Annotated in this window: 106 protein-coding genes, 1 tRNA gene and 3 pseudogenes (1 of these 110 only partly in view); 63 read left to right on the top strand and 47 right to left on the bottom strand. The window is 71.0% G+C overall.

The features are described from left to right. Nucleotides 1–502 precede the first annotated feature (502 nt). Nucleotides 503–979, bottom strand: coding sequence for a hypothetical protein (locus OG276_RS39995; protein ID WP_266914647.1), 477 nt, complete (start codon nucleotides 977–979; stop codon nucleotides 503–505). Between the two features lie 275 nt (nucleotides 980–1,254). Then, on the bottom strand, nucleotides 1,255–1,713 hold the full coding sequence (locus OG276_RS40000; protein WP_266914649.1) for a hypothetical protein: 459 nt from the start codon (nucleotides 1,711–1,713) through the stop codon (nucleotides 1,255–1,257). Nucleotides 1,714–2,287: 574 nt separating this feature from the next. Between OG276_RS40000 and OG276_RS40005 the strand changes: the two genes are divergently transcribed. The 3 genes from OG276_RS40005 (at nucleotide 2,288) to OG276_RS40015 (ending at nucleotide 4,325) form a co-directional block, all read left to right on the top strand. Continuing rightward, entirely contained in the window at nucleotides 2,288–2,983 is a 696-nt protein-coding gene (locus OG276_RS40005; RefSeq protein ID WP_266914651.1) for a hypothetical protein, read from the top strand. Nucleotides 2,984–3,112: 129 nt separating this feature from the next. Beyond that, nucleotides 3,113–3,745, top strand: a complete 633-nt coding sequence (locus OG276_RS40010; protein ID WP_266914653.1) for a hypothetical protein — start codon at nucleotides 3,113–3,115, stop codon at nucleotides 3,743–3,745. Nucleotides 3,746–4,034: 289 nt separating this feature from the next. Beyond that, nucleotides 4,035–4,325 carry a hypothetical protein gene (locus OG276_RS40015; RefSeq protein WP_266914655.1) on the top strand — a complete coding sequence of 97 codons (291 nt, stop codon included), beginning with the start codon at nucleotides 4,035–4,037 and terminating at the stop codon, nucleotides 4,323–4,325. A gap of 37 nt (nucleotides 4,326–4,362) precedes the next feature. On the opposite strand, the gene OG276_RS40020 is transcribed toward OG276_RS40015, so the two are convergent. Next, on the bottom strand, nucleotides 4,363–4,569 hold the full coding sequence (locus OG276_RS40020; RefSeq protein ID WP_266914924.1) for a hypothetical protein: 207 nt from the start codon (nucleotides 4,567–4,569) through the stop codon (nucleotides 4,363–4,365). Here OG276_RS40020 and OG276_RS40025 point away from each other — a divergent pair. Next, nucleotides 4,488–4,898: a C40 family peptidase gene (locus OG276_RS40025; protein WP_266914912.1), complete on the top strand. Its 411-nt coding sequence runs from the start codon at nucleotides 4,488–4,490 to the stop codon at nucleotides 4,896–4,898. The genes OG276_RS40020 and OG276_RS40025 overlap by 82 nt on opposite strands. A gap of 15 nt (nucleotides 4,899–4,913) precedes the next feature. Here OG276_RS40025 and OG276_RS40030 read toward each other — a convergent pair whose 3' ends face one another. The 6 genes from OG276_RS40030 to OG276_RS40050 form a co-directional block, all read right to left on the bottom strand. Next, nucleotides 4,914–6,125 (bottom strand): hypothetical protein, encoded by a 1,212-nt coding sequence (locus OG276_RS40030; RefSeq protein ID WP_266914657.1) that lies wholly within the window; start codon nucleotides 6,123–6,125, stop codon nucleotides 4,914–4,916. Between the two features lie 416 nt (nucleotides 6,126–6,541). Continuing rightward, on the bottom strand, nucleotides 6,542–7,282 hold the full coding sequence (locus tag OG276_RS40035) for a CPBP family intramembrane glutamic endopeptidase (RefSeq protein WP_266914659.1): 741 nt from the start codon (nucleotides 7,280–7,282) through the stop codon (nucleotides 6,542–6,544). A gap of 797 nt (nucleotides 7,283–8,079) precedes the next feature. After that, nucleotides 8,080–8,391 carry a hypothetical protein gene (locus tag OG276_RS40925; RefSeq protein WP_323182430.1) on the bottom strand — a complete coding sequence of 104 codons (312 nt, stop codon included), beginning with the start codon at nucleotides 8,389–8,391 and terminating at the stop codon, nucleotides 8,080–8,082. After that, nucleotides 8,388–8,666: a hypothetical protein gene (locus OG276_RS40930; protein ID WP_323182431.1), complete on the bottom strand. Its 279-nt coding sequence runs from the start codon at nucleotides 8,664–8,666 to the stop codon at nucleotides 8,388–8,390. Before OG276_RS40930 ends, OG276_RS40925 begins: the two co-directional genes overlap by 4 nt. Nucleotides 8,667–8,857: 191 nt before the next feature. Then, entirely contained in the window at nucleotides 8,858–9,274 is a 417-nt protein-coding gene (locus tag OG276_RS40045; protein ID WP_266914661.1) for a hypothetical protein, read from the bottom strand. Between the two features lie 283 nt (nucleotides 9,275–9,557). Then, complete coding sequence (locus OG276_RS40050) at nucleotides 9,558–10,277, bottom strand: hypothetical protein (RefSeq protein ID WP_266914663.1); 720 nt, start codon at nucleotides 10,275–10,277, stop codon at nucleotides 9,558–9,560. Nucleotides 10,278–10,737: 460 nt separating this feature from the next. Between OG276_RS40050 and OG276_RS40055 the strand changes: the two are divergent. Further along, nucleotides 10,738–11,055: pseudogene (locus OG276_RS40055) on the top strand (DUF4360 domain-containing protein); the annotation flags it as partial. A gap of 231 nt (nucleotides 11,056–11,286) precedes the next feature. On the opposite strand, the gene OG276_RS40060 reads toward OG276_RS40055, so the two are convergent. Together OG276_RS40060 and OG276_RS40935 are read right to left on the bottom strand one after the other, a co-directional pair. Continuing rightward, complete coding sequence (locus OG276_RS40060; protein ID WP_266914665.1) at nucleotides 11,287–11,613, bottom strand: hypothetical protein; 327 nt, start codon at nucleotides 11,611–11,613, stop codon at nucleotides 11,287–11,289. Then, nucleotides 11,610–11,990 (bottom strand): HNH endonuclease family protein, encoded by a 381-nt coding sequence (locus OG276_RS40935; RefSeq protein ID WP_323182432.1) that lies wholly within the window; start codon nucleotides 11,988–11,990, stop codon nucleotides 11,610–11,612. The genes OG276_RS40060 and OG276_RS40935 overlap by 4 nt, the downstream gene beginning before the upstream one ends. Before the next feature lie 767 nt (nucleotides 11,991–12,757). On the opposite strand from OG276_RS40935, the gene OG276_RS40070 reads away from it, so the two are divergent. Further along, the gene (locus OG276_RS40070) at nucleotides 12,758–12,970 is read left to right on the top strand and encodes a hypothetical protein (RefSeq protein ID WP_266914667.1); all 213 of its coding nucleotides are present in this window, start codon (nucleotides 12,758–12,760) and stop codon (nucleotides 12,968–12,970) included. 632 nt (nucleotides 12,971–13,602) lie between these two features. On the opposite strand, the gene OG276_RS40990 is transcribed toward OG276_RS40070, so the two are convergent. Continuing rightward, on the bottom strand, nucleotides 13,603–14,154 hold the full coding sequence (locus tag OG276_RS40990; RefSeq protein ID WP_353963468.1) for a GNAT family N-acetyltransferase: 552 nt from the start codon (nucleotides 14,152–14,154) through the stop codon (nucleotides 13,603–13,605). Nucleotides 14,155–14,296: 142 nt separating this feature from the next. Here OG276_RS40990 and OG276_RS40080 point away from each other — a divergent pair, with 142 nt between their 5' ends. The 8 genes and pseudogenes from OG276_RS40080 to OG276_RS40115 all read left to right on the top strand — a co-directional run bounded on the left by OG276_RS40080 (nucleotide 14,297) and on the right by OG276_RS40115 (nucleotide 18,700). Continuing rightward, nucleotides 14,297–14,545, top strand: a complete 249-nt coding sequence (locus OG276_RS40080) for a hypothetical protein (RefSeq protein WP_266914671.1) — start codon at nucleotides 14,297–14,299, stop codon at nucleotides 14,543–14,545. Next, nucleotides 14,526–14,801, top strand: a pseudogene (locus tag OG276_RS40085) (WhiB family transcriptional regulator); the annotation flags it as partial. The gene OG276_RS40080 and the pseudogene OG276_RS40085, both read left to right, overlap by 20 nt. Nucleotides 14,802–15,059: 258 nt before the next feature. Beyond that, nucleotides 15,060–15,359, top strand: coding sequence for a sigma-70 family RNA polymerase sigma factor (locus tag OG276_RS40090; protein WP_266914914.1), 300 nt, complete (start codon nucleotides 15,060–15,062; stop codon nucleotides 15,357–15,359). Beyond that, nucleotides 15,356–15,658, top strand: coding sequence for a hypothetical protein (locus OG276_RS40095; RefSeq protein ID WP_266914673.1), 303 nt, complete (start codon nucleotides 15,356–15,358; stop codon nucleotides 15,656–15,658). The genes OG276_RS40090 and OG276_RS40095 overlap by 4 nt, the downstream gene beginning before the upstream one ends. 795 nt (nucleotides 15,659–16,453) lie before the next feature. Further along, nucleotides 16,454–17,290 carry a beta-propeller fold lactonase family protein gene (locus tag OG276_RS40100; RefSeq protein WP_266914675.1) on the top strand — a complete coding sequence of 279 codons (837 nt, stop codon included), beginning with the start codon at nucleotides 16,454–16,456 and terminating at the stop codon, nucleotides 17,288–17,290. A 34-nt stretch (nucleotides 17,291–17,324) separates the two neighbouring features. After that, a complete protein-coding gene (locus tag OG276_RS40105; protein WP_266914916.1) occupies nucleotides 17,325–17,531 on the top strand; it encodes a hypothetical protein in 207 nt (68 codons plus the stop codon). Nucleotides 17,532–17,684: 153 nt separating this feature from the next. Further along, nucleotides 17,685–18,254 (top strand): hypothetical protein, encoded by a 570-nt coding sequence (locus tag OG276_RS40110; protein WP_266914677.1) that lies wholly within the window; start codon nucleotides 17,685–17,687, stop codon nucleotides 18,252–18,254. Between the two features lie 170 nt (nucleotides 18,255–18,424). Next, entirely contained in the window at nucleotides 18,425–18,700 is a 276-nt protein-coding gene (locus tag OG276_RS40115; protein ID WP_266914679.1) for a hypothetical protein, read from the top strand. Between the two features lie 567 nt (nucleotides 18,701–19,267). Here OG276_RS40115 and OG276_RS40120 read toward each other — a convergent pair. The 4 genes from OG276_RS40120 to OG276_RS40135 all read right to left on the bottom strand — a co-directional run bounded on the left by OG276_RS40120 (nucleotide 19,268) and on the right by OG276_RS40135 (nucleotide 24,294). Then, on the bottom strand, nucleotides 19,268–19,930 hold the full coding sequence (locus OG276_RS40120; RefSeq protein ID WP_266914681.1) for a hypothetical protein: 663 nt from the start codon (nucleotides 19,928–19,930) through the stop codon (nucleotides 19,268–19,270). Between the two features lie 373 nt (nucleotides 19,931–20,303). Continuing rightward, a complete protein-coding gene (locus OG276_RS40125; RefSeq protein ID WP_266914683.1) occupies nucleotides 20,304–20,885 on the bottom strand; it encodes a YdeI family protein in 582 nt (193 codons plus the stop codon). A gap of 260 nt (nucleotides 20,886–21,145) precedes the next feature. Further along, nucleotides 21,146–23,527 carry an FtsX-like permease family protein gene (locus OG276_RS40130; protein ID WP_266914685.1) on the bottom strand — a complete coding sequence of 794 codons (2,382 nt, stop codon included), beginning with the start codon at nucleotides 23,525–23,527 and terminating at the stop codon, nucleotides 21,146–21,148. After that, nucleotides 23,527–24,294 carry an ABC transporter ATP-binding protein gene (locus OG276_RS40135; RefSeq protein ID WP_266914687.1) on the bottom strand — a complete coding sequence of 256 codons (768 nt, stop codon included), beginning with the start codon at nucleotides 24,292–24,294 and terminating at the stop codon, nucleotides 23,527–23,529. Before OG276_RS40135 ends, OG276_RS40130 begins: the two co-directional genes overlap by 1 nt. Before the next feature lie 109 nt (nucleotides 24,295–24,403). Here OG276_RS40135 and OG276_RS40140 point away from each other — a divergent pair, with 109 nt between their 5' ends. Both OG276_RS40140 and OG276_RS40145 read left to right on the top strand, forming a co-directional pair. After that, nucleotides 24,404–25,624 (top strand): sensor histidine kinase, encoded by a 1,221-nt coding sequence (locus OG276_RS40140; RefSeq protein ID WP_266914689.1) that lies wholly within the window; start codon nucleotides 24,404–24,406, stop codon nucleotides 25,622–25,624. After that, the gene (locus OG276_RS40145) at nucleotides 25,609–26,256 is read left to right on the top strand and encodes a response regulator transcription factor (RefSeq protein WP_266914691.1); all 648 of its coding nucleotides are present in this window, start codon (nucleotides 25,609–25,611) and stop codon (nucleotides 26,254–26,256) included. Before OG276_RS40140 ends, OG276_RS40145 begins: the two co-directional genes overlap by 16 nt. A 78-nt stretch (nucleotides 26,257–26,334) precedes the next feature. On the opposite strand, the gene OG276_RS40150 is transcribed toward OG276_RS40145, so the two are convergent. Next, nucleotides 26,335–26,640 (bottom strand): DUF1330 domain-containing protein, encoded by a 306-nt coding sequence (locus OG276_RS40150; RefSeq protein WP_266914693.1) that lies wholly within the window; start codon nucleotides 26,638–26,640, stop codon nucleotides 26,335–26,337. Between the two features lie 188 nt (nucleotides 26,641–26,828). Here OG276_RS40150 and OG276_RS40155 point away from each other — a divergent pair, with 188 nt between their 5' ends. Then, a complete protein-coding gene (locus tag OG276_RS40155) occupies nucleotides 26,829–27,731 on the top strand; it encodes a LysR family transcriptional regulator (RefSeq protein ID WP_266914695.1) in 903 nt (300 codons plus the stop codon). A gap of 159 nt (nucleotides 27,732–27,890) precedes the next feature. Here the strand turns inward: OG276_RS40155 and OG276_RS40160 are convergent, their stop codons facing one another. Both OG276_RS40160 and OG276_RS40165 read right to left on the bottom strand, forming a co-directional pair. Next, nucleotides 27,891–29,771: a serine/threonine-protein kinase gene (locus OG276_RS40160; protein WP_266914697.1), complete on the bottom strand. Its 1,881-nt coding sequence runs from the start codon at nucleotides 29,769–29,771 to the stop codon at nucleotides 27,891–27,893. A 17-nt stretch (nucleotides 29,772–29,788) separates the two neighbouring features. Next, nucleotides 29,789–30,028 (bottom strand): hypothetical protein, encoded by a 240-nt coding sequence (locus OG276_RS40165; protein WP_266914699.1) that lies wholly within the window; start codon nucleotides 30,026–30,028, stop codon nucleotides 29,789–29,791. Nucleotides 30,029–30,230: 202 nt separating this feature from the next. Between OG276_RS40165 and OG276_RS40170 the strand changes: the two genes are divergently transcribed. Next, entirely contained in the window at nucleotides 30,231–32,801 is a 2,571-nt protein-coding gene (locus OG276_RS40170) for a helix-turn-helix domain-containing protein (protein ID WP_266914701.1), read from the top strand. A 35-nt stretch (nucleotides 32,802–32,836) separates the two neighbouring features. On the opposite strand, the gene OG276_RS40175 is transcribed toward OG276_RS40170, so the two are convergent. Both OG276_RS40175 and OG276_RS40180 read right to left on the bottom strand, forming a co-directional pair. Beyond that, nucleotides 32,837–34,360 carry an aminotransferase class V-fold PLP-dependent enzyme gene (locus tag OG276_RS40175; protein WP_266914703.1) on the bottom strand — a complete coding sequence of 508 codons (1,524 nt, stop codon included), beginning with the start codon at nucleotides 34,358–34,360 and terminating at the stop codon, nucleotides 32,837–32,839. Next, nucleotides 34,350–35,762, bottom strand: coding sequence for an MFS transporter (locus OG276_RS40180; protein WP_266914705.1), 1,413 nt, complete (start codon nucleotides 35,760–35,762; stop codon nucleotides 34,350–34,352). The genes OG276_RS40175 and OG276_RS40180 overlap by 11 nt, the downstream gene beginning before the upstream one ends. A gap of 289 nt (nucleotides 35,763–36,051) precedes the next feature. Between OG276_RS40180 and OG276_RS40185 the strand changes: the two genes are divergently transcribed. After that, nucleotides 36,052–36,125: transfer RNA gene (locus OG276_RS40185), tRNA-Met, on the top strand. Between the two features lie 250 nt (nucleotides 36,126–36,375). Next, on the top strand, nucleotides 36,376–36,762 hold the full coding sequence (locus OG276_RS40190) for a DUF6415 family natural product biosynthesis protein (protein WP_266914707.1): 387 nt from the start codon (nucleotides 36,376–36,378) through the stop codon (nucleotides 36,760–36,762). 52 nt (nucleotides 36,763–36,814) lie between these two features. On the opposite strand, the gene OG276_RS40195 is transcribed toward OG276_RS40190, so the two are convergent. Then, complete coding sequence (locus tag OG276_RS40195) at nucleotides 36,815–37,708, bottom strand: DUF4437 domain-containing protein (protein WP_266914709.1); 894 nt, start codon at nucleotides 37,706–37,708, stop codon at nucleotides 36,815–36,817. Nucleotides 37,709–37,787: 79 nt separating this feature from the next. Between OG276_RS40195 and OG276_RS40200 the strand changes: the two genes are divergently transcribed. The 5 genes from OG276_RS40200 to OG276_RS40220 all read left to right on the top strand — a co-directional run bounded on the left by OG276_RS40200 (nucleotide 37,788) and on the right by OG276_RS40220 (nucleotide 41,814). Beyond that, nucleotides 37,788–38,345 carry a TetR/AcrR family transcriptional regulator C-terminal ligand-binding domain-containing protein gene (locus OG276_RS40200; protein WP_266914711.1) on the top strand — a complete coding sequence of 186 codons (558 nt, stop codon included), beginning with the start codon at nucleotides 37,788–37,790 and terminating at the stop codon, nucleotides 38,343–38,345. Between the two features lie 171 nt (nucleotides 38,346–38,516). After that, nucleotides 38,517–38,906 carry a hypothetical protein gene (locus tag OG276_RS40205; protein ID WP_266914713.1) on the top strand — a complete coding sequence of 130 codons (390 nt, stop codon included), beginning with the start codon at nucleotides 38,517–38,519 and terminating at the stop codon, nucleotides 38,904–38,906. A 96-nt stretch (nucleotides 38,907–39,002) separates the two neighbouring features. After that, nucleotides 39,003–39,209 carry a hypothetical protein gene (locus tag OG276_RS40210; protein WP_266914715.1) on the top strand — a complete coding sequence of 69 codons (207 nt, stop codon included), beginning with the start codon at nucleotides 39,003–39,005 and terminating at the stop codon, nucleotides 39,207–39,209. Nucleotides 39,210–39,553: 344 nt separating this feature from the next. Next, nucleotides 39,554–40,240 (top strand): SMI1/KNR4 family protein, encoded by a 687-nt coding sequence (locus OG276_RS40215; RefSeq protein WP_266914717.1) that lies wholly within the window; start codon nucleotides 39,554–39,556, stop codon nucleotides 40,238–40,240. A 173-nt stretch (nucleotides 40,241–40,413) separates the two neighbouring features. Continuing rightward, on the top strand, nucleotides 40,414–41,814 hold the full coding sequence (locus OG276_RS40220; protein ID WP_266914719.1) for an SMI1/KNR4 family protein: 1,401 nt from the start codon (nucleotides 40,414–40,416) through the stop codon (nucleotides 41,812–41,814). 254 nt (nucleotides 41,815–42,068) lie between these two features. On the opposite strand, the gene OG276_RS40225 is transcribed toward OG276_RS40220, so the two are convergent. From OG276_RS40225 to OG276_RS40235, 3 genes are all read right to left on the bottom strand, one after another. Then, a complete protein-coding gene (locus OG276_RS40225; protein WP_266914721.1) occupies nucleotides 42,069–43,088 on the bottom strand; it encodes an alpha/beta hydrolase in 1,020 nt (339 codons plus the stop codon). A gap of 243 nt (nucleotides 43,089–43,331) precedes the next feature. Continuing rightward, nucleotides 43,332–44,003 (bottom strand): TetR/AcrR family transcriptional regulator, encoded by a 672-nt coding sequence (locus OG276_RS40230; RefSeq protein WP_266914723.1) that lies wholly within the window; start codon nucleotides 44,001–44,003, stop codon nucleotides 43,332–43,334. 102 nt (nucleotides 44,004–44,105) lie between these two features. Then, nucleotides 44,106–45,551 (bottom strand): dihydroorotase family protein, encoded by a 1,446-nt coding sequence (locus OG276_RS40235; RefSeq protein ID WP_266914725.1) that lies wholly within the window; start codon nucleotides 45,549–45,551, stop codon nucleotides 44,106–44,108. A gap of 162 nt (nucleotides 45,552–45,713) precedes the next feature. On the opposite strand from OG276_RS40235, the gene OG276_RS40240 reads away from it, so the two are divergent. From OG276_RS40240 to OG276_RS40250, 3 genes are read left to right on the top strand one after another with little or no spacing between them, the layout of a single operon-like run. Then, the gene (locus tag OG276_RS40240; protein WP_266914727.1) at nucleotides 45,714–46,943 is read left to right on the top strand and encodes a CaiB/BaiF CoA-transferase family protein; all 1,230 of its coding nucleotides are present in this window, start codon (nucleotides 45,714–45,716) and stop codon (nucleotides 46,941–46,943) included. 18 nt (nucleotides 46,944–46,961) lie between these two features. Further along, nucleotides 46,962–47,807 (top strand): cyclase family protein, encoded by an 846-nt coding sequence (locus OG276_RS40245; RefSeq protein ID WP_266914729.1) that lies wholly within the window; start codon nucleotides 46,962–46,964, stop codon nucleotides 47,805–47,807. Then, a complete protein-coding gene (locus OG276_RS40250) occupies nucleotides 47,804–49,267 on the top strand; it encodes an MmgE/PrpD family protein (RefSeq protein WP_266914731.1) in 1,464 nt (487 codons plus the stop codon). Before OG276_RS40245 ends, OG276_RS40250 begins: the two co-directional genes overlap by 4 nt. 21 nt (nucleotides 49,268–49,288) lie before the next feature. Here OG276_RS40250 and OG276_RS40255 read toward each other — a convergent pair whose 3' ends face one another. Continuing rightward, nucleotides 49,289–50,224, bottom strand: coding sequence for a CoA ester lyase (locus tag OG276_RS40255; RefSeq protein WP_266914733.1), 936 nt, complete (start codon nucleotides 50,222–50,224; stop codon nucleotides 49,289–49,291). A gap of 280 nt (nucleotides 50,225–50,504) precedes the next feature. Between OG276_RS40255 and OG276_RS40260 the strand changes: the two genes are divergently transcribed. From OG276_RS40260 to OG276_RS40285, 6 genes are all read left to right on the top strand, one after another. Continuing rightward, on the top strand, nucleotides 50,505–52,121 hold the full coding sequence (locus tag OG276_RS40260; RefSeq protein WP_266914735.1) for a hypothetical protein: 1,617 nt from the start codon (nucleotides 50,505–50,507) through the stop codon (nucleotides 52,119–52,121). A gap of 124 nt (nucleotides 52,122–52,245) precedes the next feature. Next, nucleotides 52,246–53,289, top strand: a complete 1,044-nt coding sequence (locus OG276_RS40265; RefSeq protein WP_266914737.1) for a DUF916 domain-containing protein — start codon at nucleotides 52,246–52,248, stop codon at nucleotides 53,287–53,289. Further along, nucleotides 53,286–54,371, top strand: coding sequence for a hypothetical protein (locus OG276_RS40270; RefSeq protein ID WP_266914739.1), 1,086 nt, complete (start codon nucleotides 53,286–53,288; stop codon nucleotides 54,369–54,371). Before OG276_RS40265 ends, OG276_RS40270 begins: the two co-directional genes overlap by 4 nt. Then, nucleotides 54,368–56,155 (top strand): hypothetical protein, encoded by a 1,788-nt coding sequence (locus tag OG276_RS40275; protein WP_266914741.1) that lies wholly within the window; start codon nucleotides 54,368–54,370, stop codon nucleotides 56,153–56,155. Before OG276_RS40270 ends, OG276_RS40275 begins: the two co-directional genes overlap by 4 nt. Further along, entirely contained in the window at nucleotides 56,152–56,850 is a 699-nt protein-coding gene (locus OG276_RS40280) for a neocarzinostatin apoprotein domain-containing protein (protein WP_266914743.1), read from the top strand. The genes OG276_RS40275 and OG276_RS40280 overlap by 4 nt, the downstream gene beginning before the upstream one ends. Further along, nucleotides 56,847–57,509, top strand: coding sequence for a neocarzinostatin apoprotein domain-containing protein (locus OG276_RS40285; protein ID WP_266914745.1), 663 nt, complete (start codon nucleotides 56,847–56,849; stop codon nucleotides 57,507–57,509). The genes OG276_RS40280 and OG276_RS40285 overlap by 4 nt, the downstream gene beginning before the upstream one ends. Before the next feature lie 71 nt (nucleotides 57,510–57,580). On the opposite strand, the gene OG276_RS40290 is transcribed toward OG276_RS40285, so the two are convergent. After that, nucleotides 57,581–58,240 (bottom strand): isochorismatase family protein, encoded by a 660-nt coding sequence (locus OG276_RS40290; protein ID WP_266914747.1) that lies wholly within the window; start codon nucleotides 58,238–58,240, stop codon nucleotides 57,581–57,583. 1 nt (nucleotide 58,241) lies between these two features. Beyond that, nucleotides 58,242–59,435, bottom strand: a complete 1,194-nt coding sequence (locus tag OG276_RS40295; protein WP_266914749.1) for a CaiB/BaiF CoA-transferase family protein — start codon at nucleotides 59,433–59,435, stop codon at nucleotides 58,242–58,244. A gap of 64 nt (nucleotides 59,436–59,499) precedes the next feature. On the opposite strand from OG276_RS40295, the gene OG276_RS40300 reads away from it, so the two are divergent. Both OG276_RS40300 and OG276_RS40305 read left to right on the top strand, forming a co-directional pair. Then, nucleotides 59,500–60,450: a hydroxymethylglutaryl-CoA lyase gene (locus OG276_RS40300; RefSeq protein ID WP_266914751.1), complete on the top strand. Its 951-nt coding sequence runs from the start codon at nucleotides 59,500–59,502 to the stop codon at nucleotides 60,448–60,450. A gap of 2 nt (nucleotides 60,451–60,452) precedes the next feature. Continuing rightward, nucleotides 60,453–61,148: a hypothetical protein gene (locus OG276_RS40305; protein WP_266914752.1), complete on the top strand. Its 696-nt coding sequence runs from the start codon at nucleotides 60,453–60,455 to the stop codon at nucleotides 61,146–61,148. Nucleotides 61,149–61,154: 6 nt separating this feature from the next. On the opposite strand, the gene OG276_RS40310 is transcribed toward OG276_RS40305, so the two are convergent. Then, nucleotides 61,155–61,943 carry an IclR family transcriptional regulator gene (locus tag OG276_RS40310; RefSeq protein ID WP_266914754.1) on the bottom strand — a complete coding sequence of 263 codons (789 nt, stop codon included), beginning with the start codon at nucleotides 61,941–61,943 and terminating at the stop codon, nucleotides 61,155–61,157. A gap of 251 nt (nucleotides 61,944–62,194) precedes the next feature. On the opposite strand from OG276_RS40310, the gene OG276_RS40315 reads away from it, so the two are divergent. The 5 genes from OG276_RS40315 to OG276_RS40335 are packed head-to-tail and all read left to right on the top strand — an operon-like array spanning nucleotide 62,195 to nucleotide 68,975. Continuing rightward, nucleotides 62,195–63,478 carry a flavin reductase gene (locus tag OG276_RS40315; RefSeq protein ID WP_266914756.1) on the top strand — a complete coding sequence of 428 codons (1,284 nt, stop codon included), beginning with the start codon at nucleotides 62,195–62,197 and terminating at the stop codon, nucleotides 63,476–63,478. Between the two features lie 13 nt (nucleotides 63,479–63,491). Beyond that, the gene (locus tag OG276_RS40320) at nucleotides 63,492–64,775 is read left to right on the top strand and encodes an acyl-CoA dehydrogenase family protein (protein WP_266914758.1); all 1,284 of its coding nucleotides are present in this window, start codon (nucleotides 63,492–63,494) and stop codon (nucleotides 64,773–64,775) included. Beyond that, the gene (locus tag OG276_RS40325) at nucleotides 64,772–66,301 is read left to right on the top strand and encodes an aldehyde dehydrogenase (RefSeq protein WP_266914760.1); all 1,530 of its coding nucleotides are present in this window, start codon (nucleotides 64,772–64,774) and stop codon (nucleotides 66,299–66,301) included. Before OG276_RS40320 ends, OG276_RS40325 begins: the two co-directional genes overlap by 4 nt. Beyond that, nucleotides 66,298–67,494, top strand: a complete 1,197-nt coding sequence (locus tag OG276_RS40330) for an NAD(P)/FAD-dependent oxidoreductase (protein WP_266914762.1) — start codon at nucleotides 66,298–66,300, stop codon at nucleotides 67,492–67,494. The genes OG276_RS40325 and OG276_RS40330 overlap by 4 nt, the downstream gene beginning before the upstream one ends. Nucleotides 67,495–67,532: 38 nt before the next feature. Then, nucleotides 67,533–68,975: an aldehyde dehydrogenase family protein gene (locus OG276_RS40335; protein ID WP_266914764.1), complete on the top strand. Its 1,443-nt coding sequence runs from the start codon at nucleotides 67,533–67,535 to the stop codon at nucleotides 68,973–68,975. Nucleotides 68,976–68,979: 4 nt separating this feature from the next. On the opposite strand, the gene OG276_RS40340 is transcribed toward OG276_RS40335, so the two are convergent. Continuing rightward, a complete protein-coding gene (locus OG276_RS40340) occupies nucleotides 68,980–69,264 on the bottom strand; it encodes a Dabb family protein (protein ID WP_266914766.1) in 285 nt (94 codons plus the stop codon). A gap of 106 nt (nucleotides 69,265–69,370) precedes the next feature. Between OG276_RS40340 and OG276_RS40345 the strand changes: the two genes are divergently transcribed. Genes OG276_RS40345 through OG276_RS40390 form a run of 10 tightly spaced genes read left to right on the top strand, consistent with a single transcriptional unit; the run spans nucleotide 69,371 to nucleotide 79,605 of the window. Then, nucleotides 69,371–71,116: a carbon-nitrogen hydrolase family protein gene (locus OG276_RS40345; protein ID WP_266914768.1), complete on the top strand. Its 1,746-nt coding sequence runs from the start codon at nucleotides 69,371–69,373 to the stop codon at nucleotides 71,114–71,116. 9 nt (nucleotides 71,117–71,125) lie between these two features. Next, complete coding sequence (locus OG276_RS40350) at nucleotides 71,126–71,929, top strand: hypothetical protein (protein WP_266914770.1); 804 nt, start codon at nucleotides 71,126–71,128, stop codon at nucleotides 71,927–71,929. Next, entirely contained in the window at nucleotides 71,926–72,936 is a 1,011-nt protein-coding gene (locus OG276_RS40355) for a hypothetical protein (protein WP_266914772.1), read from the top strand. The genes OG276_RS40350 and OG276_RS40355 overlap by 4 nt, the downstream gene beginning before the upstream one ends. Before the next feature lie 49 nt (nucleotides 72,937–72,985). Next, nucleotides 72,986–74,170 carry an aromatic ring-hydroxylating dioxygenase subunit alpha gene (locus OG276_RS40360; protein ID WP_266914774.1) on the top strand — a complete coding sequence of 395 codons (1,185 nt, stop codon included), beginning with the start codon at nucleotides 72,986–72,988 and terminating at the stop codon, nucleotides 74,168–74,170. 4 nt (nucleotides 74,171–74,174) lie between these two features. After that, nucleotides 74,175–74,966 (top strand): hypothetical protein, encoded by a 792-nt coding sequence (locus OG276_RS40365; protein ID WP_266914776.1) that lies wholly within the window; start codon nucleotides 74,175–74,177, stop codon nucleotides 74,964–74,966. Further along, nucleotides 74,963–75,937 (top strand): hypothetical protein, encoded by a 975-nt coding sequence (locus tag OG276_RS40370; protein WP_266914778.1) that lies wholly within the window; start codon nucleotides 74,963–74,965, stop codon nucleotides 75,935–75,937. The genes OG276_RS40365 and OG276_RS40370 overlap by 4 nt, the downstream gene beginning before the upstream one ends. Continuing rightward, nucleotides 75,934–76,770, top strand: coding sequence for an SDR family oxidoreductase (locus OG276_RS40375; protein ID WP_266914780.1), 837 nt, complete (start codon nucleotides 75,934–75,936; stop codon nucleotides 76,768–76,770). Before OG276_RS40370 ends, OG276_RS40375 begins: the two co-directional genes overlap by 4 nt. After that, nucleotides 76,767–77,468, top strand: coding sequence for a hypothetical protein (locus OG276_RS40380; RefSeq protein ID WP_266914782.1), 702 nt, complete (start codon nucleotides 76,767–76,769; stop codon nucleotides 77,466–77,468). Before OG276_RS40375 ends, OG276_RS40380 begins: the two co-directional genes overlap by 4 nt. After that, a complete protein-coding gene (locus OG276_RS40385) occupies nucleotides 77,469–78,215 on the top strand; it encodes an arylmalonate decarboxylase (protein ID WP_266914784.1) in 747 nt (248 codons plus the stop codon). Between the two features lie 43 nt (nucleotides 78,216–78,258). Next, nucleotides 78,259–79,605, top strand: coding sequence for a VCBS repeat-containing protein (locus OG276_RS40390; protein WP_266914786.1), 1,347 nt, complete (start codon nucleotides 78,259–78,261; stop codon nucleotides 79,603–79,605). Nucleotides 79,606–79,696: 91 nt separating this feature from the next. On the opposite strand, the gene OG276_RS40395 is transcribed toward OG276_RS40390, so the two are convergent. From OG276_RS40395 to OG276_RS40425, 7 genes are all read right to left on the bottom strand, one after another. Next, entirely contained in the window at nucleotides 79,697–80,674 is a 978-nt protein-coding gene (locus OG276_RS40395) for a hypothetical protein (protein WP_266914788.1), read from the bottom strand. Nucleotides 80,675–80,791: 117 nt separating this feature from the next. Next, a complete protein-coding gene (locus OG276_RS40400; protein ID WP_266914790.1) occupies nucleotides 80,792–82,216 on the bottom strand; it encodes an MFS transporter in 1,425 nt (474 codons plus the stop codon). 70 nt (nucleotides 82,217–82,286) lie between these two features. Then, a complete protein-coding gene (locus OG276_RS40405) occupies nucleotides 82,287–83,222 on the bottom strand; it encodes an alpha/beta hydrolase (protein ID WP_266914792.1) in 936 nt (311 codons plus the stop codon). A gap of 126 nt (nucleotides 83,223–83,348) precedes the next feature. Then, on the bottom strand, nucleotides 83,349–83,969 hold the full coding sequence (locus OG276_RS40410) for a hypothetical protein (protein WP_266914794.1): 621 nt from the start codon (nucleotides 83,967–83,969) through the stop codon (nucleotides 83,349–83,351). Beyond that, nucleotides 83,966–85,768, bottom strand: a complete 1,803-nt coding sequence (locus OG276_RS40415; RefSeq protein ID WP_266914796.1) for a long-chain fatty acid--CoA ligase — start codon at nucleotides 85,766–85,768, stop codon at nucleotides 83,966–83,968. The genes OG276_RS40410 and OG276_RS40415 overlap by 4 nt, the downstream gene beginning before the upstream one ends. A 50-nt stretch (nucleotides 85,769–85,818) precedes the next feature. Next, entirely contained in the window at nucleotides 85,819–86,469 is a 651-nt protein-coding gene (locus OG276_RS40420; protein WP_266914798.1) for an acetoacetate decarboxylase family protein, read from the bottom strand. Continuing rightward, the gene (locus OG276_RS40425) at nucleotides 86,450–88,324 is read right to left on the bottom strand and encodes a GMC family oxidoreductase (RefSeq protein ID WP_323182433.1); all 1,875 of its coding nucleotides are present in this window, start codon (nucleotides 88,322–88,324) and stop codon (nucleotides 86,450–86,452) included. The genes OG276_RS40420 and OG276_RS40425 overlap by 20 nt, the downstream gene beginning before the upstream one ends. A 269-nt stretch (nucleotides 88,325–88,593) precedes the next feature. On the opposite strand from OG276_RS40425, the gene OG276_RS40430 reads away from it, so the two are divergent. After that, nucleotides 88,594–89,961: an NAD(P)-binding domain-containing protein gene (locus OG276_RS40430; protein ID WP_266914800.1), complete on the top strand. Its 1,368-nt coding sequence runs from the start codon at nucleotides 88,594–88,596 to the stop codon at nucleotides 89,959–89,961. Between the two features lie 55 nt (nucleotides 89,962–90,016). Continuing rightward, entirely contained in the window at nucleotides 90,017–90,760 is a 744-nt protein-coding gene (locus OG276_RS40435; protein ID WP_266914802.1) for a hypothetical protein, read from the top strand. Nucleotides 90,761–91,603: 843 nt separating this feature from the next. On the opposite strand, the gene OG276_RS40440 is transcribed toward OG276_RS40435, so the two are convergent. After that, nucleotides 91,604–92,038, bottom strand: coding sequence for a hypothetical protein (locus OG276_RS40440; RefSeq protein WP_266914804.1), 435 nt, complete (start codon nucleotides 92,036–92,038; stop codon nucleotides 91,604–91,606). A 377-nt stretch (nucleotides 92,039–92,415) separates the two neighbouring features. Between OG276_RS40440 and OG276_RS40445 the strand changes: the two genes are divergently transcribed. Continuing rightward, a complete protein-coding gene (locus OG276_RS40445; protein ID WP_266914806.1) occupies nucleotides 92,416–93,570 on the top strand; it encodes a HEAT repeat domain-containing protein in 1,155 nt (384 codons plus the stop codon). 446 nt (nucleotides 93,571–94,016) lie between these two features. Here the strand turns inward: OG276_RS40445 and OG276_RS40450 are convergent, their stop codons facing one another. Continuing rightward, nucleotides 94,017–95,975, bottom strand: a complete 1,959-nt coding sequence (locus OG276_RS40450; protein WP_266914808.1) for a SpoIIE family protein phosphatase — start codon at nucleotides 95,973–95,975, stop codon at nucleotides 94,017–94,019. Nucleotides 95,976–97,321: 1,346 nt separating this feature from the next. Between OG276_RS40450 and OG276_RS40455 the strand changes: the two genes are divergently transcribed. The 4 genes from OG276_RS40455 to OG276_RS40470 all read left to right on the top strand — a co-directional run bounded on the left by OG276_RS40455 (nucleotide 97,322) and on the right by OG276_RS40470 (nucleotide 101,001). Continuing rightward, entirely contained in the window at nucleotides 97,322–98,359 is a 1,038-nt protein-coding gene (locus OG276_RS40455) for a helix-turn-helix transcriptional regulator (protein ID WP_266914810.1), read from the top strand. A gap of 379 nt (nucleotides 98,360–98,738) precedes the next feature. Beyond that, entirely contained in the window at nucleotides 98,739–98,945 is a 207-nt protein-coding gene (locus OG276_RS40460; protein ID WP_266914812.1) for a cold shock domain-containing protein, read from the top strand. A 466-nt stretch (nucleotides 98,946–99,411) separates the two neighbouring features. Next, a complete protein-coding gene (locus tag OG276_RS40465) occupies nucleotides 99,412–100,044 on the top strand; it encodes a sortase (protein ID WP_266914814.1) in 633 nt (210 codons plus the stop codon). A gap of 222 nt (nucleotides 100,045–100,266) precedes the next feature. Beyond that, the gene (locus OG276_RS40470; protein ID WP_266914816.1) at nucleotides 100,267–101,001 is read left to right on the top strand and encodes a class E sortase; all 735 of its coding nucleotides are present in this window, start codon (nucleotides 100,267–100,269) and stop codon (nucleotides 100,999–101,001) included. 67 nt (nucleotides 101,002–101,068) lie between these two features. On the opposite strand, the gene OG276_RS40475 is transcribed toward OG276_RS40470, so the two are convergent. From OG276_RS40475 to OG276_RS40485, 3 genes are all read right to left on the bottom strand, one after another. Next, nucleotides 101,069–101,317, bottom strand: a complete 249-nt coding sequence (locus tag OG276_RS40475) for a hypothetical protein (RefSeq protein ID WP_266914818.1) — start codon at nucleotides 101,315–101,317, stop codon at nucleotides 101,069–101,071. A 332-nt stretch (nucleotides 101,318–101,649) separates the two neighbouring features. After that, complete coding sequence (locus tag OG276_RS40480) at nucleotides 101,650–101,964, bottom strand: hypothetical protein (RefSeq protein ID WP_266914820.1); 315 nt, start codon at nucleotides 101,962–101,964, stop codon at nucleotides 101,650–101,652. Between the two features lie 437 nt (nucleotides 101,965–102,401). Continuing rightward, nucleotides 102,402–102,833, bottom strand: coding sequence for a GNAT family N-acetyltransferase (locus OG276_RS40485; RefSeq protein ID WP_266914822.1), 432 nt, complete (start codon nucleotides 102,831–102,833; stop codon nucleotides 102,402–102,404). Nucleotides 102,834–103,020: 187 nt separating this feature from the next. Here OG276_RS40485 and OG276_RS40490 point away from each other — a divergent pair, with 187 nt between their 5' ends. Continuing rightward, entirely contained in the window at nucleotides 103,021–104,358 is a 1,338-nt protein-coding gene (locus OG276_RS40490; RefSeq protein ID WP_266914824.1) for a lipase family protein, read from the top strand. A 142-nt stretch (nucleotides 104,359–104,500) separates the two neighbouring features. Here the strand turns inward: OG276_RS40490 and OG276_RS40495 are convergent, their stop codons facing one another. Together OG276_RS40495 and OG276_RS40500 are read right to left on the bottom strand one after the other, a co-directional pair. After that, entirely contained in the window at nucleotides 104,501–104,824 is a 324-nt protein-coding gene (locus OG276_RS40495; protein WP_266914826.1) for a hypothetical protein, read from the bottom strand. 122 nt (nucleotides 104,825–104,946) lie between these two features. Further along, nucleotides 104,947–105,621: a hypothetical protein gene (locus OG276_RS40500; RefSeq protein WP_266914828.1), complete on the bottom strand. Its 675-nt coding sequence runs from the start codon at nucleotides 105,619–105,621 to the stop codon at nucleotides 104,947–104,949. A gap of 224 nt (nucleotides 105,622–105,845) precedes the next feature. Between OG276_RS40500 and OG276_RS40505 the strand changes: the two are divergent. The 3 genes and pseudogenes from OG276_RS40505 to OG276_RS40515 form a co-directional block, all read left to right on the top strand. Beyond that, nucleotides 105,846–106,208: pseudogene (locus tag OG276_RS40505) on the top strand (transposase); the annotation flags it as partial. Nucleotides 106,209–106,405: 197 nt separating this feature from the next. Then, on the top strand, nucleotides 106,406–107,272 hold the full coding sequence (locus OG276_RS40510) for a hypothetical protein (RefSeq protein ID WP_266914830.1): 867 nt from the start codon (nucleotides 106,406–106,408) through the stop codon (nucleotides 107,270–107,272). A 427-nt stretch (nucleotides 107,273–107,699) separates the two neighbouring features. Further along, on the top strand, nucleotides 107,700–107,936 hold the full coding sequence (locus OG276_RS40515; protein ID WP_266914832.1) for a hypothetical protein: 237 nt from the start codon (nucleotides 107,700–107,702) through the stop codon (nucleotides 107,934–107,936). 60 nt (nucleotides 107,937–107,996) lie between these two features. Here the strand turns inward: OG276_RS40515 and OG276_RS40520 are convergent, their stop codons facing one another. The 3 genes from OG276_RS40520 to OG276_RS40530 form a co-directional block, all read right to left on the bottom strand. Next, nucleotides 107,997–108,176: a hypothetical protein gene (locus OG276_RS40520; RefSeq protein ID WP_266914834.1), complete on the bottom strand. Its 180-nt coding sequence runs from the start codon at nucleotides 108,174–108,176 to the stop codon at nucleotides 107,997–107,999. After that, nucleotides 108,173–108,670, bottom strand: a complete 498-nt coding sequence (locus OG276_RS40525; protein WP_266914836.1) for a hypothetical protein — start codon at nucleotides 108,668–108,670, stop codon at nucleotides 108,173–108,175. The genes OG276_RS40520 and OG276_RS40525 overlap by 4 nt, the downstream gene beginning before the upstream one ends. Before the next feature lie 259 nt (nucleotides 108,671–108,929). Next, on the bottom strand, nucleotides 108,930–110,063 hold the full coding sequence (locus tag OG276_RS40530; protein ID WP_266914838.1) for an alpha/beta hydrolase: 1,134 nt from the start codon (nucleotides 110,061–110,063) through the stop codon (nucleotides 108,930–108,932). A gap of 470 nt (nucleotides 110,064–110,533) precedes the next feature. Here OG276_RS40530 and OG276_RS40535 point away from each other — a divergent pair, with 470 nt between their 5' ends. Next, nucleotides 110,534–112,758, top strand: partial view of an MFS transporter gene (locus OG276_RS40535; RefSeq protein ID WP_266914840.1) — the 5' portion only. The gene runs 253 nt beyond the window's last position; 2,225 of the gene's 2,478 nt are visible here — the first part of the coding sequence; it begins with the start codon at nucleotides 110,534–110,536; its stop codon lies off the right edge, out of view.

Here is a 112,758-nt window from a genome sequence, read left to right on the forward strand (position 1 = left end):
CCTGAGCGCTGCGCGCTCAGGACCGAACGGCCTCGCTGCGCTCGGCCGAGGCGCCTTCGGCGCCTGGCTCTGCGCTTCGCTCCGAGCTGTGGCCGGCCCTTCGGGCCGGGGCCCTGCGCTTCGCTTCGGACTAGCTCTGGTTGCGCTGCGCTCCACCAGAGCCGGGCTCGCTGCGCAGACCCCCCTAGGCTCCCGCGCTGCGCGCGGGAGGTGATCCCGTTTCATGGGGTACGGGCCTTCGGCCCGTTGGGCGGGTCCGCTTCGCTCCCCCACCCTGGGTCCTTCCGGCTCCGCCTTCAGGACCAGCCCGCTCCGCGGACCGAGCCGGCAGCAGTACGGACTGTCCTCCGGCTCTGTGCTCCTCCCGCCCGCCTGCAAAGGGCCTCGGGCGTTGCATTCGCTGATCGATCGGCTACCGTCCCGGGCGATGTGACTCGTCGGGGTGCCTGCTTCGCTCCCACCCACGTCACACCACCGTTGACGAGGTACGCATGGCGCCCCATCAGAAACGGGAACAGAACCGTCCCGCCTCACCCACAAAAGATTCCAGTGCCTCTCGGGCCACTTCAGCAATCCGGTTCAACTCGTCCACATCAGCAGCCTCCTCAATGGTGATACTGACTTCGAACACAGCCTTCCCCTGCTGCACCAAGCCCTCAGGAAGACCGGCAAGCTGTAAACGGAGCAGACATCCCCGACTGGCCGCACGAGCCTGGAAACAGGCATCCTTCGACTCACGGTAATCATCACTGTCACGACCCCGGTCGCGCCTCGTGCTCCACCTCCAGATCTGCCGGCGCCTTAGTTCAGCAATCGACTCCACGAAGCTGCAGACGACATCCAGCTGCCTCTGCTGTCTGTGATGCTCCCTATCCCTCGCCAAAGCCCGTTCAGCGTGGAAACGCTGCATCACACCAGTCGCAATAGAGCCCGCCAAAGTGCCCAGAACAGCAATGAGTGCTACCCATACGGCCTGCATGCCCCCAGTCCACCACCCACACGAATACCGCGGTAGAGGGCCTCACCCAGAGAAAGAGGCGAGCCCAACAACGTGCTGGGGCGCAGGGGATCCAGCCCGAAACCCCCGCCGCAGGAACAGCTGGAGCGACCTCATGACCGAAACTCCAACATCCCACTTCTGTGATTCATTCTTAGACCCTGGCTAGACACTGGAAAGCCCTGCTGCTCCCCCACCCAAAATCTCACCGGCTGTCGGTGTCGTGGATCAGTGAAACTGCGCAGGTTCACGGCCACTCACAGGAAGTCCCCAGGGGGGCCGACGACCACGAAGGACGCGAGCATCAGCACGCCGGTGGCCACCAGACCGGCGCGCCGCCAAGCAGGGACCGTGCAGACGGCGACAAGCACCGCAACAAGCGCCAGCACGGTCAAAGTTGCGGCGGAGGGCTGTGGCACGTCATCCCCGAGGAAGGGAAGGAGGAGAAGCGCGTACATCTGCAGCGCCACACAGGCTGGCACCGTCACCTTCAGAGGTCGCACGCCCAACAGGCCCAACGCGACCGCGAACATGAGCACAGCCAGGAACGCCCACAGCCCGATGCCAATGAACGGGAAGGCGGTGAAGCAGATCGACGTGCTTTCCTCACAGGCTCGCGCATCGGCGGCATCGGCCCACTGCCACAGAGCCAGCCCCATCCACCCGGTCACCGCACCCGTTAACGCGCTGCCAAGAACGCTATAACCCTTAGACATGGACAGCAGCCTTTCAAGGGAACCGGGCAAGGTCCTGAGTACGGATACTCAGACCCCGCCACACTGGCTACTTCCCCTCTACCTCTGGGCGGGATACAGCGACGTCGCGGCGCTCGCGCACTCGCAGCCCCTCACCGCACAGCCGCGCCGATGGGCGGAGCCGCGGCCTCAGCCGGAGCCGGCTGCCCCAAGGCATAGCCTTCGCGGACCGTGGCGTCGTCAGGGCATGTACCAATCTCCACCAAACTGACCAGGCAAAACGGCAAAGACGTCACCGCGAAATCGGCACCAACCGTCAGTACCAAAACCCAGCCCACGCACCCACCGACCAGCAGCAATCCCCCGAAGACCCACTGACACATCAACGCCGAAAAATCACTGACAAATCAATGCACATCATCACTCACCGAACACGCCACCACCGTCCACATCCGCCTACCCCACTGACCCCCCACCGGCGAATCAGCCCGGCGTACCCCTCCGAACACCCGCCGCACGCCCCGACGACCGGGGCGTGCGGCGCACCCAGAAGCAGGGCGTAGCTCGTGCTCGGCGAGGCGGCATGATGATGGGCATGATGGAGATACCCGGGTACGAAGGCCGCCCCCTCGTCCACCGGCCAGGGCTGCTGGACGAACCCCTCTTCTGGCCCGGCCACCTGTACTCGTGCGCCCATGACGAGGACACCGAAGAGCTCCTCTTCGGCGCGGACTACGACGCGGCCGAGGAGTTCCACCGGGAGCTCATCGAGCAGGCGCAGTGGCCCGTCTTCACGATCCCGCTGACTGGCGGGCATCTCCTGCACGTGGTCTACCGCGCGTGGAAAGACGATCCAGGAGTCGACTACGTCCTGCACCACTCCAGCTGGGAGCGGGCGCTGTTGCTGGCCACAGACGACGGACACTTCATGGGTCCCGCCCTGTCTTGGACCGAGTTGCTCTACGCCGCCGACAACCAGTTGCCGGGAGGCAGCAGCGCCGATCCGGACAGCCGACTCCTGCTACTGCTGCCGGCACTTGGAGACGACCGCACTCCAGAGAGCGCGGCACCCCGCCTCGCGGCAGCCCTCACCGCCCTGACGGTCGTTGAGGACCCAGAGGCACTCGCTACCGCTCTAGCCGACGGCCAGGGCGCAGCAGGACCCTCCCGCTGGAAAAGTAAGAACGGCGTCCGCGGGGACAACGGCGCGCACTCCTACCGCAACCCATCCAACGCGTTCGCCCTGCCACCAGAAGACCTGGCGCGTATCTCCAGCGCCTTCCACACCTGAGTGTCACCTAGCCCGGCATGTGCGCAGGGACGTATTGCCGAAGGAGTTCAGCTCTGATGACGCGGGCGCCTGGGAAAATGGGGAGGCGGTAGGGGTGGAGGATGCCGGAGACTTCGCAAGGTGATCGTGATGCAGCCTGTCGTGGAAATAGTCGCCCCCGATGCCTTTGGCCTCTGGTCTGTCGCCGAGGTCGAGCGCTTCAGCTTCCAGCCCCTCAGCGGTGACCTTTCACCTACCGAGGTCGGGACGGCGATGATGGGCATCGCCGCCTGCAATGATGCTGACATCGACTCGGACAGCCCGCCAAGGCCGGCCGACCCGCTGGGCTCCTTCCTCCACGGACTACTGACGCTCGACCCGCTCATCGTGTCCGGCGGCCTTCGGGTCACAGACACCTCGACAGGCATCACCTTCCTGCCCGGCTGCTGCGACGGGCTGGAGGACTGGCGGGACTGGGACCGGTTCATCGACGACGGCAGCCCGCTCTGGTTCGGCCACGACCCCGTCTCACCGGTCGCCGAGCGCTTCGGTGACACCGTCCGCCTCACCGTCGATGCAAACCAGAGCGACAGTCCGGTGATCGAACTGCCCCTCACCGAGCTCCGCGCCCTGCTCGTCGCCGCCGAACGCGACCTGGCCGACTTCCTCGCGCTGGCGACCGACTGGGCTTCCAGGCACCTGGCCCACTACGCCCACCCCGTCACCGTGGCACTTACGCGACTCTTCGGCCTTCACGGAACGGGCGTGCCCCCGAAAGGGTAGGACGACAGCTCGTCATTTCGGCCATACACGACACCCCCCCTGCCCCATCGAGAGCATGCAACTGGCTGGGCACTTTGACGTGTACGCCGACGATCTGAGCCGCAGACCGAACCCCACGACGGCGCACGGCACCCCATGTCAGTCACGAACACCCGCTCCCACCTGGGAAAACAACACCCAGGGCACTGCCAAGAACCTGCCGAAACCCACCGACAAAACCACGCAGATCATCAAAAACCCCCGGCAGACGCCGGGGGCCTTCGTCGTGCTGCCCGAAGGAGATCCCGCGGTGCCCACCTACGAGACCCTCACCCCCTTCACCGCCGACCTGGAGCGCCTCACCACCGCCCAGCGCCGGCGGTTCCTGCGCGTCGTGAAGGAGGCCTTCGTCCCGGACCTGCGCACCGGGTGCTTCCGCCCCGGATTACAGGTGAAGGGCGTACGGGTGGCTCCCGGCGTCTACGAACTGACCTGGGCGCCCGACGGCCGCGCGACCTGGACGTACGGCCGCCAGCGCCACCACGGCCGCCACATCATCTGGCACCGCGTCGGCACCCACGACATCCTGCACCGGCCCTGAACCCGTACCGCTACGGCCCCGGCCCGGTGGTCCGCCGTCACTTGGACCGGCCTGAGGCCTTGGCCGGGGCGGCCTGCTGCCGGTGTGCGGGCACGGCAAGGCTCTGCGGGCGCGGTTGGCCGGGCGCGGCGCCGGTCGGGGTGGTGGTGGAGCGGGAGCGGGCTGCGGTGGCGGAGGCGCGGGGGCCGTCGGGGACCGGGGCGCCAGCCGGGGCGGTCAGGGCGCGCAGGGTCGCGCCGACCATGGGGGCGCGACGTCGACGGCAAGAACGGCGCCAGCGAGGGCTTCGACTGCTCGTCCCTGGTGCAGTACGCGTACTGGCCCAGCACCCGGCTCCCCCGCACCGCCGCCGCACAGTACGCGGCCACCTCCCACCGGCCCATCGCCCGCGACCAGCTGCGCCCCGGCGATCTGCTGTTCTGGTCCCGCCGCGGCGGCGACATCTACCACGTCGGCCTCTACGCCGGCGACGGCCAGGTCCTCCACGCACCCCGAACCGGCCGCAACGTCGAAGTACAGTCCCTCACCGAGGCGATGCCCGCCCGGGACTTCCTCGGGGCTACGCGCGCGTGAGCCAGCAGGAGCCGTTCACAGCCCCCTGTTGTTCGGCCCCAATTTCCTAATGATCTCTTCCCACGATTCACCCTCGGGTGCCTTATTGATCGCCTCCACGTCGTCATCCTCCTGAGAAATTCTGGACTTTCGACCGTCAGCGGGCATCAGGACAGTTGCACTCCACCCTTGGTGACGCCGATCGTAAGCATGAGGGCTGAAGGTGGCAAGGATCACCTGAAATGTCCAGTGAGAGCGCTCAAACAGGTCCAGAACCTCCAGCTCCATAACGGGATGCATGAAGTCGAACGGCTCGTCGAGAACTAGAATTGTCGGCTCCGAACGAGCCTGCAACTCGGCAAAAGCGGCGAGCACATAGAACTTAAATACGTGACGCCGGTCCGCTGCTCGCCATGCCCGCACAGAACTGATGTCGACGGACCCCTTGTCGCTCACGGTCACACCAGATATCAAGTCGGGCAGCAGATCAGGGAGGCTGCGAACAACAGTCCGCGCTGCCCATGGGTCGATATCCAAGAAATCAGCTATACCGCCGATCGTAGACAAATCCACCGCAAAGCCCTGATTCCGTGTGCCGAAGGACCAGACCCGGTAGGGACGGGGAGGGAGCGGGACCCTCCTGGCGTCAACGTGGTACTCCAGCGCTTCGCCGCGCACCTCCACAGTCGCACGCCGCAGCGCCGGGTCGAACCAGGTGATCTCACACGTAAGATCGGCCGGATGATTGGGAAATGCCGCATCCATAAGCAGCTGGGGAGAGGTCATGCACGTCAGCAGATGGAACAGGCGGGTCTTCCCCGAGCCATTCATACCGAACAGCAGGTTGAGTTTCGAAAGCCGAATGACACCCGGCATAAAAAGGTAATGGCTCGTCACTTCAAGCGACTGCACCCACCCAAAGGGCTGAACATGCCCTCCCTGTTCAAGCCGCGTCCGATTCTCGTGCAGGTCCTTCCAGCTCCGAAGCAAGGACGCCGAATACATCTTTCCCGCGTTCACATCGACCAGGCGACCACAATTCGCGCACATCCAAATTCCATTGGATATTGTGGAGCGTTCCTCATCCGAAAGGCCGCCGGTTCCCCGTGGGCCACCTGCCGCTGCGGCAAAGATATGGGAAGCCGTGCCGGTGTCCGAGACGCCCTCAGGTCCAGCCCCCGGGCCGATCGTCAATGCCCCACACTGAGGATTGGAGCAACGAAATCCGGCGCGCTGGGCGAGCTTCAAACGAGTCTCTTTGCTGAAGTCTGCCCTCGTCCCGCGGCTACGGCCTGGTGACGGCACCTGCTGTCCCCCCTCAACTCCCGATGCTAAGAAGCCCATCCGGCAACTGTACGTACGAGCGCTGACACCCACCGATGCGAGCCTCGGGCCCGCCTCTGCGGTGAGATCACATCTCTGTCCTTTAGGCCCAGACGCCATCTACAACACCCAGACACTTTCCCAACCAACCCGCAACAACCCCAGGTCAAGCCGCCTCTGACACCGCAAAACCGTTCTCACACAAACCTGCAACACCCCAGCTCACCGACCCACCGACACCCCAACCACCCTCCCCCTCAATGACATCACCCGGCCCGTCCCGTGCAGACACGTGATGCCCCCGCCCGGTGGGCGGGGGCATCCCCGGTGCAGCGGGTGTGTCAGTGCCCGGCGGGGGCGGGCTGGGCCCCGGCTTCGGCGTGGGCGGTGGGTTCGGCGGTGCGGCGCTTGACGATCAGGACGACCTGGAGGGCGATCGGCAGGATCATGCCGGGGTACGCCTTAGGGTCGGCGCCGACGCCGTTGGAAATGAGACTGAAGTCCCACAGCCCGTGGACCAGCATCGGCAGCAGGAGCACCCCGCCGACGCGCAGGCAGAGGTAGAAGAAGTAACCGGAGGTGGAGACGATCACGGCCTGGAAGACGGCAGCGCCGCCTTCACCGAAGGCGTTGCTGACGTGGACGATGCCGAAGACCACCGAGGACCAGAGGGCGACCTTGCCCTCGCTGAGGCCGGCGCGCTTGAAAACCTGGACGCCGATCCCGCGGAACATCAGCTCCTCGCCGATGCCGACCAGCGCGGTCATCGCGGCCAGGGCGAGCACCATGGAGGCCGGCTGGTCGGCGAGGTTGGGGTAGTTCACCGCCAAGACGGCGACCACCAGCATCGAGATCGGGACGAACCGCACCCAGCGGCGCACCGGCACCCGGTAGTTGAGGACGCTGCCCCACCAGCCGAGCCAGGTCACCACGGCGGCGCCGAACAGCACCGACAGGCCGATCGGGATCACGCCGTTTCGGACGATTGATTCGGTGGTGGGGAACTGGCTGTCGCTGCTGCCCCGGTCGACGCCTATGAGCGCGCCGAGCCCCTGGATGATCGCCAGGTAGACGACGACCACGGCCAGGTCAGCCTGCGCCCGGCCGGGAGGGGGGACGGTTGTGCGGACACGGGACGACTCCTCAGGGGTGGGGGCAAGGCGCCCGAGCAGTCGGGCGAACAAATGATCCCATAAATGAGAAAAATCCTTAAAGAATACGCAAGGCCTTCGAAACGGACACAGATCGGTGAAGGAAGCCGGGAACGGAGACGCCCGGGCCGCCGTCGGCCTGCAGCGGGCTGGGCCGCCACACACCCGCGCGGTCATGATCAAGCGCGGCGGGTTGCGGTCATCTTCGATCTTCACCAGCGGCCGGTCTGATGGAATGATCGGCGACCAATGCCCATCCCGCACCACCGCCGCCCAGCCCGTGGGCACCCTGACCACCTTCGAGCCGGACGGTCGCTTCCACACGGCCGGGTTCACCGCCCACACGCTGACCGGTGACGACCGCCCCCTCATCCAGCCCCCGCTCCACCCCGTCCCCGACGTCATCCCCCAACGCCACCGGAAGCAGCAGCTCTGTCGGAGGAACCGGATCCTGGCGGGTCATGCTCGACCGCAGCCAGCGGCAAGGGCCCCGGGTACCCGCACCAGCATCCCAGGACGAGCGGGATCCGACTGGGCGAGGCGGAGGGGTTCCCGCCGGGAGTCAGGCCTTCCGGCAGTGGCGGCAAGTCACCGGGCGGCCGGTGCGCAGCAGGACCCGCAGGCCTGCGGCCGCTTGGTCCGTCATACACATTGGGACAGTGCCGTCCGCTCCGGGGCGGGCGGCGCGCACGACCGACGAGATTTCACGACGCCGGACGGGGTATCCGTCAGCTGGCCCGGTCGAAGGCCAGCACCGCGTTCGGGCAGCCGGCCGCGTATCGCAGCAGCGCCTCACGCTCGGCCTGGTCCACGGACAGCGCCCACCGGTGCTTGGTCGCCACCCATTCCCCGATGTACCGGCAGTGCACCGCCGGGGCCGGCATCCAGCTCTGCGGGTCCTGGTCAGACTTTTGCCTGTTGGAGCGCTCGGTGACACCGACGAGGGTGACGTCGCTGCTGATGTCGTTGGCGTACCGGCGGCGCAGCTCCGTCGTCCAGCCGTAACCTCCGGAGTCGTGGAGTTCCGCGAGCGGGATCATGTGGTCGATGTCGACCCCGGCCGGCCCCGACGGTCGGGGGCCTCGATCGCCTCGGCGATCAACACGTCGTTCCTGGCCGAGCAGCCGTTCTTGTCATCGTCCTTCCAATGCGGGTACAGCTCACGGCGGTAGCCGTCGCGGACCTCCGCGGCAACCGACAGGGAGGTGATGGCGTCGGTGAGGGTGTACTCGTCGGCGTGCGCAGGGGCGGCCGGAGCGAGGGCGGCGAAGGCCAGGGCAGCGGCAGCGAGGCCGCGGGAAAGGTTCTTGATCACGCCCCGGTGATAGCGCCCCGGCCCGCGCCAACGAGGCCCTTACAGAGGGACTCTCACCCTACTGGGGGAAGTGATTCACCGAAGGAACGATGCGCCCGGACGTGATCTCGCGCGGGTGACCCGTTGGCCACCTTGACCATGTCGTGCCGACGTCCTACGCGGGGCCTCGCAGGCCGCTTCGCGCCCGCCTCTCAGGCGCTGCGCGGCTTGCGGCCCGCCGTCTTCTTCGCGGGCTGCTTCTTGGCCGCGGCCGTCTTCTTCGCGGGCAGGTCGTGGACGGTGGCGTCGGGGCCGCCGGTCCGCGCGGCCTTCGCCTCGCTGACGGAGCGTTCCAGCATGGCCATGAGGTCGACGACCTGCGCGGAGGGGGGCTCGGTTGCCTCGGCGGGTTCGGGGCGGGTGCCGGCTGCCTTGGCCTGGATCAGCTTCTCCAGCGCGTCGCGGTACTCGTCGCGCAGCTCGCTCATGTCCGTCCCGGAGAGGGTCTCGGCGAGCTTGATGGCGGCGTCGACCTCCTCCTCGGACACCCCGACGTCCGGGACGTCGACCTGGGAGGCGGACCTGATCTCGTCCGGCCACCGAAGGCCGTGCAAACGATCACTGCCCATCCAAGTCGCCCGGTGGTGATGTCTCCAGTCCTCGCACCGCGGACCAGGCGAGGCGGCGAGCGCGGCATCGGACAGAGCCCGGGACACGGGCGCGGGCTGCGCGGATGGTGGCGTCGCCAGGGCATGCAGGGTGGCGTCCAAGAGGCGGCCCGCCGCGGTAGCGGACGGCTGTTCCTTCCAGGGGGTTGGTGAGGCAGCCAGGTGCTCGTCGAGGAGGCCGTAGCCCGCATGGTCGCGGATTTGGCCCCTACGGTGGGGGCGGCGATCCCGTCGTCTGGGACGGCTATCCCGGTACACGCAAGGAGGTGATCTGTATCCAGTCCGGGGCGAAGGTTCCCTCGGGCAGAGCCACCCAGTCGTCAAAGTCGTTGTCGCCGTCGACGGTCCCGATTAGTCCACGCCCAGACGCCCCGTAGTACAGGATGCGACCGTCACCGAATGCGGTGATCTGCTTCCAGTCCGGAGCAAAGGGGCCTTCGGGGAAGACGGGCCCGTCGTGGAAGATGTTATTACTGCCGAGGGTACAAACAACTCCGCGCCCACCTGCCCCACAGAACAGGAAACGATTCCCGCCGAGCCAGGTGATTTGCCTCCAGTCCGGAGCGAATTCCCCAGGGTTATAGACACTGATTGTGTCCGGAGTGTTGTCGTCAGGAATTCTGACGAGATAAGAGTGCCCGTTCAAGTCCGCATAGAACAAGACGAGATCACCCCTGAGCGTGGCAACCTCCCTAAAGCCCAGACTGAAAGGACCCACGGGAGCCTCGGGGAAGGTGACCACGTCCTGGAGGACATTTTCGGCGTCGATTGAACCGATGCACGCACGCCCCGACGCGCCCGCGTAGTGCAGGATGCAGTTGTTGCTGAGAGCGGTGATGAGTGTCCAATCCGGGGCGAAGGCCCCTTCGGGCAAAACCTCCACGTCGTCAAGGACATTGTTGGCGTCGATGGTACCGATGCATCCCCGCCCGGACGCCCCGTAGTACAGGATGCGCTCCGACATCACGTTGCCTTTCCGGCCTCACCTCGGCTGCTCACTGCCAGACGGCACAAGTTGGCTGGAGCTGAAAAATTTTGGCTGACGTCCCGAATACTGGCAATGTGCGACACAACGTCACATTGCCGTGGGAGGGCGTGCAACCGTATAGCCGGAGAGGCTGGAAAAACCCAACCGGATCACCGGGCAGAACATCTCACTTCTCCGCCGGAAATCCGAACCCCTCGGCCTGTTCCGACAACCACAGCCTGCGCGACGGTCACTGGTCGCGAGTTCGGAGGGGGGAAGCACCTCGGTACCGGTGGCCGGCATCAGACTCTCCTTCAAGTATGGGCACGACACCCCGCAGTGTGCTAGTCGGGGCACCCGCCGTCCTTGCCCTCCCCGGGCATGGACGGCTTCGCGTCGCTGCCAGCCGTCCCCCCGGACTGCAGCCCGCGAGCGCGCCGACTAGGTCGACTACCGGGGCTACGCAAGCCTCCAGCAGGGCGCCACCGGCACCCACAAGGGCAGCTACAGCTACTGCTTACAAGGCATGCCACAGGCCGAGGCCCGCACCCACACGTTCCAAGGGACGCTCGACGACAACGGGCAGGCAACCGACACCACGGACGCCGACGCCCTGGTCTTCGCCCCCTGCGGCGAACAGTCCAACTTCAATATCAACACCGAACTGCTCACCGAGGTCGGGATCTCAGACCCGGCCACCACCAGCTACATGACGCTCGACTCCACCGACGACAGCGTCTACCACTTCACCTGGAAAGAGTGCGCAGCACCCTGATCCGGCAACCGCACAGCCCCCGGCTAGAAGGCGTCGCGACGCTGCGCACGGTTTGGGCGTGAGCCTGCGGAAAGGCGTAAGGGGCCGGCGCCATAGGCGCCGGCCCCTTACGTGCGGGCCGCGCGTCAACACGCTTCCGCTGGAAGCTGAGGACAGAGCCGCCAACACCCCGCTGGTTCGCGGGCAGATGCTCACGGCGGCCGGCCACGATGGGCGGGGACCTGGCAGTTGCTAGAGATGGGGGACTTCGGCGGCGCCACCTGCCCTGACGGCGCCGATGACCCGTTCGTGGAAGGCTGCGAGACCGCCGGTTGGGAGGGGGGCCGGGCTGCCGGTGAGGGTGTAGGACTCCTCCGCGCCGGTGTACTGGATCCGGACGTCCACGGTGCCGTCCGGGCCCGCCGTGGTGGTGACGCTGACGTCGCCGGTGATGACGCCGACCTCGTCCGTCATCACGCCGCCGGGACCCGCCTTCACGTGGTCGGTCAACGGGACCACCCCTTCCGGGGTGCCGCCGCGGTCGGGATCCGGGGCGTTGTCGGGCTGGTGGCCGGTCATGAGCAGGTCTCCAGCATCTCGGTCAACTTCTTCTTCTCCGCCTCGGTCACCGTCAGCTGATAGGTGGCCTTCACGTTCGTCCACGCCGTCGCGTACGTGCACCAGTACGCTTTCGCGGGTGGCTGCCACTCGTCGGGGCCCTGGTCGCCCTTGGACCGGTTCATCGCCGCGGACACCGCGAGGAGCTGGGGGCGGGTCAGGTCGTTCGCGAACTCCTTACGCCGCTCCGTAGTCCACGACCCGGCGCCCGACCGCCAGGCGTTGGCGAGTGGGACCAAGTCGTCGATGTCGAGCTTCCCGGCGTCGGTGACGGTGATCCCGTCGTAGACCGACACCCAAGTCCCGGAGACCGCCTTGCACTCGCTGCCGCGTTTCACCTCCTTCCCGGAGCGCTCCAGGACCACCTCGCGGGTGTCGCAGGCGTCGACCCTGGCCGGTCCAGTGCGTGGACTTCGCCCGGCTGTACCCCGTCATCGCCTGCTGGTTCGCGACCTTGAGTCCGGTGAGCTGGCCCCGGGCCACCGCCGTCGTCGACAAGCCCGGAAGCGCTGGTGCTCCCGGCGCACCCTGCCCACCGCCCTTCCCCTCACCGGACAGGGACGGCTTCACGTCACCTTCGGCGGCCACCCCCGGATTGCAGCCCGCGAGCACGCCGACGAACAGAACCGCCGCCACCACACGGCCATCCAACCGCATCTGACGATGCATAAATACCCCAAAACATCTTGAAAAGTACCTCCGCGACCCTACCCACCGCGCCTACCCACGATGACCACCCCGGCACGCACCGAACGAAGCCCACTACGCCCGCCGCTTTGACGCCGCCAGCACCAGCTACGGGCCTCAACCCATCGAAGGACTTCACCCGCAGCCGCCCCCGGCTCAGCTCAGAAGCCGGTGAGCTTGTCGGCCTTCGGGACCGCAGTCGTCCTGCGCGCGTGCGCCCTCGCAGCCGCTCGTCCGGCCGCCCGCTGGCGGGTGAGGGGGCATCCGACCTCTGGGCGCGGCCGCCACCATGATCAATCTCACCGGTTAAGCGCCGTACGGCTACTACTCGCCCCCGGGCGATTCGCATGCGGTCGGACAGAGGTGGGAATAGCCCAGGTACTCATGTCCGCAGCATGAGCAATCCTCGGGGGGAATCATGACGGATGACCGTCTCGGTGCGGCCAGCCCAGCTCGCCGCACCCGGCGCCAGAAGATGACGGCTTGGTTTAGCCTCCATCCGATAGGGATCGTCCTATGGGGCTTTTTGCTGCTGGTGGTGGTGCTCGGCGTGATTGTCGCGAACACCTACCACGGCACGGGCGAGCCGTGCCAGGGCAACGTCGGGGCCTGCCATCCCATGCCTCGTTGATCTTGCCGAACTGGCCAAACTCAGACCGGGATCCCGCCAGCTAGACCCGGCCCACAGCAACGCCCGCTATGCGCAGGGCCACATCGGCTGTCGCCTGTGCCAGCTCTGCGGTCGACCGGCTTGGATCGCCGCGGCGCGTCAGGACTGCCCCTTCGACGAGGGTGAATAGGAGATCCCTGCGCATCCTGAGCGAGGCTTCGTTTGCTCCGAGTTCGCGGCCAGCTGCGGTGTCGTTCAACAGCTCAAGGTAGGCGTCGCGTAGAAGGTTTCGCAGGGCATGAAAGCGCGCGTAGCTGGGGGATGTACTCGACTGGTCGCGGCGTAGCTCGCTGATCGAGGCGCGGCGGGAGCTGGTGCGGTTGATGTCCGGAGTGGTGCACGGGCAGGGCTGATCCGGACTCCTTTCCATGACTTGGGTGGGGTATGCCGGTCTCCGTTTGGCCGGATGCGTCGGTCGGCGTGCTGCGTCATCCCTACTGGGAAACGAGGTGCCGGAGCGAGGCCGCAGGAAGAGAATCACGGGCATGGCCCGCTCCTTCTTCGAGTACCCCCGTCACCGATCGCGAATACGTTCAGTGGGTGCGCCGGCATCCGCCGAGCTCGCTGCTGCCATTGATCGCGGATGTCAGCTCTCAGCGGCCGACGAAGACCGCGTGGGCGTAGGACCGCACTGGCCGGTACCGCCCGTGGGGTCTCGCTGACGCGGCGTGGATGTCGCTGGTTCGCGGCAACGAGCACCGGCAGAGGAAGGCGACCGGTGCCGACCTGACCGAGATCCTGGCCCAGTACACGGCTCTGCAGCCCCAGGGTGTCGAAGGCAGGCTCAGGACGGCGACCGCGGTCTCGGTGGCGTACCCCTTGCCCTGGTGGGCGGGGTGGAAGAGGTAGCCGATCTCGCCTGGCGGCGTTGCGTGCTGAGCAGGACCAGTTCGACCTGCCCGATGACAGTTCCCGTGCCCGGCTCGACGACCGCCAGGCTGAGACAGTCCCCGTCCCAAGCCAGTTCGGCCTCCCGAGCCATCTGCTCCACCACCCCCGGACGTCCTCCGCCCGCGCGGCTCCCACCGCATGAACCGGGCGACGTCGGGCCGACGCTGGTAGTCGTAGACGTACTCGGTGCCCTCGGGCCGGAACGGGCGGAGTATCAGCCGGGCGGTGGAGATGTGGGATTCGATGCGGAGCATCGGGCGATGCTCCCCGGGCCGCTCCGGTCCGCCCGATCCGCAAGATTCCAAAAAAGATTCGGATCCGAGGTCACGCAGCAAGCCCCTCACAGGCACTCACCCTTCGACAGCGTGCCGCAGACGATCGATCGGAGCCCCAGCGATGGCGGAGTACGAAATTGCAGCCCTCACCGTCGGGGCCGGATACCTCGTGAGTGTGCTGCGGACCTGGATCCGCGTACGCGGCCACACCACCATGGCTCGCACGCGCAGCAGTCACCGCAGCGAGATGGTCCGGGGCCTGCCGAGCGGCAGTCGCGTCACGGATGAACACGACAAGATCACCGTTGAGGTCGGGAATCCGCAAACGGTCGAGAAGCAGGGGGGAAACAGTGTCACCGTGGGTGTCTGACTGGTCGGGGCAGGCGTCCTGCCGGACCACCGACCCGGACGAGCTGTTTGTGGCATCCCAAGCAGACAACCGGTCGAAGGCGGTATGTACGGGCTGCCCCGTGCGGACGGAATGCCTCGCCGACGCACTCGACAACCGGGTCGAGTACGGCGTGTGGGGCGGTATGACCGAACGGGAACGGCACGCCTTGCTTCTCCGACGCCCTTCGGTCGCGTCGTGGCGCAGGCTGCTGATGACCGCGCGCACCGAGTACGAGCTGAGTACCGGGACCCTGGTCCTGGAAAAGGGACAGCCAGGGCCGTCACAGGACCAACAGGGATTGTCCGAGGAACAGGAGCAGCGGTACGAGACCCTCTTCCGGGCCCGTTTCACGCCGACCGTCGCGTTCCTGATCGCCGCCGGCGCGGGAAGGCACGACGCCGAGGACGCTGTCCAAAGCGCTTTCGTGCAACTGGCCCAGGCGTGGACATCGGTGACGCACCCCCAGGCCTGGCTACGAAAGACGGCGTGGCGGATGTGGCTGAAGGCCAAGGGGAAGGAAAAGACCTGGGCATCGGACCCCGCCGACCTTCCCGACACGGCTGTTGCGGACCGGAGCGGCGACATAGCAGAACAAATCGACCTGGTGCAGCTGCTGCGGCAGCTCCCCGTTCTCCAGCGGACCGTCATGGCCTTCGAAATCGACGGATCCACACCGACGGAGACTGCGGAGGCCTTGGGAATGCCGGCGCCGAACGTCCGTCAGAATCTGGTCCGCGCACGTCGCAGCCTCGATCGCATGCTTCAAGAAGAGGACGCAGGAGGCGCACTATGAGCAATTCGCCCAGGCGGAGCGCCGCCCGACCCCTGGATGAAACGCTGGCCTTGGCCATGCAGCGTCTGACCAACGCCCTGACTCCGACCACGGATGTCGACAGCAGGCTGGCAGCCGCGCGCTACGCAGCCACGCTTCCCCCCGCACCCCACATCAAGACCAGCGTCGACAAGCTCCTTGAGCAGGGCCGACGGGAACTGCACGCGACGCTTGAAGCCACTACGGACGTCGAAAGCCGCTTGATCTTGGCTCTGAGTGAAATCGACCTGACCCCGCAGGACGACAGAACCAGCGAATAGGGAATCGGGGATAGGGCAGGCAGGCACATCGACAGTCCGGCACGGGGAGGAAGTGCCTACCGCCCCCGCCATACCCACTGTGCGGATCGCCCTCGCCAGCAGCAGGCAAGGCGTTCCGCCGACAGCTGGCCCAGCTCACGCGCACACCCGCGGCCGCCAACAGCGAAGGGCGACCCCCGTCGGGGCACCGCAGGCCCCTGGGGGCCGAGGAGCCTCATGGGTACCGTGCTCCTCGACTCCGGCCGGCCGACCGACATCCAAGTCGATCTCCTCCCCGCGCCAGACCCAATCCGCTGATCACGGGCCGAGGCCGAGAACTCCGACGGCTGCGCCCGTCCAGCGGACCGGCGCAGCCGTCACGCCGATGGCCCCTCCATGCACGCCGCGGCGCAGCCGAGCGCCTGGCCGCCCTGCCCAGATGATCCGAACGAGACGGCCTAGGTTCTGCCTCTTTGGTCAGCGTCAGGTCCAGATGAGGATGCCCGCGAGGTGGAGTGCGCGCCTGGTAGGCGATGGCGATCTGGTCGGACGGCTGCGGGATGACCGCCCGGATTCCCCGGCGCCGGAGCGGCAGCCCGCCGCGGGAGCATCCGAGGTTGTGCCCTGGGAGGGTTGCCCAGGGTGCGGCCGGTGTAGACGGAGTCGGCGTAGGCGGCGGCCGCGATGCGCCGTTCGGTCAGCCTGAGCGTGAGCCTTACGTGGCTTTCCGCTCCCGAGTCTTAGCGTGGTCCCATGACGAGGAGTCAAGACCTGGCGCAGCGAGCAGCCGTGGTGCTCTGAGTGACAGCGGCGCTAATGGCACCGGGAAACCTGGCCGGCGCATCCGTCGGGACGACGGCAGTCGGGCTGTCCCCGCGGCCTGATGCCCTCGTTTACATCGCCAACCTCCACTCCGACACGGTGTCGGTCGTCGACACCGGAACCGGCATGGTCGTGGACAGCGTTCCCGTCGGGGACGGACCGGACAGCGTGGCCGTCAGCCCGGACGGCTCCCGCGTCTATATCACCAATTCCGCGTCGGACACCGTATCGGTGATCGACGCCCGTACCAGGACGGTCATCGCCACCGTCGCTGTCGGTGACGAACCGAGCAGAGTGACGGTCTCTCCCGACAACCGGAACGTCTACGTCGCCAACGTCGGGTCGGACAACGTGTCGGTGATCAGCACCCGCACCCGTGCCGTGACGGACACCATCGCGGTGGGCGATGCCCCGCTGGGCGTGGCGGTGACACCCGACGGATGCACCCTGTACGTCGCCAACGCCGCGTCCGGCACCGTCTCAGTGGTCCGCACCGCCACCCGAACGGTCACCGGCACCATCCCTGTCGGCAGCGGACCGACCGCTCTGGTACTCACCCCCGATGGCCGCCGCCTGTACGTCTCCAACCTGACCTCGGACGACGTGTCGGTGGTCGACGTCCATGACGGCGCGGAAACGGACCGCATCCCGGTCGGGGACCAGCCTGCGGGAATCGGGGTGCGACCGGACGGGCGACAGGTATACGTCGCCAACATCGGGTCCGACACCGTGTCCGTGATCAGCACCCGCGGCCGCGCCGTCACGGAAACCGTCGCCGTGGGAGACGGCCCCAACGGCCTCGCCGTCGGCCCGGACGGCTCCCTCGTCTAACGTCAGCAACTTCGACTCGAACACCCTGTCGGTCATCGACACCTCGACAGCCCGCGTAACGAACACGGTGACCGTGGGTGGCGGGCCGACCGGCGTGGCAGCGGTACAGGGAAAGCGGGCACGGCCCGAGGTCCGAACACCGATCCGGTGCAGCTCGCCTGAGCAAGGCACCGCTAGGCCGTTTCGTTTGGATCATCGGACTGACCACAGGAAGATGAGAAGCGGCCGCTCAGCGCCCTAGCGTGCACCTGCCCGTCCGCACCGAACACCCCCTCACCCGTGCTCGGGACCTCGACGGCGAACTCGCCTTCACGCGCCCTGTATCGGAGCGGAAAGATCAAGATCGCCTGGTGCTCTGGAAGGCGGCCATTGTTGCCGAGGTCCGGCAACGACTTTGAACCGTCCCTATGCCAAGCTGCAGGCCATGGGGTGGACATTCAAATGGCACGGCGGAATCGCGACCGTGCTCGGGGCCGTGCTGTTGGTGCTGGCCGCGCTCACCTGGCTTCCTGGATCCTTGCCGCTGAGCGGGTTGAGGTGGCTGGTGCCAGTGATTTTCGTGCTGTTGTTCCCAATCTTCATGTCTGCCTTGGTGCGTGGGATCGTGACGCGCGCGGACCGGCACTCGCTGTGGCTGGCAGTCCGGTGCCTGTCCGGCAGGGTGCAGCTGACGCTTGGGGCATTGGCCTTGGCGGGCGTCGCGATGACCATCATCAGTTTCGCCGCAGAGAGGAACTTGCAGTCGGCCGAGGTAAAGGACGGCCGCTACTTCGCCTTCGACACGACGCCGTATGCGCGGGGCACGGTCGAGATCACCCAGAGCCGGTACGAGGCAGTCCTGGAGAGTGATCAGCGCATCATGTTCGCGATCCCAGGCGTGCTCTTCGTCGGCGCCGCAACGTCCGTCCTGGCATCCGGAGAGATTCGGCGAGCAGACCGTGGATCTGTGCCGACGCGGCCGTGATGGCCGCTTGGTTCCAGCCCGCCCGATACGGGTTTCCTGCTGCTGGACGATGGCGGACCACCAGGATCGGCCCCCGGCAGCCGGTACTCACACCGCCGACATGACACAAGCCGGCTGTCGGCGCGGCTCGTCAGTACTCGGTACCTGCGTCTGAGTAAAGGATTCCGAGCATGTCGTTGCTAGCGGTTCAGAATGAGGCGTCTCCGGACGTGTTCCTGTTGATCTGGGGGATCCTGGCCGTTGCGCTGGGAGGGGTGTTCGCGTCGCGGCGCGGGTCTGCCCGGATACGCGCGCTGGTGGTGGAAGGCCTTGAGCGGAGCCCACGGCAGCAGAGCCAGACTCGATCAGTACCGCCGCAGCGATTCGTGCGGATTGTGGGTGCGCTCTTCGTGGTTTGCGGCCTCGTCGCTGTGCCAGTGTCGCTGGTGATGATGACCCGTGGGTGACGCAGCGCGAGGCTGGCAACGGCGTGTGGCGGCCATCGCCTGGCTTGTCATCGCGGTGGTACTGCTTGGGACGGCAGGCTTCTCTGCGGTGACGGCCGCCGTGCAACTCGGCCTGATCGGGAAGGAAGATCACCTGGTGTTGACCGCTTGCGAAAGGGTGGTCGGCGGGCGCGGGGGAAGCTATATCGAATGTGCAGGGCACCTGGCGAGCGAGCGTACCGGGGGCGTCCACAAAGTGCGTGTGGTAGCCGATCACAAGCCTGGAGAGACCCTCGCCGTGGCTCGGACGCCTTGGGGCTCATATGTTCCGACGAATCCCGACTTCACGACTGCTGCCACAGCTGTGATTGTCCCCCTGTTCCCTCTGGCCGGTGGCATTGTCTGCGGGTGGCTGGGACTAAGAGGTCGTATCAGTTGGTGCAGAAGTCACATGCCGCGGGCTGGACCGTACGCCTCGCGTGCGGGTTGCCGTTGCCGCGCTGGCCGTGTATGTCTGCCTCGGGTGCGGGACTCCGCCGCGCACGCACCCCGTCCCGGGCAGGTCGTGTTCGACGGCGCCCGATGCGCTCAGCCGAAGCGTTTGATCTTGGGGAACTTCGCGGTGGTGTCGACGTAGTACTTGCGGATCAGCGGGCCGAAGCCGCCCTCCTGGTCGCCGAGGATCATCGACTTGACGACCCGCAGGCTCTTCGCCGCGGTGAACTCCTCCGGCTTCGTCTCGGGCTCCCCCTCGACCAGCGTCTTCCACGCCGCCCGGGACTCCGTCGTGGCGCTGACGTCCGGGTCGAGGCCCAGGTAGTAGACGCGGTCGTCGGCCTCCTTCCCGACAGCCAGGAAGACGATCACGTGGAATCCGCTGGTGAACTTGCTCTTGGCCCCGCCCACGTGCTCGGCCGGACCGTTGACGTACACGGCGCGCTCGGCCTTCAGGGCCGTGTCGATGCCCGTCCACGCAACCGAGGCACTGAGGACCGACCCGAGGTCTGCGGGCGTGAAGAGCCCCTCCTTCCCGGGGCTCAGCAGAGCGCCTACCTCCTTGGCGCGCCCTTGGCAGTTGACGTCCATCATCTTCCCGAAGGCGGAATCGACCGGCATCTGCAGCCAGCACGCGAGGCGCTTGAGGCCGGTGCTGCCCTCCGTCTCGTCCACCGCCTTCGCGATCCGGTCCCTGATGTCCTTGAGCGCCGGCGTGGGCTTGTCGCCGGCCTGAACGTACGCCTGCTCGATCACGAAGCATCCCCCGAGTCCGGGCTCCACTTGGACCCCACCATGACGCACGGAGCGTACCCATGAAGGAGCGGAGCGTGAAGACCGCGGGGCCAACGCCGTGCCGCAGCAGTGCCGTTGGGGGGATCCTCAACATCGGACGCGCTGCGGCCCGGGTCACGTCACGGGGTGACGGCAACTCCCCCGGCAGCGGATCGCCCAGCCGCGCGCCCCGACAGCGGGTCTGGAAGGCGGTCACGGCGGAATCGGCGAACAGTCATCCGTGTGGCCGAGCTGCCCGAGCAGTTCGAGCGCTGTCCCGAGCTGCATCCGCTCCATCTCATCGGCCACCCAAGCGTGGCGGTGGCCGTGCGGGCCCTCGCACCGCAGGCGGAACTCATGATGGCCGCTCGGACCTCGCCATCGTCGCCACCATCCGCTCCAGGCGGGCCAGCCGGGTCTTCTCGGTGCGGGCGGTGACCAAGCTGAGGTACAGGGCAAACTGGTCGGATTTGCCGAGCGTCTCGTAGAACGCCCGGGCCGCCGGGTTCGCGTCGAGCGCCTCGACGAGATCCGGCGGTGCGGTGGCGTTCTTCTGCGAGGCGTATGCCGTCGCCCAGCGACCGTCCGCCCGCGCTGCCTCGACCTCGGCGAGGCCGCGGGGGCGCATCCGTCCCTCGGCGATCAGGGCCTGGGCCTTGTCGACGTTCACCTGCGACCAGGGCGAGCGGGGGCGGCGGGGTGTCGTGCGCTGCAGGAAGTACGTGTCGTCGAAGCCGCGCCGCAGACCATCGATCCAGCCGAAGCAGAGCACCGTGTCGACCATCTCTTCCCAGGTGAGCGACGGGATGCCGGAATGCTTCTTGGCGATCTTCACCCAGAGCGCGGTCCGCTCCCCGTGATGCTCGTCGAGCCACGCCTCCAGCTCGGCCGGGCTCGCGGGGACAAGAATCTCGACGCCGTCCTCGTATTTCTGCATAAACCGCAGGCTAGAGGCTATGTAGGACAGATTCTGACCTCTTCACAGCCGGCTCCGACGTCGGCAGCCTGCGGGTCTCTCTGCCTCTGGGTCACCTAGAACTCGACCCGCTGGTTCTCCTGCGGGTTCCTCAACCCCGCGCCCACGATCGCGCTGAAGCCGTGCTCCGGGCGCGCGCGTACGCGAGCGGCGGCCCCGGGAGGGTGTCGCCGGGGCCGGCGTCTTGGTGTGCAGCATGGCCTCGCGGGCGTGCGTGCCGTCTATGCGGTCTTCCTTCGCAGCGTCTGCCAGGTGACCGTGACCCCGGCCGCGATCGCCGCCAGCATGGTGCCGATGACTGCCCAGGTGATGGCTCCGGTGTTCAGGGTCAGGTCCACGTCGGAGGAGGTGGCCTGCGAGAGGCCGGAGGCCATGCCTGCCAGCGGGGGCAGCGTCACCAGGATGCCGAGGGCGGCGCCGACGGTGACGACCATCGCGGTCTCGCCGACCGACAGGAGGAGCAGTTGGCGGACGGTGCCGCCGGCGGACTTCATGACGGCGAAGTCTCGGCGCCGGCCGTGGGCTGCCATGGCCATGCTGTTGGCGACGGCGATCACGCTGTAGCCGACCGCGATGAAGATGAGCATGTCGGCCAGGCTGTCGGTGAGCTGGGAGTCGGTGTTGTAGTCCGCGAGGGCGTACTCCGTGGCGTCGTGCAGGGTGGTGCCGGGGACGGCGTCGGACGCCTCGGCTCCGGCCGGGACGAAGATGTCGTCGGTGAGCGCGGCCGGGTCGTGGGCCCGTACCAGGTCACGGGCGACCACGAAGTCGCCCCGGGCCGGGTCGTCGGGCAGTACCGCGCCGACCTTCAGGGTGACGGTTGTGCCGTCGGCGAACCGGACCGGGACGTTGCCGCCCTGCTTCAGGCCCAGCTCCTTGGCGGTCCGCTCGCCGAGGACGGCCTGGCCCGGCTTGTTCCACCGCTGGTCGCGGGTGCCCAGGACGTCCAGGACGGCTCGCGCGTCGGCGGCCGCGGAGACGAAGGCGCGGGTCGGCAGGGCGGCCTTGCCCACCGGGTTGGCGGCGACGACCTCGTCGGTGTTGCCGGGGGTGCCGGCCGGGGTGACGATCGTCTGGCCCGAGACCTTGAGGGCCTCGCCCGCCGGGTAGGCCACCCGCATCGTCTCCACGATGCCGCTGAGCAGGACCGCGAACCCGACGGCGGCGATCACGGGGGCCACCAGGGAGGCGACGCGGCGGGAGTTGGCTACGAGTTCGGCCCGGATCAGGACCGGAGCGGCCGATCCCCCGCGCTGGAACGGCGCGGTCAGGGCGCGGCCGATCGGGCCCACGAAGACGGGGGTGAGCAGGGCCGCCGCGACGATGAGCGTCATGGTGGCGAAGATCGCCATGTTGATCCGGTTGTCGGCAGCGGTGGTGGCGGTGCCGATGGCGAGGACCACACCGGTGCCCAGGACTGCCAGACCGGCGATCCAGCGCCCGCGTCCCATGGTGTTGTTGGCGGACCGGCTGTCGAGCAGGGCCTCGATCGGGGCCACCTTCGCGGCCTTGCGGCCGGCCGCCCAGGCCCCGATGACGCTGACGCCGACACCGATCACGGTGGCGGTGAGCAGCGGCCAGGCGGAGACGGTGATCCCCATGTTCGGCGGGGCCACGTCGAGGTCGATCAGGATGCCCCGCAGCAGTGGCGTGGCGGCGACGCCGGCCAGGCATCCCGCGATCGAACCGAGTGCGCCGACCACGGCGGCTTCACCGAGGATCATGCGGCGGACCTGATCGGGTCCGGCGCCGATGGTCCGCAGCAGGCCGATCTCCCGGCGGCGCATGCCGGTCGCCAGGACCAGCATGGAGGCGACGACGAAGACCGTGGTGAACAGGCCGAGGATCGCCATGGCGCTGATGAGCTGGACGCCGAGGAAGCGCTTGTGCTCGATGTACGCGGGCTGGAGTTCGGAGCGGCCGTCTCCGGAGACCACGGTGCCCTGACCGTCGAGGACCTTTCGGGCTCCGGCGGCGATCGCGGAGGCGGAGGCGCCCTCGTCGGCGATCAGGGCGATGGCGCGGACGCCGGGCTGCTGCTCGGCGGCGAACGCCTCGCTGAAGTAGTAGCCGGGGCCGTCCACGGTGCCGACGACGGTGAACCGCTCGCGGCCCTTGGCGATGTTGACGGTGAGCTCGCTGCCGACGGCCGCGTCCAGGGCCCGGTCGACCACGACCTCGCGGTCGCCGAACGGGGCCCGGCCGGAGAACAGCTCGTAGGGCGCCATCCGGGCGCTGTCCCAGCCGTGACCGGATTCCAGGGCTCCCTCGTCGGTGACGGGCTCGTCGCCGACGATCGCCTGGGCGTAGAAGGAGCGGTCCACCACGACGGAGGCCACTCCCGGAACCGCATCGAGTCCGGTCAGGAGGGGCGCGGCCTCGTCCTTGCTCCAGGGGATCCGGTCCTCGGGGCTGCCGTCCGCGTCGAGGGCCTGCTCGGGCAGGGCCAGGGCGGCGGTGCCGGCGTACCGGGGCTGGACGGTGGGGCGGGAGGAGTCGTAGATGACCAGGGTGGTGGTGATGAGGGCAACGCCGACCAGGACGGCGATGAAGGCACCGAGGAATCCGGACCAGCGTTCGCGGACGTTCGCGAGGATCAGCATCACGCCTCCAGTCCGGCCATGTGGGCGGCGATCGCGGCGGCGTTGGCGCTGCCCGGGTCCCGGCTCAGCGGTACGCGGTCGGCGATGCGGCCGTCCTTGAGGAAGACGACGACGTCGGCCTCGGCCGCCGCGACCGGGTCGTGGGTGACCATCAGGGTGGTCTGGCCCTGCTGATCGACCAGCATCCGCATCATCTGCAGCACCTCTTTGGAAGTGACGGTGTCCAGGGCGCCGGTGGGCTCGTCCGCGAAGAGCACGTCGGGCCGGGTGACCAGGGCGCGGGCCAGGGCGACGCGCTGCTGCTGGCCGCCGGAGAGCTCGCTGGGGCGGTGGCCGGCGCGGTCGGCGAGAGCGACCGCGGCGAGCGCGTTCGCGACCTGCTCGCGGCCGACCCTGCGGCCGGCGAACCGGGACGGCAGCTCCACGTTCTGGGCCGCCGTCAGCGACTCGACGAGGTTGAAGGCCTGGAAGACGAAGCCGATGTGGTCGCGGCGGAGCTTGGTGCGCTCCTTCTCGTTCTGCCGGCCGATGTCCACACCCGCGAGCACGATCCGCCCGTCGGTCGGCTGCTCCAGTCCCGCCGCGCATTGCAGCAGGGTGGACTTCCCGGAGCCGGAAGGGCCCATGATCGCGGTGAAGGTGCCGCGCGGGAAGCCGATGGAGACGCCGTCCAGGGCGGTCACGGAGCGATCGCCGGCGCCGTGGACCTTTCGTACTCCGTGGAGCTCGACCGCGTCCTGTACGGGGGTTCGCCTCGTTGTCGTCATGGGTCGATTCCACTGCACGAGGGGTGCGCGGGGCACTGACCCACCCTCTACTTCCGAGGTAGAGACAGCTCTACCCCTCGGGCTTCAAGGGCCGGGTTACGGTGAACCCATGCGTCCTACAACGGCCTGGCAGGCCATGGCTCAGCGTCCTTTGAGCTTCCTGACCTCGAGCTGGCCTTGGCGGTCCCTGGCCTATCTGACCGGGGGCGTCGTGGTCGGCGCGGCGGCCGTCCTGGTCTTCGCCGCCGGTCTGGCGGCGGGGCTGGCGCTGCTGGTGGTGCTGGTCGGCGTCGCGCCCCTGGTGGGGCTGGTACTGGCCTCCACCGTGGTGGCCTCGGTGGAGCGCCGCAGGCTGCGGCTGGTGGACCTCGATCACCTGCCCGATCCGCACCGCCGGCCGGACGGGCCGGGACCGAAGGACTGGGTGGCCACCCGGCTCAAGGAGCAGGTGACCTGGCGCGAGTTGGTGTTCACGCTGGTCTCGGCGGCCGCGCTGTGGTGGCTGGACCTGCTGGTGCTGGGCTTCTCCTTCGGGGTACCCGCCGTGACCATCGCCTCGGTGGACGGCGAGACCTGGCCCTGGACGGTCTTCGGCGGGATCGTGCTGCTCGCCTCGCCCTACACCGTGACCTCGTGGGCGGGGGCGCGGGCCGCCATGGCGCGTACCTTCCTGGCGCCGCGCGACCGGGAGCTCGGCGAGGAGCTGCGCGAGGTGCGTGCTTCGCAGTCCCGCCTGCTGGACTCCTTCGACGCCGAGCGGGTGCGGATCGAGCGCGATCTGCACGACGGGGCGCAGCAGCGGCTGGTCTCCCTGGGGATGACCCTCGCGATGCTGCGGCTGGACACCCCGGACGGCTCTCCCCAGGCCGAGTTGCTCACCAAGGCGGAGGGCCAGCTCTCCACCGCCCACCAGGAGTTGCGGGCCCTGGTGCGGGGGCTCAACCCGCCGGTGCTGGCCGATCACGGGCTGGTCGCGGCGATCGAGGACTACGCCGGCCGCTTCCCGATTCCGGTCACGGTGGACCTGCGGCTGCCCGAGCGGCTGCCCAGGAAGCTGGAGACGACCATGTACTACCTGATCAACGAGGCCATGACGAACATCGCCAAACACAGCGGGGCCAGTGGCGCGCAAGTGCGGGGCCGCTACCATTCCGACTTGTTGATCTTCGACATCACGGACGACGGCCGCGGCGGCGTCGATCCGGAGGCGGGCAGCGGCGTGACCGGGCTCGCCGACCGGGTCGCGGCGCTCGACGGCCGGATGCGGGTGTCGAGCCCGGTCGGTGGTCCCACCCTGCTGCATGTGGAGGTTCCGTGTCGCATCGCCTGATCGTGGCGGAAGACGCCGTCCTGTTGCGCGAGGGCCTGGTCGGGCTGTTGCAACGGGTCGGGCACGAGGTGGTGGCCGCGGTCGGCGACGCCGACGCCCTGGTCTCGGCCGTGCGCGCGGAGCGGCCGGACCTGATCGTCACCGACGTGCGGATGCCGCCGTCGATGGGCGACGACGGCCTGCGGGCGGCGGTGGGGCTGCGCGAGGAGTTCCCCGGGCTGCCCGTGCTCGTCCTCAGCCAGTACGTGGAACGCTCCTACGCGTTGGGCCTGTTGGACTCGGGCGGCGGGGCCGGGGTGGGCTACCTGCTCAAGGAGCGGGTGAGCGCGGTGGCCGATTTCACGGCGGCGATCGATCGGGTCGCCGCCGGCGGGACGGTGGTGGACCCCGAGGTGATCCACCAGCTAGTGAGGCTGCAGAAGGACCCCCTGGAACGGCTCAGCCCGCGTGAACGCGAGGTGCTCGGGCTGGTCGCGGAGGGCCGGACCAACGCCAGTCTCGCCGCGCACCTGTTCATCAGTGAGGCGGCCGTGAACAAGCACATCGGCAACATCTTCGCCAAGCTGGACCTGCCGGTGGACACCGATGGCCACCGAAGGGTGCTGGCGGTCCTCGCCTTCCTGCGGGCATGACGGGACCCCCGTCCTTCCCGGGGGTCCGGCGGGACGGGGATCCGGCGGGACGGGGGGACGGGGGTCCGGTCCACGTGGTCAGTCGATGCCTTCGATGATGCGGAAGTCGCGCTCGACGCCGTCGGGGAGGGCCACCCGCGCCTTCTGGTACGCCTCGCTCTCGTATGCCGCGACGGCCTGTTCGAAGCTGTCGAACTCGACCAGGACGACGCGTTGCGTGATTCCGGCCTCGTGGGCGACCACTCGACCGCCACTGGACGGGATCCGGGACAGGAGGCGCCCGCCCGCGGCCTGGACAGCCGGACCGGCCAGCTCGTCGTAGGCAGTCAGCCCCTCAGGGTCGGAAATCGCGGGGTAGACACTGACCCAGTAGCCCTTGGCCATGGAAGCCTCCTGTGTTCGGCCGGACACGTCCGACTTCGAATTGACACTCAGATCGACCGGTCCCGGCGACGGGTTCTGCGGTCAGTCGCATCGTCGTATGCGCAGGTTAGGGCTTGATCTGCCGTCTAGGGAAAGACCGGTACGGGATAGGCTCAGAACGGATCGTTATCAATCGGCGGGGAGGGCACGTGGCGCCGGACACGGTGAGCCTGCGGTACTTCCTGGTGCTGGCGCAGGAGTTGAACTTCACGCGCGCGGCCGCACGGATCGGTATCGCACAGCCCGCACTCAGCGCCCGGATGCGCCGGTTGGAGGCGGAACTCGGTACGGCCCTGCTGGTCCGCAACACCCGAAGCGTCGTGTTGACCACGGCCGGTGCGGCTTTGGCGGAGTCCGCGCCGCCCGCGCTGGCGGCACTGGACCGGGCCTGGGACACCGCCCGGAGCACGGCGGCCGGTGAACTGGGCACGCTGCGCATCGGATACAGCCTCAGCGCCGGGGCCGAGACGGTACCGGCCCTGGTGGACAGACTGATGCGCGGCAACAGCGGACTCCAGGTCCGCGCGGACCCGATGGCGACACCGGAGATCTCCCCCGCGGTCGCCGACGGCCGCATCGATGCCGGGATCACCCGCGGTGAACAGCCGGGCCCTGGCGTGCGCCGGGTCCTGCTGCGGCGGGCGCGCATCGGAGTCCAGCTGGCGCAGCACCATCCGCTGGCCGAACACCCGGAGATCGAGATCGCCGACGCGGCCGCGTACCCGCTGCGACTCCCGGACCGTGCGGCCAACCCCGTGATCCACGATCAGCTGTCCGCACTGTTCCGAGACATCCGACCACGCCCCCGATTCCACACGCCCGCAGTCTCTTTCGACATGTCTCAGCGCGACCTGCGCGACGGGGCCACCCTCGCCCCGGCCGGCGAAGCCGCGGCCACGGTACAACCGGCCGGTCTCACCTGGCGACCACTGCGGGGCGCGCCCAGCCTGACGATCCATCTGGTCCTCCCGCGCGAGCAGTCGCCACTGCACCGCCGCATCCGTGCCGTCGCCAAGACCCTGGCGCACGAGCTGAACTGGCTGCCGGGCTGACGCGCAAGAGGTCAAGCGAGACGGACGCCCGCGGTGGCGAGGCCGAAGAGCTTGCGCCCGGCGGACTTCGCGGTGATGACGACGGCGGGGGTATTGCTGAATGGGCGTCACGCGGCCTCACCGCGAACGATCCCGGGGTCTCTCGGATCCGGTCAGGCGTCAGGTGTTGCGGTAGAACATCGTGCACACCAGTACCGAGTTGTCGGTCATCAGCCAGGCGCGGTAGTCGGTGGAGTCATTCTGGTTGCGGCGGCAGTTCGCGGCGCTCGCGTCGGCCGGGGCGCGGTAGACGCCGGTGATGTGCAGGACGTAGTCGTAGTCGGCGGGGATCCTGGTGGCCTTGCAGTCCACGAGGGTGAAGGTGCCGAGCTGGAGGCTGTTACTCGGCCCCTTCCCGAGGACGCAGTAGCCGACGTGGAAGATGCGCGTCAGGCAGAGGTTGGTGGTCTTGTAGCGCCAGTTCGTCCGGCCGTTGCCGCTGGGGCAGTCCCCGTTGACGACGGAGCTGATCTGGACGTGGGCCTGCTCGGTGTCGCAGCGGACGGGGCCGGGCGGGACGTCCACGTTCCACTTGCCCGGGTACCCGGTGGCGTAGAGCAGCAGGCAGGAACCCTGCCGGACGGCACGGAAGGCCTCCTCAGTTCGGTCACGAGTGGGAGTGGGGGTCGGGGTGGGAGTGGGAGTGGGGCGGACCGTGTCGCTCGTGCTCGAGCCCGTCTTCGCCTCCGGCGTCGGGGTGGGCGCGGGGGTACGCGTCGGCGTGGGCCTCTCGGACGGAAAGGGGAGTCCCCTGGGGGTGGAGGCGGGTGTGGTGGCCACGGAAGGGGTGCTCCGCGCGTCGGCGGACGCCCCCTGCGTGAGCGTCCACGGCTGCCAGACGAGCAGCGCGATGGCCAGGAGCACGGCGACGGCCCAGCCGGCCGTGCCGCTGCTCCCTCCGGTACCTCCTGTACCGCCCTCACCACCAGCACCGGCGTTCCGAGCCAGCCTGCGCAGTTCGGCTTCGCGGCGACGGCGGACCTCCTCGGCCCGGCGCTGCCGCTCCTGGCGGACGGCCGCCTCCCCGGGGTCGGTGAGTACGGGGATGCGCGGCGGCGCGTGCCCTGCGACGGCTCCACCCGCCGCGGAGCCGGTCGCGGTGCGGTCCGCGTCGAGGGCGCGCCCGTGGGCCTCGTACGCCGTGATCGTCGCCGTCCACTCCACCGGCAGCCAGCGCCGCCCGCGCCTGGGCGCGGAAACGGCGGTCGCCAGGACAGTGGCGAGGTCGGGACGCCGGCGCGGCTCGAACGCCAGGCACGGCTCGATCAACGGGGCCAGGCTGGTGGGCAGGCCGGTCAAGTCGAGCCTTCCGCCCTGGACATGAGCCAGCAGCACCATCGAGGACTCCACCTCCCGGTACGGCGGGCGCCCCACGGCGAGGTGGAAGAGGGTGGCCCCCAGGGAGAAGACGTCCGACGCCTCGGTCGACGCCTCGCCGCGCGCCTGCTCCGGAGAGGTGAAGGCGACGGTGCCCAGGGTGAGCGACGTACGCGTGCGTTCGACGGCGTGCGAAATGCCGAAGTCGATCAGGAGCGGGCCGGTCAGCGGCAGCAGGGTGTTCTGCGGTTTGACGTCCCGGTGGACGACCCCGCTGCCGTGCAGGGACATCAGTGCCTGCACCATTCCCGCGGCGACGGACGGCACGGCCCAGGCGGCCAGCGGCCCCTGCTCGCGTACGAGATCGGCAAGGGACGGGGCGGGTACGTACTGGATGGCCATCCAGGGCCGAGGGGCTCCGGGGTCGGCGTCGAGTACGCGGGCGGTGTACGCGGCGTCGACGCGCCGGGCCAGGTCCACCTCCCGTGCGAACCGCTCCCGGTCGAGGCGCTCCACGGGGCCGTGGGCGAGCAGAGTCTTGACCGCGACGAGCGGGCCCCCCGCCGCCGGGCGCGCCAGATAGATCCGGCCCATGCCGCCGGAGGCGAGCCGCCACAGCAGGCGGTAGCCGCCGAGGCGTCGGGGATCTTCGGCGCCGAGACTCTGTACTGCGATACCGGTCATGATCGCCTCCGCTTCGGTCAGCGCCCGCAGGCGGAAACGATGATCAGTAAGGAGAGGCCGAGGACGGCCGCGGTCGTGCAGCCCACACAGCCCGTGCCTTCCCCGGCGGGGGCTTTGGCGGCGGTCTCCACCTGGCCGCCCAGGCGGAGTCCGGGGTGCCGGATGGCGTAGTGGTCCGTGTGCCCCCGTTCGGCCTCGGACTCGGTGCCCCAGGGGGTCTTGAATCCGCATTCGCCGCACCAGAACCGGTAGGTCATCACTCTTCTCCTCGGGTCTGCGGAGGGCGGCCGGTGGTGGTGGGGCGGGTGGCCGCCGGAGGACTCCTCCTGCTCCGAGCGTGGTGTCCGCGCAGGTCGGGGTACAGGTCATGGCACCGGTCACGTATGACCGGTCGCCGCCCGCTACGCTCGCCTGCGATCCGGGCCGGTCCTGCGGCCCCGGTAGGGGAGGGATCGCCGCGTGCCGTCCGATCGACTCGTGCGACTGGCCTCGTTGTTGAAGCTCATGCGGCAGCGGTCGGGGCTGACGCAGGAGGAGTTGGCCGCGAAGTCGGGGGTGAGCGAGAGCACCATCCGGCGGCTGGAGAGCGGCAGGGCCCCGAACCCGACGCTGCTCTCGTTGGAGAAGCTGCAGGAGGCGCTGGCGGCCGGGCCCGAGGACCGCAGGGAGCTGGCCGAGCTGCTCGCGAGCGGGCGCGGCGTTCCGGCTCACCCGGACGGGGTGGTGGGAGAGCTGGGCGGGGCGCATGGGGAAGGCACCGCGGATGAGCCTGGCGAGGTGCAGCCCGGGCGGCTGCGGTCCCCCGCGGCCCCTTCCGCGGCGCTGGTCCGGGACGAGGTGCTGTCCGCGGCCCGTGACGTGGCGCTGGAGATCCGGCGCCGCTGGCGGCTGGAGGAGGAACGGCGCCGGGTCCACGACCCCTTCCCGCTGCCGGTGCGGTGGCGGCGTACCGACCCCGCCCTCAGCGATCACGAGGCAAACGTCGAACGTCTCCCGCCGGGCGCCGCGGCGCCCGACCGCGACGACCTGGGCGGCGACCTGCCCATGGTGGCCGATTTCTACCGGCGCAGGCACTCCGGGCGCCTGGTGGTCCTCGGCCGGGCGGGCTCGGGAAAGTCCGTGCTCACGATCCGGTTCGTGCAGGACTTCCTGGAGACCCGCACCGCCCTGGACCGCGTACCCGTGATCTTCAGCATCGGCTCGTGGGACCCGACGGCCAGGACCCTGCGCGCGTGGATGACCGAACGGCTCGTACGGGACCACCCGCACCTGGCGGTTCGCGCGGCGGGCACATCGATGGCCGGCGCCCTGATCGAGGCCGATCTCGTCCTGCCGGTCCTGGACGGGTTCGACGAGATGGCGGAGGGGCTGCGGGGCAGGGCCCTGGAGCGGCTCAACGAGTTCTCCTCGCCGCTCCTCCTGACCAGCCGGCGCGAGGAGTTCGCCGAGGCGGTGGACACGGCGGGCACGCCGCTGATCTGGGCCACCGTCATCGAGCTCGCGGACCTCACCGTCGACGACGTCGCCGCCTACCTGCCGCGAACCGCCCGGCGGAGCGGGGGCCGGGGCGGCGGTCACGGCCGGGGCGTGTGGGACGCGGTGACGGAGCGGCTGCGCGAGCGGTCCGAAGAGGGCGATGGCAACGATGGCAGTGGCAGTGGCAGTGGCGCAGGGGAGCCCCTGACCGGAGCCCTGCGCACCCCCCTGATGACCGCCCTGGCCCGGACCCTCTACAGCGAACGGACCGGGGCCGACCCGGCCGAGCTGCTGGACGCGGAGACGTTCCCCGACGAGAGCTCCATCGAGGAGCACCTGCTCGCCGGCTTCGTCCCGGCGGTCTACCGGCGCCGTGCCCCGGGGGCGGAGCATGCGCGGAACTGGGATCCGGACCGGGCCGAGCAGTGGCTCGGCTACCTCGCTCACCATCTGGCACACCCCGACCGGGAACGCCAGGACCTCGCCTGGTGGGAGATCGGCGACTTCCTGCCGCGCCGGCAGCGCGTACTGAGCGTGGCGCTGACCGCCACCCTCTGCGCCGCCCTCAGCACCTGGGTGATCGGCCTCCTGATCGGCCCGCTCTCCGCGTGGCGAACCCTGTTGGAGGGGGCGCTGATGGGCCCCGCGGCGGGGCTCGCCTTCGCGGCCGTGTACGGGGGCATGATCGCCCGGGGCGACGGCACCTTCGAGCCCACCCGTGTACGCCTGCGCCTGCCGGGCGGCGGTCCGGGGCCGGATCCCGTACGGGGCGCCGTGGCGCGGGGTCCGGGCGTACGGGGTCCGGCGCGCGCACCGCTGCGGGTGTTCACGGCGCGGTTCGGCGCGGTCATGGCGGGCGGGTTCGTGATGGGCGTGGGCTGCGCCTGCGCCCTGGCGGTCGAGCGGCAACTGGCGTACGGGGCCCTGGTGCTGAACCTCGAGGTCCTGGAGGGGGTGGCCGTGAACATGCTCGTCTTCGGCCTGATCTTCGGTGCGGGGGCCGGGCTGGTCTTCGGGCTGCTGGCGGCTTTCGAGGCGCCGCTGGACGTCGCCTCCGTAGCGGACCCGATCAGCCTGCTCGCCGCCAACCGGGCCACCGTCCGCCGACAGGTCGTGGCGCTCGTCCCGCTGCTCGCCCTTTCGGTCGCCTTCGGCGGCGGACTGATCGTGACACTGCTGGACGGCTTCCTCGGGGACCTGAACTGGGAGGCGTGGGACGGGCTCTTCATAGGGACGGTCGTCGGTCTCGGGGGCGGGGTCTCGTACGCGCTGTCGTTCACCGCGTGGGGGCGCTGGGTGGTGCGGGCCAGGCTGTGGCTGCCGATGACGGGCAAACTGCCGTGGGACACGGCCGCGTTCCTGGACGATGCCTACCGGCGCGGGGTGCTGCGCCAAGCGGGCGCGGTGTACCAGTTCCGCCACGTACGCCTCCAGCACCACCTGGGCCGCACGTACCGGCGCCGCCAGGCCCAAAGGTCGCAGCGGTGGGCGTCGGTGGGAGCGGGGCGCGGGCCGACCGCATCGCCGAGGGGCGCGAGGCGGACGAGGCGGTGACGGGCCCCCGGCCCCGGCCCACTGGCGGCCGGTGATCAGACGCGGAAGACCGATCCCACGAACTCCGCCAGGAGGCGTTCCTTCAACGGCCCCGGCAGTGCGTCCAGCAGCATGAGGACGGGAGCCGTCCGGGCGGGCAGCTTCCCGTCGCCGCCGAGGCCCGCGAAGGCCAGGACGCCGGCGATCTCGTCGGGTCCGAGGGTCTCCGGGTCGAGGCCGACGGCCAGCTCGACGAGACCCGGGTCCACGGTCACCGGCGGGAGCGCGCGGGCCGCGGCGAGGGCGGCAGCGAGGTCCGTGACCAGGGCGTCCACCTGGCCGACGGTGGCCGGGGTCAGGGTGAGGTGCAGGTTGGGCGGCAGGCCGTCGAAGGAGAGCTGGGGCTGCAGGTACCAGCCGCGCTCCCGCATCTCGTCGGCGAGGTGCAGCAGGAGGCTGAGGTCGGGTGCCGCCTCGTACGCCGGTCCGTCATCCTGTGTACCGCCACCCTCGGCGGCGTCGCCCCGGGGGGCCCCGGCTGTGAACGCCACCAGCCCGGCGGCCGGTTCGCCCAGGACGCGCAGGCCGTCGATCCCGCGCAGCCCCGAGAGCAGCCGGTCCGACGCCTCGGCCACCCTTGCGGCCAACGCGGTGTAGCCGTCCTCACCGACGTACTGGAGCACCGCCCATGCCTGGGCCAGCAGGCCGCCGGACTTCGTGCCCTGGACCGTCGGGTTGACCACCGGGTAGCCGGGCCAGCCCGCGTGGGCGAAGTACTGGTACCGGCGCAGTTCGGCGTCCCGGTACAGGACGACGGAGGCGCCCTTGTCCGCGTACCCGTACTTGTGCAGGTCCACGGAGAGCGAGGTGACTCCGGGCACGGACAGGTCGAAGGGCGGGACCTCGCGTCCGGCCCGCCTCAGGTGGGGCAGGAGCCAGCCGCCGATGCAGGCGTCGACGTGGCAGAGCACGCCGCGCCGCGCGGCGGCCGCTGCGATCTCGGGCACCGGGTCGATCACCCCGTGGGCGTACGAGGGCGTCGAGGCGACCACGAGCGCCGTGCGGTCGGTGAGGGCGGCGGCCATGGCGTCGGCGTCGGCGCGGAAGGTGACCGGATCGACGGGGACGACGACGGTCTCCAGCCCCAGGTAGTGGGCGGCCTTGTGGAAGGCGGCGTGCGCGGTGGACGGGAGCACGAGCTGCGGCGCGGTGATCCCCCGCACGGCCCGCGCGTGGTCCCGTGCGGTCTTCACCGCGAGCAGGATGCTCTCCGTCCCGCCGCTGGTGAAGGTGCCCTGGGCGCCGGGTGCGCCGAGGACCGCCGCGACGGCGCCCACTAGGTCGTTCTCCAGCCGGGCCACGCTCGGGAAGACGGTCGGGTCGAGCCCGTTGACGGTGGCGTACGCGGTGTAAGCGGCGGCGGCCAACTCGTCGAGGCCGTCGAGGCCGGCGTCGTAGACGTAGGCGAAGGTCCGGCCACCCCGGGTGGGCGCGTCGCCCTCCCGCAGGGAGCGCAGTTCGGCGAGCACGTCGTCCGGGGTGCGGCCGCCCGGCAGGGCGCGGGTGGGTTCAGTCGACACGGGTGTTGTTCTCTTCCTGCCGGGGCGGTTCGGACGGTACGGGTACGGGGTCGTGCGCGCCGACCCCGGCGGGGTCCTCGCGGTAGCGGTGCAGCAGCCACAGACTGGCGGCGGTGAGGACGGCGGGGAGGACGCTCATGCCCGCCGTGATGCCGGTGAGGGCCGCCTCGGGCTGAGCCACCCGGTGGTCTGCGTCGGAAGAGCGGAACCCGGTCACCGCGAGGACCAGGGCGAAGACTCCCGCGCCGAGCGCGAACGCCAGGGTTTCGGCGGCTGTCCACAGCCCGGTGAACGTCGCGGCGCGGCGCTTGCCGGTGCGGGCCGCGTCCGCGGCGAGGGTGTCCGCCAGCATGGTCAGCGGGAGCAACTGCAGTCCGGCGTACGCCACTCCGACGACCGCGACCGCCGCGTAGCCGAGACCTGCCCCGGCCGTCGGGGTGAGGGCGAGCAGCAGGGCGCCGACGAGGAACAGCAGCGAGGCGGCCCACTGCGCGTTCTTCACGCCCCACCGCCGGGACAGCCCGCTCCACAGCGGCATGACGAGGACGAGGGGGCCGATCAGGCACGCGAAGAGCGGGGTGACGGCGGTCGGCGAACCGAGGGTGTACGTGGCGAAGTACTGCACGCCGGCGAGCATCACGCCGACGGCGAGGGCCTGCAGCGTCCACATACCGGCGAGATGGAGGAACGGCCGGTGGGACCGGGCGGTCGCCAACTGGGCGCGCAGCGACGGCTCGGACTCGCTGCGGGCGGCCCGCGGTGCCCATCGGGTGGTGAACCAGGCGCCGAACATGCCGAGGGCCAGCAGCACGGCGACGGCGGCCCCCATCAGCCGGTAGCTCGCCGGACTGCCCCCGTCGGCCTGCGCGAGGGCCGGAGCGAGTGCTCCGGAAAGCAGGATCGCGACGCCCAGAAAGCCCACCCGCCAGCCGAGGATCCGGCCGCGTTCGGCGGGGTCCTCGGTCATCTCGGCGGGCATGGTCACGTACGGCACCTGGAAGACGGCGTACGCGGTGGCGGCCAGCAGGAAGACCACGGCCACGTATCCGGCGGCGGCGGCGCCGCGCAGCGGGGGCGCCGCGAACAGGAGGGCGAACAGCGGGGGCAGGGTGCACGCGCCGGCGAGCAGGAAGGGCCGGCGGGGGCCGCCGCGCAGTCGGCTGCGGTCGGACACCACACCGACCAGCGGGTTGATCAGGACGTCCCACGCCTTGGGCAGGAAGACCGCCGCCCCGGCGACGGCCGCCGGGACCGCGAGGATGTTGGTCAGGTAGTAGAGCAGGATCAGCCCCGGCACGGTGGCGAACGTGCCGGTGCAGAGCGAGCCGAGGCCGTACCCGATCCGCACGCGACGCGGCAGGGGCGGAGCCGGCGCGCGGTGGGCACGGAGGTCTGCTGGCATGCGCAGATCATCAGCGAACGGACGAGGGGGTGACAAGGGGTGAGTATGACGGCGGCATGAACTCCACCTGTGGACCCGACCGCCTTGGCCGGCGGATGCCATGCATCCGGTCCCCGGTCGCCCTCGGCGCGGTTCAGCGAAGGTACGCCCGGCCCTGGCTGCTTGCGATACCCCTCCAGGTGCCACTGTGCGTCGAGTACGCGGCACTGACCGGTCTTGGGCAAGACCCCTGAGCAGGGCAAAGCCGTGAGAAGACGGTCCCGCGGTGCCGTAGAGTGGGTTTCAGCGACGCGGGGTGGAGCAGTTCGGTAGCTCGCTGGGCTCATAATCCAGAGGTCGCAGGTTCAAATCCTGTCCCCGCTACTGAACAGAAGGGCCCGGATCCACAAGGATCCGGGCCCTTCTGCCGTACCCGGGAATGCGGCGGACGTCGCGGCACCCTGCCACGTGGCCCTCCCCCGCCGGTGTACAGCGGCTCGCCACCAAACCGGTGCATCCGAAGGGCTGCCGCGAGGCGAAGGGTGAGCGGGCGGCTCGCGGGCGCTCCCCCGCTGCGGGGGACGTCGGCCGGGCTCGGGTGATCCGCTGGACTTGGATGGGGAGGCGGGCTGTCATGGCCGGAGCGGGGATCGTGCAGGATCCGTACGGAGAACTCGGTCATGCTCTGCCGCTGGACCGGGAGGTGCACTTCCGGCTCGCGGCCCAGGTTCTTGCCTGGAATTCCGAGACGGCTCCCCCGCCGGCAGACATCGACCTGGCCGCACTCGAACTGACGGGCCACGCCAGGGTCGTCCTGGACGAGCTGGAAGCCCGGCTCGCCGGTCTGCCGGGCGGCTCCGTACTCCGGGAACTGACGGCACACGCCCTCGCGGATGCGGGACGGCGCCTGGCGGTGACGTCCTCCGGGCTCGGCACCCTGGCCTACGCGCAGGCCAGGGCCCGCCTCGTCAGGGGCCTCCACGGCTCCCTCGACCGCCTGGAGCCGACTCCCCGGATGTAGCAGGCGGGCGATGCGGGAGCGTGGCAGCGCAGTCGGCGGGGAGCGGCCACGCCTACTGGTAGGAGGGGTTGTCCCAGGGGCCGATGCTGCGGGAGCGGACCGGTTCCACGAAGCGCGGCGGGACGCTGTGCGGGTGGTCGGGGCCCCAGTTGGTGGCATCGCCCTCCATGACGACGCGGGCGTCGGAGGTGTACCAGTCCACGAGATCGCTGTCGGAGCGCACGATCCACGTACAGCCCAGCCGCTCGTCGGCGGTGAAGTCGCCGTGCCGGATGAGGGCGGGGCGCCAGAAGTAGGTTCCGGGCCACATCTTGCCGTAGTTGTAGTCGAAGGCGCCGTCGAGGCAGTAGGCCTCTTCCGTGCACGGGTGGTGGGCCAGCGGCTCCTCGCGCCAGCCCGGCTTGGCCTTGATCAGTCGGCTGTAGAAGCCTGACTTCGCGTCGCGGGCCAGCATTTTGATGTAGAGGCCGGGGACCGGTGTGCCGCCGAGATCGAAGCGCATGGGGCTGCCGTCGCGCACGTCGATCCAGGGCATGTCGGAGGTCTGCAGGACGATCAGCTTCTGGTCGGGGCGCAGGCCGGCCCGGTCGGCGTCCGCGAGGTCGAAGCGCCAGTCGCCGTACTCGCGGAACAGCAGGATCTCGGTGCCGGCCTCGGCGGTGACACGAGGGGTGTGGACTCCGGCCGGAGCCATCCAGAATCCCTCGGGGCCGAGCACCGTCTCCCCGACGGTCACGCGGCCCGAGAGGACGTACCACTCGGTGGCCGCGTGGTGGACTCCGGCCGGGCGCGACCAGTCGGTGGTGAAGCGGACCTTCAGCGAGGCCGAGCCGTCCTCCTCGTCGTAGCTGAGGTTGCGCTGGCGGGCAGCGCCCTCCGCGTGTTCGAACTCGCCTGCGTGCCAGATCAGATCTCGCTCGTCCACCAGTTCCACGTGCGGTCGCATGAGGGCTCCTCCCCACTCCGATTTCCGGTACGGAATGTAGCGTTAAATAAAAGCCGATACAAGATGTACCGTTAACCAGGTGACCCAACCCGGCCGTCCCGCGGGACCGACCTCCGAGACCGCGACCGTGGTCCTGACAGCCGCTCTGGAGCTGCTGCTCACCGAGGGCGCGGCAGCACTCTCCGCGCAACGGCTGCACTCCGTGACGGGCGTCTCGCGCTCGACGATCTACCGGCACTGGCCCACGCCGCACGCCGTGCTCGCGGCGCTGATCGAGGTCGCACCGCGCCCTGCCGTCTCCCTCACGGGAGAGGCCCGCGCCGACCTGCACGCCGAGGTGGACGCACTGTGCGACCGGCTTCGTGACCGGCCGGTCGGCGGCTTCCTCCACGCCATCGTCGCGGCGGCGGCCTGGGACTCCACGATGGCCGAGTTGCGGCGCCGGTACGTGGAAGACCTTCTGTCGCCCTTCCATGCGGCCGCTTCCTCCGCCGGTCTGACCGGTGGAGCACGCGAGGACGCGGTCTCCGCGATCGTTTCGCCGCTCTTGCTCGACGCTCTGCTCCTGGACCGGCCTGCGGCGCGCGAGCGCGCGCACCGGACGGTCGACGCGCTCCTGACCCGAATCCCCTCGTAGGCCGGAGCCGCGCTCTGGGCGCTGCGGGCCGTTCGCCGGCGGAGAACTCCTCACCGCCAGCGCCTCCACCTGGACAGATGTCGTAGCCGGCCCGGCTCCCACCTCGGATACCGTGTTCCCCTACGGGGTGCCATAACGGATGTGACGCCCCCACCCGGAGGTAGTCAGCGTATGAGTTCCAAGCGCAGCAAGAATCCAGCCCTGCCCGTACTTGACGACGCATTCCGACTCGCGTCGGTCAAGGACGCCGAAGAGTCGGCCCGTGACTTGGCCGCGCGGCTGGCCACCACCGAGCTGCGTCGCGCCTCCCACCCGGGCCGGGTCACCTGGGACCCCACCGACCAGGCCGAGCCCGTACCGGTCCCGCCGACCGTGGTCGACGGTGACGGGGACCTGTGGCTGCGGGACCGGGGCACCGGCACCTGGACCATGCCCGAGTTCAACCCGAAGGACTTCCCGGACCGCTGTGGCGAGGTTCTGACGTGGACCCAGCTTGCCCGCGAGTTCGGCCCGCTGACCGCACTGGCCGACGACCGCCGCATCGGCGGCGGCCGGCGCTGACCGCGCAGCCTTCTGCGCGACCGCGCCCCTGAAGCGCCCGTTACGGGTGGCTGGGAGCTCCAGCTCACCGCCGAGCTCGACGACGGCGGCGAGCAGGTGAGCTTGGTGGTGGCGTGCGACGGCCTCGAGCAGCGTGGTGCGGGCCTGGCGCCACCCGATGTCCTCGGCGAGGACGTCTTCGTCCGGGTCCTCGAGGGCCTCACGCCGCGGAGCGGCCGCAGCGTCGAAAGCGGCCAGGGCGGCGTGCAGCTCGGCGTCGAGAGCGGCGGCCGAACGCAACGGGGCGCTGATGAGGATGCGTGAAAATGGCTGGGCCCGCGCTTCCGTGACGGCTACGCCGATCCAGCGCGACGGGGCGGTTGGACCTCCCGGTGGCACGTCCACACGTGCCACCGGGAGGGGCTCACCTTCGGGTGACAGCCACCAGCAGCCCGGTGACGGTGGTCATGAGCACCATCACGGCGAGGGCTCCGGTGACCGCAACGGACCAGGCGGGGCGGTGACGGAGCAGGACCAGGGCGGGCTGTGGTTGTGCAGCGCAGTTGGCCCTTGGCCTCGCAGTGGGCTACTGAGCGTTCCGGCTTGTCCCGCAGCCGTGCGTGGTACCTGGGCGGTCCGCTGTCGGTGGTTCCCCGTACGGTCTGCTCATGGTCGATCAGCAGTGGAATGGTGTCCGTCAGCGTGTGGTCGCGTTGGGTGAACTGTCGCCGAGCGGCGAGGTGTTCGGCTCGCACGGGCACCGGTGGGTCCTGGAAGACCCGCTGACCGATGACGGGCTCGCCGACCTCGAAGCGCAGGTAGGTGTGCGGTTGCCGGATGACTACCGGAGCTTCCTCACCTGCGTGGGCGCCGGCGGCGCGGGTCCGGCATACGGCCTTTTCCCCGTTCGGCGCGTGCAGGGCCGCTGGCGCTGGGAAGGGGACGGCGCCGAGCTGGCCGACTTGGCCATGCTCGACCGGCCGTTTCCTGAACACGGCCCGGACCCCGAAGCCCTCGACGCGCTTCTCGCCGTCCGTCCAGAAGAGGAGGACTTCGAGGTCGAGGACTTCGACGACGCCATCGAGGCGTGGGACGAACGCTGGGAATCTCTGATGTTCGCCCCCGAGCGCACCGCCGGCGCCATCGTGATCTCTCACCTCGGCTGCGCCCAGCGGGAGTGGCTGATCATCAGCGGCGCCCACCGCGGCACCGTCTGGTCCGACCTCCGGGCAGACGACGTAGACCTCGTCCCGCTCCTCGACCGGGCCGGGAAGCCGGTCACCTTCGCTCGCTGGTACACCGACTGGCTGCAGGAGGCGGAGCTCACCGCACACCAACCGGCTCCGAACGCCTGACGCAGAATGGCGGGCAGGACACTTCAACGTCGACACGATGAGTGCTGTAGCTGGCCTTGAGCGCCGTGGTTGGCCCGACGTATGCACGTACCGTTCGGTCATGCTCAGTGGCCTGCCCGCGGCACGTGGGACCTGTGCGTTCTGATGTCAGCGGCCCCGCGTACGGTCTGCGCATGGTTGATCAGAGGCTCTCCACTGCATCGATAGGCGACTTCGCGACCTGGGAGCCGGTGCTGCGGCTCCTTCTGGCCGAACAAGCGCGGGGGCAGGTTGCCAGGCCCGTTCGAGTGGCCGGGCGCATAGGGCGAGGGGGCTGGAGTCTGGCTCTGACGCGACGGATGCCGCCGCCCGGCCGGGCCGCTCAGGTAGAGGACATGCGGGAGGAACTCGACGCGGTGGAGCGGGTGCAGGACGCGCTTGCGGCCGCTGGAGTCGACGACGTCTCGTTCACGGCGGAGATACACCCGACCGGGAAGACCGTGCTCCGCCTGCTGGGTCCCAGCCCCGCCGTCGAACCCGGCATAGGTACCCCGCACCCGGGGGCGCTCATCCTGGTCGATGGCGCTCTCCCCGAGCCCTGGCGCCGCCTCCCCGAACCGGCTCCCGGGGCAGCGCCGGCCCCTTCGGCGGACCTGGAGTTGCTGGAGCGGACACTGCGTGAACGCTTGCCGCACGCCATCGGCGCGACGGAGGAAGAGATCTCCGCCGCCGAATCGCGCCTGGGCGTCACGCTCCCCGACGAGCTCAAGGCCCTCTACCGGGTGACGCGGGCACGGTGGGAGGACCTGGGTGACGACTACGAAGCAGCGATGAGGGAGTGCGAAGCGGTCGGATGCGAACTGTTCGATCTCGACGGCTTGTACGTCGCCGACGCGGCGTCGCGTGACTGTCGCTGGGAGTTCGCGGCGACGAAGGCCGTCGTCACTCGGCCCGACGCCATGGTGCAGGGCCTCGTCGGCTCACCCGGCTGGATCGCCTTCGGCGACAACGGGGGCGGAGACCGGCTGGCCGTCGATCTGACGCCCGGCCCCCGCGGACACACGGGCCAGGTCATCATGCTCTCCCACGAGGAAAGCATCGGCGCCGAACTCGTTGCCCACTCCCTCACCGACCTGGTGCTGGGCAGACTCGGCGCGGAGCCCAGACCCCGAGAGGAGCGGCCACCTGCCGTTGCCAGGGTCAACATCGCAAGCCTGACCAGCATCCAGGCCGCCGCGCACCCCGGCCTGGAGGCCCTGTCCATAGGCGTGTGGGACGGTGCGCCGCTCAGTCTCGCCCTCGTCGCCCGGCTACCCCGCCTGCGCACCCTGACCGCTTACCCCGGCACCCTGGCCGACCCGTTGGAGATCGCCGAGCTCACGGAGCTGGAGTTCCTGGAGCTCGGCCCGGAGGAGTGGAGGGTTCTCTTGGACGCCGGAGCAGTACCGCGCAGCCTGTCGGCCGCAGCCATCGAGGTGCACGGCGACCGGGACCCCCTGCCGATCGTGGCCATCGCCAACGAGATCCTGGCCCTTTGGGACCGGCCCCAGATCATCCAGACCGTCCTCGAAGGAGATCTCGGACCGCTGGCGTAGCCAGGAGGGCGAGCGACCGGTCGCGAGGACGTACCGCCTCGGTTCGGTCAGGCCAGCCACTTGTTCCCCGTAGGTCCGGCGCCGGTACTGGCTCTGATCGCAGCAGACAGCCGGACGTCGGTTGCACCGGGCCGCTGCTGCCCCGTGTGTGATGCGTCGCCTGTTCGCCGGTCGGCGGCTTTCGCCCGCACGGGCCAACCCGAGTCGGTGCCCGCCCCCGGTCGGTGCTGGGGGCGGGCACCGGCGGGAGGGGCTCAGGATCCGCTGAGGGTCTGGATGGCGCCGGCCGTGCGAAGGGATTCGTAGCGGCTGCCGCCGGGGCGGTGGGTGGCGGTGACCGTGCCGGTCACGTCGTCGGTGGCCCAGGTGGTGGCGAACTCCTGCAGTACGGCGACGTTGGCGTCCTGGGGAGTTCCGTTGAGCACGGTGCAGAGCGCGTCGGTGCTGGCACCCTCGGCGTCGCAGTGCGAGCCGGTGGTGAGTCTGATGCCGAGGAAGTCCCGGTGGACGTCGGTGGTCAGCTCGACGGTGCCGGAGGCCTGGCCGTTCGCGGTGTACGGCGGCGAGGAGATGGCGTGGATGGGCAGGCTCGTGGTGTTCAGGCCGTTGAAGGCCCTGGCCATGTTGAGCCCGACGAAGGAGTTGACGGGGTCGAGGAGTACGAGTCCGGAGAGGCGGGCGAACGCCGTGGGGTACTCGGTGCGGAGGCGGTTGGCGACGTAGCTGACGGCTTCTCCCCCGGCGGAGTGGCCGGAGAAGAGGAACTTGGCCGGCATCTGGAGGCCGGGACGCCCCGCCTTCGCCGCGGCGTCGGCGAAGCTGCGGCCGAACTTGTCGTTCGGGTCGGCGGCCTTTCCGAAGAGGTCGGCCACGTTGTTGAGGAAGTCGGTGTTGTTTCCGATGTTGGAGACGGTGCAGCCGAAGGTGTCGGCGGAGGGGAGGTTCGGGGCGAAGACCACGAAGCCGGCGGCGGCGTAGCGGCGGGCCGCGTCTTCGAGGTGGCCCTTGTTGCGGCTGAAGCCGTGTTGCAGCCAGACGGTCCCCTTGGGGGCGCCGGCGGGGAAGTACCAGTCGCCGGCGCGCTTGTAGACCAGGAAGGCGCAGCGGACGTCGACGGTGTTGGAGACCTTCACGACTCCGGCGGGCGCCTGCTCGGCGGCGGGGGCGGGCGAGACCGCGGCCAGGGTCGCGGCGGTGGCCAGGGCCGCGGCGAGAAGGGGTCGGGGGAAGAGGGGGCGGGGGAAGTGCGTTCGTCTGCGCGAGGTGTCTGCCATGGGGACTCCCAGTGAGGGGTGCCGCGTGGGGTCGCGGCTTCGCCTGCCGACCCGGACGGGATCGGCATGTTTCCTCTGACGGAACTTTGTTTCTCCAGCGGCCCCTATTGGGCCCCAGCGCGGACACCACGTCAAGCAGTGCGGCGCGGATTCTTCAGCACCCCGAATCCCTCCCGGGAACATGCCGGAAGCCCCCGCCACGCGGAGCGTGGTGACGGGGGTCGGGGTGCGGATCGGCGCAGATCAGCGGGTTGCGCGCGGGGGGCGGAAGCCGGCGAGCACGGGGTGCACGAGCCTCTCGATCGCACGTCGGCGGGCGGCTCGGGGCCCCCTGCTCGGCGCGACGGGCCCGGCGCCGGCGGGGAAGAAGGGGGCGAGGGCGGTGTACGGCAGGAGCAGGAGCAGGAGGGTGAGGAGGGCGTCGACGTCGGCGTCGGATCGCAGCTCCCCGGCGGCTACGGCTTCTTCGACGAGAGGGCGTAGTCCGGCGAGGTAGAGGTGCTGGACGGGTTCGAGTACGGCCTGGCGTACGGCGGGGTCGATCTCCATGTTGGTCGCCGCCGTCACGCCGCGCTCCAGGGGGTGGGTCTCGAAGTAGGCGACCCAGGCCTCCATGGCGTCGACGAGGTACGTGGGGAAGTCCGGGGCGGCGCCGGAGCCGTCGGCTCGGTAGCCGTCGAGCCAGGGCCGCATCGCTTCGAAGATGCGCAGCGAGGTCTGTTCGGCGATGTAGGTGAACAGGTCGAGCTTTCCGGCGAAGTACTGGAAGAGCGATCCCTTGGCGACCCCCGCCTGGCGCGCGATGACGTTGAGGCTGCCCGTCGAGTAGCCGTGGGTGCCGAACTCGTCCATGGCGGCGACCAGGATCCGTTCGCGCCGTTCGGGCGTGAGGTGGGTCCAGGTGGTGGTGGGCATGCACGCTCCCGACGATGACCGGGCGGTCAGGTGACCGCCCGGTCATAGCGTCGGGGGCGTGGAGCCGTGCTGTCAACGCAAGGGGCCTGCCTCGCACTTCGCTCAGCGGGCGAGGTAGCGGCCGGCCGGTGCCCCGGTGACGGCTCCGTCGCGGTATGCGATGCGGCCTCCGACGACGGTGACGGTGGGCCAGCCGCGCAGTTCCCGCCCTTCGAAGGGGCAGTGGTCCTGCCCGGACAGCAGGAGATCGGTCGTGACCGTGCGTACGGAGTCCAGGTCGGTGACGACCAGGTCCGCGTCGGAGCCCACCATCAACGAACCTTTTCCGGTGAGGCCGTAGGCGTCGGCCGGGTTGGCGGAGAGCAGTTCCGCTACGCGGCGCAGTGGCAGGCCGCGCTTGTGGTGGCCCTCGGAGAGCAGGATCGGGTAGAGGAGGGCGGTGCCGCCGAAGCCGGGCAGGGCGGGCCACAGGGCGTCGCCCTTGGATTCCTCCATGCAGCAGGCGTGGTCGGAGGCGATCCAGTCCACGGTTCCGTCGAGGACGCCTTCCCACAGCGCGTCGTTGTCGGCGCGGGTACGGATCGGCGGGTTGACCTTGGCTCCGAGGCCGCGGCCGGCCGCGTCGAGGCTTTCGTGGTCCAGGCACAGGTGGTGCAGGGTCACCTCGGTTCGCAGGTCCAGGCCGGGTGAGGCGGCGCGTGCGGCGCGGGCTCCGGCGAGGGCGGCGGCGCTGGAGAGGTGCAGGAGGTTCACGGGGCAGCCGGTGGCGCGGGCCAGGGCGGCGGCCTCGCCGATCGCGACCTCCTCGGTCAGGGGCGGGCGCCCCTCGTGGTAGGCGCGCAGGGTCTGGGGGTCGCCGGACCGGCGGACCCGGTCGATGAACAGCCGCATCAGCTCGGACTGTTCGCAGTGGAGGGAGAGCGAGACCCGGCCGCGGGGGCGGGCGGCCCCGGCGGCGGCGACCGCTTCCATGAGCTGGTAGAGGTGGCCGAGGTCGTACTCCTCCCCCTCCCCCGTCATGCGGAAGCCCTTGGCGTCACGGGAGTCGGCGGACAGGTTGAACCCCTTGTAGAACATGTAGTACTTGAAGGAGCTGACCCCGTGTTTCGCGACGAGGTCGGGTATTTCGCGTACCTGGGCGGTGTCCATCGGGGCGAGGTGGAATCCGTAGTCGGTGTGGCTGCGGCCGCCGACCGCCGCGAGGACCTCCGGGAAGATGTCGCCGTAGGAGCCGGTGCGGTTGAGGTAGTGCTCGCCCGTGCGGAAGTAGGACAGGACGCTCGTCGCGCCGCCGACCAGGGAGGAACGGGTTTCCTCCGCGGCGTCCTGCTCCAGGGAACGGTAGATGCCCAGATGGAAGTGGGCGTCGACGGCGCCCGGGAAGACCGTCCGTCCCGTGGCGTCGATGACCTCGGTCGCCTCCGAGGCGTCCATGCGGTCGGCCAGGGCCGCGATCTTGCCGTCGCGCACCGCGAGGTCCGCGGTGATCTCGCCGAGGTGGGGCTGGACGAGGGTGCCGTTCTTGATGAGCAGGTCGTATCGGGACATGACAGGCCGGGCAGCCGCAGCCGGCACCGCCCGTACCTCCCTTCAGCATTCGTGGGCTCGGGGGAAACGCCGTTTCTCTTCTGCGTGACGGAGGGTCATGCTAGCTTTCCGAAACAGCGTTCCACAAGGAGAAACAGCGACCCGTGAAGGTGCGTGAGCCCGATGGAACCTCCCCTCCCCCACCTCGGCCCCCCTGCCGCTCCCGGGCCCCTGCACGGAGTGACCGTCCTGGACTGCGCCACCCTGTTCGCGGGGCCCCTGGCCGCCACGATCCTGGGCGACTACGGCGCCGACGTCGTCAAGGTCGAACACCCTGTCCGGCCGGACCCGTCGCGCACCCACGGTCCGTCCAAGGACGGCGAGGGCCTGTGGTGGAAGATGCTCGGCCGGAACAAGCACACGGTCACCCTGGACCTGAGCCGGTCCGCCGGAGCCGCGCTCCTGCTCCGGCTCGCCGCCCAGGCCGATGTCCTGATCGAGAACTTCCGGCCCGGAACCCTGGAGAAGTGGGGCCTGGGACCGGCGGACCTGCACCGCGCCAACCCCAGGCTCGTCGTCGCCCGCGTCACCGGATTCGGCCAGTACGGGCCCTACGCCCGCAGGCCCGGCTTCGGCACCCTCGCGGAGTCCATGAGCGGCTTCGCCGCGCTGACGGGCGAGCCCGGCGGCCCGCCCACCCTGCCGCCCTTCGGGCTGGCCGACGGCGTGGCCGCGCTGGTCGCCGCCTCGGCCGTGCAGACCGCGCTCTACCACCGCGACGTGCACGGCGGTCCCGGGCAGGTCGTCGACCTCGCGATCATCGAGCCGCTGCTGACCCTGCTGGGCCCGCAGCCCACCGCCTACGACCAGCTCGGCACGGTCCCGCCGCGCACGGGAAACCGGTCGGTGAACAACGCCCCGCGCAACATCTACCCGACCCGGGACGGCTCCTGGGTGGCCGTCAGCACCTCGGCGCAGTCCGTAGCCGAGCGGGTCATGAAACTCGTAGGGCACCCGGAGGTCACCGACGAGCCCTGGTTCGCCGGGGGTGCCGGTCGCGCCGCGCACGCGGATCTGCTCGACGCCCAGGTCGGGGAATGGATCGCGGCCCGCGACCGGGACACCGTGATCTCCGCCTTCGAGGAGGCCGAGGCCGCGATCTCCCCCGTGTACGGCATCGCCGACATCTTCGCGGATCCGCAGTACCAGGCCCTGGACTCGCTGACGACCGTGGACGACCCGGTGCTGGGGCCGCTCCGCATGCAGAACGTCCTCTTCCGGCTCTCCGCCACGCCCGGCGCCATCCGCTGGACCGGCCGCGCGCACGGCAGCGACACCCGGGCGCTCTTCGGCGCGCGGCTCGGCCTGTCGCCGGCGGAGCTCGACGAACTCGCCGCAGACCGCACGATCTGACCCCCTCTTGGAGACACCATGAACAGCGTCCACGGATACCGGGGAAGTCCGGTGTCCCTCGCCGGCGCTCCCGTGATCGACCTGGCCCAGCCGATGCGCCGGGGCATGCCCCAGTCGCCCAACCATCCGCCCTTCCGCATGCTCCTGGAACGCCGCCACGGCGATCACGTGCGCGGAGACGGAGGCTCCGCCGCCAACGAACTCATCGTCACCGGCGGCCACGTGGGCACCCACGTCGACGCTCTCGCACACGTCTCGCAGGACGGTCTGCTGCACGGGGGCGTCCCGGCCGAATCCGCGCAGAGCCACGAGGGCTTCTCCCGGCACGGCATCGAGGAGTTCCCGCCCTATGTGGGACGGGCCGTGTTCCTGGACATCGCCGCCGTACACGGCGTCCCGGTCCTTCCCGCCGGATACGAGATCACGGTCGCCGACCTGGAAAGGGCCCGGGACGCCGCCGGGGTGGACATCGAGGCGGGTGGCGCGTTGCTGCTGGGGACGGGCTGGTCCGGGCACTGGGAGGACCCGCGGGTCTTCACCGGACAGGAGGGCGGAGCGCCGGGGCCCGGCCCCGCGGCCGGGGCATGGATCGCGGAGCGGGGAGTACGGGTGACCGGCGGCGAGACGATCGCCTTCGAGCACATTCCACCGGGGCGGGGCCACGCCGAACTGCCCGTCCACCGAACGCTGCTGGTCGAGGCGGGCATCCACATCGTCGAAACGATGCGGCTCACCGGGCTCGCCGCGGCGCGACGGGCGGAGTTCCTGCTGATGCTCGCGCCCCTGCCGATCGTAGGGGCCACCGGATCCCCCGTACGTCCGCTCGCCGTCCTGTACGACGCCGACGGGGCGGGCCCGGCATGAGCGACGAAGGGTACGCGGCGCGCCTGGCCGCCTTCGCGGCGACAGCCGCAGCGGACGGGGTACCTCAGGAGATCGCGGAGGACGCGGCCGCGCGCACGCTGGACTGCCTCGGCAACAGCCTGGGGGCGCTCGGCGCGCACACCGGCGAGATCTCCGGCGCCTCGCCCCAGTCGGCGGCGCTGGCCATGGCCCGCGCGGCGGGCGGAGTCGCGGAGGCCACCGCCGTGGGCAGCGGCCGCCGGATGCCGGCCGACCGGGCCGCCCTCGTCAACGGCACGCTCGCGCACGCCCTCGACTTCGACGACACCCACCTCCCGTCCGTTCTGCATCCCACGGCCGCCGTCCTGCCCGCCGCGCTGGCCGTCGCCGAAGCCACGGGCGCCACGGGGGCATCGCTGCTGACCGCGCTCGCGGTCGGCGGCGAGGTCTGCGTCCGCCTGGGCATGGCCTCCTACGATCCGGCCCTGCGGAACTCGGTGTTCTTCGAGAAGGGTCTGCACGCCACCTCCATCTGCGGCACCGTCGGCGCCGCCGTCGCCGCAGGGCTGCTGTACGGGCTGAGCGCGGCCGAGCTGGCGCACGCCATCGGCATCGCCTGCTCCATGGGCGCCGGGGTCATCGAGGCGAACCGCACCGGCGGCAGTGTCAAGCGGCTGCATTGCGGATGGGCCGCCCACTCCGGTGTGTGCGCGGCCCAGTTCGCGGCGGGCGGGGTCACCGGACCGCCGACGGTGCTGGAAGGACGCTTCGGCTTCCTGACGGCATTCCTGGACGAGCGGTGGACCGCGGAGCCCCTGGTGGCCGGCCTGGAGGAGATGAGTACGGTCGCGAACTGGCAATACGCGCGCTCCGTGTTCAAGCCGTACCCCTCCAACCACTTCACCCACCCGGGGATCGACTGCGCGCTGGCCCTTCGCCGCGCCGGGCTCCGGGCCGAGGACGTGGTGAGCGCCGAGCTGGGGGTGGCCGCCGCGCCCCGGCGCACCATCGGCGAGCCGCACGCCGAGAAGGTGCACCCCCGTACGCCCTACCACGCCAAGTTCTCGGGGCCCTACACGGTGGCGGCAGCGCTGCTGTCCGACGCGGAAGGCGACGGGCCCGGGCTGCGGCACGCGGACTTCTCCGCGGGTGCGTTCACCGATCCGCGCCGCATCGCCTTGGCGGAGCGGATCCAGGTCGTGGTCGACGCCCGGTGCGACGCGGAGTTCCCGCAGGCTTTCAGCGCGGTGCTGCGGGTGACGACGCGCGGTGGGCGGGTCGTGCAGTCACGGGTCGGCAGTTCTCTGGGCGGGCCGGGTGCGCCGTTGTCCCAGGCCCAGCTGGCCGGCAAGTTCCGGCTGAACGCGGAGCCGGTCCTGGGACGGGACCGTGCGGACCGGGTGGTCCAGGCGGTCCGCGCCCTTCCCGCGGCGCCGCCCGGCGCCGCTGCCGCGCTGCTGGGTCTGACCCGTATCGACTGAGGGAAGGGCCGGGGATCCGGCTCAGCGGCGCGCGGCGAGCACCCGGCGGGCGGCCCGGACGACGGCCTCGTCCACCATCCGGCCGTCGGGTCCGGTGATGACGCCCGAACCGTCCCGCGCCGCCTCGTCGAAGTGCTCCAGCAAGGTCCGCGCGGCGGCGAGTTCTTCAGTGCTGGGAGTGAAGACCTCGTGCACGGTGGCCAGTTGGCGCGGGTGGATGCAGGCCCGGGAGCGGTAGCCGAGCCGGCGCAGGGCGCGGGTGGTCCGGGCGAGGGCGTCCAGGTCGGTGAAGTCGGTGCTGACGGGTCCGACCGGCGGCAGCAGGCCGGCGGCGGCCGAGGCGAGGAGGACGTCCGTGCGGATGGAGACGAGGGCCGCGGCGGCCGGGTCCGCCGGGTCCGCCGGGTCCGCCGGATCGGTTGCCTCGATGCCCAGTTCGGCGCACAGGTCGGCCTCGCCCAGCTGCAGGTGGCGTACCCGGGGCGCTTGCGCGATCAGCCGTACGTCGAGCACGGCCGAGGCGGTCTCCAGCAACGGCGCCAGGGCGAAGGCGCCCGGGGCGAGCCCCTGGCGCTCCTCCGCCGCGGTCAGGAGGGAGTGCTGCGCCTCGATCTCCTCGGCGCCCGAGCATTTGGCGAGGCAGAAGCCGGTCACCGCGGGCGTGGCGAGGCGTGCGGTTTCCTCGCGCCCCCGCTCGCCTGGGTTGACACGAATCCACATCTGCGTCCTCGCGTCCGGGCCGTGCGGCGCCGCTTCCAGGGCAGCGGCTTCCGCCTCGTCGAGCCAGTGCCGCACCAGTGTCAGCGCCCGCTCCTTCCCCGCCGCGGGAACGGCGTCCTCCAGGTCGACGATCAGTGCGTCGGCGCCTCGGGTGAGGGCCTTGGCGAGCATCTCGGGACGGTCACCCGGAACGTAGAGGAAGGAGCGGGGTGCTGCCGGGAGGGGGTTCGCGGTCATGGTGCGACGCTCCGATCGGCGGGGGAATCAGCTTTGGGACAAGGGAGTTGGGGGCTTGCTCACCCTAGGAGTGGGACCATCCACGGTCAATGGATCGGTTTCGCTGTGGGATCCGACGTTTCACGAACGGTGCAACGGATCGGAAACGCACCTTTTACCGGGGTGCGCGTCCGGACCCTTGACACGCCGAGTGGGCGACGGGCTGTATATGGGGACGCAAGCGAAACAAAGTTCCGTACAGGGAAACCCATCGGATCCCTTCGAGAGGAACCCACGGCTCATGCACCCTCAACTCGCAAGATCGACCCGGACCCGGACCCGGGGCGGTGCGACGCTCGCCGCACTCGTGGTCGCGGCGTCCGGCTCGCTGGTCCTCGCCGGTTCACCCGCCCACGCGGGCAGCGCGCCCGTGACGTACGACTGCGTCTTCAGTTCCTCCCATTCGCTCTTCACCACCACCGCCACCCTCACCGCCCCGGCCACCGCGGCGGCGGGTGAGAGCGTGGACGTCAAACTCAGCCTCGCCGACAAGGGCCCGGCCAACGGTCCCGTCGCGCTGCCCGCCAACAGCGTCGTCCCCTCGGCCAAGATCCTCGTCTCCGGGCAGGCACCGCTCACGCTCACCGCTCCGGCCTCGAACCCGGCGATCCCGGCCAAGGGCGAGATCCCCATACCCGATCTGACCGGCAAACTCACCGTCGCACAACCCGGCACGGTGACGCTGACACCCGACCAGCTGACGCTCGACATCCCGAGCTACGGCCTGTCCCTCGCCTGCACCCTGCAGGGCACCGCAACCGCCCTGCACACGCTGACCGTCACCCCGGCCGCGGGCAGCACCAACGCGGCCGTGACCGGCATCTCGGGCCGCCCGGCGTCGGACACCACCGGCGCCCGCCCCGGTGACGTCCTCACCATGGCCGGCGCGGGCTGGGATCCCGCGGCGCCGATCGGCACGGTCGAACTGTGCACCCTGGCCGGTACCGGATGCTCCGGCGCCGACCTCACGCCCGACCTGCGCGTCGGCTCCGACGGAAAACTGGCCGGCACGGTGACGGTCGGCGCCACGGCCGCCCCCGGGCCGCACCGCCTGAAGATCAGTCAGGGGTCGGCCTCCGCCTCCCTCGTCATCGGCGTCCTGGGCGCCCGTACGCTCCAGGTCACGCCCGGCGGCGGCGGACCGGGTACGAGTGCCACGGTCAACGGGGCCAGCTTCGACCCGGGCGACGAGGTCAGCGTCGTCACCCTGGACAAGGACGGCCGGCCGGTCGGCGGGGCGGGCCTCACCGCCCCCGTCGACGCGCGGGGCAACTTCACCGCCACGCTCGTACCGGCCGTGGGAGCCGTGAAGATCGTGGCGACGGAGAAGGACGGCGGCGACACCACCGAGACCGCGTGGGCGGGCAGTTCCAACGGGGGCGGCTCCGACCAGACGCTGAAGGTGGTCGTCAGCGGCGGCGCGCTCACCATGTCGGCCGAGCCCGGCGAAGTGATCCTCTCCCCGGTCACCGTGGACGGCACCGCCCACGACTCCACGGGAAGTGTGCGGGCCCTGGAGGTCAAGGACTTCCGGGGCACCACCGAAGGCTGGTCCCTCGTCGGAACGGTCACCGACTTCCGCAACTCCGCCGGAGCCGCGATTCCCGCCTCGCAGCTGTCCTGGACCCCGCAGTGCGCGGTCCACCCCGGGTCCGCCGCCGCCTCCGCCGTCGTCCCGGGCAGCGCCGGGCCGCTCAGCTCGACGACCGCGGCACCGCTGTGCAGCCAGGCGGCCGGCGCCGATCCCACCTCTGTCACGGGCGGGCACTTCGACGCGGGCGCGGGCCTCAGCCTGCGCGTCCCGGGGATCGTCCAGAGAGGCGAGTACGCGGCCGTACTGCGCCTGACCCTGTCCTGACCCTGTCCCGCACGTCGCGCACGTCCTGCACGTCCCGCACGTCCCGCACGTCCTGACCCTCCTTCGAGCAACGTCCCAGGTGGCGAGCTCCCGGCTCGCCACCTGGGACCGGCAAGAGCGGAACATGACAACACTACGCAGTGACCGACCGGCCGACCGGGCTCGCCGAGCAGCCGCCCGGGCCCTCGTCATCACGGCCTTCCGTGCCGTAGCGGCCTGCCTGGCCGCCCTGTCCGCCCTCGCGGTGGCAGGCGCGTCGCCCGCCACCGCCTCGGAAGCGGGGAGCTCCGGCACGGGGTCCTGGTCGGTGCAACCGGCGGGAACGGCCGGCCGGCCCGCGTTCGTCATGGACTCCGCGCCCGGCTCCGTAGTCAAGGACGCCGTCCGCGTCAGCAACCTGTCCGACGCCCCCCTCTCCTTCCAGGTGTACGGCTCGGACGCCTACAACACGCCCCGCGACGGCGCCCTCGCCTACCGCCAGGCCGGCGAGGCCCAGAGCGGCATCGGCGCCTGGATCACCCTCGGTACCAACGCACTCGTCATTCCGCCGGGCCGTGCCGCGGACATCCCCTTCACCGTGAACGTCCCGGGTGACGTCACCCCCGGCAGTCACATCGGCGGGATCGTCGCCCTCAACAACGCCGTCGAGGAAGCCGGCGGCGCGTCCGGCGTCGACGTGGGCATCCAGCGGGCCATAGCCGTCCGCATCCAGCTGACGGTCGAGGGACCGGTGACACCCGGACTCGCCGTCCGGTCGGTCCGGGTACACCACCACCCGTCGGGCGTCCCCTTCGCCGATGCGCGCACCACCCTCACCTACAAGGTCGTCAACACCGGCAATACGGCGCTGCGCCCCACCGTCTCGCCACGGCTCCAGGGACTCTTCGGTCTGCGGCACAGCTCCTTCGCCGAACGCACGCTCCCTCTGCTGCTGCCGGGGCAGAGTGCCGAGCTCAGCACCGACTGGCCGGGCGCCCCCGGCCTCGACTACCTGACCGCCACCGTGCGCGTCAGCGCGCCCGGCATGCCCGCGACGTCCGCGCAGAGCGGCCGGGTCGCGTTGTCCTGGCCCACGCTCGGGTCCGTCGGCGCCCTTCTCGCCGTCCTCGCGGTCGCCTTGGGCTGGATCCGCCGCGCGAAGCCCGGCCTCACCGGGAGGCCTCTATGACCCCCCGTCCGGCGTGGGCCTTGCGCTGCACACTGGCCGGCGTCCTCCTCCTGCTCGTGGCAGCGGTCCTGCCGGTCGTGGGGGGCGCCCCCGCGACTGCCGTGTCCGGGCCGAGCATCACCGTGGAAGCCGTCCAGGTCTCCCCCGGCCGGCCGGTCCGAGCCGTCGGCTCGGGCTGGCAGCCGGGCACGACCGTCCAGGTGGAGATCTGCGGAGGCGGGGCGCTGCGCGGCAGTGCCGACTGCGACACCCTGCGGGCGGCGGTTTCCCTGGTGGCCGCCGACGGCACCTTCCGCCTGACCCTCATCGCGGGCGTGCCTCCCCGCGCGTGTCCCTGTCTGCTGCGGGCGATGGCCGGCCAGGGCGGAGCGCGCGCCCAGACCCCGATCGGCGTTTCCGGCGCCCCCGAAGGGGCGCCGCCCGGCGCGCCCGCCCCAGCCGTCCGGGTCGATGTCGTCGAGGCCGCACTGTCCGGTGGGCCCCGGTTCGCCGAGCTCTTCGGCGCACCGGCCCACCGGACCTTGACGGTTACCCTGCGCAACCCCGGTGACCAGCCGCTGGGACGAGCGCCGCTGATCATCGCCTGGGGGCCCGGTGGCACCGCTGACCTCCCGGTGGGCACACCGCTGACGGCGGAGATTCCGGCGCGCGCGGAGCGGAGCTACCGGATCCCCGTCCGGCTTCCGGCCGCCGCGTTCGGGCGCTACTCCGTCGGCGGGCGCTACGCCTCGGCGGAGTTCTCCGTCGCCACCGACGTGTACCCCTGGGGGCTGCTCGGCCTCGCCTTCCTCGCAGTCCTGCTGACCGTGTTCACGGCTGCCGTAGCCGTCCGCCGCGGCGTCGAGCGCCGCCGGACCCGGCGGCCGGTGCCGGCGCCCGCGGTGCCGCTTCCCGCCTTCGTCCCGGTGGACAGCCTCTCCGGTGTACTCGCTGACGGCGCGGGCGATGGTGAACACCCCGGGCTGGTGAACACCCGTGCGCTGGTCCGCGAGGTGGCCGGGGAGCCCGCACTCGTGAACTTTCCCGCGCTGCGGGCGCTCGCCGCCGCGCTGCGGCCCTCACCTCCAGGAGGAGAGCGATGATGGGCTTCCCCACCGTCACCCGCCCGCGCCCGGACCTGTACGCGGGAGCCGCCGCCGGGCTCGCCCTCGGCGTGTACGTCACGTCGGCGCCGCTGCTGGGAGGGCCCGTCGGGATGCCCGGCGAGGCCGTCCGCTACCTCCTCTTCACGGGCACGCTGCTCGCCGCCGGGACGGGCGCGGTGTTCCGGCGCCGGGGCCGCGCACGTCCGTACGGTGCCAGGTGGTCCGCGCGGTGGGCGGTGGCGGCCTGTGTCCTGGCCGCCGCCGCCCCACTGACCGGCTCGCCCATGGTGTTCGCGTCCTTGCTGGTCGTGGCCGCCGGTCTCGCTGGCGGGGCCCTGGGCCTCTACCGCCCGAACCACGCATGGCACGCGGCCTGTCTGGCGGGCGCCGGGGCAGCAGGTGCCGGGGCGGCTCGCTCGGCGCAGAGCCCGCACGTGGCCTGTGCCCTGATGTGCGCGCTCGCCGCGCTGCTGCTGATTCCGGCCTGCCGGCCGGCCGCGCCGGACGACGCCGGACAGTCTCCCCCGCTTCGTGGACCCGCCGGCGCCGTGGGGGCGGCCGTGTTCGGTTCCCTGTTCGCCGTGTCGAGCCTCGTGGTCTTCCGGTGGGAACTGCTGGGCGCCGCGGGCGTCCGGCCGCTCGCCCACGCGGCGCTGCTCGCGGCGGCGCTGACGTCCGCCCTCGCGGTGGCGGGCCGACGTGGACCGGCCGGCGGAACCGCCCTTCGTACGCTGCTGTTACCGGCGGGACTGACGGCAGCCGTCACGGCGTGCGCGAGCGCGGCCCGGCCCGGGCAGCTCACCCTCGCGCTGGCGGCGGTGCTCACCTGCGGGGCCGCCGCGGCCGTCGGCGGTCGAGCACCGGTGACGCGGTCCGCGGGCCTTCCCATCGCCTCGCTGCTCGGCGGGGCTGCCGCGATGACCGCAATCGCCTTTTCCGGCCGGCTCCTGGGTGGCCCGGACACACTGACCGCCATCGGCATGGCGCCGGTCATGGCGGCTCTGCTGCCGTGGGTCCGCCGTGGGCGCCGACGAGGGGCCGCGCCGGACGAGGACGACCGCAGGAGCGAGCGCCATGCCCTCACCGCACGCGGCCTCGTCGTACGCGGGGCCGGAAGGGCGCCGGTACGAGGTCTCGACCTGGCCCTGCCTCCGGGCGCAATCACGTACCTGACCGACGCCCTCCCCGGCCGACGGGCGGGCTCCGTACTGGCGGTGCTGGCCGGCGTGCGCAAGGCCGACGGCGGGACCTGGCGGCTCCGCGGCCATGACGTCTCCCGGGTCGGTCCCGAGGCCCGGTGGGACTTGGGGCTCTCCGCGTTCGTCGACCCGGCCGATGCCACCCGGCCGGGCGCACTGCCTCCAGGGCACCCCGCGGGCTCCGTGACGGACGCGGTGGCGGCCGCCACCGGTCGTCTGGGCCACGAGCGGGCGGCGGAGCTGACGGCGGCGGCGCACGCGGCCTTCCCGTTCCTCTTGGCCAAGGGACCGGCCTCCTGCGCGAGCCTCGGCACCGACGAGCGGTGTCTGCTCGGGCTCGCCCAGACGTTCATGACCCAGCCGGCCGTGCTCCTCCTGGACCTGACCGGGGCCGGCTGCGAACAGCTCGCCACCGATCCCGCGGTCACGGCCGTACTGGGCCACATCACCGACCGGGGAACAGCGGTCCTGGTCGCCGCCCCTGCCTCACAGCCCGTCCCCGGGCAGCGGACCATCGTGCTCCGTGTGCCCGCCGGCTCCGGAACGACCTTCTTGCGACGGAACAGAAAGGCCAGCCCGTGAAGACCTCGACGAAGAGCCGGAACCGCCGGGTGGCCCTCGCGGCAACCGCGGCGCTCACCCTTCCCGGATGGAGCCCTGCCGCGGCCACGGCAGCCGCAGCCGATGCCGATCCGGTCGCGACGGTACGGGTCTCCGCCGCGACCGGACTGACCGAGGGCCGGCAGATCACCGTCGAAGGCACGGGGTTTCGCGCCGGACTGACCTCGGTCGCCGTCGGGCTGTGCAAGAAGGGCTACACCGGCAACAAGGACTGTGACCTGGGCGGCGGAGCACAGCTGGTGACCATCGGACCCGACGGTTCGCTGCCGCGGGTCACCCTCACCGTGCACACCCGGGTCGCGGGTGTCGACTGCCGCACCACACCCTGTGTGGTCGGCGTCGCGCCGCTGCCTTCCGGAACCCCGCCCGCGCTGATCGCGGCCAACAGCGTCCAGATCGCTGTGGGTTTCGAGGGCGGGACCGTCCAGGGCGAGCCCTCCGCCACGGGTCGGGCCGCGCCCGCGGCGTCCGCCGCCTCCCCCGGCGGCACACACGTCGACGCCTGGAGCGGGCCGTCGGCCCCGGTGTGGTCGCTGTCCCTCGGCCTGGCCGTCGTCAGCCTCGTACTCGGTGCGCTCTCCCTCGTCCAGGGCCGCCGGGGGGCGGCTCCTGGTGAACCCCCGCAACCCCCGTCCACTGCAGGAGGAAACGAATGACATCACTACGGAGCATCCGCCGCGCGGGCACGCTGGCCGCGGTCACGGCCCTGGTCGCCATGTCGGCGGGGCCGGCCGCCGCTGCCGGAACGCTGACGGTCGGCAAGTCGTCCGGGCTCGCCGTGGGAGACAAGGTCACGGTGTCGGCCAAGGGGCTGAGCCCGAACCAGGGCTTCGCGCCGATCGGTCTGTGCAAGCCGAAGCCGGCGGGTCCAACGGACTGCGAGACCTCGCCCGATTCCTCGGTCATCGGAAAGACCGACGCGTCCGGGGTGTGGCACAGCGCGGCGAACGGCGCGGACAGCGTCCAGATCACGGTCAAGGCAACGGCCGGTGGGGCGAATTGCGCGGCCAAGGCGGGCAACTGCGTCATCGCGGTGTCCATCTCCGCGACGAAGGAACTGGTCGAAGTTCCCCTGACCCTCTCGGCCGGTGGTTCCGGCCCGAGCAGCCCGGCGCCCTCGAGCCCGGCGCCCACCGCGGCTGGTGGAACCACCACGGGCGGTGGAACCTCCACGGCGTCCGGGGGTGGCACGGCGGGTTCGCTGCCGCAGACCGGATCCACCGACGGCCTGCCGGTGGCCGCCCTGCTGGGCGGCACGCTGTTCCTGTTCGGCGGCTGCGCACTGGTGTTGTTGCGTCGCGGCAGACGCGTCTGACCAGCGGCCGCGAAAGCCGGGCCCGGACCGAAGCGACTCGCTGTCCGCGACCGGGCCGGGCCCGACGGCCGTCAGGGCCTTCCGGGCCGCTGGTGGACCGGGTCACCCAGGCGCCGGCAGGCCGACACCACGTCGACCACGTCGGCGTACTTGGAGTCGAGGTCGAAGAGATTGCTCTCGTGGGGGCCGGGGTCGCGGTCGGCCACCGCGTCGCGGACGACGATGGGGCGCAGCCCGTGCTGGAGCGCGTCCAGGGCCGTGGCCCGTACGCAGCCGCTGGTGGAGAAGCCGCCGATGACGACGGTGTCCACGCCGAGGACCTTCAGGACGTCGGACAGCCTGGTGCCGAAGAAGGCACTCGGGTAGTGCTTGTGGATCACCACCTCGCCCGGTTCGGGGGCGCAGTGCGGCGTGAAGGCCGCGTGCGGACTGCCCGCGCGGAAGGCGTCGAGGCTGGGCACCTTGCGGGCGAAGTGCGGTGCGTCGGCGCCCGGTTCGGCGTCGTAGTGGACAGCGGTGAAGACGACGGGGAACTGTGATCGGCGGGCGGCCCGGGCGAGGTGCGCCATGGCGTGCAGGGCCCGCTGCGCCGTGTCCAGGTAGAGGCGGCTGCCGGGGTCCGCGTAGGCCTGGACCGGGTCGACGAGGAGGACGGCCGGGTGTTCGCCCCAGCCGATGCGGCAGCCGAAGCCGGCGGCCTCGTAGTCATCGGCGAGGGGCCTGCCGGCCATGTCAGATCACTCCGTCCGCGGCGAGCTTGTCGCGTTCCGCAGCGGTCAGACCGAGGAGTTCGCCGTAGATGTCGTCGTTGTGGGCGCCGAGTTCCGGGCCCACCCAGCGGATGCTGCCGGGGGTGGCGGAGAGCTTCGGGACGACGTTCTGCATGGGGATCTCGCCGAAGTCGGGGTGCGGGAGGCGGACGATGGCGTTGCGGGCGGCGAAGTGCGGGTCGGTGAGCATGTCGGAGGCGGTGAAGGTCTTGCCCGCCGGCACTCCCGCCGCGTGGAGGGCGCCGAGCAGGGTGTGCGCGTCGTGGCCCGCGGTCCAGGTGGTGATGAGGTCGTCGAGCTCGCCCTGGTGCGCTCCGCGCGCGGTGTGGGTGGCGTACTTGGGGTCTTCCGCGAGGTCGGTGCGGTCCATCACTTCGGTGAGGCGACGGAAGACGGTGTCCTGGTTGGCGGCGATGAGGACGGCGGCTCCGTCGGCGGTGGGATAGACGTTGCTGGGGGCGACGTTGGGGAGGACGGGGCCGGTGCGTTCGCGCTGGTAGCCGCCGACCTCCCATTCGGGGAGGAGGGACTCCATGAAGGCGAGGACGGCTTCGTAGAGGGCGGAGTCGACGATCTGCCCGCTTCCGGTGCGCGTCCGGGCGTGCAGCGCCATGACCGCGCCGTAGGCGGCCATGGTGCCGGCGAGGGCGTCTCCGAGCGAAATGCCTGCGCGGGACGGGGGGCGGTCCGGTTCACCGGTGATGTGGCGGATGCCGCCCATCGCTTCACCGATGGAACCGAAGCCGGCCCGGGGCGCGTAGGGGCCGTTCTGTCCGTAGCCGGTGACGCGGACCATGACCAGGCCGGGGTTGATGGCGCTGAGCTCGTCGAAGCCGAGGCCCCACCGTTCGAGGGTTCCGGGGCGGAAGTTCTCGACGAGTACGTCGGCGTGGGCCACGAGTCGGCGGACGAGGTCCTGCCCCTCCTCCCGGCGGAGGTTGCAGGTGACGGACTTCTTGTTGCGTGCGACGACGGGCCACCAGAGGGACTTGCCGTAGGGGCGCTCGCGTCCCCATTGACGCATGGGGTCGCCTCGACCGGGGTCTTCGAGCTTGATGATCTCGGCGCCGTGGTCGCCGAGGAGTTGGCCGCAGAAGGGACCGGCAAGCAGGGTGCCGGTCTCGATGACACGGATGTCGGAGAGGGGTCCAGTCATGCCGCGAGTGTAAGTTTGGGAAACACTGTTTCGCTAGAGGAATCGACGCGGCAGAATGCGTTTCATGGACAACCCCTTGGCGGCAGTGCCGCTCACCGGACCCGGCGTGGTGGAAGTCGCCCCGCGTGACGGGCTGCAGAACGAGGCGCGCGCCTTGTCCCCGGCGCAGCGCGTGGCCCTGATCGAGCGGGCCGTCGCCGCCGGCGCGCGGCGGGTGGAGGCCGTGGCCTTCGTACACCCGGACCGGGTACCGCAGATGGCGGGGGCGGAGGAGGTGATGAGCCTGCTGCGGCGCCCTGACGGTGTGCGCTACAGCGGCCTGGTGCTCAACGCACGCGGTATGGACCGGGCCTGCGCGAGCGGCGTGGACGAGGTCAACTACGTGGTGGTGGCGAGTGATTCCTTCTCACGGCGCAACCAAGGCGTGGGAACGCGCGAGGCGTTGGCCGCGTGGGAGGGCATCGCCTCCCGCGCCCACACGGAGGGGATCGGCCGCTCGCTGACCATCGCGGCCGCCTTCGGCTGCCCCTTCGAGGGAGAGACCCCGCAGGCCACGGTGGCCGAACTGGCCCGGATCGGCGTGGAGACGGGAGCCGAGGAGATCGTCCTCGCCGACACCATCGGCGTGGGTGCCCCCGACGCCGTGACCCGGCTTCTCGACGCGGTGCGCGAGCAGAACCCCGGAGTGGCCCTGCGCTGCCACTTCCACAACACGCGCAATACCGGCTACGCGAACGCGGTCGCCGCCGCCGCGGCCGGCGCGGCCTGGCTCGATTCCTCGCTCGGCGGGATCGGCGGCTGCCCGTTCGCGCCCGCCGCCACCGGAAACATCGCGACCGAGGACCTAGTCTACCTGCTGCGCCGGATGGGCCTGGAACCAGGCATCGACCTGGAGTCGGCCGCGGCGACGGGCACCTGGCTGGGGACCGTCCTCGGCATCGAAGTACCGGCTCTCCTGGGCCGGGCCGGGCCGTTCCCCGCGTCAGGGCGTACGGGCGACCGGGGGGAGGAGTAGCCATGGGAGCGCATGCGCACGGATGGTGGATCCTGCTGCACATCGTGCTGTTCGTCTTCTGGGTGGGCGGGGACCTCGGCGTCTACGTGTCCAGCCGGTACGTCCTGAAGCCCGGCCTGCCCTTCGCCGCCCGGTCGACCGCGCTTTCGATCATGAGCGTGCTGGATCTCGGGCCGAAGATCTGCCTGGTGCTGATCCTGCCGAGCGGCATCACCCTCATGGCGATGGAGCCCCACGGGGCAGAGGGTCTGCTCAACGGCTGGACCGCCACGGCGACCTGGGTGTTCGCCGCCCTCTGGCTGTGGCTGACGGTGCGCGACCATCATCATCCGGGCCGCCACCCCCGGATACGCCAGGCGGACTGGTCGGTACGCATCCTCCTCACCGCCTCGCTGTGGGCCGTCGGGCTCTACACCGCGCTGGCGGCCGAGCCGTTCGGAGTGGACACCAACCCCCGCTGGCTGGGGGCCAAGGTGCTGCTGTACGCGACGGCGATCGCCTGCGGGCTGGGCATCCGGCTGACGCTGCGCCCGTTCGGGGCTGCCTTCTCGGCGCTGGCCGGTGCCGGCAGCACCGAGGAGGTGGAGCGGGCACTGCGCCGGGCGGTCAACGGATGCGTCCCGTACGTGGCAGGGATCTGGACGTGCGTCCTGGCCGCCGCGGCGCTGGGCGTGTTCAAGCCCGGGGCGCACCTCTGAGCCGGGTCAGCTGACGCCGGGACGGTATCCGAACTCTGCCGAGAGGCGCTCCACGCTGGCCATCAGGAGCGGAGCGCACTCGGTCAGGCGCGACTTGAAGCGCGACTGCGGGCCGGCCAGGCTGACCACCGCGATGACGTGACCGTCGTGGCCGAAGACGGGTGCGGCGAGCGAGGCGGAACCGCTCTGCCGCTCCCCCACGGACATGGCGTAGCCGCGCCGCTTGATGGAGGACAGTTCCTTGCGCATGCGCTCGGGATCGGTGATGGTCCGGTCGGTGATCGCGTCGAGGGCGTGGCGCTCGAGGTAGGTGTCGACCTCGCTGTCGGGCAGGAAGGCGAGGAAGGCCTTGGAGGAGCTGCCCGCGTGCAGGGGCAGCGGGATCCCGAGGGCGACCTCCATGCGCAGTTCCTGTTCCGGGACGACCTGGTCGACGTAGAGCCTGGTGTCGCCGCGGCGGATGGAAAGGGTGGCGGTCTCGCCGCACTGGGCGGCGAGACGGCGCAGTTCGGGCGCCGCGAGGACCCGCAGGTCCGTACGGGCCAGGTAGGCGCGTCCGAGGGAGATGGCGGCGGGGCCGAGAGCGTAGCGACGCGTGACGGGATCCGTGATGATCAGCTCGCGGGAGCGCAGAGCCGTGAGGATGCGGTGGACGGCGGCCTTGGTGATGTCGAGTTCCTGGGCGATCTCGGTGACGCCGAGGTCGGGGCGGCCGCTGCGGCCGAACATCAGCAGCACGTCCATGGCTCGCTCGACGGCGGCGATGGACCTGCTGCTGCTCGTCTCCTCAGTCACGGGTGTCCTTCTGCGCGTTGGGTTCGGGGCGCGGCCTGGCCGTTCCACGACGTGGCGAAAGCATAACGCCGATTTCCCCATGGGAAACAGTGGGTTCGCGAGCGCCGATTTCGTTGACACCCCGAAGGAGCCGTCGTTACGCTGATGGAGACAGTGTTCCACTAAGGGAAACAATGACATGCGGGGGTGCGATGGCCGTCGTCATCGATGAGACGACCTTCCGTCAAGTACTGTCCCGGTGGCCCAGCGGCGTGGGGATCGTGACCACGGCCGGCGAAGACGGCTGGCACGGCATGACGGCGAGCTCGTTCAGCAGCGTCAGCCTCGCACCGCCTCTCGTCCTGGTCTGCCTGGACCAGAGGATTCGCTCCCACGATCTCCTCCTGCGCAACGGCGTGTTCGCCGTCAACGTCCTCGGCCGGGACCACCTCGCCCTGGGCCGCAGGTTCGCGGGCATGGAGCCAGGCGTCACCGACCGCTTCGCGTCGGGAGACTGGCTCCCCGGCGCCACCGGCAGCCCCGTGCTCACGGACTCGGCCGCATGGGTCGACTGCCGCGTGCTGCACCGCTACCCCGGCGGCGACCACACCATCTTCCTCGGCGAGGTGGTGGCGGCGGGAGTACCGCGCATCACCTCTCCGCTGCTGTTCCACTCGCGCTCCTGGGGCCAGCTCGCCGATCCGCTTCCCGACCGGGTCGATCTGGCCGACTCCGGGCTGACCGACTCCGGGCTGACCGGCTCCGGGCTGGCCGGTGCGGCCGCGGGGCCCCGGGACGCCCGCCTGACCCAGGTACTGCGACGGGCAGGCATCAGGGTGCGCCTCGGGCACCTCGGCGGCGAACGCGGACAAGGTGCCGCGGCCGAGGGCGGGGGCGACGGCCTCGGCTGCACCTCGGTCCACGTCGCCGACGCCGCGGCGGCCGTCCGCGCGGCCGCAGCCGGCTCGCCCGCGGTCGAGCTCACCATCACGGCGGACGGCCACGGCACCGCCGCCGCCGACACGGTCCGGGCGATACGCGGGGCCGGGCATCCGGACACCCTTGTCGTGGCCCGGGTACGCGATGCGCTGCAGCCGGGGCTGGCCCGGGCCTGCCTGCTGACGGTGCAGCGGCTGGCCGCCGCCGGCTGCGGTGAGATCGTCCTCGAAGAGCCGGCCGAGGGCTGCCACGACACGGACGGCGCCTCGCCCCTGGAGCTGCGCCGGCTGCTCCAGGACGCGATCCCCGAGGCGGGCCCGGTCCCCCTGCGCCTCGCGTTGCGCGACCACCACGGCCTCGGCCTGGTCAACGCCCTGACCGGGATGAAGAGCGGGGTCCGCTGCTTCGACACCCACTTCGGCGGCCACGGCGGCCTGTTGTCCACCGAACGGCTGGTGCTGCTCTGCTCCCGCATGAACGTGGCCGCCCCACTCGACATCGCGGCCCTGCGCGCCCTGCGCGGCGGACCGGGCGTCCTGCGCAGGCAGCAGCGCCCGGCACCCGTGCCCCACTCCCCTGCCCAGACGGTCTCCTCCCGTGTCCCGGAATCCCAGTAAGGAGTCACCGCCGATGACCACGCACCAGCTCACGGGCGCGCAGCTCGTCGACCGTATGACGGCCGCCGAGCGGGCCCGCGCCGAGCGCGTCGAATCCGTGCTGCCCGCCCTTCGCGAGGCGGCCGAGGAGGCCGACGCGAAGGCCGCCTTCCCGGCGGGCCACACCGCGCTGCTGAGGGAGGCGGGGCTGCTCGGCCTCGTCGTACCCGAGGAGTTCGGCGGTCTCGGCGGAGGTCTGCGCGACCTCGCGGCGGCCACCTTCGCCATGGGGACGGCCTGCCCGTCCACGGCGCTCGCCTTCTTCTTCCACAACACCAGCGCCTCGCGCGGTCTCCTGCCCCTGGAGGCCATCCGCGCGGGCCTGTTCACCAAGGAGGAGATCCCGGTCGTCACGGCCTTCGCCGAGCGCGTGCTGACGACGATGGCGGGGGGCTCCTGGCTCGCCAACTTCGCCAGCGAGTCCGTCAAGAGCTCGGCGGCGAACATCTCCATCGCGACCACCGCCACGCGCGGCGAGGGCGGCTGGGTCCTGTCCGGTGAGAAGTCCTTCGGCTGCGCCACCGGAGTCGCCGACCTCTATCTGGTCACCGCCCGGCTCGACAAGACGACGACCGCGGACGGGCTGGCCATGTTCCTCGTCCCGCGGGACGAGGCCGGGGTCTCCTCCCGCCCGCCGTGGAACGGGCTCGGCATGCGCGGCAGTGCCAACCACGGCATCCGGCTCGACGAGGTCTTCGTGGCCGACCGGGACGCGCTGACCGTGCCGGGGGCCTTCACCCGCATGCTGCAGGTGAGCCGCGGCAGCTTCGTCGGCAACCAGCTCGCCATCGCCGCCGTCTACACCGGCGCGGCGCAGGCCGCGTACGACTACACGCTCGGCCAGTTGACGCGCAAGACCTTCGCCGACACGGGCAGGCCCATCGCCTCCTCGCCCATGCACCAGGTCCTCATCGGCGAGATGACGCAGAACCTGGCGACCGCCTACCAGTGGCTGCGGCGCCAGCTGGAACTGGAGACCTCCGAGCCGCCCATCAGACCCAAGTCCGAGGTCTTCAGCCAGTGGCGGCTGGGCAAGGGTGCGGTCACCGAAGCCTGCTTCGCCGTCGCTCTCGGCGCCCTGAAGGCATCGGGTACCTCCGAAGCACGCCTGGACGGAGTCATCGGCCGGACCCTGCGCGACCTGGCCATGGGACTGGTCATGACCTTCCCCGCGGAGCGCGGTCGGCTGGAGGCGGCGAAGATCGCCACCGAGGCCCAGGAGAACGCGCTGTTCGCGACCTTGGGGGAAACCCAGTGACCTCCCCGAGCCGTCTTCCCGAGGCTGCCGGCCACGACGTCCCGCTGCCGGTCACGAGCGACTTCGTCAACGGCGTGTGGCGGCCGTGCACGGTGCGCCTCGGCTTCGATCTGGAGAACCCCGACACGGGCGAGCAGGTCCGCCCGGCATTCGGCAGCGCCGCCGACCGCATCGACGCGGCGCTGACGGCGGCGGCCGCACTGCACCGTTCGGGTGCGTGGGCCGGTCTCCCGGACGAGGAGCGAGCCGACGCGCTGGAGGCCGCGGCCGCGGCCGTCGAGCAGGCCGCGGAGCGCATCGTGACGGTGGAGGCCTTCGGCACCGGCGTGCCGCTCACCCAGACCGCCGGGCTGGGCGTCATCCTCTCCGGGGCCTTCCGGATCGCGGCCGCCCAGTTGCGCGGCGGACTGCTGGAACGCACGGCCACCGCCCCGGGCGGCCGCCCCGTGCGCGTACGGCGCGCCGCGCTCGGACCGGCCCTGTGCGTGCTCCCCTACAACGCCCCGGCGCCCATGGCGGCCCACAAGGCGGCCAGCGCGCTCGCCGCGGGCTGCCCGGTCGTCATCAAGGCGCCCGAACTCGTGCCGTACGGAACCCAGTTGCTGGTGGAGGCCGCCGCGCGGGGGCTGGCGGCGGCGGGAGCACCCCCAGCCGTCCTGCAACTGCTGCACGGGGACGCCGGGACGGGGGCCCTCCTCGTGTCCGACGAGCGCATCCGGGTCGTCTCCTTCACCGGCGGCACCGAGGCCGGCCGGAAGATCGGCGCCGCCTGCGGCCTGGCGCTCAAGCCCGCCCAACTGGAACTGGGCGGCAACAATCCGCTCCTCGTGCTGCCGGGCGCCGACCCCGAGGTCGCCGGGCGGATGGCCGCCGAACTGCTCACCACCCTCAACGGTCAGTGGTGCCGGGCGATGGGCAGGCTCGTCCTGCCCGCGGAGCTGGCACAGGACGTCCTGGATGCCACCGGCCGCGAACTCGCCGCGCTGCGGGCGGGCGACCCGCTGCTCGCCGGCACCGGCTACGGACCACTGGCGCACTCCCGCCACCACGCCGCACTGAGCGCGGGTGTGAAGGCCCTGACCTCGGCCGGCGCCACGGCACACGCCTGGACCGGGATACCGGAGCGCGGCAGCTTCTTCACCCCGCTGCTGATCACCGGGGCCGCCGAGGAGTCCACCCGTCGCGAGCTGTTCGGCCCCGTGGCCGCCGTACACACCTACGACCGGGAGGAAGAAGCCCTCTACCTGGCCAATTCCACCGGCTACGGGCTCGAGGGGTACGTGTGCGCCGCCGACCCCGATGACGGGTTGCGCGTGGCCGCCGGCATCTCCGCCGGGGAGGTCAAGGTGAACGGCTCCTCGGTGATGAGCCTGCATCTGGACACGCCCCGTCCGGCCTGGGGCCTGTCGGGTCTGGTGGACGAGGGAGGGGCCGAGACGCTGCTGCACTTCACCGGTACCCGGGTGACGGGCGTGGAGGCGGGCTTCGCCCTGCACACGGCACGCGGGCACGGGGAGCAGCGGTGACGGCCTCCCCGAAGGCACCTCCCGCCGACCGGGTGCTGGTGGTGGGGGCGGGCCCGGTCGGCCTGACGGCCGCGCTGGTTCTGGCGCGGCAAGGAGTGCCCGTCACCGTCCTCGAGGCGGGGTCGGAGCTCGCGGCCGAGTCGCGTGCCTCCACGTTCCATCCGCCCACGCTGGAGATGCTCACCGCACTGGGTGTGGGGGACGCACTGCTCGCGCGCGGTCTGGTGGCGGACTCCTTCCAGTTCCGTGACCGGCACGAGGGGGCCCTGGCGACGCTGGACCTGTCGCTCCTGGCCGCGGACACCCGTTTTCCGTTCCGGCTCCAGTGCGAGCAGAACAAGCTGACGCCCCTCCTCCTGGACGCGCTGGAACGCTTCCCGGGCACCGAGGTGCGCTTCGGGGCGCGCGTGGCCGGAGTGGAGCGGACCTCCCGGGGCATCTACGCGGTGCTCGGCGACGGGAGCCGGGTTCAGGGGTCCTGGCTCGTGGGCGCCGACGGGGCGCACTCCGCCGTACGGCAGTCGGTCGGCGCCGAGTTCCACGGGATGACCTACCCGGAGCGGTTCCTCGTCGCCTCGCTGGACGAGGATCCGGGGACCGTGCTGCACGATCTGGCTCCCATCGCCTACGTGCTGGATCCCGACGAGTGGATGGTGCTGCTGCGGACCCCCGACCACTGGCGGGTCCTGCTGCCCACCCCGGAGGGCACGTCCGATGCGGCCGAGCTGCTGCGGCTGCCCCGCAGGCTGCTCGACATCACGAGGGACGTACGGGGGCCGGCCATCGCCCATGCCAGCCTCTACCGCGTCCACCAGAGGGTGGCCGGCACCTTCCGCAGCGGACGGGTCCTGCTGTGCGGCGACGCCGCACACGTCAACAATCCGCTGGGCGGCATGGGCATGAACAGCGGCATCCACGACGCGGTCCTGATCGGCCGCGCTCTGGCGGACCTCCTGACGGGCGAGGGGTCCGAGGACGAGCTCACCGACTGCGCCGAGGCACGCCGCGCCTGCGCACTGCGCTACGTCGGGGCGGAAACGCACGCGAACTGGACGCGGCTGCGCACCCGGGATCCGGCGGAGCGGGCCCGGCTCGTGGCGGAGCTGCGGGCCACGGCGGCGGATCCCGTGGCGGCCCGGCGGTCGCTGCTGCGCAGCTCGATGATCGATTCGCTGCGCGGTGTCCGGTGGTAGCGGCGCCGCGGGCGGACGGGAGCGGGCCGGACATCACCGTGGCCGATCCGGCCTTCACCTCCCGCACCGTGGGAAGCGTCCGGTCCCACACGGCGGCGGAGGTGGACTCCGCTGTGGCGGCCGCGTCCACCGCGGCGCCCGGCTGGTCCGGTACGTCCGCGGTGGCCAGGGCCGCGGCGCTGGCCAGGATCGCCGACGGCCTCGAAGCCGCGGCGGCGGAGCTCTCGGAGCTGCTCGCGCGGGAGTCCGGAAAGCCGCTCGCGGACTGCCGGGGAGAGGTGGGGTACGCGTGTGCGGTGCTGCGCTGGTACGCCGCCGAGGCCCCGCGGCTGCTGGCGCCGCACGTGGTCGATGACACCCGGGGCCGGCTGGAGCGGCGGTACCGGCCGTTCGGGGTGGTGGCCGCGCTGACCCCGTGGAACGCCCCCGTGATCCTGACCGCCGTGAAGCTCGCCCCCGCCCTCGCCGCGGGCAACACCGTGGTCGTCAAACCTTCGCCGTTGGCCCCTCTGGCCGTCTCCGCCTTCCTGGAAGGCGCGGCCCGGGAGCTCCCCGAGGGTGTGGTCCGGGTGTGCCACGGACACGCCGAGGTCGCGTTGCGGCTGGCGGGTCACGGGGAGGTGGGCAAGCTCTCGTTCACCGGCGGGGCAGTGGCCGGCCGCGCGGTCGGCGCGGCGGCCGCCGCGGCGCTGACGCCGACCACGATGGAGCTCGGCGGCAACGATGCCGCGGTGCTGCTGGACGACGCCCCGCTGACCGAGGCGGACATGGACCGGCTGGTCATGGCGAGCTTCGCCACGGCCGGTCAGGTGTGCATGGCCGCCAAGCGGGTCTATGTGCCGCGGGCCCGGCTGGGGCAGTTCGTGGAGCGCTATGTGGCGGCGGCCGCCCGGGTGCTGCGGCTCGGCGACCCCCTGGCCCCGGGTACCACGGTGGGGCCGGTGATCTCCGCACGGGCCGCGGTCCGCGTCCGCGGCCTGATCCGCGACGCCCGGAAGCGCGGCGGCAGCGCCGTCGAGCTGGGGACCGTACAGCCCGGCCTGGATGTGGAGGGTGGGCATTTCGTGCGACCGACGCTGCTGCTGGGGCTGCGGGAGGATGCCCCTCTGGTGTGCGAGGAGCAGTTCGGACCGGCGCTTCCGGTGCTGGCGTACGAGGGCGTCGACGAGCTCGTGGAGCGCGTCAACGCGGGGCCGTACGGTCTGGCGGCATCCGTGTGGAGCGCCGACGAGACACGGGCCTTCGAGCTGGCGGCGCGGCTGGACGCCGGCTTCCGCTTCGTCAACACCCACAACCGGACGGGGATGGCGCTGCGGGCCGCTTTCGGCGGGGTCAAGGGCAGTGGGCACGGCCGCGAGTACGGGGCCGAGGGCTTGATGGAGTACGTGCAACCGGTGCTCTCTCACGCACCCGCCGCCTTCCGGGCGGGGGGCGCGGGCATGGCTCCGGGCGCCTATCCGGGCGGTGGTCCGGGGACCTGAGGCCTCAGGGCTCCAGGTGGTCGACCACGGCACGGTCGGCGAGCAACGGGCCCAGCCACGAGGCCAGTCGACGGTGTTCGGGGTGGCTCTGGTAGGCGACGAGTTCCCCGGCGTCCGCGTGGCGGGTCGTGAGGACGAGGTCGTACGAGAGGTCCGAGCCGGTGACGTCGAGGCCGACGCTCAGGGACCGGATCTGCGGCACGGAGCCGTCCAGACGCCGCAACCGTTCGGCTGCCTCGGGGGCATGGGCGGGATCGGTGAACCGCATGAGAACTACGTGCACCAGCACGGCATTTGCTCCTTCCGGTCGACGACTTCTCCCCCTGTCGCGGGAGGGCTCGGCGAGTGTATGTTCGGGAAACACTGTTCCGCTAGAGGAACCAATGGAGTTCGCCATGGACGAAGCGCGCACGTTCCGTGTCGCGGCTGCCCAGTTCGAAGTGGGCCGGGACCGCAAGGCCAATCTGGCCGCCTGTGTCAGGGCGATCGACGCCGCAGCGGAGCAGGGCGCGATTCTCGTGGTCCTGCCGGAGTTCTGCAATCACCTTTCCTGGTACGACGACCGCGAGCAGGCCCTCACGGCCGCGTGCCGGCCGGAGGACGACTTCCTGGCGCCTGTGGCGGAACGCGCCGCGCACCACGGCATCTACGTCAAACTGCACGTCACCCTGGCCTCCGGGGTTCCGGGAGCCGAGCGCATCACGGCCGCGAGCCTGCTCTACGGGCCGGACGGCGTGCTGGCCGGGGCGGCGGACAAGCAGGTCCTGATGGGCAGCGAGAACGACCACCTGGACCCCGCCGCCGATGTCGGCCCCGTCATCGACACCGCTCTGGGTCCGGTGGGCCTGTACTCCTGCATGGAGGGGGTCATCCACGAGGTGTGCCGCGGACTCGCCCTGCGCGGCGCCCACGTACTGCTCAACAGCCTCAACTCCTTCGCCCTGGACGAGGCCGCGCTGCACATCCCGGTGCGCGCCGCGGAGAACAAGGTGTGGGTGATCGCGGCCAACAAGGTGGGCCCGCTGCTCCCGGCGGACCGGATCGGCACGATCAGTGCCGCCATGGGGGTGCCGCCCGAGGCCCTCGACGGTGCGGGCGAAAGTCAGATCGTCGCCCCCGACGGAAGGGTCGTCGCCAAGGGGCCTCGGCGGGGGGAGGCCCTGGTGGTCGCCGACATCCGGCCGGCCGACGCCGCCGACAAGCGTCGCCGGGACGGCACCGACGCGTTCGCGGTGCGCCGGCCCGCGCTCTACTTGCCGATCGCCTCCCCGCCCACCCCCGCCCCCGCCTTCGCCGGGTCCCGCGCCGAAGAGGTCGTGGCCGCGGTCGTCCGGCCCGCCGGCAGCGGCCGCCCGGCCGTCGAGGACGCCGCGCGGCTGGTCCGTCTGGCCGCGGGACAGGGGGCGCGCCTGATCGTGCTGCCCGAACTCTTCTGGCACGCGGGTGGCGTCCTGCCCGATCGGCAGCGCCCGGACCCGCAGGACGCCCAGGACGTTCTCGGGACCCTGCGCACCTCCCTGGAGGGCAGCGGCGCACACCTCGCCTTCACCCTCCCCCTGCCTACGGGCCACGCCGGCGTGCTGCTCGACCGGCACGGCCCGGTGCTGACGCAGCACCAGCTGCATGACGGCGTCCGCCACCGGGGCTGGGCCCGGGCGGGCACGGCACCGGCGCTGCTCACCCACGACACACCATGGGGTCGCGTCGCGGTCGTCCTGGGCGACGACTCCGTCCACCCGGAAATCCTGCGCCTCGCCGCGCTCCGGGGAGTCGACACCGTGGCCGTCTGCCTCGGTGCGACCGAGCCCTGGGAGCCGGCCCTCGGCCTGCCCGAACGGGCGGCGGAGAACCGGATGAATCTCGTGGCCGCGGGCCACGGCTGCGGCGCCCTGCACGCGCTGCCGGTGGAGTTCGGCCTGTGGCGCTCCCGCGACGCCGCCTTCGACGGCACCATCAGCACGCCCGCCAGCACCCCGGCGGGCCCCGGCCTGACCCTCGCTCCCGTCCGCCCCCGCCAGGCCGAGAAGCGCCTGGTCTCGCGCGGGACGGACCTGGTCGACGGCCGCCCCTGGAAGCTGCTGGGCGCCCTGGTGGCGCCCCGGCCCTCCGCCCCCGTAGCGCACCCCCGCCCCGGTCAGTGAAGGAGTGACGTGTCAGAGACACTCAAGGCCGTACAGGACATGACGGACGAGGCTCCCGTCACCGATGTGACCGAGACCTTCGTCCAGTGGCAGGACCTGCTGAACGAGCTCAAGGCGAAGATCGCCGCCCGCTTCGAGCTGAACCCCGATCCGTCCACCGGGGAGTTGGAATCCTTCGGTGCGGACGACGGCCCACGGGGTTCACTGGCCGGTTTCAGCGGCCCCGAGGTCGACTGGATGATCCACTCCTGGGTCGGGGACCCCGAGCACGGCTTCGTCAACCTCCACCTCACCGTCTGGCTGGGACCGCAGGTCCGCGTCCCCCACCTGGGCCTCGCCCTGCTGTGCTGGCCGGGCGGCTGGTTCTACCTCGACTCCGTGCCCCGTACCAGCCTGGTGGCCGACGGAGACTACTACGACCGCTACTACGCCCCCGCGGAGGAGGAGTGGCTCGCGGTGCGCGAGGAGTACGAGGACCTTTCGTGGTTCACCAGCCGCAGCGGCTTCATCCGGGGCAGCCTCTCCCCCACCGCGTACTGCTACTCGATGCCCCGCGACGAGCGGCACGTCGAGTTGGTGCGGCGCCTGATGCACCAGCAGGTCGACCGCTGGCTGACCTGGGTGGACGCTGCGGAGCCGGTACCGGCTGACGAGCGGGATGCGCTGGCCGCCGCCGACCTGGCGATCCGCCGCAACATCGTGGAGCGCGACCCGGCGAACGTGATGGCCGTCCGGTACTTCGGCCATCAGGTCACCGACCGGCTGGTGCGTGCGCTGTGGGGCGGCGACCGCGTCCTGCCGAGGCCCTCGTGAAGCAGGTCCGCTCCCTGTGGTGGGCCTGCCGGGTCCCCGGCCTCGAGGAGCCCTTCGACACCGCGCACCTGAGGGTCTTCCATCCGGCCCGGGCCACCGGCTCCGCCGCCGAGCGGCTCACCGGCGTGGTGGCGGCCGATGCCGAGTACGGCCCGTTCCCGGTCGTGCTCCTGCTGCCCGGGATCAACGTGCCCGCCGACTCCTACCGGTGGCTCGCGGTACTGCTGGCGGCCCGGGGCTTCGTCGCGGTGACGCCCGAGCTGGTCGGAGAGCTGTTCGGCGGGAGCCACGGGGTGACGCCGGGCATCGATCTGGAGGCCTGCGGTCCGGGCACCTACGGCACCCGTGCGACGACTCCGCTGATCGGCGCGGTGCTCACCGCCCTGGCCGAACTCGCCCCGGGCTCTCCCTTGGCGGGGCTCCTGGACACGGAGCGGGTGGTCGTGGGCGGCCACTCGGCCGGCGGCACCGTGGCCCTGCAATCCGCCGCCCACGTGCCGGGCCTGCGCGGTGTCTTCACCTACGGCGCCCACACGCTGGTGGCCTCGGCCCTCGGCCATCCGCCGGGCACCGTCCTGCCGATCGGGGGTGACGTGCCCGTCCTGCTGATGTCCGGCGAGGACGACGGTGTGATCGCCGCGAGTGCGGACCGCTACGCGGCCACGGCGGATGCGGGCAGGGGCGCCGGCCCCGCGGACGCGAGCACCGACCCCGTCGCCCGCACCTTCCACGACGCCCTGGGCGACCGCGGCGGCGCGCACGCCTGGGTCAAGGTCGCCGGGGCCGGCCATTTCACGCTCTGCGACCCCGTGGACCCGACGAGCGCCCGGGGCTTCCTGGAGACGCCGGGAGCGGGTGAAGGCGACGCGCGCGCCCTCATCGGGCTCCTCGTCGCGGCCTTCTGCGCGGCGGCCCTGCCGGAGCGGCGGCCCCCGGCGGACACCCGGGCGTACGGGGCGCTGCTGTCGCCGCCGCACCCGGGGCTGGTCTCCGTACTGCGCCGCTGATCTCCGCCCCTTCTTGCCGAACCGTCATGAACCGCGAGGTGCCCCACCGATGCTGAAGAACTTCTGGTACGCGGTCGAGTTCTCCGACCGTGTCGTCCGCAAGCCCCTGAAGGCCGTCTGTCTCGGCCAGTCCCTCGTCCTGTACCGCACCGCGGCCGGCCTGCCGGTCGCGCTCTCCGACCTGTGCGCGCACCGCGGGGCCGCCCTGTCCGCCGGCACCCTCAAGGACGACTGCGTGGTGTGTCCCTACCACGGCTGGCGCTTCGACCCCGAGGGCACGTGCACCACCATTCCCGCCAACCAGCCCGGCCGGGGCATCCCTAGGAAGGCGCGGGTGGACTCGTACCCCGTCCAGGAGCGGTACGGCTTCGTCTGGGTGTTCCTGGGCGATCTTCCCGAGGAGGAGAGGCCGCCGATCCCCCTCTGGCCGGAGTTCGACGACCTGGTCCAGGACGGCGGCCGGTTCAAGGCGGTGACCGGCGAGTACCTCTGGCACTCCAACTACGAGCGGATCCTGGAGAACGGCTGCGACATCGCGCACACCCCCTTCGTGCACGCGGGAGCCTTCGGCAACCCGGACCGGCCGGAGGTGGAGGAATACACGGTCGAGCAGCCGGACGAGTGGTCCGCCTTCGCCACCGTGGCTCTCAACCCGCCGGCCGCCAGGGGCTTGTGGAGCAAGCTGTACACGGACCGCCGCTCGCAGGGCAAGGACCGGCCGCCGGTGGTGACCACCGCCGGCTGGATGCTGCCCAACCTGATCAAACTGCACGTACGGCTGCCCCTCGGCAACATGATCATCTACGACACCAACATTCCCGTCGACGAGACCACCACCCTGGTGAAGTGGGTGGCGCTGCGCGACTTCTTCACCGGTGACTGGGCCGACGGCAACGCCCGCAAGCGGGTCCTGGGGATCTTCGACCAGGACGCCCCGGTCGTGGACGGAACCCGTCCCGAACTGCTGCCGGCCGACCTCGGCGCCGAGCTGCACCTGCGCTCGGACATGATCTCCGTCGCCTACCGACGGCGCCGCCAGGAGCTCGCCGCGAAGGGATGGGCGGTGAGCGACGCCGATCGCATCATCGGCGATGTCCCGGCGCGCAGCGCCACCGTGATCGCCTCCCCGGGCCGGCGCGCCGTACCCGAGCTGGCACGCGCCTGGGAACAGAAGGCCCAGGGGTTCCACCCGACCGTCGAAGGGGCGCAGTCCCCGGCCAGTGAGAAGGAGTAGGCACGTGACATCCTCCGCATCCCCACCCGACGACTCCAGCGGCAGCACGACTCCCGCCGCCCGCTTGTCCCGGACGATCCTGGACGCCCTGCTCGCCGGTACGGCGCTCGAAGAGCGGCCCACGCCCTGGGCCGTGCTGACCACCCCCGCCACCCCCGATCCGGTGGGCTCCGTACGCTACTTCCGCGGCGCGGGACACCACGGCGTCGACGCCGTCGTCACCATCTCCCTGGTGGTGCCGGCCTTCGGCCTCGACAGCCACATGGTGTTCGCGTTCGGCGCCGCGGACTCGCCGCTGCCGCACTTCACCCTCGACTCCGTCCAGGCCGGCGGCGGGTACGCCTTCCACCTGGACCTGGTCCAGCGCGTCGACCTCGCCGTGAACCCTGCCTACGCGGACCTCGTGTACGGGCCGCTGACGCAGGCGTTCGCCCGGGCCTCGGAGATACCGGGTCTGACACCGGCGGCCATCAGCCCCCGACAGCGTTCCCTGATGTCACCGTGGATGCTCGTACACCGCGCCGACGAGAGCGCGTTGCACGCCATCACTCCGATCGCGGAGGGATACCTGCGGCACTGGCTGGAGCTGACCCGGGCGTTTCCGGCCGACGCCGCCGGCGAGGCCAAGGAGGCGGACGCCCCTCTGCGCGACCGGCGGCTGCGCCAGGCCCTGTTCAGCCGGGAGATCGACCCCGTCTGGGCCCAGGTGGACCGACTGCTGGGCACGGCCGTCACCGACGGCCTGCGCGGACTGCTGACCACCGGCAGACTGCCCGACGGGGAGGCCGCGTCATGAGCGACGCCTCCGCGCCCGGGCCGAGCGAGTGGCAGCAGCGCATCGCGGGCGAATGGCACGGCCGTCCTTCGCTGTTCGACGCGCAGGGAACCTGGTGCGGATACGAGGACATCCGCCGCTCCTCGGAGTTCACCGACGGGGGGACGGTGTACCGGATGGACGGCGGCCTGCGCCAGGGCGGCCCGCTCGCCGGCCGGTTCCAGCTCGCAGCGCCGTTCGCCTTCGCGGTCACCGACGCCGACGACAACCGCCTCTACACGGGCCCGGACTTCCACGGCAGCGGGCAGCCCTACGGCGCCTTCGTCGACGCCCACTACTACGGACCGGGCTGGCAGGTCGCGCTGAACACCTGGAACCACGTCCTGCCCGACGGGGCCACCCAGGTCTACTCCTCGGTGCTGCACCAGGGCTGGACCGTGATCGGCTGCTTCAACGGCGTGTACGTGCGCACCACCGACCACGACGTCAACGAGGGCACCCGCGACCGCGTCGCACGGCACCTGGCGGCCGAGACGGACGCCGGCCCCGTGCCGTGGATCCTGCCCACCAAGCAGAACGGCAGCTTCACGGGTTCGTGCGAGCTGTGGAGCGCCGAGCAGAAGCACCTGGGCGATGTGGAGGTGGAGATCGCCGTCCGTCCGGTGGACCTGTTGCGCACCCGCCACCACGTCACCTGGCGGGGGGCCGGCCTGGACCGGTCCTTCTCGGTGGAGCGGCGGCGCGACGGCGCCCGCGAGTTCTGGGAGGGACCGGACGCGTGGGGCAACGCGCAGGCCTTCGGCCGGGCCAATTTCCCCCTGTGGCACTTCACCGGCGGAGACGTGCACCGCGTGCGCGGGCGGGAGTTCGTGCTCGACGCACGTCCCGCGATGGCGGCGGGCGGCCGCCTGGCCGTGACGTACGAGTTGTTCGGCGGGAACGCACTGGCGGCGGTCCTGCACGGCGTACTCGACTGGGAGGCCGCGTCATGACCCCGACCGTGGTGGTCACCGGCGGCACCCGGGGCATCGGGTTCGGCCTGGCCCGCGCGTTCCTCGACCGCGGCTGCCGGGTTGCCGTCTGCGGGCGGGACGCGGCGGGCGTCGAGGCCGCCCTCACGCGTCTCGGCGGTGGGCCGCAGGCCATCGGCCACGTGGCGGACGTGACGGACCGGCAGCAGGTGGCCGCGCTGTGGACGGCGGCCGAGGAGGCCTTCGGGCCGGCGGACATCTGGATCAACAACGCCGGGGCGACCACGGCCCGCAAGCCGCTGTGGAGCCTGGACGCACGACAGGCCGACGCCGTGACGGAGGTCAATCTGCGCGGAGTCGTCAACGGCAGCGCCGTCGCGGCGGAGCACTTCCTGCGTCTGGGCCGCGGCCGGCTGTGGAACATGGAGGGCTTCGGTTCCGACGGCCGGATCATGCCCGGGCTGAGCGTCTACGGCGCGAGCAAACGAGCCGTCACCTACCTCACCCAGGCTCTGGCCGCCGACCTGCGCAAGGAGCAGGACACCCGGACCCACGACGTCAGGGCGCAGCTCCTGTCGCCCGGGATCGTCGTCACGGACCTGCTGCTGCACGACTACACCCCCGCCGAGTACGCGAAGGCGCGGGCCGTGCTCAACATCCTGGCCGACCGGGTGGAAACCGTCACCCCGTGGCTGGCGGACCGGGTCCTGGCCGACCGTACGGCCAACGGCGGCCGGGTCGCATGGCTGACGCGCCGCAAGGCGGCCGCCCGGTTCGCGACGGCCGCGCTGCGCAAGCGGTCCGTGCTCCCGGAGACCCTGCCCGGTGCCCCCGAGCGGGAGGGTGCCTCATGAGCGCGGCCTTGGACTATCCGTTGTCGCTCGCGGTCGAGGACTTCGTCCCCGTCCTCCTGACGGGCGCGGGCGCGGCCCTGCTGATCGGGCCGCTGCGCACCCTGCGTCCGCGCACCGGCCGCACCGCGGCGGCAGGCACGGCGCTGATCCTCCTCGGCGGCCTCTCCAAGGCCGTCTGGAAGCTGCTGGTGGCCCTGGACGGCCCCGACGTACAGGCCATGAACAAGGCGCTCTTCCCGTGCCTGTCCTTCGGCTTCCTCCTCCTGGCCCACGCGCTCCTCACGCTCCCGTCGAACGGGCCGGGCGATCCGGCACGGCGTACGCCTCCGCCGCTGTGGGGGTTCGCCGCGCTGTGGTCGGCCACCGGGGCCGCGGGGCTGGCCCTGAGGTCGACGGCGCCCCACATGGTGCTGACCATCGTGGCCGTCACCGTGTGCGGTGTCCGCCTCATCCTGCTCGCCCGCGCACACGGCGACACCGCGGCCGCCGCCGCCGGTGGACTGTGGCTCACCGGCATGTACGTACTGGGGCCGCTGGCGGCCCGCCCCGACCAGAGCGTGGCACTGCAATGGGTGGAGCAGTCGGCCAACACCCTCACACAAGGCGCCTTCGTCCTGCTCGCCTGGAGGCTGGAGAAGCGCCTGCGCGCCGCTTCCTCCCTCTCTTCCTCCCCCACCTCCGACCGATCGGCGGCGTGAATGACGGACAGTCTCGGCTGGAGGCGCAAGTTCGGTGTCATCGCCCCCAGCACCAACACCATCGTGGAACCCGACTTCTACCGGATGGCCGTACCCGGTGTGACGGCGCACTTCTCCCGCATCCACATCCGCGATCAGAACATGGCCCACGACGCCGGCATGGAACGGCTTCTGGAGCAGATCCGCGACGAGATCGGCGCTGCCTGCGAGCGGGTGCTGACCTGCGAGCCGGACTACATGGTCATGGGCATGAGCGCGGAGACGTTCTGGGGCGGCGTCGAAGGCAACCGGGCCTTCGTCCGGCAGATCCACGACATCACGGGACTGCGGGTGGCCACCGGCGCCGAGGCCTGCGAGCGGGCCCTGCACCTGTTCGGGGCCCGGCGCATCGCCGTGGTGACCCCGTACCAGCCGGTCGGCGATGCCAACGTCGACCGGTTCTTCACCGAGCTCGGGTTCGAGGTGGCCGGCATCAGGGGCCTGCGCTGTCCGACGGCCGTTTCGATCGCGCACGTACCGGAGGCCGAACTGCGCTCCGCGCTGGTCGAGCTGGCGGCGCTGCCGGGGGTGGAGGCCATCGTGCAGTGCGGGACGAACCTGTCGATGGTCTCCCTCGCGGACGAGGCGGAGCGGTGGCTCGGGCTACCGGTGATCGCCATCAACGCCGCCACCTGGTGGATGGCCCTGCGGGACAACGGCCTGCATGAGCCGCTGTACGGCCACGGCACCCTGCTGCGCGAGCACTGACTCCACCACGACACGGCATGTCTACCAACAGAGGGGGTACCTCGTGCCTGCACTGATCCGTCCGGCCCTGGCCGTGCTCATGGCCCTGTCGCCCCTGGCGGCGGCTCCTCCCGCGGGGGCTCCGCCCACGGCTCCCCCGCCCGCCTCCTTCTCGCCGCACACGGTCGACCCGGACCTGCCCGGCGCTGCCTTCGCCGTGACGGGCAACGTCGTGGGCGACGTCCGGCAGGAGATCGTGGCCACGGGCTTCGGCCGCTTCACGACCGTTCCGGGCGGCCCGCCGATTCCCCCGTCGGCCGGCCAGCTCGCCGTCTACCGGCAGAGCGGGCACGGTCTCGACACCTGGTCGAAGCAGCTGGTCTTCGACACCGACGCCGCGATTCCCTTTCCGAACGAACCGGCCGTGTCCGACGTCGACCGCGACGGCGACCGCGACATCGTGGTGCCGGGGGGCTTCTTCCGCTGCGCGACCGCGTGCGGATCCCTCACCTGGTGGGAGCAGCGCAGGGGATCCTGGAAGCGTCATGACATCGTGCCGCCGGGCAGTTCGCCGTTGTTCTACCACCGGGCCCTCCTGGTCGACTTCGACCGCGACGGCCGGCGCGATCTGGTGACGGTCGGCGAGTCCTCCCAGCCCGTCACCCGGATCGCGGGCCGGCCGGCGGCCAACGCCTGGATCCAGGTCTTCCGCGGCACGGCCGGACCCGAGCGCTTCAGCAGCGAACCGGTCGACGTCGCGGCCGGCGGTGGCGCCCTCCCCGTCGTGGAGGACGTCGACTCCGACGGGGACCTGGACCTCGCTTCCCCGCAGTACTTCGAGCCCGGAGCCGGATACGTCTGGCTGGAACGCACCGCGGCGCCGAGCCGGGAGCACCCGATGGGCCGGTTCGCGCGGCATGTGGTCGACACCACGCAGGGCAAGGCCATCGCCCTGCGGCCGGTACGCAACCTCTACGGCGACGGCCGAACGACATGGGTGGGCTCCAACCACACCAATACGGCCTTCCCTCCGGGCTCGACCGACCCGACCTCGCAGGTGGTCGTCTTCTCGGTGCCCGCGGACCCGCGCTCCGCTTGGACCGCGACCGCCGTTTCGAACGGCATCACCTCGCGCGGGCGGGCCGGCCAGGCCGCGCCCGGGGTGTTCGGCAGCGGCGACCTGGACGGGGACCGTGACGTCGATCTCCTGGTGTCCGGCGACGGTGACGACCGGCTGTTCTGGCTGGAGCAGAAGGCCGATCACACGTTCGCGACGCACGTCCTGGCGAGCGGTGCGGGTCAGGCCGGAGGCGCCGTGGTGACCGATCTCGATCGCACCCGGCCCCGGCGCAACGAGGCCGTGTTCACCGTCTTCGAGTCCAACAGCGTCATGTTCTGGACCCGCGACTGAGTCGTCGCGGGGACGTTCTCCCTCGCATACGAAACGGCATCCTCCCGGCCGCGTGCCGGGAGGATGCCGTTCTGTTGGACAGGTCCTGGCCTCAGTAGGACTGCTGGACCGTGACCGCGGAGTCGGCGGAGTCTCCCCAGTAGCGGACGTAGGACCGGGCGAAGGAATCGCCGAGCGAGGCCTTCAGGAAGAGGGCCGACCATCGGGCGGAGGTACGTATGCCGTCGACCTGGCCGGTGGTCTGGGCCGAGGGGTCGGGGGCCGCGCCGGCGGGGTTCTGGACGTTGGTGATGCCGTAGTGGTTGACCCCGGCCACGGTCACGAGGGCCTTCGGCTTGAGCTGGAGTGCCTCGTACGTGGCGTGGGCGGCTGCCGGGGCGGCGACGCCGTCGGCGGCTCCCTGGATCAGCGCGACGGGCACCGTGTTGGCGATCGGGGCGACGGGGCCGCCGCCGGGCGGGGCGTTGTTGGTGCCGAAGAAGGCGGCCGCCTTCAGTTCCGCGGGCTTGACGGCGCCCGGCGGGAGGCCGAAGCAGAAGGGCGGTGCGCACTGGCCCTGGACGGTCGCGACGCCGGCGGCGCCGCCGAAGGAGTGACCGAGGAGAGCGAAGGAGGCGGGGTCCAGCCGGCCGGCGAGGGGGCTGTCGGCCCTGGTGTTCTCGGCCTTCGACCAGGCGACGGTGGTCAGGCTCTGGTCGGCGGAGGCCCACAGACCGGGGATGCCGAACACCGCGCGGAGGTGGTTGGGCACCACGACGACGAAGCCGAACGCGGCCACGGTGCGGGCGTATCCCTCGTAGTGGCTCTTGTCGACGTTGGCGCCCTGCTGGAGCAGGACGACCGGAAGCCGGCCGCCCGTTTCGGGGTAGTAGACGTCGGCGGCGTCCGGCCCGACGGTTGCCGTGTAGACGAGGGTGGGGAAGGTGGTGGGGCTCTCGGGGGTCTCGGCCGCGGCCGCCGTGCCGGCGGTGGAAGCGGCGGTCAGGAGGGCGAATCCGAGCAGGCCCGCCGCGATGCCGCGGCTGGTGCGGCTGGTGCGGCGCCGTGCGTGGTGCGTGGTGTGTGCCATCAAGCAGTCCGTTCTTCTTGGCCGTCTTCGGCGAGTACTGGCTTGTCTGTACTGGCTTGTCTTGCGGGAACGTCCTTGCCCGGAGCGCGAGTCGACCGCGTCGGGGTGTGGCTCGGGTCAGACCGACCGGCGGGCTGCCTCGGCCGCGTCGGCCTCGTAGGAGCCCCGGCCGCTCAGGACGACCGCGGATCCGACGAGGAGGGGGAGGAGGACCACGAGGAAGGCGGTGCGCAGCGATCCCGTGGCATCGGAGGCGAGGCCGATGAGCCAGGGGCCGAGGGATCCGCCGAGCGTGACGAGCAGTTGGAGGACGGCGAAGCCGAGGCCCCGGCGTTCGGCCGCGACGACGTCGGCGTTCGCGGCGGTGAGGTTGGCGAGCGCGGCGGCGAAGCCGAAGTTGGCAAGGGTGAAGCACAGGGCCTGGGGAATGAGGACCTGCAGGGTGACGGCTCCGGCCAGGGCAAGGGTGCCGAGGAGGAGTCCGGCGCCGCCGATGGCGATACGGCGGCCCTTGCGCGGGCCGCGGTCCCGGTCTCCGAGCCAGCTGCCCGTCACGATTCCCGCGACGATGCCGACCAGCCCGCTCCCGCCCGCCACCGCGGCCGCCTCCGCCTCGCCGAGGCCGAAGAAGCGGTCGTAGTAGGAGGGCATCCAGTAGAAGAGGCCTCCCAGGCCGAAGAAGAGGATGCTCAGGCCGGTGACGACCTTGCGCAGGGTGCGGATGCGCAGGAGTTCGCGCAGCTGGGTGAGCAGCGGGGGCGGTACGGGACGGCCGCCGCTCGGTGCGGGGACCGGATCCGGGGTGCCGGGTTCGGTGGTGGGCTCGGTGGCGGGGTCGGGGTCGCCGCCCTCGCGCCGGTACCACAGGGTGAGGCGGTCGCCGGTGCCCCGGACCGGTTCGCGCAGGGTGAGGACGAGGAGGGCTACGAGGAGGCCGGGTACGGCGACCAGGAAGAATCCCGTGCGCCAGCCGACGCTCTCCGCGAGGGCCCCGCCCGCGATGACGCCGATGGGCAGGCCGCCGAAGTAGGCCATGCGTTCGTAGCCGAAGGCCCGGGTACGTCCGGGGCCGGGGTAGCAGTCGGCGAGGAGGCTGGAGGCGGGTGGGTTGTAGAGCTGCCCGGCGGCCCCGAGGAAGACGCGGACGGTGAAGAGGGCGAGGTAGCTGCCGACCAGCCCGGTGCCGACGGTGAGGAGCGACCAGACCGCGACGACGGCGGCCACGGTCCAGTTGCGGCGGGCGGTGTCGGCGAGACGGCCGGCGGGGAGCAGCAGGATCACGGCGGCGAGCGATCCGGCGGTGGCGATGGCGCCGCCGGCGGCGTCTCCGAATCCGAACTCCTCCTGGATCTTGGGCAGGGCGCCTGCGAGGAGGTTGTACTCGATGCGGTCGATCGCCGCGACGAGGGCGATGCATACGGCCGGCCACCATCCGAACGGGGCGGGTGCGCCCCGCCGGACGGTGACCGGGGGCCGCCCGGGGAACACGGTGAACGCGCGCCGCTCACGATCGGGGTCGAGGTGGGGAACGGGTGCGCTCACGGTGCTCCTCCGGGCTCCCCCGGGATCCTCCGGGCAGGGATCGGCACCGAAGCCGATCAGCGGGGCGGGGTCAGGGCTTGGCGGTGTACACGACGCCCGGCAGGGTCTGGGCGGCCGCGCCCCACACCTGGTCGCGCAGGGAGGCGTCGAGGCCGAGGGTGTGGAGCAGGTAGGTCGTGGTGACCGAGCGGGTGAGGCGCTGCTGTTCGGCGCGGGTGACCGATCCGCTGTCGCAGCCGAAGCCGTTGCTGTCGGTGAAGCCGCAGTGGAAGCCGCCGGTGATGACGCGGAGCTGGGTGGGGGCGGGCTTCGCGTCGTACATCTTGCGCTGGTTGCCCTCGACGCCGGCGATGGTGTCCTTGCTGCCGCCGACGTACTGGGCCGGGACGGTGAGGGCGGCGGAGGCGGTGACCGCGGAGGGGTTGGTCTCGGCGGCGGCGAGGGTGGTGACGGTCTTGACGGCCGGGTTGCGGGACGCGGCGAGCAGGGCCGCGCCGCCGCCCATGGAGTGGCCGGACACGGCGTAGCGGCCGGTGTCGACGGTGCCCGCGAAGCGGGATCCGGTGGTGGAGTTCTGGGTGGTCAGCCAGGTGAGGCCGGCGTTGAGGTCGTCCGCGAAGCCGGTGTGGCTGGGTGCCAGGCCGCCCTGGGATTTGGGAGTGACCGTGATGAAGCCCCACGAGGCGTAGTGGCGCAGGGTGCTCTCGTACTTGGAGATGTCCTGGAAGAAGCCGTGGCCGAAGGCGAGGCCGGGGTGGAGGCCCTGGGCGACGGGTGCGTTGGCGCCGGCGGTCGTGCCGGGGTACCAGACGCGGGCGCTGTAGGAGCGGCCGGCGGCGGAGACGCTGACGTCCGTGTAGGCGACGGGGTAGGCCCCGGGCGAGGCGGGGTCGGCCGCCGCCGCGGCGGCGGTGTGGGGGGTGGCCGCCAGGGCGGTGGGGGCGGACAGCGTCGCGGCGACGGCCAGCATGATGGCTGGGACGGCGCGCTTGAGGGTGCGTAGCACGGTGGTGCCCTCCTGTGGGGGTATCGGAGAGGGAAACGCTGTGTGCTACTTCAGCATATTGACGCGCACACGCCAATAGTCCGGGTGTTTCTTTCTACGAAACACTGTTGACCCTGAGGGAACGTCTCAGGCGTGCAGGGCAGGCCGTGCCTGGTCACGCCGCACAGCGGCGAGCAGACCCGCCAGCATCATGGCCTCCCCCAGGTTCCCCAGCGGCGGCGCCGCGAAGGCCGCGGCCGAGGCCGCGAACACGGCGAAGGCGCCGAGGGCGATCGCGGGTGTCCCTCCGCGGATCCATGCGGCAGCCCCGATCAACAGGAGCAGCACGATCGCCAGGACGGCGGCCACCGGGAAGCCTCCCGGCTCGGCGTCCGCGTAGCGCAGGGTGTCCGCCCAGTGGCGGGGCAGCAGATGCAGGCCCGGCAGGGTGGTGACCGTACCGAGCACGGCCAGCGCGCCGGCGGCGGCCCACGCGGCGCCGAGGGCGTTGCGGCCGGCGCGCAGGGCGAGGGCGGCGCACGGCACGACGAGCGGGGTGCCCAGGGCGTGGACGACGAAGCGGCCGGCGCTCAGTGCCTCCAGCAGCCGACCCTCACCCAGCAGGGAGCCTGCTGCCACGACGGCGGAGTCGTAGGCGAGGGCGCAGCCGAGGAGGCCGGTGAGCCGGCCGGCCGGGCCCGTACGCCATGCGGCGGCGGCGAGCAGGATCTGGAGGGTGGCCAGCAGGGCCAGCCCGGCGGAGATCACCGGGCTGCCTCACCGCGCCGGTAGAGCGCCTCGATCCGTTCGGCGTACCGGGCGGTGACCGCGGCGCGCCGGACCTTGAGCGTCACGGTGAGCTCGGGTCCGCCGGGCGTCCACGGCTCCGCGATCACCTCGTGGACACGGATCCGTTCGGGCCGTGAGAGGCGGGTGTTGGCGTCGGCCACGGCTCGTGCGACGGCTTCCGCGAGGGCGGCGGCGAGTTCGGGGTGCACGTCGAAGGGCTCGGCGGGGGTGATGCCCTCGCGGCGGGCCCAGGCGGCGACCGCTTCCGGGTCGGGGACGAGGAGGGCGACGTTGAAGGGCCTCGCGTCGCCGATGACGACGGCGTGGGCGATCAGGGGCGAGGATTCCTTCAGGACCCCTTCGATGCGGGCGGGGGCCATGTTCTTGCCGCCGGTGCTGATGATGAGGTCCTTCTTGCGGTCGACGATGCGGACGTCTCCGTCGGCGTCGAGGGCGGCGATGTCCCCGGTGTGCAGCCAGCCCTCCGCGTCGATGGTCCGCGCGGTGAGCTCGGGCTCTCCGCGGTAGCCGCGCATCAGGAAGGGGGCCCGTACGAGGAGCTCGCCGTCGGCGGCGATCTTGACCTCGGCACCGGGGACGGGTCGGCCGACCGTTCCGGGCCGCTGTCCGCCGGGGGGTGCGATCAGGGCGATGCCGCTGAGCTCGGACATGCCCCAGGCGTCGGTGAGGGGCAGTCCGAGCGCCTGGAAGAACTCCTGGAGCCCCTCGGGCGCGGGCGCGGCTCCGGTGATGCAGATCCGGGCACGATCGAGTCCGATGCGCCGGCGCAGTGCGCCGAGGACGCCGTCGGCCTCCTCCAGTTCCTTGTGCTCCGGCGCGGTCATGGTGCCGGCGGACCGGCGGTGGGCGAGGCGGCGGCCGGTGGCGAGTGCGTTCTCCACGAGTTCGCGAAGTGCCGGGTCGGTGTCCGCGAGCGCGCTCTCCAGGGCGGCGCGCGTGCGCTGCCAGACGGCCGGGACGGCCCCGAAGAGGGTGGGCCGCACGAAGGTGAGGGCCTCGGGCAGCCGGGACATGTCGTCCAGACAGGTCAGACGGGTTCCGCAGAGGAGGTGGGTGTAGTGCGAGCCCCACCGGTCGGCGATGTGCGCGGCGGGCAGGAAGGAAATGTGACTGTCCCGGCTGCTGACCTCCAGCACCTGCTGGGTGCCGGCGAGTTGGCTCATCATGGCGCGGTGGGTGATCTCGACGGCCTTCGGGCGGCCTGTGGTGCCCGAGGTGTGGATCAGGGTCACGAGGTCGTCGGGCCCTACGTCGCCGAGGGCCGAGGCGAGTTCGAACGGGCCGGGCGCGCTCGCCTCGACGTCGCCCAGCACGAGCACGTCGTCCTGCTCGGGGTGTCCATCGCCGTCGACGGTGACCAGGTACATGACGGCCGTGCCGGTGACGGCGACGCGCAGCACGGGCAGGAAGCGGCGTTCGGTGACGACCACACGGGCAGCGGTACCGGCCAGCAGGTCGTGTATCTGGTCCGCGGGCAGGCTGTTGTAGAGGGAGAACGGCACGGCACCCAGGTGGAGGGCCGCGCAGTCGGTGACGTGGAATTCGGGCCGGTTGGTGAGCATGAGGGCGACCGGTTCGCCCCGCCGGACGTCGAGGTGGCGCAGCGCGGCGGCGACGGAGGCGACGCGGTCGGCGTACTGGGCCCAGGTCAACGCGGTGCCGGTGAGGGTGAGCAGGGCGGGTTCCTGCGGCTGGGCTGCCACGGTCCGCTGGAAGGCCTCGCAGAGGGTGGCGGGCGGATCGGTCGCGGGCGTCATGAGGGCTCCTCGGGAGGGGAAGAAGGGCCGCCGGGGCCCTCGTAGGGGTCTCAGGCCTTGGGGGTTGACGTTTCCCGGGCGGCGCTGCCGAAGGTGAGGCCGAAGTCGTGCAGGGTCAGGCTGAACAGTGGCGGCCCGTCGACCGGGAGCCTGAGCGTGCCGCGGGGCGGGATCCGCCAGGTGGCCCGGGCCAGGCCGACAGCGCTGCGGCTGCGCACGCGGCTGGTCTTCAGGCGTCCGTCGAGTTGCTGGGCGAGGCGGTAGGACACCGGCCAGCGTCCCGGCAGCCTGGTTGCGGGCCGGAAGGACGCGGAGCACAGGGTGGCGCCCCCGGTCCGGGCCGTGGCCTCGATGCCCCCGCGGCCCTCGCCGCGGATGAGGTCGAAGTCGGCCAACTCCTTCGGGATACCCCAGAGTTCACGGCCTCCGGCCATGGACGGCGGGCTGTCCACCCAGATGTCGGTGATGGTGACCCGGGGCCGCAGGCCGTCGCGGACCAGCACGGCGGAGAGGAGCTCGTTGTAGTGCAGGACGCTGTCGTTCTCGTAGACGACCCAGGCCGCGCCCATGAGGGCCCGGCCCGCGAGGGTCACGGGCCGGACACCGTACGGCAGCGGTGGCAGCGACCGGCGCGGTACGAGCCACAGGGAGAGGTGCATCTGCCCCGCGAGGTGCCAGGGCTCAGGCGGGTACGTCGGCATCGGGGTCCTGCCCTTCGGGCGATCGGGGCCCGAACCGCAGCGCGGCGGGGGCGTGTGCGGGGACGGCGGGGCGGCGCGGCGGTACGGGATCCACCCCGCGGTAGGGCGCGCCGGGCCGGGGTCGGGGGTCGGGGTCGCCGCTGTTGGGCCACAGGGCGGTCGCGCGTTCGGCGAGTGCGGTGATGGTCAGGGAGGGGTTGACTCCGAGGTTGGCGGAGATGGTGGAGCCGTCGACGATGTGGAGTCCGGGGTGCCCGTGGACCCGGTGGTAGGGATCGACGACTCCGTGCGCGGGGTCGGCGGCGACGGTGCACCCGCCGATGAGGTGGCCGGTGGTGGGAATGTCGAACAGGTCTCCCCAGGTTCCGCACGCCAGGGCGTCGTTCTGCCGTGCGGCGGTGCGGGCGAGGCGGTGACCGGCCGGTATCCAGGTGGGGTTGGGGGCGCCTTCGCCGGGCTCGCTCGTCAGGCGCGGCCCCAGCAGGCCTCGGCGCAGCCGGGTGGTGAGGGAGTTGTCGGCCGACTGCATGACCAGCAGGACCACCGATTGCTTGGCCCAGTTCCGCGGGCGGTGCAGTGCGAGCAGGCTGCGGGCGTTCGCGGCCATCGCGGCGAGGCCGGCCAGGAGCCGTGGACGGCCGGGGACCGGGTCCGTGAGGATCGCGCCGAGCAGGGCGAGGAGATTGCTGCCGGGCCCGTACCGGACGGGCTCCACGTGGGTGGCGTCGTCGAGGTGCACGGAGGACGTGATGGCCACGCCCTGGGTGAAGTCGGCGCCGGGATCCTTGGAGCGTACGGCGAGGATCGCCTCGGAGTTCGTCCGCGTCAGGTGTCCCAGGCGCGGTGAGAGGCCGGGCAGGGTGCCGGCGGCGCGGAGCCGGTGGAGCAGGCGCTGCGTGCCGAGGGCTCCGGCGGCGAAGACGACGTGCCGCGCGGTGGTGGTGCGCGGGTCGGGGCGCAGGGTGCGTCCGGTGCGGACGGAGGTGACGGTCCAGCCCGCACCGGCGCCGTCGGCGGTGTTCGGGCGGGCATCGGCGTTCGGGCCGGCATCGGTGTTCGGGCGGCCGTCGGTGTTCGGGCGGGCATCGGCGTTCGGGCGGACCTCGGTGACGGTACGGTCGGCGACGACCCTCGCACCGGCCGCTTCGGCCAGTCCGAGATAGTTCTTGGGCAGGGTGTTCTTGGCGTTGTGCCGGCACCCGGTCATGCACGCCCCGCAGTGCAGGCAGCCGGCACGGGCGGGACCGGCGCCACCGAAGTAGGGGTCGGGAAAGGTCGTTCCGGATGCGGTGCCGGGCTTCCCGAAGTGCACGCCCACGGGGGTGGGCCGGAAGGTGTCCTCGCGGCCCATCTCCCGGGCGGCCTCCTTCAGCACCCGGTCGGACGGGGTGAAGCGGGGGTTCGGCGTGACCCCGAGCATGCGCCGGGCCTGGTCGTAATAGGGGGCCAGCTCGGTGCGCCAGTCGGTGAGGGATGCCCAGTGGGTGCCCTCGTAGAACGGCGGGGGTGGATCGTAGAGGGTGTTCGCATAGCCGAGGGATCCCCCGCCGACGCCCGCACCGGTCAGTACGAGCACCCTGCCCAGGAGGGTCATCCGCAGGATTCCACGGCAGCCGAGGCGCGGGGCGAAGAGGTAGTCGCGCACCCGCCAGGAGGTCCGGGGGAAGTCCTCGTCGGCGAAGCGACGGCCGGCTTCGAGGACGGCGACGCGGTATCCCTTCTCGGTCAGGCGCAGGGCGGTGACGCTGCCCCCGAAGCCGGACCCGATGACGAGCACGTCGACGTCGTCGGGTGGCAGGGACCCTTGGGCAGCAGCCCCCGGTGGAACGTCCTGGGGTGGCGAAGAGGTTGGCATCACGGCTCCCGCACGGCGACAGACCGGACGGTCACACCTGGCTGGCGGGCATCGACCCGCGGCGTGACCGGGCGGTCATGTGACCGCCCGGTCATAGTGAGTGGCACCTGGACCCGTGTCAATGAATCCGGCAGCACCAGCGGCGGCGAATCCATTCGCCAACTGAGCTCTCGTGCAAGCTGGTTGACAATGCGCGGACCGGCCAGCAGCCTGTGACCACCCGGTCACATGACCGGGTGGTCACAGCGGGTGGTCGCAGCGGAGGTCCGATGGAACGTGTCTGTGTGATCGGGGCCGGCTCGTCCGGCATAGCCGCCTGCCAGGTGCTCACCGAGCGGGGCATCCCCTACGACTGCTACGAGAGCGGCTCCGAGGTCGGCGGCAACTGGCGTTACCAGAACGACAACGGCATGTCCTCGGCCTACCGGTCCCTGCACATCAACACGTCCCGCCAGGTGATGGAGTACGCCTGCTTCCCCATGTCGGACGCCTATCCGGTCTACCCGAGCCACTTCCACATCGCCCGCTACTTCGACGCGTTCGTCGACCACTTCGGCCTGCGGCCTTCGATCGCGTTCCGCACCGAGGTGACGGACGTCGCCGGGACCCCCGACGGCCGGTGGGCCGTCACGGCCCGCGGACGCGATGACGGCGTCACCACCAGCCGCGTCTACGATGCCGTCCTCGTCGCCAACGGCCACCACTGGAAGCCCCGCATGCCGCGACCGGAGCTGCCCGGAACGGGCACCTTCACCGGCACCCAGACCCACTCGCACCACTACCGCACGCCCGAACCCTTCGCCGGCGCACGGGTCCTGGTCCTGGGCATCGGCAATTCGGCGTGCGACATCGCCGTCGAGACCTCCCGCGCCTCCGCCCGCACCTTCCTGGCGATGCGCCGCGGCGCGCACATCCTGCCCAAGTACCTCTTCGGAACCCCTACGGACCACCTCACCGGGTCGTGGCTCGCCCGGGCGCCCCTGGCAGTTCAAGCCCGCGGCCTGGATCTGCTCCTGCGGCTCAGCCGCGGCCGGCTGTCCGACTACGGCTTGCCCGAGCCGCGCCACGGGGTACTCGGCGCCCACCCCACCATCTCCGACGACCTCCTCTCGCGCCTGGGTCACGGCGACATCACCGTCACGCCGATGGTCGAAGCGCTCGACGAGGGGCACGCCGTCTTCGAGGACGGCAGCCGGGAGGAGATCGACGCCATCGTCTACTGCACGGGCTACGACATCGAGTTCCCCTTCCTGCCGAAGGAGCTGATCGACCCGGCCGACAACGCGGTGAACCTCTACCGCCGGGTCGTCTCCCCCGACCACCGCGGCCTGTACTTCATCGGCCTCGTCCAGCCGCTCGGCGCGATCATGCCCCTGGCGGAAGCACAGTCCCACTGGGTGGCCGACCTGCTCCAAGGCCGCTGCGTCCTGCCCTCGTACGGCCTGATGCATCGCGAGATCACCGACTACCACGCCCGCACGGCACGGCGGTACGTCACGTCCAGCCGCCACACCATCCAGGTCGACGCCCAGAGATACCTCAAGGAATTGCGCGACGAGCGGGTCCGCTCGACGCCCCGCGCAGCCAGAACCCGGCGACGCCTGGCAGCGGTTGACGGTCGGGTGACGCCGCTCTAGGTTTGCGGAACACTGTTTCACAGAACGGAACGAGCCTGCGGACTGGAGTATCCGAATGACCAACGCCGTGGGACCACGGGCCGTATTCGGGGTCATCGTGCCGAGTACGAACACCGTGGTGGAGCACGACTACTGGGGCGCACGGGTCCCCGGCATCGCCTTCCGGGCCGGGTCCATGCACATCCCGCACCCGGCCATGGACAACGACCGCGACTTCGAGGCCCTCCTCCTCCAGATCAGAGCCTCCATCGACGTCGCGGTTCGCGACGTCCTGACCGCGGAGCCGGACCGGATGGTCATGGGGATGTCCGCGGAAACGTTCTGGGGCGGGGTCGCCGGCAATGCCGATTTCGAACGCCGCCTGCGCGAACGCACCGGCCTGCCGGTCACGACCGGCGCCACTTCCTGCCGCGCCGCCCTTCGTACGCTGGGATGCCGGCGCATCGCGGTGTTCTCCCCCTACCAGCCGATCGCCGACCGCGAGGTGCACCGCTTCTTCACGGAAGCCGGTTTCGACGTGGCGGCCGTATCGGGACTGCGCTGCTCGACCGCCATGGACATCGCCCGGGTGGGACCGCAACGCATCTTGGAGATGGTCAGCGAACTGGACGACCCCTCCGTCGAGGCGATCGTGCAGGTCGGAACGAACCTCTCTTTCGTCTCCCAGGCCGACACCCTCGAATCCGAGCTAGGCAAACCCGTCGTCGCCATCAACGCGGCGACGCTTTGGCACGCACTGCGCGAGCACGGTTTCGACGACCGGATCACGGGCGCGGGTCGCCTGCTGAGGGAACACTGACGGGCACGGCAGACCTGATTCCCCGTCCCCAGGCTGGGGCAGTACCGGCCGCTCACCTCGTCCGGGCGCCACCCGATGCCCGGGCCTTGGCGTACAGGGCCGGCTAGGACTTGTCCGGCCGATCACGGCGCCGACTGTTGAGGCATGGCGGGGGGCTGCAGCTCGTCGAGGGCATGGAGCCGTGGAAGACCGTCTGTGAACGCTCCACCGGCGTCCGTGAGCATCAGCATGCCGCCGGCGCCCGCACCGTCCCCCTTCGGCCCCGGAATCAAAGGGGGCCGCAAGGATGGAACACCAGGCCGAGACGCCGTGGCAGAGTCCCGTCGCCCGCCTGGGGAGGTGGTGCCGGAGGTGAGGGTCTGGGCCGCTCGCGGGGCGGGTTCACCGGCAAGCTCCACCTGAGGGCGGACGGCCGCTGCCGTCCGCTGTCTCTGGTCGTCACTCCAGGTCAGTGAGCGAACTGCACCCAGTTCAAGGCGGTCCCGGATAAGACCCGAATGCCCAGACCGGGCCTGGGACGACCACGCAAGAAGCCAGACAGCCTTGCGGCCGACAGGGCCTACGGCAACGGCCGCGTCCGCGTCCGCGAGTACCTGCGGCGGCGGGCAATCCGCCACACGATCCCGGGGAAGACCGACAGTCAGGTAGCCCACCTGCGCAAAGGCTCACGCGGTGGACGGCCGCCCGGCTTCGGCGAGGACCGCTATAAGCAGCGCAACACCTTCGAGCGGGCGATCAACCGCCTGACACAGTCCCGAGCGGTCGCGACTCGATACGACAAGCGCGGCTACGTCTTCCTCGCCACCGCCGCGGCCATCGCGATCCGGCTCCGAACGCGCGCTCCTACGCGACCCAGCAGTAGACGCTGTGGTTCTGGCGCCTGGCGCTGCTGACGAGAGCAGCCAGATCACCCACGATCGCGTCGGCGATCTCAGCGTCGATCACCTCGCCGTCCTCCGCACGCAGCTGAGTCCACGAGGCGGCGACGTCACTCAACCGGGAGTGCGTGGCGTCCGCGAGCGCAGTGGACAGACGAGGCGAGATGGCGAAGACGACGCATCCGCCGGTGTCCTGGCCGGCCACGATGCGAGGCTCACCAGCCTCGACGAGTTCTTCGAAGCTGCCGCCGGCCAGAAGGCACTCCCACTCGACGACGGCCTCTTCGGAATCGAAGTTACCGAAGGAGAGCGACTCGAATGCCCGCCCCGGCCCGGTCTGGAGGGCCAGGCTCGCTGACGTGTCGTCCGGCGCGGCGAAGAACTTCACGATGATGCTCACCTGGGCATCATGCCAGCCGGTCCGCGTCCATGATCGCCCGGACAAGTTCGGCATTGAGTCCACACTTCGTGCTCGACGGAGTTCACTCAGCCGATGCGGAGAGACTTCGGATTGTTCCAGACCGAGGTCAAAGCGTGCGACGCGGCGGCGGCCGGGCACGACCTCGACGAGACCTTCCACGTCTTCCCCCGGAGTTTGCCTCAGCCTGCGCTGGGTCTACGTGTTGATGATCCAGGAGTACGCCCCGGGAGGACGCTGACCGTTGATGGTGCTCGTGACAAAAAGCTGCCGGAGTAAAGCCGAGATGATCTGGCACCCCGCCCGACCGCGAGGAAAACCCGTTGGCTATCGGTGTTCCCTGCTGGAACGATCCTGAGATGACCGACCACCGTGACGCCGTCATCTGCCTGTGGGGTCGCCAGCTCTACGAGCGCCAGGGCGAGCCGCTCGCCTGGGCGGAGGCGGTCCTGGAGGCCACCGGTCGCCCGCCGACCGCCGTCACCGCGGCGATGTCCGGCCGATTCGACGCCCTCGCTGATTCCCCATCGGACCGCGCATGGCTGCTGTTCCGTACGGTCGCCAAGCTGGCCGCGAACCTGCGGGGCGACGGCCACTACGACGCGGACGTCGGCACCCGAATCGGCCCGTTGGCCCTGTGGTTGGGCGAGCTCGAACCGCCGCTCGCCGGCCCGCTCGGGGACGCACTCGGCCACCCACCGGACGGGCCGACATCCCTCGTCACCGTCCACGCCGCCGACTTGAGCAGGAACCGCACGATCCGGCTGCGGGCGATCGACGCCCTGCTGGAGTGGGCCGAGCTCGACCATCCGCAGGCCCGGGCGACCCTGTCCGAGGTCGCCTCCGACCACCGGACGCAGGATGTCACCGTCTGGACCAAGGCACTCAACCGGATCGCCCTGTTCGGCGACGCGAGCGTCGAACCGGGCCTTCTGCGCGCGCTCGCCGACACCGGGCACCGCGGGGTGCGGTGGTCGGCGCTCGCCTGTGCCGAACTCGGCTTCCGCCGGGCCGTTCCGCTGATCACAGCCCTGCTGGAGCATCCCGATCCGATGGTCCGCGAGGGTGCCTGCGAGGCGCTCGGCCTCCTTGAGGAACACACCGCCGTACCCGCCCTGACAGCCCGCCTGAACGACGAGACCCGCTGGGTACGCAGCAGGGCCGCCCTGGCGCTCGGCCAAATCGGCGGCGACCGGGCACTCGCTGCGCTCTGGCAGGCCATGATGGAACGCCGGAACCCGAAGGCCAGTCATCTCGCCTCAGCGATCGCTGCCTTCGGCCCGCCAGTGGTGCACGACCTGATCGCCCTCACCGCCGATCCCGACCCGGACCTCCGAGCACTGGCCTGCCGCGCTCTCGGCTCCACCGCCGACGACCGGGCCCTGCCGGCACTGGAGCACCTCGCCGCCCACGACCTCGCCAGAACCACCCTCGGCGGCCTCGTGGCAACCGCCGCCAAGCAGGGACTGCGGACCGCGCACCGCATTCGCGCGCGCACCGCGTCTGACGTGTGATTTGGGGACGACTCCGACAGCTTCACCCCGGCCGGTATCCCCACCGCGCCCCTCTCACCGGCCTTGTACCCCGCCGCTTCCTTCGGGGAGGAGGTGACCGACACGATAGGGGCCTCCGCCTTGTCGGACGGGGACGAGGTCGGCAAGGGCACCGGCTTGTTGGCGTTGACGGAGAAGGTGGCGGCCGGCGGCGACGGATATGGCTGATATGGCGCAAGCCTTGCGCATGCGGAACCTCCTTGCGTGACCCGGCATCTGCCGCGGCCCACTTGGCATGAGCGCTATCCTGCACAGTCGATTTCGATCCCGACTCCCGAGAATTCCCGCGGCCCCCGGCATGCCGGAAAAGACCTTGCCCCTCCGAACGGGATTCTCGGGAAATCCAAGAGTTGATAGGTGCGCGTATTTCAGAGACCCGCGCACCGGCATTCATTCATTCCGTCGGGCTACGGAAGCGCGTGGACGCGGAAGGCGATCATGGCCGTGTCGTCGCGGTGGTCGGAGACCTCTTGGAGCCGGCGCAGCAGTGCGGCCAGTGGTTCGTCGCGGTGCCGGGAGGCCGCGTGGGCGAGCCGGTTCTGGCCGTCGGTGAGGGGGGCGGTGGGGGTTTCGACGAGGCCGTCGGTGTACAGCAGGAGGGTGTCGCCCGGGGTCAGGTCGTGGGTGTGGGTGGTGCGGGGGACCTTTGGGTCGACGCACAGGGGCGGGTCTTCGCCGGTGCCGGTGAGGAAGGCGGGGTCTCCGTGGGCGGGGATCAGCAACGGGGGCGGGTGGCCGGCGTTGGACCAGGTCATCGACCACTGTCCTCCGGGGCGGCGGCGCAGGTGGGCGTGGATGGCGGTGGTGAGGGGGGCGGCTTCGAGGCCTTCGGCGACCTCGTCGAGGCGGGCCAGGACGTGCGCGGGGCCGTGGTCCGCTGCCTGTGTGTAGGCCAGGGCGCGGAGCATGCTGCGCATCTGGCCCATGGCGGTGGCCGCGTCGATGTCGTGGCCGGCGACGTCGCCGACGTCCAGGACAAGGGTGTCGTCGGGGAGGGTGAAGGCGTCATACCAGTCCCCGCCGATCTCGTTCACGCAGCTGGCCGGCTGGTAGCAAGCCGCGAGATCCGCGCCGCGCACCGGCGGCGGCTCGGTGAGGTGGGCGCGCTGGAGGCTCAGGGCGGTGCGGCGGGCACGCTGGAGGTCGAGGGCCTTTCGGATGGGCCGGTGGGCGTGGTGGAGGAGTTCGCGCAGCAGGTCGGTCTCGGCGGGGCCGGGCACGGGGGTGTCGCCGTTGCTGCTGGTGGCGGCGTAACCGAGGACGATGTCGTCGACGATCAGGGGGATGAGGGTCAGGCTGGTCGCGCCGGCCGCGGCGAGCCATCGCTCGGTGACCGCCGGAACCAGGCCCGCCGGAATGGGGCCGCCGGCGGGGAAGCGGAGGGTGCGGGGGGTGCGCTGATCGAGGACTTCGCGGATGGCCGGGGAGACCACGACCTGCTGGTTGCGCAGGGCAGGCGGCGCGGGCAGTCCCGGACGGGTCGCGGAAGCCACCCGGCGGGCGGTGACGCGGGCGTGGTCGGGCAGCGGCCACTGGTCGTGGGACAGCAGCAGGATCAGGCAGGCATCGGCCAGTTCGGGGACGACGACGTTGACGACCTCGGCGAACGCCTCGTCGAGGCTGGCTCCCGAGACGGCTGCCACCTGCGCGAGGAGGCGTTCGCGCAGCCGGGCACCCCAGGTGGCCTCGATGTCGGCGGTCGCCGCGATCCACTCGGCGACCCGCCCCTCGCGCATGACGGGGACGCCCCGCGTGCTCATGTGCCGGTAGGAGCCGTCGGCTGTCCGTACGCGGAAGGAGGCCTGGAAGACGCTCGGGGTTCCCTCCTCGGCGGCGCTCTGCCAAGCGCGGAGCAGGCCTTCGCGGTCGCGGGGGTGGATGCGCTCGTACCAGCTCTCGTCAGCACGGGGGTGCCACGGTGTGCCGGTCAGTTGCTCCCAGCCGGAGACGATCTCGTCCATGGCGCCGTCCGGATGCATCACCCACACCATCTGCGTGACGGCCGACACCAGCGCCTCGTAGCGCTGCAGGGCGCGGGTCTCGGCGGTGGTGTCCATCGTGACGACGAGGATCCCCGGACCTGCGGGAGTGGTGACGGGGCTGCAGGAGTAGACGAAGTGCCGGGCCTGGTCGGGGGCCCCGGGGTCGGGCTCGCGGGAGTCGGTGAGCTGACGGGGGCGCCCGGTGGCGCGGACCTCGTCCAGGACGGTGAGGAAATGGGCCGCGTCCGGCTCGGCGAACGCCTCCCGGGCCGGCGCACCCAGACGCCGGGCACCGAGCATCCTGGTGCAGGCGGCGTTGGTGTACAGGAGCTGGTGATGGGGGCCCGCCAGCAGGGCGACCGCCGCGACGGTGTCGTCGAACATCCTCGGGTCCAGGCCCCGCGAGGCACCGCTCACCGAGAGGACATCCAGAGCCGGGCTCGGAGCGGGAACCGTCGCATGGCGCCATCTTCTCGACTGGCACGGCGAGTGCGCGGTAGGCGCGCTTGTCAGGCGCGGCGGCTGCCGAGGGGAGGAGGTATTGGCACCGGAACCTTGGGCCAGGCCGTTGCGGATCACAGCGGCGCCCCTGCCAAGAGTGCCGTCCCCGCAGCCGGGGCGCGCAGACCACGGAAGTCCGCGGGAGTCAGGACCAGGCGGCCCTGTTCGGTGGCCGCTGCTCCGCTCTTGAGAGGTCGGTGCCCCACGTGCCTGCCGTAGGCCGTGCGGACGGTCCTGGCCACGCGCCCCCGGGACCGACGCGGCTCATCGTCGCGGCCAGGTGTACGGGCCTGGAGGAGACATGATCCGGTGACAGCGGCGGCATTCACCATGGCCACGGGGCGAATGAGTCGTCGGCGGGTGGGCGGGGTGTGGTGCGAATTCAACGGGGGTCCTTGCTGTCCGCGACGCCCGGGGGAACGAAAGGCAGGGCGCCGGTGGTGGGCGTGAGAAGGCGGGCTGAGCCCGACACCGGTCAGTTCCGGCCGGCGCGCACCTCGGCCATACGGCCGGTGCCACGGGGTGTCCGCCCACCGTCGGGGTGGTGGAGGCGGGGGTGGTGAAGGCGGGAGTGGCCTGGGGGCCGGGAACCCTGACCAGGGTGGCGCGAAAGCATGGGGACGCCTGCGGCCCTCGTGCCACCAGCACAGATCACCTCGATGGAGTGCGAGGCCGCATCCCGCTGATGCGCGGCGGCCGCCGGCTTGACCGCGGAAGCCGGCGGGGCGACCCCTCCCACCGCGGTGACGCAGAGGACTGCGACGGTGCTGGTGGCGGTCACGGACATGCAGCGCACGGACACGACGGCTCCCTCCAGGTGTGCTGCCCATCGGCGCACCCCGAGGCCACCGCATGGCAATTCAACCCAAAAAGCAGACAAGTACCTCATTTGGGCCTTACGTCCCAACCGTACGGGCCGTCCGCCTCCCGCAGAGAGCCCCTGGGTCACAGCCTGTCCATGGAACGCAGCCCGCAGGACACTCTGCGCACCAGGTGGAACGGCAACATCATTACCGTCAGTCACCGACCACGCGGAGTAGCGGACCCAGCCTCGTCGGGCCCTGCCTCGTCAGGTCCTGCCTCGCCACCCGGCGGCAGGCGCGTACCACCCGCACGTACACCCGCCTGCCGGGTGCCCTTGCTCGCCCGCGCATGCGCCCGCAGGATCGGATCAGCTGAACCCCACCGGCCGGCGCCCGGCGGCAACCGAGCAGCGAGGACCAGCAACCGTGCATCCGTACAACCTGCCCGCCGGCCCACCCGCGGCCGATGCCGACGCAGGCCCGCCCTCCCCCCGGCACCTGACGGCGGACGGGCCCGATCAGGCCGAGGATCTGATGCACCAGGTCTTCGGTCACCAGAACATGACCCTGCGATTCGAACGGCACGAACCGGTCCACATCGACGTCCGCGAACTGGACACCGGCCCGGGACACCTCGCCCGCGTCGAGATGTCATGCGACCTGAACCTCGGCACCTCAGCACTCGGCCTCTACTACACCGGCATCGCCCACCAGGGCATGCTCTCCCTGCACCAGCACGGACAAGAGGCCATCGCCGCCCCCTGCCACGACAGCCCGTACCTGCTACGCCCCCACGCGCACACCACCATCCACCACGCCCCCGGCACGACCTTCTGCGTCCTGGGCATCGACCCGGCCGCCCTCGAAAGCACCCTGGCCGGCCTCTTGGAACACCCCGTCAAACCCCTGCGTACCGACAACACCGCCAACGCCGGGGCCGGCCGAGGCCTGGTCCCCGAACACCTGATGACCCTCCTGGAGGCCGAACTCACCGGCCCCACCGGACTCCTGCACCCAGGCCCCGTCGCCGACCGCCTCTGGGACGCCATCGTCACGGCCCTGCTGTACGGAGCACGCCACCAGTACAGCGAGGAACTACACGCCCCCACCGCCCGGCTCAGCCCCCGCACCCTGACCCGGGCCATCACCGCGATGGAGGCCGATCCCGCGCACCCGTTCACCATCGCCGAGCTCGCCGCCATCGCCGGAGTCGGCCCCCGAGCCCTGCAGAACGCTTTCCGTGAACACCGCGGCACCACACCACTCGCCTACCTGCGCCATCTCCGCCTCAAAGCGGCCCACGCGGAGCTCCTGAACACCGAACCGCCCGCCACCGTCACCGAAGTCGCCACCCACTGGGGCTTCACCCATCCCGGACGCTTCGCCACGCTCTACAAGCAGCACTACGCCCAGACGCCCTCGCAGACCCTGCGCCAACGCCCCAACAACCTCACCCAGCACTGAACCACCGAAGAGGGGCGGAGAGCCGCCGCGGATACGTCCGCCGGTGCGGGCTTCACGGACCGGACCGGGCTACGCGCAGGGCCCGTAGCGATGCCCGACCACTCCCCTGGATGGTTTGGGGTGTATCGGGCAGACGGTGCGGCGATACCAGAAGGGGAAACGATTCACTTCCTGCTGGACAGCATCGTGGCAGGACGGATTCCCGCCCCTGGGCCCCGCCCCGACACGTGCCCTCCCTCGCCGCTCCCCGCTACCAGCCGCACACCGGGCCGGCGGCGCGGCGGGCCGCAGCCCGTCCGCACAGATCCGGCACGGAACGCGGTACATCCCCGCGGCCCACGCCCGGTGGCGTTCTGGACCCTGTGAAAGACGGTGAACTGTGACCCAGCGCTGCACCGGGTTCATCCAGCACTACAACCGCCAGGCCGGCTACGGCTTCCTCATCCCCCTGGGCCACAAGGAACCGCTCTACTTCGAGGAAGCCGACCTCGAAGGCGGGTACAGGGGCCTCTCCGTCGACCAGCAGGTCACCTTCGTCTTCGCGCTCGGAGAAGGACGCTTCGTCGCCAAGGAAATCCGCACCTGACAGCCGGCCGGCGTCCCGGGCCCACCGGGCACCCTGCGGGCCCGGTCCAGCCGGCCGGTAGTCACCCACGATGGGCGCACCGGGCGCCCGTCTCGTGGCCCGATGGGTCGAACAACGGGACCGGGCGGCTCCGCGTCAGACGCCGGAGCTCACTCCGAGCCGCTTGGCGACCTTGGCCACCGAGAAGCCCGCCTGGCCGGACTCGGCGAGGACCTCGAAAGTGGCCTCGATCAGTGCCGCCCGCAGGTCCCCGTGGTGATACGGACGTCTGGCCTCGGGGGGTCTGCGACCGCGGCTCCATGATGATCTCCGGGGACACGGTTCCGCCCGTGGGAACCGGCCTGTTGCGCCTCCTGGCTTCCGCTGTCGGGCGTCACCCTGCCGCACCCGGCCCGTAATGCGACTCTGGAAGGGCCAACCGGGCCTGTTCGACCCCGCGGCGGCCCGGCCGATCAGGGATACCGCCATGCCCCAGCGCGCCTTCCTTGGGTCCCATGCCGTGTCGGCGGTGGTCACCAGCGCCGCCCTCGCCCTCCTCCTGACGACGCCCGGCACGCCCGCGGCGGCGACCGGGCCGGCCGCGGTGCCACTCCCGCAGTCGGCCGTACTGTCGATTCCGGCCATCGGTGTGTCCGGGCTGCCCGTCGTGCCGTACCGCGGAAGCCCCGACGACTCGCCGGGCACTCGAATCCAGGACCGGGGCATGGCCGCCAGCCCGCACGGTCCCGCCGGTGGCGTCGGCCCCGGCGATGTGGGCAACTACATCGTCACTGGACACCGCATCGTGGCGGGCGGGCCGCTGCGGGCGCTGCCGTCCCTGCCGACGGGCGCGTCCGTCGTCGTGACCTCCGGCGGCGTCACGTACGAGTACACGATCACCACGACCCGGACGACCTCCTTCCGCTCCCAGTCCTCCATGGCCGCACAGCGCGCCGCCGTCCCCGGCTTCCCCGGCGCCGCCCCTACCCGCGCGATGATCACCGTGACCACCTGTCTCACGCCCGAGGACGATGCTGCAGGCAATCACTGGCGGGACGCGCAGAACAACCCCGAACACCGCATCGACAAGATCGGCGTCCTCACGGCAACCACGTCCTGACCACCGTCACCACGTCCTGCCCCGTCCACACCGCGCCCCGCTCCGCTCCGCCCCGCCCCGCCCCGCCCCGCCCCGCCCCGTCCCCGGGAGGGCGAAGGTCACAGGGCCAGCCCTTATGAACCTCTTGCTCCGTATGCCACTCTGGCGGGCAAACCGGCTCGCGCCCCTGCCCCGACGACCGCGCCGACCCTGCCGGCCCCGCCGACCAGTACGGAAACGCCCATGCCCCTGCAGTTCCCGTCCCGAGCCGCATCCGCCGCGGCGGCCGGCGCCATGGTCGTCCTGCTGGCGGCCTGCAGCACCACTCAGGCTGCCGCCGGCGCGGCGGCTCCCGCACCGCCGACGACGGTAGCGGCACCCGCTTCGGCACCCGCTTCGGCGCCGGCCGCCGCCACCGCCGCGCGGCCCTCCGCGCCGCCGGTTGCCTCCGTGCAGACCTTGGCCTCCGTCCTGTCCATACCCTCGGTGGGCATCATCGGCCTGCGCGTGATGCCGTACGAGGGCACCACCGACGATGCGCCCGGCACCCGTATCCAGGACAAGGGTCTGGCGGCCAGCCCGTACGGGAAGCGTGGCGGAGTCGGGCCCGGCCAGGCGGGCAACTTCCTGGTCACCGCGCACCGCCTGTCGGCGGGCGGCCCGCTGCGCGCCCTGCCCGCCGTGGCGAAGGGCGACTCGGTGCTCGTGACCGTCGGCGATGTGGTGTACACGTACGAGATCATCGCGAGCCGCAAGACGTCCTTCCGGTCCGAACGCTCGCTCAGCGAGCAGCGCGCCGCGGTCCCCGGAATGCCGGGTGTGGCCCCGACCCAGGCCATGATCACGATCTCGACCTGCGCCACCCCGGAAGACCATGCCGAAGGCAACTTCTGGAGCGACGCCCAGGGCAATCCCGAGCACCGCATCGACAAGATAGGCGTTCTCCGCAAGACGACCGCAGCGCCGCCTGCGGGATAGCCGGATAGCGCCGCCCAACTCTCGCCGGGGCGCGGGCGGGTCCCTGCGCGTGCCCGGGGGGCGTTTTTCACCGGCCGCGCGACCGTGCCCGTACGCCGTCGGGAACTGCGCGGCCTGCGCAGACGCCGACATCACGCAGCAACGTGTCCAAGAGCTCGAAGAGCAGCCGGTCGACAACGGCCATCGTCAGACGGTGTTCGGGCACCTTGGCCAGGCGGAAGGCGTTGTGGACGCCAGTGGGGCTCTTGCCGACCGGCTCGGCCAGCTCCCGGATGCTGTCACTGTGGCTCTGCGACTGGGGTGTGGCATCTGCCAAGCGACCGGTATCGACCGGTATCGAGAAGACCCTCCGTCGGTCGAACGGCTTTGGCACCAGGCCGAGACAAGGCCGATCCGGACATGGCAGCGACCCCGTACGCCCTCAACCACGGGGAGATCGTGGTCGACCGCACCCACGGTTCCCTCCAGTGGGGACACCACCCGTGCGAAGACGATCACTAGCACGGGCGGCCTTCCGGGAGGCTCGTCCCAGAAGGCCGCCTGCCTGCGCGGGCACCCCACGGGTGCTCGCGAGGAGGCGCCGAGCATCGCGAAGAAGGGGTCTCGACCAGTCCGACGTCTCATAGGCAACCGGCCCGACGAGCGCTATCAGAGGCGCGCCAGGACTCGGTGCAGATCGTCTCGGTCGAAGGCATGGCCGGAGGCCAGCAGAGTTCGGGTGTAGGCGTCCAGAGCAGAGATGAGACCTTCCGAAAATCCTGCTACCGCGGGGAGATCCCAGGCACCGGTGAGCAGGTCGTCCAGGCGACTGGGGTCCGCCGGCAGGTGGATGTAGATCTCCCATGCCGGGACACCCTTGAGTCTGGCCCGCTCGGAGCGCGGGAACATCCGGTTTCCCGCTCGCTCCAGCGCCCGCAGCACTGCCAGTTCCGGTGCAGCCGTCGCGTCCAGTGCTGTCGCCATCGCAGTCCGGTCCCTTCGTCCGAGTGCAGCCTCAGCAGCGCCATCCCTCAAGCACTGCCGACCTGGTTGATCCAGGCCTGACGCTAGGCCGCGGGCCGAGGCGGACGGGTGGGTTGCATCGGATTTTGACTCGATCGAGTGGAGGTACGACTCCCCCGGGCCACGCACCCTCGGGCCCCTCCGCGTCCCCACGGGGGAAGCACGGATGAGTGTGCCACCCCGATCTGCGTGACCGTCCCGCAGCCCGCCCTCAAGCCAGGCCGGCCCCTCATCACGGACCTCGCCCGCACGGCATTCTGCGGCTCCAGCGGCATCAGCGCACCGATCGCCGCCCGCCCACGTACGGGACGCCCGGGCCGATCGCGAGTGGGCGGCGGCCACCCCGCTGGCTGACCAACCGGGGCCCGTCCGGCGGATCAGCGCTCAGAGCAGGATGATCAACTCCCTTGCATCAAGCGGTACATGCCGATCGAGTCATGCCCAGCGGTATCGGCAAAGCCGAACTTCTCATAGAGGAAGCGCGCGGGCCCGTCCGCAATCAGCGAGACATAGGCGGTGGCGGGTGCCCGACGCTCCAACTCCTCGGTGAGCGCGGTCATGATGCGCTTGCCGAGGCCGCGTCCCTGGTGGGCGGGGTTCACGCAGATGTCGACGATCTGGAACGCGGTACCGCCGTCACCGATGATTCGCCCCATGCCGATGGGCTCGCCCTCGTGGTGGAGGACGACGCCGTACCACGTGTTGGGCAGGCCGAGGGCGACCGCCTCGGGGGCTTTGTCCGACAGACCGGCATCGGCACGCAGACGGCGGAAGACATCGACGGAGGGCACACCTTCACGCAAGCAGTAAGGGTCATTCACTTGATTCATGGATTACATCCTACGGAGTGCACGCCCAGTCCGGCCATACACGGCTTCACCGGCACATCCCGCAAGCGTTGCGCAGAGCCGTGCCACAGGCCTGTTCAAGCCTTTTACCTGCTGGTAACTTACAGCGCTGTTACCACTGGTAACGCACGCCTGGCCCGGTGATCCACGAGACGAATCCGAGGGAACCATGCACCGCATCGCCATGGGGAAGCTGGCAGCCGCAGTTGCCACCGCTCTGGCCGTCACCGCTGTTCCGGCGGCCGCGGCCGCTCCGTCCGACTCGTCGACGGTCGCAGCGGGCGACTCCTTCTACACCTACGACGGCAGCACGCCCTTGTCCTCGTACGCACCGGGCGCCGTGCTCAAAACGCGGACGCTGAAGTACCACGTCCTCGGCATCCCGACTCCGGTCACGGCGATCCAGCTGCTGTTCCGCACCGTCGACGCGCAGGGCCGCCCGTCCGCCGGGGTCACGTCGATCGTGCGCAGCCCCAACGGAGACGGCAGCAAGGCCGTTTCGTACCAGTCGTTCTACGACTCCCTCAACCCCGCGGACTCCCCCTCCCGGGCCATCGCGGGCGACGTCTCGCTCGGCGGCCTGATCGCGAACGGCGAGTCCCTCCTTCTGGTGCCGCTCCTGCTCTCGGGCTACAACGTGATCATCCCGGACAGTGAGGGCCAGAACGCCGACTTCGCGGCCGGCCCGGAGTACGGAACGAACACGCTGGACTCGATCCGGGCCGCGAGCCAGTCCCCGCAGACGGGCCTGAACTCCAACACCCGCATCGGTCTGGCCGGCTACTCGGGCGGAGCCATCGCCACCCACTGGGCGGCCGCACTCGCGCCGGGCTACGCGCCGGACGTGGACAGAAGGCTGGTCGGATACGCGGAAGGCGGTCTGCTCGTCGATCCGGCGCACAACCTCAAGTACGTCAGCGGCAGTTCCATCTGGGCCGGCGTCGCACCCATGGCCGTCATCGGGGCCGCGCGTTCCTACGACATCGACTTCGCGCCCTACCTCAACGACTACGGTCGACGGGTGTTCAAGGAGCTCGAACACGGGTCGATCATCAACGCGCTGGGCCAGTACCCGGGACTGACCTGGAAGAAGATGGTGAAGCCGGAGTACGCGAACCCGAACTCGGTTCCTCCCTTCGTCGAGGCGGTCAACAAGCTCAACCTCGGCTCGGCCGCCACACCCAGCGCTCCCGGGTTCATCGTCCAGGGCAACGGAGGCTTCCTGGAGGGCACCCTGAGCAACCTCCCGGGCATCGGAACGGGTGACGGGGTCATGGTTGCCGGAGACGTGCGCGCGCTGGTCCGGCAGTACTGCGACAAGGGCAACACCGCGATCAAGTACCAGCAGTACGAGCTGCTCAGCCATGTCGGCGCCGCCGTTCCGTGGGCACCCGCCGCCCTGAGCTGGCTGGGCGACAGGTTCGCGGGCAAGACGCCCCCGTCCGACTGCGGCCGGATCCCCGCGGGCAACTCACTCGCACCGGAAGTACCGACGACAAGGCCCTGACACCAGAGGGCGCAGCCACGGACCCACCTGCCGGAACCCGGTCACTCTCACAGATCACGAGGGTGACCGGCCGGCCGGACCGCTCCGAACAGATGCCGCTCACGCGGTGAGGGCGATCCGTCCCCCGCTGCTGCAGCCTGATCTACCGCGCGGCCTGCAACGCCGCCGCGATCTGGACGACGTCCAGGTCGATGACGACCTCCTCGCCGTCCCACACGCCGCGCGAGGAGATCGCCAGGCCGATGAAAGCCAGCTCGGCGGCATCGTCACGCAGTTCGTACTCTTCGCGGCTCTCCTCGCCGATCCGACCCGGTTCCTCGCGATCCCAGGCAGCGACTGCCGACTCAGCCACGGACCGAGGCAACCGCACGCTGACCCGACTGACCTGGGGATCAAGATGAGCCCCGATCGATGCCAGCACGGTCCGATCCTGCTGATACCTCACATACTGCTCGCCACGTTCCACGAGCCGAGAGTACTCAGGCCCAACCGAGCCCCCGACACCATAGCCGGTGAACGTCTGCGGTCACAGCACTAGGGCCTGCCCGGCGGATCTTTGGCCAGGTCACGGCAGATGTGAGTCGTGTGCTACGTGGTGGGGTCAGCGTTTTCGGGGCACAAGGTGGCATTCACTGTGGGCCGGGTACCGGGGCCCGGCCTCGTGCGCGGGGTTGCCCCACCGGAGTCGTGGCGCTCGGCGAGCAGCTGCTTGCGATGGCGGCGGCGGCGGAAGGCGGTGACGAGGGCGATGACCGCGCCGATGGTGATTCCGAGGATGGGGAGGGAGACGGCCAGTATCAGCCAGCCCGCAAGCGCGAAAAGGCCTCCGGAGTCCCCGATGGCGTACGTGGAGGACGCGTGGGACGAACAGGTGATCTGATAGTCGCCCGTTCGTGGCACGTCGATGGCGTACAGCGGATTCCAGGTCTCCTCCCGGGAGAGGAACACGTCGACTCCCGGATAGGTGAGACTGGGTTCGTCCGGCCCTGTGATGCTGCACTTCGGGTTGGCGGACGGGCCGAGTTCCTCGTCCCTGATCCAGATGGTCGTCTCACTCCCCGGATCGAGCCGGAGGGTGACGATGTCGCCGTTGGCGAACCGATGGTCGGTGTCCACCGCATCGATCGCGTTGTTGAACCGGAAGACACCGATGGCCACGCCCATCACGATCAGCACGAAGGCGACCGCGCCCGCTGTGGCGTACCAGCGACGGCTGGGCCGGAGTTCGTTCGGCGGCATCTGTACTGGTGGGAAGGGCTTCACGGGCACACCCTAGATCGTCATGTCCCGCCGACGAGCCGCCGGGTCCTGCCCGGCCGATCATGTGACTGACTCACCCCTGGCTCGTTGGTCTGGGTATGGGGCGGGATCAGCGTGGTGACTTGTCGGATGCCGAGCGGGAAACGGCTCTGACCGTTCCTGCCGATGGGTCATGGTCGTTGTGGCCGGAGGTGGTGCAGCAAGTGAGGGACTGGGCCGCTCGCGGGGGCGGCTTCACCAGCAAAATCCACCTAAGCGCCGACGGTCGCTGCCGCCCGCTGTCCCTGCTCATCACCGCCGGCCAGCGGAGTGACAGCCCCCAGTTCCGACCGGTGCTGGAGAAGATCCGCGTTCCCCGTCTCGGGCCGGGCAGGCCCCGCAACAAGCCGGACAGCGTCGCCGCTGACAAGGCCTACAGCAACCGGCCGTGCAGGGAGTACCTGCGACGCCGGGGCATCTCGCACACGATGCCGGAGAAGGCCGACAGCCGGGCCGCCCGCCTGCGAAGAGGCGCACAGGGCGGCCGACCACCGGGATTCGACGAGGACCGCTACAAGAAGCGCAACAGCGTCGAACGGGCCATCAACAAGCCGGCCAGCCGCGTCGATCCGCAGTCGAAGGGGGCGGCGCGGGCGAAAGGGTCTGTCACGAGGTCCGACGTCGACGATGATCACCTCATGACGACCAGAAAAGGGCCATGTCGTCTAGGCGCCCCGCTCGCGCGCCGCCGCCCGCCGCTCATCGCAGCGCCCGATGGCCGTGACCGCCCGCCCAGGAGAGGCCGCCCGTGCAGAAGACCGCCCTCACTCCCTACGCTCATCTCCCCCGAGCGCACCACGACCGCCACGTCCTGACCAGTAACGTCGACGTATTCGGTGTCGCCCACTGGCTGCTCGCCGAACACGCTCCGCAACCCGGCGGCGATGTCCTGCCCTTCGATGCCCTGGTCGTGTCCGTTGATCCGGGCGGCGACGTCGAACTCACCGAGCTGAGCGCGGTGCGGGCCCGCTGGCCGCGCCTGGACCGCCTGCCCGACGGCGGATTCCTCGTCGCTGCCTCTCGCGCCCGTCGGTACGAGGACGGGAACCAGGTCCAGGTCTTCGACGCGCTGGGCCGGGAGACCTCGTCCTTCTCCGTCGGAGACGCAATCGAGCACCTGCTCGTGGACGAGGCCGGCCTCATCTGGGTCGGGCACTTCGATGAGAACCCGTCCGGCATCCACCGCTGGAGCACTACGGGCCACCCCATTTGGACGTCGGATGGTGCCGACATCCCCGGTCTCTTCGACTGCTATGCCCTGAACGTGTCGGGGACCACCGCCTGGGCGTGCACCTACACGGACTTCCCGCTCGCTGAGATACGCACCAACCGACCCGAACAGCCTGTGAGGGTCTGGACGAACCAGGTGCGGGGCGCCAAGGCAGTGGCTGTTCACAGAGATCAGGTGGCCTTCTACGGCGGCTACGGCGAGGAGCAGGACCGACTCGCTCACGGCAAACTCACCGAAACATCGGTCGAGCCAACAGACGTCGGCCTGCTCACCCTGCCCGATGGCACCGCCCCGGGCCGCCGACGGGCCCTCGGCCGAGGAAGCAGGATCTACGTCCAGGCCGAGCCGTTCACCGCGTGGGGCATGCTCGACCTCAGCAGCTGATACCCGGCGCTGGCGGGGCGCACCAGCGAGGGTCAGACAGTCTTCGACCGGTTGATCGAAATCTCCGACGGGCAGGCACCCGGTGCTCCTCTGCTGCGCTAAGTCCTTGACGCCGCAGCGGGGCCCACGGTCGAGGCACCGTTCCACTGCTCGACACGAGCAAGCGGGCCAGCTTGCGCTCGGCGTCACCGTCGGGCCGAATCTGTGCATCGGAGTTGTCCATCCGGGCCAACTACAGTGCTAACCCACACGCGTGGCGATTGCCCTGTGTCATCGAACATTGAGCGCTTGTCATCGAACCTTGATGCCGGCAGGTGGTGTCATCGGGGAACGCGCCAGCCGGACCGGTGCCGCCCTTCGGGGCCCGACTGGCCGTGACAAGAGGGCCCGGCCGATCCGCACGTCGTCGATCTGGGATGATGCCCGGATGGAAATTGGTTTCCCCTGGGGGTCCAAGCCGACCGTAGACCTCCGCATGTGGCGTCCCGACGCGATCGTGCTGTTCGACTGGCTGATGAGCACCGACCTCAATGCCGTACCGATCACGCACCCGGCTCAGAAGCAGGCCCTCGTAGACCTGCTGGCGCGCTTGGAGGATGTGGACGTCATGGAGTCCACCGAGGAAGAGATCGCCGCTGCCCAGGACGAGGTCATGGGCTTGTAGAAGATCAAAGTTCGGTGAGACGGAACAGTGACCGGGCGCTTCAGTTGGCGGATGAGCTTGCTACCTGGCGGGCAGTGCGGCGTAGATGGCGGACGACTGGTCGCAGGCCAGTGCCGCTACAAAGCGCGCGGAGGGAGCCGGGCCCTCGGCCGCAGGCCGCTCCCCCAGCCAGAGGCCAGGCTTGTCGATGTTGAGCCCGGTGAAGTGCTCGCTGTACCCGTCGTGCTCGTCGTCGATCACGCACTCGGCTCTGGGTCTGATCCTTGAAGGGGCTCTCTAGAGCGCTGTACGAGGACGCGGCGCACGTGCTTCACCGTCACCGCCGCCGGGAGACCGCCCAGGAGGAGCGACAGCCCCACCGGGAGCACCCCGGCCCACACCGTTGGTGAGACGTACGCGGTGCCGGACGTACCGTCCACCAGCCACGCACGGACCGGTTGCGAATCGAGGTCGCCGTCGACGGGGACGACGAACGACGAGCCGCCGTCGTCCGGGGTGAAGGCACCCGAGCAGAACCTCGACGTACCCGCACTGGCCACGGTGTTGTCGTACGTCCGGCAGTCGGTTGCGGTCACGGTCCCGGGCTCGCCCCACAACGCCGTCCGCAACTCCCCGGTGAAGTTCGTCAGCACGACGTAGGCCAGAATCAACCCGCCCAGACAGGCCAGCGCCAGCCACGGCGCGGGTCCGACCTGCTCCGACTGCCCGTCCAGAACGTCCCCACCCTCGCTCATCCCCACCCCTCGGATCGCCGACGGACCTCCATGGTGACCGCTCCGAAGCACCCTCGGAAGCCCTCCATGGCGTGCTGGTGGGCTCGCACGATCGTCGAGTCGACGGACACCAGCCAGTCGACTCGACGTCGCCGGCCGTGTCCTTCTCCGCCCGGACCCCCGCGGTATCCGCGAGAACGCTGTCGGGACGTTTCGGCAACGCGGCGAGGCGCCGCGCCAGACGTCGCGGCCCCGGCCATGATCCGCCGCCGGGCAGGTCCTAGGTCGCCGTCCTCCCGGCCCGTACCCACGCGGCGAACTCCTCGATGCCGTCGATGAGCGCCTCGAAACGGAAGGAGTGGAAGAGGTCGAAGGCGTGGTGGCCGCCCGGGAGTTCGACGTACACGACCGGTGAGGTGGAGACGGAGCGCAGGGCCGTGACGAGGGCCTTGGGGTTCTCGGTCTCCACCAGCTCGTCCAGGTCGCCGTGCGCGATGAGGAACGGTGGCGCGTCCGCCCGGGCGAGGTTCACCGGTGAGGTCGCCGGATCCCCGTCGAAGTACGTCCCGAGATAGCCGTTGAAAACGATGGCGGCGGTCACCGAGGTGTCCGCCTCTTCGAACCCGGGCTGATAGGCGGGTTGGTTGGGGCTGAGGGCGGCGAGCGCCGCCATGTGCCCACCCGCGGAACTTCCCGACACGAACACGCCCGCCGCGGGGTCCGCGCCGTACGTCTTGGCGTGCTCGCGGGCCCAGGCGATGACCTTCTTCGAGTCGATCAGATGGTCCGGGTGGGAGAAGGCCGGCCTCAGACGGTAGTTGGCGCTGATGCAGACCCAGCCCTGGCTCGCGAGCCGGTAGAGCAGGGGCAGTGACTGGGTGTTCTTACGGCCTTGGTCGTAGTGGCCGCCATGGAAGTGGATCAGTACGGGGCCGCCCTCGGGGCGCGAGCGGTGATGGTAGACGTCGAGGAGGTTGCGGCGGCCCGCGTCCCCGTAAACGAGGTTGCCCACCCGCTTGACGTCGCCGCGGCGGCGGAACACGGGCCTGAGCAAGATGCGCGCCAGGGGCGGCCTGCGGCGCGTGGCGGTTCCGGCGCCGAGCGCCTCGTCCAGGGCCCGCCTGACCACCGGCGCCGTCCGTATCCCGCGGCGGGCGACCACCACGAGACCGACGGCCGCAAGGGCAGCCAGAGCCACCGCCGCCCAGTCGGCAACCGTGGCAATGTCGCCCTCCACGAAGGCCAGCACCGTCGAGGCCGTCAGCGCGTAGAGGACGATGTGCGGTATCTCGCTGAAGACCAGACCGAGCCGGTAGCTGAAGAAGAAGAGCGGCTTCGGCCCGCGGATGCGCACCAGGCAGAACACCGTGATCAGCGCGGCCAGCACCGCGGTTGACGCATAGCCGACAGCCATCGGAACCACTCCCCCTTGACGCCTCTGCCGAAGTACCCCATCTGTAGTTCCACGGATGGGGTACCAACGAAACCGCCTGGCGCCAAGACCGAAAGGCTGCCGGGTTCGCCGTCTCGATGACGCAGTCCTCGTCCTCAATGCCCATGCGGAACAGGTGTGTTCCTTCCACCAACTTCGACAGCGGCGTCGTCTTCCTCTCTGTCGTGGCGGCAGCGGGTCCGGCGCGAGTGTCCGGTGCGTGGCCGGTTGGCCGGGATCGGGTCGCGAGGGCCCGGTCACGGGCCGGTGTGGGCCCTCACCGGTTCGGGTGGTTCTCCGTACCGGGCGATTGTTCACGGCACCCCCTCTCACCGGCTCTTATGCCCGTCGGGCAGGTCCGGGGCGTCAATCCGCGCGTTTGCTCCTGTTGTTGCCGAATGCGAGAAAAGGGCCGCAGGTGCGATTGCCTGGGGCAACGAGGGGAGCAGTACGTGGGCGGTATCACTCTGGTGACGGACGAGCAGGCCGCCCCGCGGCCGGGTCCGGTCCACTTCGAGAAGAGGAGCCGTCCCGAGCCGGCCGGCCGGGACGTCGCGAGCGGGCCGCCGCCGCGCACCGCCGAAGTAGGTCCGGTACCAGTGGAGTTCAGCCCACGCCGTGTCCGGCTGGTGTTCTTCGGGCTGATGCTGGCGCTGCTGCTCGCCGCGCTGGAACAGATGATCGTCGCCACGGCGCTGCCGAAGATCGTCGGGGAACTCCATGGCCTGGACCGGATGTCGTGGGCCATCACGGCCTATCTGCTCACCTCCACCATCGGCCTGCCGCTCTACGGCAAGCTGGGCGACCTCTTCGGCCGCAAGAGCGTCTTCCAGTTCGCCATCGTGGTCTTCATCATCGGTTCCGCGCTGGCCGGCTGGTCGCGCACCATGAACGAGCTCATCGCTTTCCGCGCGGTCCAGGGCATCGGCGCCGGCGGGCTCATGATCGGTGTGCAGGCGATCATTGCGGACATCGTGCCGCCCCGGCAGCGCGGCCGCTTCATGGGGCTGATCGGCGCAGCCTTCGGCCTCGCGTCCGTCGCCGGACCATTGCTCGGCGGGTTCTTCACCGACCACGCTTCGTGGCGCTGGTGCTTCTACATCAACGTCCCGTTCGGGCTGATCACCATGGCCGTCATCGCCGTCGTGCTGAAGCTCCCCAAGCCCACGGTCCGGCCCCGGCTCGACGTGATCGGCGCCGTACTCCTCGCTGCGGCCTCGACCTGCCTGGTACTGCTGACCAGCTGGGGCGGCACCGAGTACGCATGGGGCTCGCGGATGATCCTGGGGCTCGCCGTCGGCGCTGCCGGAACGTCCCTGCTCTTCGTGGTCGCCGAGCACCGCGCGGCCGAACCCATCATCCCGCTGAGGCTGTTCCGCGACCCGGTCTTCACGGTCACCGCCCTGGTCGGGGCTGTCGTCGGCATCGCGCTGTTCGGCGCCGCCAGTTATCTGCCGACCTACCTCCAGATGGTCGAGGGCGCCACCGCCACCGAGTCCGGGCTGCTGATGCTGCCGATGATGGGCGGGGTCGTCGTCGCTTCCATCGTCTCCGGCCAGCTGATCACCAGGACCGGCCGCTACAAGGTCTACCCGGTCCTCGGCGGGGCGCTGTCCACCTTCGGCATGTGGCTGCTGTCCCGGCTGGAGACCGGCACCACCCAGCTCGCGTACAGCATGTGGATGGCCGTCCTCGGCGTCGGCATCGGGCTGGTGCTGCCGGTGCTGGTCCTCGCCGTACAGAACTCGGTGCGGCCCACCGACCTCGGCACCGCCACCAGCGCCAACAACTACTTCCGGCAGATGGGCGGCAGCATCGGCGCCGCCGTCTTCGGCACCGTCTTCGCCGGCCGGCTGTCCGACGCCCTCTCCGACCGGCTGCCCGTCGGCACCGGGCTCCCGGCCTCCTCTTCCATCACCCCGCAGCTGGTGCACTCCCTGCCTCCGGCCGTCAGGGACGCGTACATCGCGGCCTACGCCGAGGCGATGCCGCGGATCTTCCTCTACCTCGTGCCGGTGCTCGCCCTCGGCCTGCTCATCGCATGCTTCCTCAAGGAGAAACCGCTGGTGTCCCACAACGCCCCCGCAGCCGACTCGGTCTCCGAGGCCCTCCCGCAGTCGCTCCCCGGCGAGGTCCCCGCCGCCCGGAACTCGACCGACGCCTCCCGGCCGGGCGAACTGCCGGTCTGCGGAACCGTCCAGCACCCCGACGGCAGCACGGTCCCCAGCGCTGCCCTGACCCTGATCGACGTGAGCGGCCATCAAGTCGGCCGGGGCGCCAGCGGAGCCGACGGACGCTACGCGCTGAGCGTGCGCGGCCCCGGTTCGTACGTCCTGATCGCGGCGGCCGGCGGTCATCAACCGCAGGCAGTCAGTGTGACCGTGGGAGAGCAGCCGGTCGAGCTGGACGTGGTGCTCGGCGGCGCCGGGCGGCTGGCCGGTACGGTCGTCACGGCCGACGGCACCCCGGTCCCCGACGCGGCCGTCACCCTCACCGACGTCCGGGGCGAGGTGGTCTCCTCCACCCGGACCGGCCGGGAGGGCACGTACGTCATGTCCAAGCTGGTGGCGGGCGAGTACACCCTCGCCGCGAGCGCCCCGGCGTTCCGGCCGGCCGCACTGCCGGTAAGCGTGCAGGCCTCCCGCGAGACCCGCCAGGACGTGGAGCTCGCAGGCGG

Source organism: Streptomyces sp. NBC_00086 (assembly GCF_026343255.1).
Lineage (GTDB): Bacteria > Actinomycetota > Actinomycetes > Streptomycetales > Streptomycetaceae > Streptomyces.

What these genes read in the sequence shown, in the direction of transcription:
- OG276_RS40045 (WP_266914661.1), bottom strand. Translation starts at nt 9,274, where the DNA reads ATGGGCAGTGATCGTTTGCACGGCCTTCGGTGGCCGGACGAGATCAGG.
- OG276_RS40000 (WP_266914649.1), bottom strand. Translation starts at nt 1,713, where the DNA reads ATGTCTAAGGGTTATAGCGTTCTTGGCAGCGCGTTAACGGGTGCGGTG.
- OG276_RS40305 (WP_266914752.1), top strand. Translation starts at nt 60,453, where the DNA reads ATGGGAGCGCATGCGCACGGATGGTGGATCCTGCTGCACATCGTGCTG.
- OG276_RS40265 (WP_266914737.1), top strand. Translation starts at nt 52,246, where the DNA reads ATGACAACACTACGCAGTGACCGACCGGCCGACCGGGCTCGCCGAGCA.
- OG276_RS40435 (WP_266914802.1), top strand. Translation starts at nt 90,017, where the DNA reads ATGACCAACGCCGTGGGACCACGGGCCGTATTCGGGGTCATCGTGCCG.
- OG276_RS40375 (WP_266914780.1), top strand. Translation starts at nt 75,934, where the DNA reads ATGACCCCGACCGTGGTGGTCACCGGCGGCACCCGGGGCATCGGGTTC.
- OG276_RS40140 (WP_266914689.1), top strand. Translation starts at nt 24,404, where the DNA reads ATGCGTCCTACAACGGCCTGGCAGGCCATGGCTCAGCGTCCTTTGAGC.
- OG276_RS40395 (WP_266914788.1), bottom strand. Translation starts at nt 80,674, where the DNA reads ATGGCACACACCACGCACCACGCACGGCGCCGCACCAGCCGCACCAGC.
- OG276_RS40240 (WP_266914727.1), top strand. Translation starts at nt 45,714, where the DNA reads ATGGAACCTCCCCTCCCCCACCTCGGCCCCCCTGCCGCTCCCGGGCCC.
- OG276_RS40990 (WP_353963468.1), bottom strand. Translation starts at nt 14,154, where the DNA reads ATGCTCCGCATCGAATCCCACATCTCCACCGCCCGGCTGATACTCCGC.
- OG276_RS40450 (WP_266914808.1), bottom strand. Translation starts at nt 95,975, where the DNA reads ATGTTCGACGACACCGTCGCGGCGGTCGCCCTGCTGGCGGGCCCCCAT.
- OG276_RS40385 (WP_266914784.1), top strand. Translation starts at nt 77,469, where the DNA reads ATGACGGACAGTCTCGGCTGGAGGCGCAAGTTCGGTGTCATCGCCCCC.
- OG276_RS40115 (WP_266914679.1), top strand. Translation starts at nt 18,425, where the DNA reads ATGTCGTTGCTAGCGGTTCAGAATGAGGCGTCTCCGGACGTGTTCCTG.
- OG276_RS40130 (WP_266914685.1), bottom strand. Translation starts at nt 23,527, where the DNA reads ATGCTGATCCTCGCGAACGTCCGCGAACGCTGGTCCGGATTCCTCGGT.
- OG276_RS40255 (WP_266914733.1), bottom strand. Translation starts at nt 50,224, where the DNA reads ATGACCGCGAACCCCCTCCCGGCAGCACCCCGCTCCTTCCTCTACGTT.
- OG276_RS40160 (WP_266914697.1), bottom strand. Translation starts at nt 29,771, where the DNA reads ATGACCGGTATCGCAGTACAGAGTCTCGGCGCCGAAGATCCCCGACGC.
- OG276_RS40010 (WP_266914653.1), top strand. Translation starts at nt 3,113, where the DNA reads ATGCAGCCTGTCGTGGAAATAGTCGCCCCCGATGCCTTTGGCCTCTGG.
- OG276_RS40345 (WP_266914768.1), top strand. Translation starts at nt 69,371, where the DNA reads ATGGACGAAGCGCGCACGTTCCGTGTCGCGGCTGCCCAGTTCGAAGTG.
- OG276_RS40295 (WP_266914749.1), bottom strand. Translation starts at nt 59,435, where the DNA reads ATGACTGGACCCCTCTCCGACATCCGTGTCATCGAGACCGGCACCCTG.
- OG276_RS40245 (WP_266914729.1), top strand. Translation starts at nt 46,962, where the DNA reads ATGAACAGCGTCCACGGATACCGGGGAAGTCCGGTGTCCCTCGCCGGC.
- OG276_RS40050 (WP_266914663.1), bottom strand. Translation starts at nt 10,277, where the DNA reads ATGTCGGAGCGCATCCTGTACTACGGGGCGTCCGGGCGGGGATGCATC.
- OG276_RS40135 (WP_266914687.1), bottom strand. Translation starts at nt 24,294, where the DNA reads ATGACGACAACGAGGCGAACCCCCGTACAGGACGCGGTCGAGCTCCAC.
- OG276_RS40100 (WP_266914675.1), top strand. Translation starts at nt 16,454, where the DNA reads ATGGCACCGGGAAACCTGGCCGGCGCATCCGTCGGGACGACGGCAGTC.
- OG276_RS40125 (WP_266914683.1), bottom strand. Translation starts at nt 20,885, where the DNA reads ATGCAGAAATACGAGGACGGCGTCGAGATTCTTGTCCCCGCGAGCCCG.
- OG276_RS40220 (WP_266914719.1), top strand. Translation starts at nt 40,414, where the DNA reads ATGGTTGATCAGAGGCTCTCCACTGCATCGATAGGCGACTTCGCGACC.
- OG276_RS40095 (WP_266914673.1), top strand. Translation starts at nt 15,356, where the DNA reads ATGAGCAATTCGCCCAGGCGGAGCGCCGCCCGACCCCTGGATGAAACG.
- OG276_RS40430 (WP_266914800.1), top strand. Translation starts at nt 88,594, where the DNA reads ATGGAACGTGTCTGTGTGATCGGGGCCGGCTCGTCCGGCATAGCCGCC.
- OG276_RS40005 (WP_266914651.1), top strand. Translation starts at nt 2,288, where the DNA reads ATGATGGAGATACCCGGGTACGAAGGCCGCCCCCTCGTCCACCGGCCA.
- OG276_RS40165 (WP_266914699.1), bottom strand. Translation starts at nt 30,028, where the DNA reads ATGACCTACCGGTTCTGGTGCGGCGAATGCGGATTCAAGACCCCCTGG.
- OG276_RS40180 (WP_266914705.1), bottom strand. Translation starts at nt 35,762, where the DNA reads ATGCCAGCAGACCTCCGTGCCCACCGCGCGCCGGCTCCGCCCCTGCCG.
- OG276_RS40515 (WP_266914832.1), top strand. Translation starts at nt 107,700, where the DNA reads ATGGAAATTGGTTTCCCCTGGGGGTCCAAGCCGACCGTAGACCTCCGC.
- OG276_RS40465 (WP_266914814.1), top strand. Translation starts at nt 99,412, where the DNA reads ATGCCCCAGCGCGCCTTCCTTGGGTCCCATGCCGTGTCGGCGGTGGTC.
- OG276_RS40270 (WP_266914739.1), top strand. Translation starts at nt 53,286, where the DNA reads ATGACCCCCCGTCCGGCGTGGGCCTTGCGCTGCACACTGGCCGGCGTC.
- OG276_RS40260 (WP_266914735.1), top strand. Translation starts at nt 50,505, where the DNA reads ATGCACCCTCAACTCGCAAGATCGACCCGGACCCGGACCCGGGGCGGT.
- OG276_RS40195 (WP_266914709.1), bottom strand. Translation starts at nt 37,708, where the DNA reads ATGCGACCGCACGTGGAACTGGTGGACGAGCGAGATCTGATCTGGCAC.
- OG276_RS40370 (WP_266914778.1), top strand. Translation starts at nt 74,963, where the DNA reads ATGAGCGACGCCTCCGCGCCCGGGCCGAGCGAGTGGCAGCAGCGCATC.
- OG276_RS40215 (WP_266914717.1), top strand. Translation starts at nt 39,554, where the DNA reads ATGGTCGATCAGCAGTGGAATGGTGTCCGTCAGCGTGTGGTCGCGTTG.
- OG276_RS40445 (WP_266914806.1), top strand. Translation starts at nt 92,416, where the DNA reads ATGACCGACCACCGTGACGCCGTCATCTGCCTGTGGGGTCGCCAGCTC.
- OG276_RS40925 (WP_323182430.1), bottom strand. Translation starts at nt 8,391, where the DNA reads ATGATCCCGCTCGCGGAACTCCACGACTCCGGAGGTTACGGCTGGACG.
- OG276_RS40415 (WP_266914796.1), bottom strand. Translation starts at nt 85,768, where the DNA reads ATGACGCCCGCGACCGATCCGCCCGCCACCCTCTGCGAGGCCTTCCAG.
- OG276_RS40470 (WP_266914816.1), top strand. Translation starts at nt 100,267, where the DNA reads ATGCCCCTGCAGTTCCCGTCCCGAGCCGCATCCGCCGCGGCGGCCGGC.
- OG276_RS40425 (WP_323182433.1), bottom strand. Translation starts at nt 88,324, where the DNA reads ATGCCAACCTCTTCGCCACCCCAGGACGTTCCACCGGGGGCTGCTGCC.
- OG276_RS40090 (WP_266914914.1), top strand. Translation starts at nt 15,060, where the DNA reads ATGTGGCTGAAGGCCAAGGGGAAGGAAAAGACCTGGGCATCGGACCCC.
- OG276_RS40300 (WP_266914751.1), top strand. Translation starts at nt 59,500, where the DNA reads ATGGACAACCCCTTGGCGGCAGTGCCGCTCACCGGACCCGGCGTGGTG.
- OG276_RS40490 (WP_266914824.1), top strand. Translation starts at nt 103,021, where the DNA reads ATGCACCGCATCGCCATGGGGAAGCTGGCAGCCGCAGTTGCCACCGCT.
- OG276_RS39995 (WP_266914647.1), bottom strand. Translation starts at nt 979, where the DNA reads ATGCAGGCCGTATGGGTAGCACTCATTGCTGTTCTGGGCACTTTGGCG.
- OG276_RS40485 (WP_266914822.1), bottom strand. Translation starts at nt 102,833, where the DNA reads ATGAATCAAGTGAATGACCCTTACTGCTTGCGTGAAGGTGTGCCCTCC.
- OG276_RS40205 (WP_266914713.1), top strand. Translation starts at nt 38,517, where the DNA reads ATGAGTTCCAAGCGCAGCAAGAATCCAGCCCTGCCCGTACTTGACGAC.
- OG276_RS40525 (WP_266914836.1), bottom strand. Translation starts at nt 108,670, where the DNA reads ATGAGCGAGGGTGGGGACGTTCTGGACGGGCAGTCGGAGCAGGTCGGA.
- OG276_RS40060 (WP_266914665.1), bottom strand. Translation starts at nt 11,613, where the DNA reads ATGACCGGCCACCAGCCCGACAACGCCCCGGATCCCGACCGCGGCGGC.
- OG276_RS40150 (WP_266914693.1), bottom strand. Translation starts at nt 26,640, where the DNA reads ATGGCCAAGGGCTACTGGGTCAGTGTCTACCCCGCGATTTCCGACCCT.
- OG276_RS40530 (WP_266914838.1), bottom strand. Translation starts at nt 110,063, where the DNA reads ATGGCTGTCGGCTATGCGTCAACCGCGGTGCTGGCCGCGCTGATCACG.
- OG276_RS40230 (WP_266914723.1), bottom strand. Translation starts at nt 44,003, where the DNA reads ATGCCCACCACCACCTGGACCCACCTCACGCCCGAACGGCGCGAACGG.
- OG276_RS40250 (WP_266914731.1), top strand. Translation starts at nt 47,804, where the DNA reads ATGAGCGACGAAGGGTACGCGGCGCGCCTGGCCGCCTTCGCGGCGACA.
- OG276_RS40275 (WP_266914741.1), top strand. Translation starts at nt 54,368, where the DNA reads ATGATGGGCTTCCCCACCGTCACCCGCCCGCGCCCGGACCTGTACGCG.
- OG276_RS40070 (WP_266914667.1), top strand. Translation starts at nt 12,758, where the DNA reads ATGACGGATGACCGTCTCGGTGCGGCCAGCCCAGCTCGCCGCACCCGG.
- OG276_RS40285 (WP_266914745.1), top strand. Translation starts at nt 56,847, where the DNA reads ATGACATCACTACGGAGCATCCGCCGCGCGGGCACGCTGGCCGCGGTC.
- OG276_RS40360 (WP_266914774.1), top strand. Translation starts at nt 72,986, where the DNA reads ATGCTGAAGAACTTCTGGTACGCGGTCGAGTTCTCCGACCGTGTCGTC.
- OG276_RS40225 (WP_266914721.1), bottom strand. Translation starts at nt 43,088, where the DNA reads ATGGCAGACACCTCGCGCAGACGAACGCACTTCCCCCGCCCCCTCTTC.
- OG276_RS40480 (WP_266914820.1), bottom strand. Translation starts at nt 101,964, where the DNA reads ATGGCGACAGCACTGGACGCGACGGCTGCACCGGAACTGGCAGTGCTG.
- OG276_RS40020 (WP_266914924.1), bottom strand. Translation starts at nt 4,569, where the DNA reads ATGGTCGGCGCGACCCTGCGCGCCCTGACCGCCCCGGCTGGCGCCCCG.
- OG276_RS40080 (WP_266914671.1), top strand. Translation starts at nt 14,297, where the DNA reads ATGGCGGAGTACGAAATTGCAGCCCTCACCGTCGGGGCCGGATACCTC.
- OG276_RS40190 (WP_266914707.1), top strand. Translation starts at nt 36,376, where the DNA reads ATGGCCGGAGCGGGGATCGTGCAGGATCCGTACGGAGAACTCGGTCAT.
- OG276_RS40290 (WP_266914747.1), bottom strand. Translation starts at nt 58,240, where the DNA reads ATGGCCGGCAGGCCCCTCGCCGATGACTACGAGGCCGCCGGCTTCGGC.
- OG276_RS40320 (WP_266914758.1), top strand. Translation starts at nt 63,492, where the DNA reads ATGACCACGCACCAGCTCACGGGCGCGCAGCTCGTCGACCGTATGACG.
- OG276_RS40235 (WP_266914725.1), bottom strand. Translation starts at nt 45,551, where the DNA reads ATGTCCCGATACGACCTGCTCATCAAGAACGGCACCCTCGTCCAGCCC.
- OG276_RS40420 (WP_266914798.1), bottom strand. Translation starts at nt 86,469, where the DNA reads ATGCCGACGTACCCGCCTGAGCCCTGGCACCTCGCGGGGCAGATGCAC.
- OG276_RS40380 (WP_266914782.1), top strand. Translation starts at nt 76,767, where the DNA reads ATGAGCGCGGCCTTGGACTATCCGTTGTCGCTCGCGGTCGAGGACTTC.